The 115343-nt window shown below is 41.4% G+C and carries 105 protein-coding genes, 2 pseudogenes and 2 riboswitches (2 of these 109 only partly in view); of the genes and pseudogenes, 90 read left to right on the top strand and 17 right to left on the bottom strand.

The genetic code is table 11. The features are described from left to right. The 12 genes from KHA99_RS02760 to KHA99_RS02705 all read left to right on the top strand — a co-directional run. On the top strand, positions 1-1197 hold the 3' portion of the coding sequence (locus KHA99_RS02760; protein ID WP_213116877.1) for a long-chain-fatty-acid--CoA ligase. It extends 426 nt beyond the left edge of the window; only the last 1197 of its 1623 coding nucleotides appear in the window; the start codon falls outside the window, past its left edge; it ends in the stop codon at positions 1195-1197. 163 nt (positions 1198-1360) lie between these two features. Then, positions 1361-2125 (top strand): SDR family NAD(P)-dependent oxidoreductase, encoded by a 765-nt coding sequence (locus tag KHA99_RS02755; RefSeq protein ID WP_213115895.1) that lies wholly within the window; start codon positions 1361-1363, stop codon positions 2123-2125. Positions 2126-2146: 21 nt separating this feature from the next. After that, complete coding sequence (locus tag KHA99_RS02750; protein WP_213115894.1) at positions 2147-3199, top strand: phosphotransferase family protein; 1053 nt, start codon at positions 2147-2149, stop codon at positions 3197-3199. Between the two features lie 18 nt (positions 3200-3217). After that, positions 3218-4420, top strand: coding sequence for an acyl-CoA dehydrogenase family protein (locus KHA99_RS02745; protein WP_213115893.1), 1203 nt, complete (start codon positions 3218-3220; stop codon positions 4418-4420). Positions 4421-4540: 120 nt separating this feature from the next. Continuing rightward, positions 4541-5971 carry an aldehyde dehydrogenase family protein gene (locus KHA99_RS02740; RefSeq protein ID WP_213115892.1) on the top strand — a complete coding sequence of 477 codons (1431 nt, stop codon included), beginning with the start codon at positions 4541-4543 and terminating at the stop codon, positions 5969-5971. Between the two features lie 202 nt (positions 5972-6173). Continuing rightward, a complete protein-coding gene (locus KHA99_RS02735; protein WP_213115891.1) occupies positions 6174-7328 on the top strand; it encodes an acyl-CoA dehydrogenase family protein in 1155 nt (384 codons plus the stop codon). After that, positions 7325-8419: an acyl-CoA dehydrogenase family protein gene (locus KHA99_RS02730; RefSeq protein WP_213115890.1), complete on the top strand. Its 1095-nt coding sequence runs from the start codon at positions 7325-7327 to the stop codon at positions 8417-8419. The genes KHA99_RS02735 and KHA99_RS02730 overlap by 4 nt, the downstream gene beginning before the upstream one ends. Beyond that, the gene (locus KHA99_RS02725; protein WP_213115889.1) at positions 8416-9228 is read left to right on the top strand and encodes an enoyl-CoA hydratase/isomerase family protein; all 813 of its coding nucleotides are present in this window, start codon (positions 8416-8418) and stop codon (positions 9226-9228) included. Before KHA99_RS02730 ends, KHA99_RS02725 begins: the two co-directional genes overlap by 4 nt. Positions 9229-9486: 258 nt before the next feature. Beyond that, complete coding sequence (locus tag KHA99_RS02720; protein WP_213115888.1) at positions 9487-11004, top strand: class I adenylate-forming enzyme family protein; 1518 nt, start codon at positions 9487-9489, stop codon at positions 11002-11004. 44 nt (positions 11005-11048) lie between these two features. Beyond that, on the top strand, positions 11049-11942 hold the full coding sequence (locus KHA99_RS02715; protein ID WP_213115887.1) for a R2-like ligand-binding oxidase: 894 nt from the start codon (positions 11049-11051) through the stop codon (positions 11940-11942). 363 nt (positions 11943-12305) lie between these two features. Continuing rightward, positions 12306-13166 (top strand): GNAT family N-acetyltransferase, encoded by an 861-nt coding sequence (locus KHA99_RS02710; protein ID WP_249366402.1) that lies wholly within the window; start codon positions 12306-12308, stop codon positions 13164-13166. A 99-nt stretch (positions 13167-13265) separates the two neighbouring features. After that, positions 13266-14201: a manganese-dependent inorganic pyrophosphatase gene (locus KHA99_RS02705; RefSeq protein ID WP_213115886.1), complete on the top strand. Its 936-nt coding sequence runs from the start codon at positions 13266-13268 to the stop codon at positions 14199-14201. Positions 14202-14260: 59 nt separating this feature from the next. Here the strand turns inward: KHA99_RS02705 and KHA99_RS02700 are convergent, their stop codons facing one another. Continuing rightward, on the bottom strand, positions 14261-14920 hold the full coding sequence (locus tag KHA99_RS02700; protein WP_213115885.1) for a hypothetical protein: 660 nt from the start codon (positions 14918-14920) through the stop codon (positions 14261-14263). 134 nt (positions 14921-15054) lie between these two features. On the opposite strand from KHA99_RS02700, the gene KHA99_RS02695 reads away from it, so the two are divergent. Both KHA99_RS02695 and KHA99_RS02690 read left to right on the top strand, forming a co-directional pair. Then, positions 15055-15750, top strand: a complete 696-nt coding sequence (locus KHA99_RS02695) for a Dph6-related ATP pyrophosphatase (RefSeq protein ID WP_213115884.1) — start codon at positions 15055-15057, stop codon at positions 15748-15750. 3 nt (positions 15751-15753) lie between these two features. Then, positions 15754-16332, top strand: a complete 579-nt coding sequence (locus KHA99_RS02690; RefSeq protein ID WP_213115883.1) for a DNA-3-methyladenine glycosylase I — start codon at positions 15754-15756, stop codon at positions 16330-16332. A gap of 23 nt (positions 16333-16355) precedes the next feature. On the opposite strand, the gene serC is transcribed toward KHA99_RS02690, so the two are convergent. Together serC and KHA99_RS02680 are read right to left on the bottom strand one after the other, a co-directional pair. Then, on the bottom strand, positions 16356-17453 hold the full coding sequence (gene serC / locus KHA99_RS02685) for a 3-phosphoserine/phosphohydroxythreonine transaminase (RefSeq protein WP_213115882.1): 1098 nt from the start codon (positions 17451-17453) through the stop codon (positions 16356-16358). 180 nt (positions 17454-17633) lie between these two features. Continuing rightward, positions 17634-17786, bottom strand: coding sequence for a hypothetical protein (locus KHA99_RS02680; RefSeq protein WP_213115881.1), 153 nt, complete (start codon positions 17784-17786; stop codon positions 17634-17636). A 286-nt stretch (positions 17787-18072) separates the two neighbouring features. Here KHA99_RS02680 and KHA99_RS02675 point away from each other — a divergent pair, with 286 nt between their 5' ends. Together KHA99_RS02675 and KHA99_RS02670 are read left to right on the top strand one after the other, a co-directional pair. After that, on the top strand, positions 18073-18720 hold the full coding sequence (locus KHA99_RS02675) for a TetR/AcrR family transcriptional regulator (RefSeq protein WP_213115880.1): 648 nt from the start codon (positions 18073-18075) through the stop codon (positions 18718-18720). A 20-nt stretch (positions 18721-18740) separates the two neighbouring features. Beyond that, positions 18741-19208, top strand: a complete 468-nt coding sequence (locus KHA99_RS02670) for a CBS domain-containing protein (protein ID WP_213115879.1) — start codon at positions 18741-18743, stop codon at positions 19206-19208. Between the two features lie 56 nt (positions 19209-19264). Here KHA99_RS02670 and KHA99_RS31670 read toward each other — a convergent pair whose 3' ends face one another. Then, positions 19265-19417, bottom strand: coding sequence for a YuzK family famiily protein (locus KHA99_RS31670; protein WP_481819248.1), 153 nt, complete (start codon positions 19415-19417; stop codon positions 19265-19267). A gap of 385 nt (positions 19418-19802) precedes the next feature. On the opposite strand from KHA99_RS31670, the gene KHA99_RS02665 reads away from it, so the two are divergent. From KHA99_RS02665 to KHA99_RS02645, 5 genes are all read left to right on the top strand, one after another. Then, positions 19803-22223 (top strand): heavy metal translocating P-type ATPase, encoded by a 2421-nt coding sequence (locus KHA99_RS02665; protein ID WP_213115878.1) that lies wholly within the window; start codon positions 19803-19805, stop codon positions 22221-22223. 73 nt (positions 22224-22296) lie between these two features. Then, positions 22297-23112, top strand: a complete 816-nt coding sequence (locus KHA99_RS02660; protein WP_213115877.1) for a DUF8832 domain-containing protein — start codon at positions 22297-22299, stop codon at positions 23110-23112. A gap of 68 nt (positions 23113-23180) precedes the next feature. After that, the gene (locus KHA99_RS02655; RefSeq protein WP_213115876.1) at positions 23181-23519 is read left to right on the top strand and encodes a metal-sensitive transcriptional regulator; all 339 of its coding nucleotides are present in this window, start codon (positions 23181-23183) and stop codon (positions 23517-23519) included. 14 nt (positions 23520-23533) lie between these two features. Further along, entirely contained in the window at positions 23534-23740 is a 207-nt protein-coding gene (gene copZ / locus KHA99_RS02650) for a copper chaperone CopZ (RefSeq protein ID WP_213115875.1), read from the top strand. A 111-nt stretch (positions 23741-23851) separates the two neighbouring features. Then, positions 23852-24748 (top strand): carbohydrate kinase family protein, encoded by an 897-nt coding sequence (locus KHA99_RS02645; RefSeq protein ID WP_213115874.1) that lies wholly within the window; start codon positions 23852-23854, stop codon positions 24746-24748. A gap of 40 nt (positions 24749-24788) precedes the next feature. Here the strand turns inward: KHA99_RS02645 and KHA99_RS02640 are convergent, their stop codons facing one another. Continuing rightward, positions 24789-26063, bottom strand: coding sequence for an MFS transporter (locus KHA99_RS02640; RefSeq protein WP_213115873.1), 1275 nt, complete (start codon positions 26061-26063; stop codon positions 24789-24791). 23 nt (positions 26064-26086) lie between these two features. Beyond that, positions 26087-27394 (bottom strand): alkaline phosphatase family protein, encoded by a 1308-nt coding sequence (locus tag KHA99_RS02635; protein ID WP_213115872.1) that lies wholly within the window; start codon positions 27392-27394, stop codon positions 26087-26089. Between the two features lie 179 nt (positions 27395-27573). Here KHA99_RS02635 and KHA99_RS02630 point away from each other — a divergent pair, with 179 nt between their 5' ends. The 23 genes and pseudogenes from KHA99_RS02630 to KHA99_RS02520 all read left to right on the top strand — a co-directional run bounded on the left by KHA99_RS02630 (position 27574) and on the right by KHA99_RS02520 (position 50713). Continuing rightward, positions 27574-28500, top strand: a complete 927-nt coding sequence (locus KHA99_RS02630) for an alpha/beta hydrolase (protein WP_213115871.1) — start codon at positions 27574-27576, stop codon at positions 28498-28500. Between the two features lie 112 nt (positions 28501-28612). Further along, the gene (locus KHA99_RS02625; protein ID WP_213115870.1) at positions 28613-29107 is read left to right on the top strand and encodes a flavodoxin domain-containing protein; all 495 of its coding nucleotides are present in this window, start codon (positions 28613-28615) and stop codon (positions 29105-29107) included. Positions 29108-29244: 137 nt separating this feature from the next. After that, complete coding sequence (locus KHA99_RS02620; protein WP_213115869.1) at positions 29245-30291, top strand: ATP-grasp domain-containing protein; 1047 nt, start codon at positions 29245-29247, stop codon at positions 30289-30291. 96 nt (positions 30292-30387) lie between these two features. After that, positions 30388-30786, top strand: coding sequence for an acyl-CoA thioesterase (locus KHA99_RS02615; RefSeq protein ID WP_213115868.1), 399 nt, complete (start codon positions 30388-30390; stop codon positions 30784-30786). 131 nt (positions 30787-30917) lie between these two features. After that, on the top strand, positions 30918-32399 hold the full coding sequence (locus tag KHA99_RS02610; protein ID WP_213115867.1) for a helix-turn-helix domain-containing protein: 1482 nt from the start codon (positions 30918-30920) through the stop codon (positions 32397-32399). A gap of 204 nt (positions 32400-32603) precedes the next feature. Then, positions 32604-34277, top strand: a complete 1674-nt coding sequence (hutU, locus tag KHA99_RS02605; RefSeq protein ID WP_213115866.1) for a urocanate hydratase — start codon at positions 32604-32606, stop codon at positions 34275-34277. A 213-nt stretch (positions 34278-34490) separates the two neighbouring features. Beyond that, the gene (gene hutI, locus KHA99_RS02600; RefSeq protein WP_213115865.1) at positions 34491-35783 is read left to right on the top strand and encodes an imidazolonepropionase; all 1293 of its coding nucleotides are present in this window, start codon (positions 34491-34493) and stop codon (positions 35781-35783) included. After that, positions 35761-36759, top strand: coding sequence for an agmatinase family protein (locus KHA99_RS02595; protein WP_249366401.1), 999 nt, complete (start codon positions 35761-35763; stop codon positions 36757-36759). The genes hutI and KHA99_RS02595 overlap by 23 nt, the downstream gene beginning before the upstream one ends. Before the next feature lie 180 nt (positions 36760-36939). After that, a complete protein-coding gene (locus KHA99_RS02590) occupies positions 36940-38223 on the top strand; it encodes a YjiH family protein (protein WP_249366492.1) in 1284 nt (427 codons plus the stop codon). Positions 38224-38558: 335 nt separating this feature from the next. Then, positions 38559-38796 (top strand): annotated as a pseudogene (locus tag KHA99_RS02585) (transposase); the annotation flags it as partial. Positions 38797-39331: 535 nt separating this feature from the next. Continuing rightward, positions 39332-40438 carry an RIO2 family protein gene (locus KHA99_RS02580; protein WP_213115861.1) on the top strand — a complete coding sequence of 369 codons (1107 nt, stop codon included), beginning with the start codon at positions 39332-39334 and terminating at the stop codon, positions 40436-40438. 35 nt (positions 40439-40473) lie between these two features. Then, entirely contained in the window at positions 40474-41589 is a 1116-nt protein-coding gene (locus tag KHA99_RS02575) for a glycosyltransferase family 4 protein (RefSeq protein ID WP_213115860.1), read from the top strand. Then, a complete protein-coding gene (locus KHA99_RS02570) occupies positions 41586-42380 on the top strand; it encodes a HipA family kinase (RefSeq protein ID WP_213115859.1) in 795 nt (264 codons plus the stop codon). Before KHA99_RS02575 ends, KHA99_RS02570 begins: the two co-directional genes overlap by 4 nt. A gap of 330 nt (positions 42381-42710) precedes the next feature. After that, positions 42711-42953, top strand: coding sequence for a glutaredoxin family protein (locus KHA99_RS02565; RefSeq protein WP_213115858.1), 243 nt, complete (start codon positions 42711-42713; stop codon positions 42951-42953). Between the two features lie 119 nt (positions 42954-43072). Continuing rightward, positions 43073-43181, top strand: a riboswitch (TPP riboswitch). A gap of 79 nt (positions 43182-43260) precedes the next feature. After that, positions 43261-44064, top strand: coding sequence for a hydroxyethylthiazole kinase (gene thiM, locus KHA99_RS02560; protein WP_213115857.1), 804 nt, complete (start codon positions 43261-43263; stop codon positions 44062-44064). 16 nt (positions 44065-44080) lie between these two features. After that, positions 44081-44893 carry a bifunctional hydroxymethylpyrimidine kinase/phosphomethylpyrimidine kinase gene (gene thiD, locus KHA99_RS02555; RefSeq protein WP_213115856.1) on the top strand — a complete coding sequence of 271 codons (813 nt, stop codon included), beginning with the start codon at positions 44081-44083 and terminating at the stop codon, positions 44891-44893. Beyond that, a complete protein-coding gene (gene thiE, locus KHA99_RS02550; RefSeq protein ID WP_213115855.1) occupies positions 44890-45555 on the top strand; it encodes a thiamine phosphate synthase in 666 nt (221 codons plus the stop codon). The genes thiD and thiE overlap by 4 nt, the downstream gene beginning before the upstream one ends. Continuing rightward, positions 45539-46048: an energy coupling factor transporter S component ThiW gene (thiW, locus tag KHA99_RS02545; protein WP_213115854.1), complete on the top strand. Its 510-nt coding sequence runs from the start codon at positions 45539-45541 to the stop codon at positions 46046-46048. The genes thiE and thiW overlap by 17 nt, the downstream gene beginning before the upstream one ends. Further along, a riboswitch (TPP riboswitch) is annotated at positions 46049-46153 on the top strand. It begins immediately after the preceding gene. A 73-nt stretch (positions 46154-46226) separates the two neighbouring features. Next, positions 46227-47516, top strand: coding sequence for an acetylornithine deacetylase (locus KHA99_RS02540; RefSeq protein ID WP_307851969.1), 1290 nt, complete (start codon positions 46227-46229; stop codon positions 47514-47516). A 5-nt stretch (positions 47517-47521) separates the two neighbouring features. Beyond that, complete coding sequence (gene tenA, locus KHA99_RS02535; protein ID WP_213115853.1) at positions 47522-48193, top strand: thiaminase II; 672 nt, start codon at positions 47522-47524, stop codon at positions 48191-48193. Further along, a complete protein-coding gene (locus KHA99_RS02530) occupies positions 48168-48938 on the top strand; it encodes an ABC transporter ATP-binding protein (RefSeq protein ID WP_249366400.1) in 771 nt (256 codons plus the stop codon). The genes tenA and KHA99_RS02530 overlap by 26 nt, the downstream gene beginning before the upstream one ends. Continuing rightward, the gene (locus KHA99_RS02525) at positions 48928-49695 is read left to right on the top strand and encodes an ABC transporter permease (RefSeq protein WP_213115852.1); all 768 of its coding nucleotides are present in this window, start codon (positions 48928-48930) and stop codon (positions 49693-49695) included. The genes KHA99_RS02530 and KHA99_RS02525 overlap by 11 nt, the downstream gene beginning before the upstream one ends. A gap of 22 nt (positions 49696-49717) precedes the next feature. Then, the gene (locus KHA99_RS02520) at positions 49718-50713 is read left to right on the top strand and encodes an ABC transporter substrate-binding protein (protein ID WP_307851968.1); all 996 of its coding nucleotides are present in this window, start codon (positions 49718-49720) and stop codon (positions 50711-50713) included. Positions 50714-50796: 83 nt separating this feature from the next. Here KHA99_RS02520 and KHA99_RS02515 read toward each other — a convergent pair whose 3' ends face one another. After that, positions 50797-51534: a protein-glutamine gamma-glutamyltransferase gene (locus tag KHA99_RS02515; protein WP_213115850.1), complete on the bottom strand. Its 738-nt coding sequence runs from the start codon at positions 51532-51534 to the stop codon at positions 50797-50799. Positions 51535-51749: 215 nt separating this feature from the next. Next, entirely contained in the window at positions 51750-52964 is a 1215-nt protein-coding gene (locus tag KHA99_RS02510) for an MFS transporter (protein WP_213115849.1), read from the bottom strand. A gap of 172 nt (positions 52965-53136) precedes the next feature. On the opposite strand from KHA99_RS02510, the gene KHA99_RS02505 reads away from it, so the two are divergent. Further along, the gene (locus KHA99_RS02505) at positions 53137-53958 is read left to right on the top strand and encodes a hypothetical protein (protein ID WP_249366399.1); all 822 of its coding nucleotides are present in this window, start codon (positions 53137-53139) and stop codon (positions 53956-53958) included. A 776-nt stretch (positions 53959-54734) separates the two neighbouring features. On the opposite strand, the gene KHA99_RS02500 is transcribed toward KHA99_RS02505, so the two are convergent. Further along, complete coding sequence (locus KHA99_RS02500; RefSeq protein WP_213115848.1) at positions 54735-55016, bottom strand: hypothetical protein; 282 nt, start codon at positions 55014-55016, stop codon at positions 54735-54737. A gap of 194 nt (positions 55017-55210) precedes the next feature. On the opposite strand from KHA99_RS02500, the gene KHA99_RS02495 reads away from it, so the two are divergent. The 4 genes from KHA99_RS02495 (at position 55211) to KHA99_RS02480 (ending at position 60318) form a co-directional block, all read left to right on the top strand. After that, the gene (locus tag KHA99_RS02495) at positions 55211-56494 is read left to right on the top strand and encodes an MFS transporter (protein ID WP_213115847.1); all 1284 of its coding nucleotides are present in this window, start codon (positions 55211-55213) and stop codon (positions 56492-56494) included. An 86-nt stretch (positions 56495-56580) separates the two neighbouring features. Further along, positions 56581-56898 carry a hypothetical protein gene (locus KHA99_RS02490; protein WP_213115846.1) on the top strand — a complete coding sequence of 106 codons (318 nt, stop codon included), beginning with the start codon at positions 56581-56583 and terminating at the stop codon, positions 56896-56898. A gap of 568 nt (positions 56899-57466) precedes the next feature. Beyond that, positions 57467-58741: a group II intron reverse transcriptase/maturase gene (gene ltrA / locus KHA99_RS02485; protein WP_213115845.1), complete on the top strand. Its 1275-nt coding sequence runs from the start codon at positions 57467-57469 to the stop codon at positions 58739-58741. 206 nt (positions 58742-58947) lie between these two features. Continuing rightward, positions 58948-60318 carry an MATE family efflux transporter gene (locus tag KHA99_RS02480; protein WP_213115844.1) on the top strand — a complete coding sequence of 457 codons (1371 nt, stop codon included), beginning with the start codon at positions 58948-58950 and terminating at the stop codon, positions 60316-60318. A 94-nt stretch (positions 60319-60412) separates the two neighbouring features. Here KHA99_RS02480 and KHA99_RS02475 read toward each other — a convergent pair whose 3' ends face one another. Beyond that, positions 60413-60610: a hypothetical protein gene (locus KHA99_RS02475; protein ID WP_213115843.1), complete on the bottom strand. Its 198-nt coding sequence runs from the start codon at positions 60608-60610 to the stop codon at positions 60413-60415. A 288-nt stretch (positions 60611-60898) separates the two neighbouring features. Here KHA99_RS02475 and KHA99_RS02470 point away from each other — a divergent pair, with 288 nt between their 5' ends. The 8 genes from KHA99_RS02470 to KHA99_RS02435 all read left to right on the top strand — a co-directional run bounded on the left by KHA99_RS02470 (position 60899) and on the right by KHA99_RS02435 (position 68265). Next, positions 60899-61420 carry a cupin domain-containing protein gene (locus KHA99_RS02470; RefSeq protein ID WP_213115842.1) on the top strand — a complete coding sequence of 174 codons (522 nt, stop codon included), beginning with the start codon at positions 60899-60901 and terminating at the stop codon, positions 61418-61420. A 112-nt stretch (positions 61421-61532) separates the two neighbouring features. Beyond that, the gene (locus KHA99_RS02465) at positions 61533-62138 is read left to right on the top strand and encodes a TetR/AcrR family transcriptional regulator (protein WP_213115841.1); all 606 of its coding nucleotides are present in this window, start codon (positions 61533-61535) and stop codon (positions 62136-62138) included. Positions 62139-62335: 197 nt separating this feature from the next. Continuing rightward, positions 62336-62476: a YrzI family small protein gene (locus KHA99_RS02460; RefSeq protein ID WP_213115840.1), complete on the top strand. Its 141-nt coding sequence runs from the start codon at positions 62336-62338 to the stop codon at positions 62474-62476. 245 nt (positions 62477-62721) lie between these two features. Further along, positions 62722-63762, top strand: a complete 1041-nt coding sequence (locus KHA99_RS02455) for a tripartite tricarboxylate transporter substrate binding protein (protein WP_213115839.1) — start codon at positions 62722-62724, stop codon at positions 63760-63762. Between the two features lie 61 nt (positions 63763-63823). Then, positions 63824-64279 (top strand): tripartite tricarboxylate transporter TctB family protein, encoded by a 456-nt coding sequence (locus tag KHA99_RS02450; RefSeq protein ID WP_213115838.1) that lies wholly within the window; start codon positions 63824-63826, stop codon positions 64277-64279. A 63-nt stretch (positions 64280-64342) separates the two neighbouring features. Then, positions 64343-65869 carry a tripartite tricarboxylate transporter permease gene (locus KHA99_RS02445; protein ID WP_213115837.1) on the top strand — a complete coding sequence of 509 codons (1527 nt, stop codon included), beginning with the start codon at positions 64343-64345 and terminating at the stop codon, positions 65867-65869. Between the two features lie 70 nt (positions 65870-65939). Then, positions 65940-67565: an ATP-binding protein gene (locus KHA99_RS02440; RefSeq protein WP_213115836.1), complete on the top strand. Its 1626-nt coding sequence runs from the start codon at positions 65940-65942 to the stop codon at positions 67563-67565. Further along, a complete protein-coding gene (locus tag KHA99_RS02435) occupies positions 67528-68265 on the top strand; it encodes a response regulator (protein WP_213115835.1) in 738 nt (245 codons plus the stop codon). The genes KHA99_RS02440 and KHA99_RS02435 overlap by 38 nt, the downstream gene beginning before the upstream one ends. A 746-nt stretch (positions 68266-69011) precedes the next feature. Here the strand turns inward: KHA99_RS02435 and KHA99_RS02430 are convergent. Continuing rightward, on the bottom strand, positions 69012-70118 hold the full coding sequence (locus KHA99_RS02430; RefSeq protein ID WP_249366398.1) for an AbrB family transcriptional regulator: 1107 nt from the start codon (positions 70116-70118) through the stop codon (positions 69012-69014). A gap of 198 nt (positions 70119-70316) precedes the next feature. Between KHA99_RS02430 and KHA99_RS02425 the strand changes: the two genes are divergently transcribed. Further along, positions 70317-71084, top strand: coding sequence for an alpha/beta fold hydrolase (locus KHA99_RS02425; RefSeq protein ID WP_213115834.1), 768 nt, complete (start codon positions 70317-70319; stop codon positions 71082-71084). Positions 71085-71125: 41 nt separating this feature from the next. Here KHA99_RS02425 and KHA99_RS02420 read toward each other — a convergent pair whose 3' ends face one another. Next, positions 71126-71692, bottom strand: a complete 567-nt coding sequence (locus tag KHA99_RS02420) for a phosphatase PAP2 family protein (protein WP_213115833.1) — start codon at positions 71690-71692, stop codon at positions 71126-71128. Between the two features lie 177 nt (positions 71693-71869). Here KHA99_RS02420 and KHA99_RS02415 point away from each other — a divergent pair, with 177 nt between their 5' ends. Next, complete coding sequence (locus KHA99_RS02415) at positions 71870-72721, top strand: gamma-glutamylcyclotransferase family protein (RefSeq protein ID WP_213115832.1); 852 nt, start codon at positions 71870-71872, stop codon at positions 72719-72721. Positions 72722-72896: 175 nt separating this feature from the next. On the opposite strand, the gene KHA99_RS02410 is transcribed toward KHA99_RS02415, so the two are convergent. Beyond that, complete coding sequence (locus KHA99_RS02410) at positions 72897-74564, bottom strand: ribonuclease J (RefSeq protein WP_213115831.1); 1668 nt, start codon at positions 74562-74564, stop codon at positions 72897-72899. A gap of 214 nt (positions 74565-74778) precedes the next feature. On the opposite strand from KHA99_RS02410, the gene KHA99_RS02405 reads away from it, so the two are divergent. The 4 genes from KHA99_RS02405 (at position 74779) to KHA99_RS02390 (ending at position 77848) form a co-directional block, all read left to right on the top strand. Continuing rightward, entirely contained in the window at positions 74779-75648 is an 870-nt protein-coding gene (locus tag KHA99_RS02405; RefSeq protein ID WP_213115830.1) for an efflux RND transporter periplasmic adaptor subunit, read from the top strand. Between the two features lie 11 nt (positions 75649-75659). Continuing rightward, entirely contained in the window at positions 75660-76337 is a 678-nt protein-coding gene (locus KHA99_RS02400; RefSeq protein WP_213116871.1) for an ABC transporter ATP-binding protein, read from the top strand. Then, positions 76330-77502: an ABC transporter permease gene (locus KHA99_RS02395; protein ID WP_213115829.1), complete on the top strand. Its 1173-nt coding sequence runs from the start codon at positions 76330-76332 to the stop codon at positions 77500-77502. The genes KHA99_RS02400 and KHA99_RS02395 overlap by 8 nt, the downstream gene beginning before the upstream one ends. Positions 77503-77656: 154 nt before the next feature. Continuing rightward, positions 77657-77848: a hypothetical protein gene (locus tag KHA99_RS02390; protein WP_213115828.1), complete on the top strand. Its 192-nt coding sequence runs from the start codon at positions 77657-77659 to the stop codon at positions 77846-77848. 35 nt (positions 77849-77883) lie between these two features. Here the strand turns inward: KHA99_RS02390 and pdxR are convergent, their stop codons facing one another. Next, on the bottom strand, positions 77884-79320 hold the full coding sequence (gene pdxR, locus KHA99_RS02385) for a MocR-like pyridoxine biosynthesis transcription factor PdxR (RefSeq protein ID WP_213115827.1): 1437 nt from the start codon (positions 79318-79320) through the stop codon (positions 77884-77886). 455 nt (positions 79321-79775) lie between these two features. Here pdxR and KHA99_RS02380 point away from each other — a divergent pair, with 455 nt between their 5' ends. From KHA99_RS02380 to KHA99_RS02350, 8 genes and pseudogenes are all read left to right on the top strand, one after another. After that, entirely contained in the window at positions 79776-81770 is a 1995-nt protein-coding gene (locus KHA99_RS02380) for an acetoacetate--CoA ligase (protein WP_213115826.1), read from the top strand. A gap of 292 nt (positions 81771-82062) precedes the next feature. Further along, a complete protein-coding gene (locus KHA99_RS02375) occupies positions 82063-82353 on the top strand; it encodes a hypothetical protein (RefSeq protein ID WP_213115825.1) in 291 nt (96 codons plus the stop codon). Between the two features lie 136 nt (positions 82354-82489). After that, positions 82490-84151, top strand: a complete 1662-nt coding sequence (locus KHA99_RS02370; RefSeq protein ID WP_213115824.1) for an AAA family ATPase — start codon at positions 82490-82492, stop codon at positions 84149-84151. A gap of 216 nt (positions 84152-84367) precedes the next feature. Continuing rightward, a complete protein-coding gene (locus KHA99_RS02365) occupies positions 84368-84997 on the top strand; it encodes a hypothetical protein (RefSeq protein WP_213115823.1) in 630 nt (209 codons plus the stop codon). An 84-nt stretch (positions 84998-85081) separates the two neighbouring features. Continuing rightward, complete coding sequence (locus tag KHA99_RS02360; protein ID WP_213115822.1) at positions 85082-86599, top strand: hypothetical protein; 1518 nt, start codon at positions 85082-85084, stop codon at positions 86597-86599. Positions 86600-86808: 209 nt separating this feature from the next. Further along, positions 86809-86957: pseudogene (locus KHA99_RS30620) on the top strand (Rieske (2Fe-2S) protein); the annotation flags it as partial. Positions 86958-87405: 448 nt separating this feature from the next. Further along, entirely contained in the window at positions 87406-87753 is a 348-nt protein-coding gene (locus KHA99_RS02355) for a YrdB family protein (RefSeq protein WP_213115821.1), read from the top strand. Positions 87754-87882: 129 nt separating this feature from the next. Then, complete coding sequence (locus KHA99_RS02350; RefSeq protein WP_213115820.1) at positions 87883-88731, top strand: VOC family protein; 849 nt, start codon at positions 87883-87885, stop codon at positions 88729-88731. Between the two features lie 116 nt (positions 88732-88847). Here KHA99_RS02350 and KHA99_RS02345 read toward each other — a convergent pair whose 3' ends face one another. Next, positions 88848-89579 carry a FadR/GntR family transcriptional regulator gene (locus KHA99_RS02345; protein WP_249366396.1) on the bottom strand — a complete coding sequence of 244 codons (732 nt, stop codon included), beginning with the start codon at positions 89577-89579 and terminating at the stop codon, positions 88848-88850. A gap of 190 nt (positions 89580-89769) precedes the next feature. Here KHA99_RS02345 and KHA99_RS02340 point away from each other — a divergent pair, with 190 nt between their 5' ends. The 3 genes from KHA99_RS02340 (at position 89770) to msrB (ending at position 93341) form a co-directional block, all read left to right on the top strand. After that, positions 89770-91161 (top strand): FAD-binding oxidoreductase, encoded by a 1392-nt coding sequence (locus tag KHA99_RS02340; protein WP_213116869.1) that lies wholly within the window; start codon positions 89770-89772, stop codon positions 91159-91161. Beyond that, a complete protein-coding gene (locus KHA99_RS02335; RefSeq protein WP_213115819.1) occupies positions 91161-92135 on the top strand; it encodes a bile acid:sodium symporter family protein in 975 nt (324 codons plus the stop codon). Before KHA99_RS02340 ends, KHA99_RS02335 begins: the two co-directional genes overlap by 1 nt. A gap of 249 nt (positions 92136-92384) precedes the next feature. Continuing rightward, positions 92385-93341 (top strand): peptide-methionine (R)-S-oxide reductase MsrB, encoded by a 957-nt coding sequence (gene msrB, locus KHA99_RS02330; RefSeq protein WP_213115818.1) that lies wholly within the window; start codon positions 92385-92387, stop codon positions 93339-93341. Between the two features lie 253 nt (positions 93342-93594). On the opposite strand, the gene KHA99_RS02325 is transcribed toward msrB, so the two are convergent. Further along, positions 93595-94122, bottom strand: coding sequence for a hypothetical protein (locus KHA99_RS02325; RefSeq protein ID WP_213115817.1), 528 nt, complete (start codon positions 94120-94122; stop codon positions 93595-93597). 248 nt (positions 94123-94370) lie between these two features. Between KHA99_RS02325 and KHA99_RS02320 the strand changes: the two genes are divergently transcribed. From KHA99_RS02320 to ltrA (KHA99_RS02250), 15 genes are all read left to right on the top strand, one after another. Then, positions 94371-95063, top strand: a complete 693-nt coding sequence (locus KHA99_RS02320; protein ID WP_213115816.1) for a response regulator transcription factor — start codon at positions 94371-94373, stop codon at positions 95061-95063. Next, a complete protein-coding gene (locus tag KHA99_RS02315; protein ID WP_213115815.1) occupies positions 95041-97269 on the top strand; it encodes a sensor histidine kinase in 2229 nt (742 codons plus the stop codon). The genes KHA99_RS02320 and KHA99_RS02315 overlap by 23 nt, the downstream gene beginning before the upstream one ends. Then, positions 97223-97819 carry an RNA polymerase sigma factor gene (locus KHA99_RS02310; protein ID WP_249366395.1) on the top strand — a complete coding sequence of 199 codons (597 nt, stop codon included), beginning with the start codon at positions 97223-97225 and terminating at the stop codon, positions 97817-97819. Before KHA99_RS02315 ends, KHA99_RS02310 begins: the two co-directional genes overlap by 47 nt. A 275-nt stretch (positions 97820-98094) precedes the next feature. Continuing rightward, complete coding sequence (locus tag KHA99_RS02305) at positions 98095-99366, top strand: allantoate amidohydrolase (RefSeq protein ID WP_213115814.1); 1272 nt, start codon at positions 98095-98097, stop codon at positions 99364-99366. Next, complete coding sequence (locus KHA99_RS02300) at positions 99363-100619, top strand: ArgE/DapE family deacylase (RefSeq protein WP_213115813.1); 1257 nt, start codon at positions 99363-99365, stop codon at positions 100617-100619. Before KHA99_RS02305 ends, KHA99_RS02300 begins: the two co-directional genes overlap by 4 nt. A gap of 150 nt (positions 100620-100769) precedes the next feature. Then, complete coding sequence (locus KHA99_RS02295) at positions 100770-101525, top strand: IclR family transcriptional regulator (protein ID WP_213115812.1); 756 nt, start codon at positions 100770-100772, stop codon at positions 101523-101525. Positions 101526-101895: 370 nt separating this feature from the next. Further along, complete coding sequence (locus KHA99_RS02290) at positions 101896-102720, top strand: transketolase (RefSeq protein WP_213115811.1); 825 nt, start codon at positions 101896-101898, stop codon at positions 102718-102720. Next, the gene (locus KHA99_RS02285; RefSeq protein ID WP_213115810.1) at positions 102721-103668 is read left to right on the top strand and encodes a transketolase family protein; all 948 of its coding nucleotides are present in this window, start codon (positions 102721-102723) and stop codon (positions 103666-103668) included. 21 nt (positions 103669-103689) lie between these two features. Further along, positions 103690-105141: a four-carbon acid sugar kinase family protein gene (locus tag KHA99_RS02280; protein WP_213115809.1), complete on the top strand. Its 1452-nt coding sequence runs from the start codon at positions 103690-103692 to the stop codon at positions 105139-105141. Between the two features lies 1 nt (position 105142). After that, the gene (locus KHA99_RS02275; RefSeq protein WP_213115808.1) at positions 105143-106873 is read left to right on the top strand and encodes a thiamine pyrophosphate-binding protein; all 1731 of its coding nucleotides are present in this window, start codon (positions 105143-105145) and stop codon (positions 106871-106873) included. Positions 106874-106960: 87 nt separating this feature from the next. After that, positions 106961-107872 carry a sugar phosphate isomerase/epimerase family protein gene (locus KHA99_RS02270; RefSeq protein WP_213115807.1) on the top strand — a complete coding sequence of 304 codons (912 nt, stop codon included), beginning with the start codon at positions 106961-106963 and terminating at the stop codon, positions 107870-107872. Positions 107873-108076: 204 nt separating this feature from the next. Next, positions 108077-109438 (top strand): allantoinase, encoded by a 1362-nt coding sequence (locus KHA99_RS02265; RefSeq protein ID WP_213115806.1) that lies wholly within the window; start codon positions 108077-108079, stop codon positions 109436-109438. Positions 109439-109602: 164 nt separating this feature from the next. Next, entirely contained in the window at positions 109603-110934 is a 1332-nt protein-coding gene (locus tag KHA99_RS02260) for a nucleobase:cation symporter-2 family protein (RefSeq protein ID WP_213115805.1), read from the top strand. Positions 110935-110963: 29 nt separating this feature from the next. After that, positions 110964-112187 (top strand): PucR family transcriptional regulator, encoded by a 1224-nt coding sequence (locus tag KHA99_RS02255; protein ID WP_213115804.1) that lies wholly within the window; start codon positions 110964-110966, stop codon positions 112185-112187. A 543-nt stretch (positions 112188-112730) separates the two neighbouring features. Next, positions 112731-114005, top strand: coding sequence for a group II intron reverse transcriptase/maturase (gene ltrA, locus KHA99_RS02250; RefSeq protein ID WP_213115803.1), 1275 nt, complete (start codon positions 112731-112733; stop codon positions 114003-114005). Between the two features lie 57 nt (positions 114006-114062). Here the strand turns inward: ltrA (KHA99_RS02250) and KHA99_RS02245 are convergent, their stop codons facing one another. After that, the gene (locus KHA99_RS02245; protein ID WP_213115802.1) at positions 114063-114827 is read right to left on the bottom strand and encodes a PucR family transcriptional regulator; all 765 of its coding nucleotides are present in this window, start codon (positions 114825-114827) and stop codon (positions 114063-114065) included. Positions 114828-115092: 265 nt separating this feature from the next. Between KHA99_RS02245 and uraD the strand changes: the two genes are divergently transcribed. Continuing rightward, on the top strand, positions 115093-115343 hold the 5' portion of the coding sequence (gene uraD, locus KHA99_RS02240) for a 2-oxo-4-hydroxy-4-carboxy-5-ureidoimidazoline decarboxylase (RefSeq protein ID WP_249366394.1). 250 nt of this gene lie beyond the right edge of the window; 251 of the gene's 501 nt are visible here — the first part of the coding sequence; its start codon is at positions 115093-115095; the stop codon falls past the right edge of the window.

Raw genomic sequence — 115343 nt, 5'->3', positions numbered from 1 at the left:
GACAAATTAACAGTCCTTATCGCAGAGGGTGAAAAGGACGTTAAAGACAGCCTTAATGCCTGGATTGAAAAAGGAACAAACCCGTCCCCAGAAGTTAATATCGATATTGAAAATGATATTGCTATCTTGCAGTATACAGGGGGAACAACTGGCAGGGCGAAGGGTGTAATGATCTCACACTACAATCTCATTAGTAATCTTTATCAGAACAAGGAATCGAGTGTCGGAGAAGCAAGTGAAGGTTCTTGGGAACGAATAATCGGTATCGCCCCAATGTTTCACGCTATGGGTTTGACGACAATGGTTACCACTATCTTTAGGGGGGGAACTTTTAATACGATCAGCAGATTTGAATTAAATTTGCTTGTAGAGACAATCAGAAATTTTAAGCCGACCACCTTTAGTGGTTCGCCTACTATGTATATTGCCTTGTTAAACCACCCGCATTTGACGTCCGAAGATCTTAAATCTATTAAAATATGCAGCAGCGGATCTGCACCATTATCTGTGGAAATCATGAATCGTTTTGAGGAAAAAACAGGTGCCCCGATTATTGAAGCTTATGGTTTATCAGAGGCAACTACGATGGTGACGAAAAATCCAAGCGAAGGTGTACGAAAGCCCGGCAGTATTGGCATACCAATCCCAAGCACAGATTGCCGGATTGTTGATATCGCTACAGGAACAATTGAATTGCCTGTTGGTGAAACGGGTGAACTTATCGTAAAAGGCCCACAAGTCATGAAGGGATATTGGAAAAATGAAGAAGAAACCGTTAATGCTTTGAGGGATGGCTGGCTATTTACGGGTGATTTGGCCGTTATGGATGAGGATGGATATTTTTATATTGTTGGAAGAAAGAAGGATATGATTATCGCCGGCGGCTTCAACATCTATCCGCTTGAAATCGAGGAAGTATTATATCAATTACCGGCTGTAAGGGAAGTTTGCGTGTATGGCGTACCTGATCCATATCGTGGTGAAACGGTAAAAGCAGCTATCGTCCTCAAGGAAAATGTCACTTTGACCGAAAAAGAAGTGGAGGAATGGTGCAACCAAAATCTAGCAAGATATAAGGTACCTAGACTCATAGAGTTTAAAGATGAACTTCCAAAAACAGCAGTAGGAAAGATTTTGCGTACAAAATTAATTGAACAAGAAAAAGAACGTGCTGCCTCTACTGAAAAAACGTTGTAAAAAAATATTGTTTTATAGGGGTGCGAAATAGTTAGAGGAAAAAAACAAAAGGACATAAGCTCATTAAAATGGAGCCTATGTCCTTTTAATTCCTAAATTTCATAAAGGTAGATGTGTCTAACAATAAAATAATGAAACAGAGAATTTTTGGAGGTAGAAATGAATGAAAGCAGTTGAAGAACTTTTCTCTCTTACTGGTAAGGTTGCTCTAATAACAGGAGGAAGCCGTGGTCTTGGACGAGAAATGGCACTCGCTTTTGCCAAAGCAGGAGCGGATATTGTGATTGCAAGCCGCAAACTCGATGCCTGTGAAAAGGTTGCTGCAGAGGTGGAAGCTATTGGCCGCCGAGCACTCCCATATGCTTGTCATATAGGGAAGTGGGACCAGGTAAATGAATTGGTAGAAGCCGCTTATGATCATTTTGGCAAGGTTGATATATTAGTGAACAATGCCGGTGTGTCCCCACTTTACGATTCCCTAGTTGATGTAAGCGAATCTATGTGGGACAGCGTTTTAGCATTAAATTTAAAAGGGCCATTTCGTCTCTCGGCATTGGTAGGAGACCGCATGGCGAAAGGTAGTGGGGGAGCCATCATTAATATTAGCAGCATTGCAGCAATCCGGCCGACAAAGAATGAAGTGCCCTATGCTGCTGCCAAGGCCGGGTTAAATGCGCTTACACTTGCTTTAGCAGATACTTACGCCCCTAAGGTGCGCGTCAATTGCATAATCGCAGGCCCCTTTTTAACAGATATTGCTAAGGCGTGGAATATGGAGGAGGCGATGAAACGATTTGAGAAAAACTCAGCTCTTGGGCGGCCTGGAAATCCAGAAGAGATTATTGGCTCAGCTTTATATTTTGCCTCAGACGCTGCTAGTTTCACTACTGGATCACTCTTAGCCGTGGACGGAGGGTACAGAAAATAACGAAAGTAAGGGGGCTGTTACATGAGTCACACAATTCCCGTAAGAAAAGGGGAAGAGCTAGATTATGAGGCAGTAAGACAATTTCTTGTGAAAAATTTTGAGGACATTCCAAATGAACATTTGGAGATTCAACAATTTCCTGCAGGCAAATCTAATTTAACCTATGTTATACGCTGCGGATGCTGGGAAGCTGTTTTAAGGAGACCGCCGTTTGGACCTTTACCGCCAAAAGCACATGATATGAAAAGGGAATACGAGGTAATTAATAAACTTTATTCGGGATTCCCACTTGTTCCAAAGCCGTATTTATATTGTTCTGATGAGGGAGTAATCGGAACACCCTTTTATTTTATGGAGCGAGTAAAAGGAATTACCTTGGATGATGATCCAAATAAAGAGAATGACCTGTCTGTTATCGATAAACAGCACATTTCCTATTTGATGGTTGATGCCATAGTAGATCTGCATCAGGTGGATTATAAAAAAGCTGGATTGGAAAATATCGGGTATCCAAATGGTTTCATAGAAAGACAGCTAAAAAACTGGATTACTAGGTACCAAAAATATAAAACAGATGATATCGCTGTGGTTGACAAAGTCATAAATTGGTTAATCAATCATTTACCTCATTCACATGAGGCAACATTAATTCACAATGATTTTAAAATTAATAATGTTCTGTTATCGGATGATTTAAAACAGATAAATGCCATTTTAGATTGGGAGATGGCCACGATAGGTGACCCATTATTTGATCTCGGTGCCACTTTAAGTTACTGGCTTGAGGAAAACGATTCAGAATTAATTAAGGAAAGTTTGATTATGCCGACAGCTCAGAAAGGATTCATAAGCCGCCGTGAATTTCTAGAAAGATACGCTAAAAATACGGGCCGGGATGTATCCTCATTCCAGTTTTATATGACGTTAGCCTTCTTTAAAATTGCCGTTGCCGTACAACAAATGTATTATCGATATACTCTAGGCCATACAAAGGATGAACGTTTTGCCAACCTTAATAGCAATGTTAAAAATATCATGCTATATGCCGAAATTCAGGCGAACAGAAAAATTTAGAAATGGGAGGGCAAGCAGATGATTTTTAAAAAATTCGATAAAGTAGAAAAGCTAGAGCAAGAACTTATTCAGTTTATGGAAGAACATATCTATCCCAACGAAGCAGTTTATGAGGAACAATTAAAGGAAAATCACTGGGATGAACCACCTATTATGGAAGAATTAAAAGAGAGAGCCAAAGACGCGGGATTGTGGAATTTATTTTTACCAGAAAGTGAAAATGGCGCAGGTCTTACTAATCTTGAGTATGCCCCGTTGTGTGAAATAATGGGTAGATCGGGAATGGCACCAGAAGTATTCAATTGTTCTGCACCTGATACAGGGAATATGGAAATATTGGATCGCTTTGGTACAGAGGAACAAAAAGAACGCTGGTTAAATCCATTATTAGAAGGGAAAATTCGGTCTACATTTAGTATGACAGAGCCGGATGTTGCTTCTTCAGATGCGACGAATATTCAAACAAGTATAAAACGTGAAGGAGATTTTTATGTCATTAATGGCCGAAAATGGTGGCAATCGGGTATCGAATCTTCAAAATGTAAAATCTTGATTGTAATGGGGAAAACGGATCCTGATGCCCCAAAGTTTGAACAACAATCTATGATTCTTGTACCAAAGGATACCCCTGGTGTGAAAATTGTCCGTAATTTGCAGGTTTTTGGGTATGATGAAGCCCCTCATGGCCATTCTGAAGTTATATTTGAAAATGTTCGTGTCCCAGTTTCAAATATTTTATGGGGTGAAGGGAAAGGATTTGCGATAGCACAGGCAAGATTGGGTCCTGGCAGAATCCATCATTGTATGCGCTTAATCGGAGCAGCTGAAAGAGCCTTGGAATTAATGATTAAGCGAGCGAAAGAACGAGTAACATTTGGAAAGCCTGTTATTGAACAAGGAGTCATCAGGGACTGGATTGCTCAATCACGAATCGATATCGATCAAGCAAGATTATTAACCCTTAATGCTGCCTACATGATGGATACAGTTGGGAATAAAGTAGCGAGAGCTGAAATAGCGATGATTAAGGTAGCTGCCCCAGAGATGGCTTGCAAAGTCATTGACCGAGCGATACAGGTTCATGGTGCCGGCGGCGTAAGTAATGTTTTTCCTCTTGCCAGAATGTATGCACGAGCAAGAATCGTAAGAATTGCGGATGGCCCGGATGAGGTGCATAAAGAAACTGTAACCAAATTGGAATTGAAAAAGCATGCAGAATGAGGGATTGATTAAACCCTTTATTTGAAAAGGGATAAGTCAGGCTAATCCAAAAAATAGTAGTAGTAATGGCGGACAATGAATAGATTAGAAAGGGCTTATCTAAATCTGGGAGGATGAGAAATGAATACCTTAACAAGGGAATTTAGTATGACCATTAATGGAAAAGCTGTTACAACTGAACAGACAGTTCCAGTACTAAATCCAGCAAATGAAACGGTAATCGCGCAGGTACCAAAAGCCAGCCAACAAGACTTAAATAATGCAGTAAAGGCTGCAAGAGCAGCTTTTACTGCATGGTCAGCGGTTTCTATTGAGGAACGAGCATCCAAATTAGAAGCATTTTCTGATGCGATTATCCAGCAGCGAGAGGAGCTTGCCAACCTTTTTACAGCAGAAATGGGGAGACCGATAAACGGGGGATTTAGTTCCTACATGGAAATTGATTCAGCCTGCCATTGGTGTAAAGTAATCGCTAGGTATCGACTGCCGCGTGAAATTATTGAGGATAATGAGAGCCATACCATTGAGAGATATTACACGCCGCTTGGTGTGGCAGGATTAATTGTTCCATGGAATTTCCCTGTCCTCTTGGCGATGTGGAAAATTGCCCCGGCATTACTTGCTGGTAACACGATCGTTGTGAAGCCTTCGCCTTATACTCCATTAACTACTTTACGGATAGGTGAAATTGCAAGGGATATTTTTCCGGCAGGTGTGTTTAATGTTGTAACAGGTGAAAATGAACTTGGGCAATGGATGACAGAGCACCCTGATATAAATAAAATAAGTTTTACCGGTTCGACAGCTACCGGGAAAAAGGTTCTGCAAAGTGCAGCCGTAAATTTAAAACGCGTAACACTTGAGTTAGGCGGAAATGATGCGGCAATTGTCCTGGAAGATGCTGACCCGAAGGAAGTTGTTCCAAAATTATTTTGGGCTGCTTTTTCCAATACAGCACAAATTTGTGTGGCCACAAAACGGTTGTATGTGCATGAAAAGATATACGATGAGTTTTTAGATGAATTTAAACAGTATACGAAAAATATTCCAATCGGCGATGGGATGAACCCTGACACCTTAATTGGTCCAGTCCAAAATAAGATGCAATATGAAAAGGTTAAAGCTTTGATAGAAGATGCAAAAAGCACAGGCACGAATATTGTTTGCGGAGGAACCGTTGAGGACAAAACAGGTTACTTTATACCTATTACGATTGTTGATAACCCGCCTGAAGATGCGAGGGTGGTAACAGAAGAAGCCTTCGGACCGGTGTTGCCTGTTATTAAATATAGCAATTATGACGAGGTCATTACGAAGGCAAATAATACGGATTATGGATTAGCTGGTTCTGTATGGGGGAAAGATCTTAACCTGGCACGTTCCATTGCCGAAAGATTGGAAACGGGGACGGTCTGGATCAATGAGGCACATATTCTTTTACCGAACGTTCCTTTTGGAGGCCATAAACAATCAGGAATCGGTGTTGAAAATTCAATCGAAGGATTAAAAGAATATACCAACACAAAAACCATTATGATTAAGAAAAAATAATTTTGGATAATTTTATTTAAATGTTTAAAGGACAAAGGCTTCGAAAATAGGGCTTTTGTCTTTTTTATTTCCTTAGAATAATGAGTAGAGAATAATTTTTCAGATAATTTAAAATTGACCATAAAGTCAAAATTATTATATAATTTATTTGGTAGTAATAGAGTTACATAAGCGTTAATTGCAGAAAAGAGGGTGAAACTAAATGAAAACGCTGGAAATTCCTGTGGTAAAGCTTCCGAAAGAAACGGAAGAGTTAAGAAGAGAAATTAGGCAGTTTTTAAAAGAAGAAATTGAAAACGGTTTAATCGAAACAAAATGTGATTGCTGGCTTAGCGGATTCTCGGAGGATTTTTCACGAAAAATGGGAGCACGCGGATGGATCGGCATGACTTGGCCGAAAAAATATGGCGGCGGGGAACGTTCATCAGTTGAGAGATATGTAGTTACTGAAGAAATGCTGGCAGCAGGCGCCCCGGTTTCAGGGCATTGGATTGCCGACCGACAAACCGGTCCGCTTTTACTAAAGTATGGGACAGAAGAACAGAAACAATTTTTCCTGCCAAGAATCGCAAAGGGAGAATGTTATTTTGCAATTGGCCTTAGCGAGCCTAATGCAGGATCCGATTTGGCTGCGCTTCAGGCACGGGCCGTTAAGGTTGATAAAGGCTGGATTTTAAATGGCAGCAAAATTTGGACAAGCGGTGCCCATCATGCCCATTACTCGATCGTCTTATGCCGGACAACTCCAATGGACCCTAACAACCGTCATGCCGGGATGAGCCAATTGATTGTCGATTTAAATGCGCCGGGAGTAACCATTCGCCCAATTCATCTGATGACAGGGGAACATCATTTTAATGAAGTCTTTTTTGAAGATGTGTTTGTTCCCGATGGAATGGTTGTTGGGACACTTGGAAATGGCTGGGCGCAGGGCATGGCGGAATTGGCCTATGAGAGAAGTGGTCCGGAGCGTATTCTGAGCACATTTCCTCTTCTAAATGAACTAACGAATGTGTTAATAGAAAAATGTGACGCAAAGGGATTAAACGAAGTTAGCAGACTCATCTCTAGACTGTGGACACTTCGAAATATGTCGCTTGGCATTGCCCGCTTGTTGGAAGAAGGTGTGCCTTCTAATATTATTGCTTCTCTAGTAAAAGACATGGGAACCCAATTTGAGCAGGAGATTCCGGAGATTACAAGATTACTAGTTTCTGTCATTCCGTTAACCGATTCCGAAAACAGATTAGAAAGGTTCCTGGCGCAATCAATTCTGCAATCACCAGGATTTACACTTCGCGGAGGGACAACGGAAATTCTAAGGGGAATTGTGGCAAAGGGGGTTATTAACCAATGAGTGAAATGAAAGACATGATCTTGGAGTCAGCAGTAAAGATTTTTGAAAAATATTCAACCAAAGAAGTGGTTAATGACGCGGAGAAAGGTCAATGGGCAGCTGAATTATGGGAGAACCTGGAGGCCTACGGCATGCTTGGAGTAGGAGTGCCGGAGGAATTAGGGGGGAGCGGCGGTGACCTGGATGATGCCTTGAGTATTTTGCAAATGGCGGGCAAATATTCTGCACCCATTCCACTTGCCGAAACGTTTATAGCCAATTGGTTATTAAGCGATTTGGGAGAATCTGTTGTTGAGGGGATTGTCACGATCCCAGGACAAAATAGTACGGAACCTTTCCAGTTGCAAAAAAGCGGTCAAGGCTGGATTATAAACGGTAAAGCTAAATATGTTCCATGGGCGAGGAATGCGGAAAAACTGCTGGTAGCAGGAGAGTCGATCGACGGAACCGTCCTTCTTGTTTTACCGCTTGAAAAAGCGGAGATTAAACCTGGCAAAAACATGGCTGGGGAAGCACGAGACGAAGTGATATTTGATCAGGTCTACATTGAGGAATGTCAAACCGTATCTGTCGACTACAGCGCACTAACAAAGAAGCTGTATTATGCAGGGGCATTAACAAGAAGCGTGCTTATGGCTGGGGCTATCGAAAGAGTTCTTGATGTAACCATTAACCATACAAATGAGCGCTCCCAATTTGGACGGCCTATTCACCGTTTCCAAGCAATTCAGCATCATCTGGCAGCACTTGCCGGCGAAACTGCTGGTGCTGGAATTGCCGCCAAATATGCTGTTGATGCTTTCGGCACGAATCCTTTTTCAAAAGAGTTAGCCTATGCAAAAATCCGAATAAATGAAGCGGCGGGAAAAGTTAATACGATTGCACATCAAGTATTGGCGGCGATTGGGTTTACATATGAACATACCCTTCATCACAGCACAAGGAGACTTTGGTCATGGCGCGAGGAATTTGGGACAGAATCCGATTGGGAACAGGTTATTACGGAAGAACTATTAAAATTAGAGAAAAACGAATTATGGTCCGTGATAACTGGCGTTGTAAAACATGCAAAAAAGGTGGGAATCCAATGACTGATCTAATTTTTAATGTGGAAAATGGGGTCGCCAAAATTATTTTAAACCGGCCGGATAGTTTAAATGCCTTTAGTGCGGAAATGATTGACCTTTGGATTAAAGCATTAGAGACCGTCCGTGATTCCGATGACATTCGGGTACTTGTAATATCCGGAAATGGACGTGGCTTTTGCTCAGGCGGGGATATCAAATCGATGGGGAGAGGAGAAGGATTTCTTCAAAGCGATGGGAATGAAGATTTTTCCTCGACCGCTTTAGCCAGAAAAAATTCTTTATGGAAAAGAGTACAAAGAATTCCTCTTCTGGTGAAAGAAATTGATAAACCTGTGATTGCGGTTCTACATGGTGTTGCCTTTGGGGCAGGCTTTGATATGACCTTGGCCTGTGATATTCGCATTGCTGCCGAAAACACCAAAATTTCGGAAAGCTACTTAAATGTTGGAATTGTACCAGGAGATGGTGCTGCATGGTTTTTACCAAGGTTTGTCGGGACAGACCAAGCTTTGGATTTACTCTGGACGAGAAAAGTCCTAACTGCAAAAGAGGCAAAAGACATGGGGCTCGTAACGTATGTCGTGGAAGATGACAAACTAGAGGAGTTTGTGGAAGACTATGTTCAAAAATTAGCGAATGGCCCGCAAACAGTTATGCGTTTTACAAAAAGAGCCGTGTACCAGGGATTAAACATTGATTTACGTACATCCCTGGATATGATTTCTTCAGCAATGGGGATCGTTACCGAGCTCGAGGATTACCAAGAAGGGGTCCATGCTGTCCTGGAAAAGAGAAAGCCAAATTTTAAATAACGCAATAAAAAAACAGTGGCAATACATTGTCACTGTTTTTTCTAGAGCATAGAAAAAACGAGAAAAATGTCAAACGGTAATTATTGTATTTTTAGAATATTTTGTTTATAGTAATTGTTAGTGAAATACCAACTAATTAGTATGAAAGGGGGAGTCTTTTCCTTATATTAAAAAAGAGATTTTTAAAATGATAGCGGTTTCAAAAGGCTAGTAATTCTAAATAGTTTAATAGATGCAAGAGTTAAAGGAGAGAATTTTGTGAAGTTAAAAGATCTTCTTGAAACGAATATTGACCAATTTGGTGAATATCCGTTTTTATACTTCAAAGAAAAGACCTTTACGAATGTGCAAACGAAGGAATATGCCGACGAATTGGCAAACGGCTTGAAAAAGCTAGGTGTCGAAAAAGGCGACCGCGTTATGGTCTGTATGCCAAATTGTCCGGAAGTCCTTATTGCCTACCAAGGAATTACCCGTACGGGGGCCATCATCGTTCCAGTCATGTTTACGCTTCATCCGAAAGAGCTACATTATATTGTCCTAAATTCCGGGGCAAAAGCAGTCATTACTTCCTCTTATGTTCTTCCAAATGTAGAAAAATCCTTAGAAGGGCTGCCTGTAAAACCCGAATTGATTGTTGCAGATCAGCCAACAAATGAAAAAGCTAAAAATATTTATGATGTGATGGTTCAAGATGACAATCTTTATTATGATGATGTCCAGCCTGAGGACACCGCAGTCATCCTTTATACATCCGGAACAACCGGAAATCCAAAAGGGGTTATATTAACACATAAAAATTTATATTCGAATGCCGAAAACTCGGCAAAACATAATGAAACTGAGCGTGGAACCACCCTGGGTGTCCTCCCGCTTGCACATGTATATGGGTTGACAGTTTCAAATGTGTTGTACTTAACCGGAAGTTCCATTGTTGTTTTTCCTAACTTTGATGTAAAGGAAGTACTTAATGCTATTGAAAAGCATAAAGTGAAATCGTTTTCCGGAGTTCCGGCAATGATTTATGCGCTTGTGTCCTACCCAGAGGCAGATCATTACGATACTTCCAGTCTAGAATCGATAGGTTCAGGGTCTGCGCCGCTTCCAGTAGCCTTGCTGTACGCATTTGAGAAAAAGTTTGGCGCGAAGGTTTTTGAAGGATACGGTCTGTCAGAGGCAGCACCGGTTGTAACAGCCCATCGCAAAGGTATCGAAATTAAGCCAGGTTCTGTAGGCATTCCGATTCCTGGTGTTGAAGTGAAAATAGTCGACGAAAATGGTGTGGAAGTTCCTTGCGGCGAAGTAGGTGAGCTGATTGTCCGCGGGGATAATGTGACCCCTGGTTACTATCAAAATGAAGAAGAATCTCGGAAAGTGTTAAAAGATGGGTGGCTATGCACGGGAGATATGGCCCGGCAGGATGATGATGGCTACCTCTATATAGTTGATAGAAAGAAAGATTTGATTATCCGAGGAGGCTTTAATCTTTATCCTCGCGATGTTGAAGAAATTATAAATGGTCATGAGCAGGTTGCTGAAGCGGCTGTTGTCGGCATACCGGATGAACGGATGGGGGAAGAGATGGTTGCCTGTGTAGTCAAAAAAGCTGGTTCAGAGCTAACAGAGGAAGAATTGATCCGTTTTTGCCAAGACCATTTAGCAAAAAACAAAACACCACGGCGGATTGTGTTCCTAGATTCACTGCCAAGAAACGGTGTTGGAAAGATTTTGAAAACGCATCTTCGCAAAACAGCTGCAGATATTGTGGTTCGTTAACAGCTGATTTTCACAAAAAGGAAATGATGAGAGGAGAATGTTTTATGGAAAAAAGAACGATTTTGACAACAAGCAGCCGCGGTTTGATGGAGGATTCCTTTCCTTACCGACTTTATCAGAAGGCGAAGAGGGTAGGAACCTGGAATCCAGCAGATATTGATTTCAGCCAAGATCAAAAAGATTGGCAAGCAATGAATAATACGCAAAGGGAAGACATCCTACGGCTCATTTCTATGTTCCAGGCAGGAGAAGAGGCTGTAACATTGGATTTGCTGCCGCTCATCATGGCTATTGCCAAAGAAGGGCGTCTCGAGGAGGAAATGTTTTTAACAACATTTTTATACGAGGAAGCAAAGCACACAGAATTTTTCCGCAGGGTGTTAAATGCGATTGGGGAGACTGGCGACTTGTCACATTTTCATTCAGAAACCTATCAGCATATTTTCCATGAAATCCTGCCAACTGCAATGGAACGTCTAGTTACCGATCAATCGCCGGAAGCCATTGCTGAGGCATCGGTTGTTTACAACATGTTTGTGGAAGGGGTACTGGCAGAAACCGGATATTTCTCCTTCTATCAATCTCTGGAAACAGCGGGAATCATGCCGGGGCTTATGGAGGGAATCGGCAATTTGAAACGGGATGAATCCCGGCATATCGGATATGGGACCTTCCTGCTGCAGCGGTTAATTTGCGAACATCCTCATCTCTATGAATTTATTGCCGCAAGGATGGGGGAATTGGCCCCGCTGGCGATCAAACTTAATCAAGAAGGGATAGACGGAAAAGAGGTAAGTTCGTTTGGCGGTAACCCTGATGATGTCATGAATTTCACCATGAAGCAGCTTGCTGTTCGCATGGAAGTTTTAGCGAGGGCGAAGGGAAAGAAAATCGAAGAGATTTATAAAGTGACGGAAAGCGAGATAGGAGTACTATAAAGTCGGCAAAAGTAATCGAAAAAATTCGTTTACTGGAGCATAAAGTTGGCTTGCCGGCTGATTTTAGTGAATACAATATTAGTGGAGAGGCACTACAAATGGTAATCCCGGCAGTCATGAAGGATCCTGCCGCATTAAACTTCCCAATGCCGCCGGAACTAATAGCGACAATTGGACAGAGGGTTTTCCTTTGACGGTTAAATAATGTTAGTTGAAATCATCCCATTATGGATTTTTTCTCGTCCATAATGGGATTATTTTTCTTATGGATTGTAAAAACTGGAAGGTTTTGGTTTAATTAAAATAAACTATTTAGTCTATTTTATTTTAATTTTCTTCAACGCTATTTAAGGGGGCCGACTCATGAGTATTCTTTTTAAAAAATTATCTGAATGTCAAATAACGGACATTATCACGGCCTGGAATCGCGGTTTTGAAGGCTATTTTGTAAAATTGGAAATGTCTGCGGAGCTGTTTTTTGCTAGGTTGGTTAATGAGGGGCTTTCAATGAATCTATCGATTGTTGCTTTCGATGGTGATAAGCCTGTAGCAATTGTCTTAAACGGAGTGCGCCTAATTGATGGAAAAAAGACCGCTTGGAATGGAGGTACCGGAGTAGCCTCGGAATATCGTGGAAAAGGAGTTTCCAAGCTTTTAATGGAGGAGACTTTAAGGATTTACGCGGAAGAGGGGGTGGAGGTTGCCACTCTCGAAGCGATAAAGGAAAACGAACGGGCCATTCGTTTATATCAACGATATGGATATGAGATTGTTGATTCCCTTGTTCATTTAAATGGGTCTGAGGAATTCGAGTCAGTTTTAGCTGCATCTATCTGGGTAAAATCCATCCGTCCCGAACAATTGGCAACACTTTCTTTTTATAAAGAAAATGTACCTTGGCAATGCCAATGGCAAAGTGTCAGAAACGGTGAAGCACAAATTTTTTATGGAACAGGAAATGACCCTTTGGGCTATTGCTTGTTTAAAAGAATATGGAATGAACATGGAAAGGTAGAAAAAGTCGTTATCTATCAACTGGAGTTGTTTTCTGAAGTAAACAGTGATTTATTGAAAATTATTTTTGCCAGCATTTGCGGGGGAGCTGAAAAAACCGTAAACTTTATGACGGTCAATGCCTCCATCTCAAGTCCAATCATCGCATACCTAATGAGCCATGGATTTAATAAGATGACGGAACAAGTGCAGATGGTGAAATTTTTATAAAAAATTTTTGAATACTCTACCGTATTAATATATAATTTCCGGTAGGGATACCTTATTTGGCTTGTCCTTACATAATTTAATACGGTTAGGAGTAGGAACATGGAAAAAGTACTTATTTTTGGACATAAAAATCCAGACACAGATACGATTTGTTCTGCGCTTGCGTACGCAGACTTGAAAAAACAACTTGGACATGATGTTGAAGCAGTCCGCCTTGGCCAAATCAATGGCGAAACACAATATGCCCTTGATACCTTTAAGATAGAGGCACCACGTCTTGTTGAAACTGTTGCTTCTGAAGTTAACTCTGTTATTTTGGTAGACCACAATGAACGCCAACAAAGTGCGAACGACATCACCGATGTTAAAGTGCTTGAGGTAATTGACCATCACCGCATTGCAAATTTTGAAACAAGCGATCCGTTATATTATCGCTGTGAGCCAGTCGGCTGTACGGCCACAATTTTAAATAAAATGTACAAAGAAAATGGCAAGGAAATTAAGAAAGAAATCGCGGGACTTATGCTTTCAGCCATCATTTCTGATTCCTTATTATTCAAATCGCCAACCTGCACGGCTGAAGATGTTGCTGCAGCTCGTGAATTAGCAGATCTTGCCGGAGTAGATGCGCAAGCGTACGGTTTAGAAATGCTGAAGGCTGGTGCGGATTTAAGCGACAAGTCTGTAGCTGATTTATTAACACTGGATGCAAAAGAATTTGACATGGGCGGAAGCAAAGTAGAAATTGCCCAAGTCAATGCTGTAGATACTGCGGAAGTTCTCGCCCGCAAAGAAGAATTAGAAGCAGCTATTTCTAAGAAAATCGATGAGAAGAATCTGGACTTATTCTTATTGGTAGTGACTGATATTCTAAACAATGATTCAGTAGGGTTAGCGCTTGGAAATAAAGCTGCTGCAGTGGAAAAGGCTTATAATGTGACCCTTGATGACAATACTGCGACGTTAAGAGGAGTCGTTTCCCGTAAGAAACAAATCGTGCCGGTATTAACAGACGCTTTCACAAAGGGTGTTTAAGTTTAAGATAGGAGAACGTTCATGCTCTTTAAGGCATGAACGTTTTTTGTTGTCATCATTTATGGTTTATCTGTCAGCTTTGGACGCTCATCATTATTTTGATTCATCAGGAAGAAGGTCAGCGGCTTATCAGAACCTGTCATCAGTTTATAGACATAGGAGGAGGTAAGTTTGTAGCCATCCTCGATTTTGGAGGCCAAATAATTGGTCCGTTCAAATAGGATGGACCGAATAAAGTTCAACTGCCGTGAAATTTTCTCTGTTAATGCTTCTTGATAATCCAATCGTTTAAGGACGTCTTCTTGAAACTCCTCTTGCTTGTTCATTTTGGCAGAGATTTGATTTTGAAACTCCTCTTGGCTGTTCAATTTCTCTGTTACTTCTTTTTGAAAAACGGTTTGTCGATTTAATTTGTCCGCTATTTCCTCTTGGAATTTTTCCTGCATTCTCATCATTTCTTGATGCGATTGGCTGCTTTTTTGCAAGTCATTCAATTGACTGCCGATATCATTCCAATGGCTAGTTTGGGATTCTTCCTGCTTAAGAGTACGAATTTGCAGTTCCCTTAATGTTTTTCTTAAGGCGGCATTCGCTATTTCCTGTTCCTTGATTAATTCAGTCAGGAAATCCTGTCTTGAATATGACTGATTAGGGGCATTGAGCGTTTGTTTATTTTCAAAAACATTGGGATGTTCACGTTTATTAATGTATAAACCCATACCTCACTCCACTCCTTTTTGTAATATTTTATGCTTCCAAAACATTAGAGGGGACACGTTTGGGCTAAGTGCTCTTTTTCGCTTTTCTAGCCCCGGCAAATTATAATGGTAGAAGGGGAAGAGGTGATTTTTTCGTGGCAAAAAAAAGAGCTGCGTTATCATTCAGTGGAAAAGATTCTACACTGGCATTGCACGAACTCCTTCATGGGGAAGAATATGAGGTTGAATTTTTGTTTACAACAGTGACTGAAGGCTTTAATCGGACAAGCATACATGGAGTAAGGGAGGAACTGTTGGACGTACAGGCGGAATCTATTGGCATTCCATTAAGAAAAATTTTTATTCCAGAGCAATGCTCCAATGAAGTATACGGGGAAATAATGAATCGGGAATTAGCTGAATTGAAGGCGAGTGGGATTGACCATATTGTATTTGGCGACCTATTTCTTGAGGATATCCGCAAGTACCGTGAAGAACAGTTAAAACCCTTAGGTTTTACAGCGGTTTTTCCGCTTTGGGGTCAGAATACTACAGATTTAATTCACCGCTTTTTGTCACTAGGGTATAAAACAATTATAACCTGTGTAGATATGAACAAACTGTCTGAGGATTTTTCCGGTAGAGAAATTAATGACGGGTTTATGGAAGCACTGCCTGAAGGAGTGGACCCTTGCGGTGAAAATGGGGAGTATCATTCGTTTGTATATGATGGCCCAATTTTTAATAAGCCAATCCGGTTTCAAGTTGGCGAGAAAAAGTTTTCAAAAGATGTATACACTGGTGAAACAAGATTTTGCTTTACTGATTTAATTCCATTAAGGGAGTTTTGATTTATGAATCGCTGCGGCTGGGTTAATCAAGACCCATTATATATTGATTATCATGACCACGAGTGGGGAGTCCCGGTTCATGACGACCGTTTGTTGTTTGAATATTTGAATTTGGAAGGTGCACAAGCTGGCCTTAGTTGGTATACGATTTTAAAAAAGCGGGAGAATTATCGGAGGGCGTTTGACAATTTTGAGGCGAAAAAAATTGTTCTATATGATGATCAAAAGATTGAAGAATTATTACATAATGAAGGTATTGTTCGAAACCGTTTAAAAATAAATGCGGTAATTGGGAATGCCAAAGCTTTTTTGAAGGTAGTTGAGGAATTTGGATCCTTTAGTTCTTATATTTGGTCTTTCGTTGATGGTAAGCCGATGGTCAATCATTTCAAAGAAATGAAAGACGTGCCTGCTACCACTGAGATAAGCGATAAATTGAGCAAGGATCTAAAAAAGCGCGGCTTTAAATTCGTCGGCTCCACCATCTGCTACGCCTTCATGCAAGCAGTAGGAATGGTCAATGACCATATTGAAAGCTGTGAAATGAAACGTGGGGACGGTTCTTTTGCCTCAAAAATTTGAGGCATTAGAACCGTCCCCATGTTTTATCCGTTTTGCTTTTGGAACTGTTCCATAAATTCGCTGAATGCTTTGCAGGATTCGTATGGAACGGCGTTGTAGGTGGATGCGCGGCAGCCTCCGATGGAGCGGTGGCCGTTTACACCGATAAAGCCTTCTTGCTTGGCTTGCACTAAAAATGCTTTTTCCAGCTCTTCAGATTTTAAGTTAAAGGTAATATTCATTAGGGAGCGGCTGTCGTTTTCAGCGTGACCGATGTAGAAACCATTGCTATTATCAATAGCGTCGTAGATAACCTTCGCCTTTTCCTCATTCCGTCTGACAACTTCCTCAAGGCCGCCAATTTCCTGTACCCAGCCAAGAACCTCACCGAGCATATAGATGCCGAAGGTTGGCGGAGTGTTATATAAGGAATTGTTTTTTGCATGAGTGCTGTACTTTAACATGGTAGGGATATTAGAATTAGCCTTCTCAAGAAACTCCTTGCGAACAATTACCACCGTAACACCGGAAGGTCCAAGGTTTTTCTGGGCACCCGCATAAATCATGGAGAACTTGCTGACATCAACAGGCTTGGATAAAATATCGCTGGACATGTCCGCAATTAACGGAACATTGCCAGTAGCAGGGAATTCCTTCCATTGCGTTCCGTAAATTGTATTATTTGAGGTCAAATGTAAATAGGCCTCGTCACCTTGAAATTGTATTTCCGCTAGTCTAGGTATGCGGCGGTATTTGCCTTCTTTTGATGACGCCGCCTGAGAAACTTCACCAAATAGCTTGGCTTCGGCAAAAGCCTTTTCTGACCAAGATCCAGTCATCACATAACCCGCTTTTTTTCCTTCTCCCAAAAAGTTCATCGGAATCATCGAAAATTGAAGGCTTGCTCCACCTTGCAAAAAGAGTACTTCATAATTATCAGGAATACTCATTAAATCCTTTAGGTGCGCGATCGCCTGATTATGTACCTCTTCATAGGCAGCACTGCGGTGGCTTAATTCCATGATTGACATTCCTGTGCCACGGAAATCGATCAGCTCCTGCTGGGCTTTTTCCAGTACAGAAAGAGGAAGAGCAGATGGGCCGGCATTGAAATTATAGGCTCGTTTGATGTCTAGTTTCATTTCGTTCACTCCCATGTTTTTTTAATATATATGAATATATCATATTTTCGTATTATTTTGACAGGAAATTTTATTCCTTTACAGAGTTAAAGGTTTGTTCAAATTTTAAACAAAAAAATAGCCTGCCACTAATGCTAGCAGCAGACCGACAAAATACTTCTATGTTTAAATATAAATCACTTAACTTTCAGCAAGAAAATCCTTTTTTGGCAGAGTAATGATCTTTCCGCCAATTTGAACGTGAACGGTATCGTTGAAAATGGCTTTTACTATTCCTTTTAAGGAAATAGTTGAATTTACCGAGATTTTTTTAGAGTCAGATTGATTGGCCATATGGATCAACACCTTTCAAAATTAATAAACCCAATATAAAAAATAAGATTACCCTATATTATTCGGAAAAATATGTTGATATCCTTCCTGACAAAACCTGTTTTTTAAAAAATTTTAAAAAAGTTGTTCATGTTAGACGAATTCCTTTAATCCAGGGGTGTTATGGGAGGAAATGAATAACATGAACTATAGTTCAAGTATTACATCCAGCTATAAACTTGTCAACAAAAAGATGAACTGTAGTTCACTTTTTGTTTTTGTGCTATAATAAGCCCGAGGTGGTCCTATGACTGAACGTGAAGATTTGCTTGTAGGTGAATATCCGATTCTTCCTAAACAAGAACGGGCCCAACAAAAAAGAAATGCTCTCTTGGAAAGCGGGCGAATTTTGTTTATTGAAAAAGGGTATGAGCAAACAACCGCAAAGGAAATCGCGGCCCGTGCAGGGGTTGCTACCGGTACCTTTTATCGCTATTTTTCAGATAAACGGCAGCTATTAATGTCCCTTTTGGAGGATAAAATAGATGAATTGCTCCCTCCTGAACCAAATTGGACTACCGGAAACCCTGAACTATTATTGGCATCATTATTAGAATCGCATATGAAACGGCTTAACGGAATGGGGCTTCACCGCGTTTTGCCAGAACTACTGCATAAGGATTCTGAACTTGCCGAGGTGTTAAAAGAAGCCAGAAAGAAAATCCATTCAAGAATTCTTACCGGATTGAAGCGTGCTTATGATTTAGGGTTAACCTGGAAGGATTTGGATTTAGAAAAGGTTGCCTGGTCCATCATGGTGTTGGCAGAGAGTGGAAATACAGAAATGGGTGAACACTGTAAAAAAGAGGACTTTTTTGGATTGGCAAAGGTCATTTGCCGCATTGTTTTCCCTCCTGATGTACTGAAGAAATTACTTATTGAAAATGAAGAATAAATGGAGAGCGGTGACTAGCGATGAAAGTAAGAGATTTTATGATAATGAACGTCATTACAGCCAAACCAACTGATACCATTAAAGATGTTATGAAAATTTTTGTGGAAAAGAAAATTGGCGGCGTGCCTGTTGTAGATGGCGAGGGTAAATTATGCGGCATTGTAACAGACGGGGATATCTTAAGAGCCATTAAACCCATTGATCGGCAAATTTATAATTATTTTACCTTTATGACATATATCGCCGAGGAGGATTTAGAAAGCCGCTTGAGTGAAATGGCAGGAAGGGAAATCATAAAGATTGCCAAAACAAACGGAATTGTCACTGTTCATCCTGATGATGACATGAAAAAGGTTGTCTCCCTCTTATCCAAGCACCATTTTAAAAAATTGCCTGTGTTAAATGGAAATAATCGTGTTATCGGTGTCCTCAGCAGGGGCGATGTGATTCGAAGCATCCAACAAACCATTATTGATGAGATGGATTGAAGAATGAAAAGGTGCCAGGTACTTTCATGAAAGAGAGCCTGACACCTTTTTTAGTGTTAAGTATGAAATTTGCGTCCAATATCGGCAAGCAACATTTGTGATGTAAAATAATCCTGTTCGCGTCTTTTTTCAACTAATAACCGTATGTCATGATTCCGGCAATAAACCTTATAACAAACACCATGGGCATTAAGAAGTGCTTTCTCCATTTCACTCGTGTACTTCAAACGTAAATGTTGGATGTTAAAACCCTCCTTTAGTTATTAAGTTCATCTTACCATTGAACAGTTTTTTTCGACAAAGCCCGTAAAGTGGGAAATCTTGCTATATTTAGGACTGAGATGGCCTCCTGTTCCCTGAACCTGCAGATCCATACAATCCCTCCAATATCCTCTTGATTTAACCTTGTTTTCCAATGATTTACCAAAAATACGGCCCCATAATCAAAATTTCGACCCAAATAAGCCCAATTATAAAAAACTGGAAAAAGTTTTTATTTTTTTGTTGACATTATAGGGTAGGGGGGTATAGTATAAATATATAAGGTAAATATTAAAGTTGAAATCAACTCCAAAAGTTAGGGGGAAGAAGAAAATGAGTAATGCCACCAAAGAAGTCCAATTACCGATAACAGGCATGACCTGTGCAGCCTGTGCAACACGAATCGAAAAGGGCTTAAATAAATTAGAAGGCGTTCAGGAAGCAAACGTGAACCTGGCGCTTGAAAAAGCAGCAATCAAGTATGACCCAGCACAAACAAACACGGAAAACTTTGTTAAAAAGATAAATGATCTCGGCTATGGAGTTATCACCGAGAAAGCCGAATTTGACATCATCGGAATGACCTGTGCTGCTTGCGCTACGAGAATCGAAAAGGGGATTAACAAACTCGAGGGAGTCACAAAAGCCACTGTCAACCTGGCACTTGAAACAGCATCCGTCGAATACAATTCGGCCCAAGTCAATATTCAGGAAATCATCCAAAAGGTAGAAAAAATCGGCTATGAAGCCAAAGTGAAACAGGATAAAAATTCGGAAAGCGTCGACCACCGTCAAAAGGAAATCGAAAAACAAAAAGGTAAATTTATTTTTTCACTGATTCTGTCATTCCCGTTATTATGGGCGATGGTCAGCCACTTTGAGTTTACATCCTTCATTTACCTGCCTGACATGCTGATGAACCCATGGGTTCAATTGGCCTTGGCGACACCAGTTCAATTTGTTGTTGGAAGGCAGTTTTATGTAGGAGCCTATAAGGCGCTAAGAAACGGAAGTGCCAACATGGACGTTCTTGTCGCACTTGGTACATCTGCTGCCTACTTTTACAGCTTATATTTAACCATTATGACCATTGTGTCAGGCGAACAAATGGTGGAACTCTATTTTGAAACCAGTGCGGTCCTGATAACCTTGATCATCTTAGGAAAATTGTTCGAAGCCCGCGCTAAAGGACGCTCATCTGAAGCCATCAAAAAGTTAATGGGGCTCCAAGCCAAAACGGCAACTGTATTGAGGGATGGAAAAGAACTTGAAATCGCATTAGCAGAAGTAGTAGTCGGGGACATTATCTATGTAAAGCCTGGCGAAAAAATTCCTGTCGACGGAGAAATCATCGAAGGTAGCTCTGCCCTTGATGAATCGATGCTGACAGGCGAAAGCGTCCCAATTGATAAAACCGTTGGCGACCCAGTTATCGGCGCTACCATCAACAAAAACGGCTTTTTGAAAATAAAGGCTACAAAGGTTGGAAGGGACACCGCCTTAGCGCAAATTATAAAAGTGGTTGAAGAAGCACAAGGCTCAAAAGCGCCGATTCAACGGCTCGCAGACCAAATTTCAGGAATTTTTGTACCAATCGTTGTTGGAATTGCTGTCGTAACCTTCTTGGTTTGGTTCATCTGGGTAAGCCCAGGCAACTTCGCTGAAGCGTTGGAAAAAATGATTGCTGTCCTGGTAATTGCTTGCCCTTGTGCATTGGGTCTTGCAACACCAACCTCGATTATGGCCGGTTCTGGCCGGGCCGCAGAGGCTGGTGTTCTATTCAAAGGTGGCGAGCATTTGGAAACAACCCACCGTATCACTACAGTGGTACTTGATAAAACAGGTACAGTTACAAATGGTAAACCAGTGTTAACTGATGTGATCATTGAAGGTAACTACTCCGAGAATACCTTCTTGCAGTTAGTCGGTTCGGCTGAAAAACAATCAGAGCATCCGCTTGCTGAGGCGATCGTAAGTGGTATTAAAGAAAAAGGCATCAACTTATTAGAAGCCGTCAGCCATTTCGAAGCCATACCGGGGTATGGAATAAACACTAACATCAATGGCCAGGAAATATTGATTGGCACTAGAAAATTAATGAATAAGTACGGAGTATCATTCGAGGCTGCTGCTGGAAAAATGGAAGCACTTGAAGAAACCGGTAAAACGGCAATGTTGGTTGCGATTGATAGGAAGTTTGCAGGTATCGTTGCAGTAGCAGACACAGTGAAAGAAACTTCTAAAGCAGCAATTCAAAAACTAAAGAATATGGGCCTAGAAGTCATCATGATGACCGGTGACAATATCCGCACGGCTACTGCGATTGCTAATGAAGTAGGGGTAGATAGCGTTATTGCCGAAGTTTTACCAGAGGGAAAAGCAGCGGAAGTGAAAAAGCTGCAGGAGCAGGGCCGCAAAGTTGCTATGGTCGGTGATGGCATAAACGACGCACCGGCACTTGCGGTCGCAGATATTGGCATGGCAATCGGAACCGGCACTGATGTCGCAATGGAAGCGGCAGATATAACGCTGATGAGAGGCGATCTTAACAGTATCGCCGATGCCATCTTTATGAGTAAAAAGACAATCCAAAACATTAAACAAAATCTATTCTGGGCATTTGGATACAATACATTGGGGATTCCAATTGCCGCAATCGGATTTCTAGTCCCATGGCTTGCCGGAGCGGCCATGGCATTTAGTTCCGTGTCAGTCGTATTAAACGCACTGCGATTACAAAGAGTGAAGCTTTAACAACAAAAAGCAATGGGGTGGCTGACTGTTGGGCAGCCATCCCAAAGAAATATTAACAAAGGGGTGTATGGTGATGAAAAAATGGGCGCTCGCAGCGATTGTATATTTGCTTGCCGTCAGCGGCGGATTTATCGTTTACGATGTTTACTTTGATAAAGAAGAGGTACCACATGGTGAAGCGGCAAGCCACGAAAGTAATGAAAAACACATTGCCTCAGAAGGACATGGGCATGAAGGGGGTGAGGTAAAGAACGGTGATGTAACACCTAATTTCACCTACAATAAAGGAAAAATAACGATTTATTTAAAGGACCAAAATGGCAATCCAGTTGATGACCTAGAGGTAAACCACGAAAAGCTGCTGCATCTAATCGTGGTAAATGATCAACTTGACCAATATTACCACTTGCATCCGGAAAAGGTTCGAGCAGGTCAGTTTGAAATCGCTTATGAATTAAAGGATGGTGCATATAAGGCCTTTATTGACATCAAGCCGAAAAAATTAAACTATCATGTCAAGCCTGCTGCGTTTACTGTTGGAGTATCACAGGAAACCCATCATCACAATCGCCTGAAAGCGGATGAAACATTCAAGAAAACAGTCGATGGAAAAACAGCTGAATTGGTTGTCAGTTCATTTGAGGCCGGTAAACCAGTTACTCTTGATTTTAAATTAGATGAATCCACATTAGAACCATATTTAGGAGCGGCAGGCCATGTCGTCATTCTCGATGAGGAAGCAAATCTATACTTGCATGTTCACCCACATAATGAAAAAGTACCGATCTTTGAAACTCAATTTGAAAGGCGGGGAACTTATAAAATTTGGGCTGAATTCAAACAGGAAGGAAAAGTTAGAGTGTTCTCCTATGTAATAGAAATAAAATAAATAGCTATTGTATTATCGATTTACGGTACGGGGGTATGATATAATTAGCAAAAAGGGAGGCGGGCCAAATGTCAATGGATGAAAAGGAATTAATGGATGAATCCTGCTGCCATACGGAGGAAAATCACCGCAAGAGTCACCATTCTGATAAGGTAAAAAGCAATCTTGTGACAAGACTGAACAGAATTGAAGGGCAGATTCGCGGCATTAAAGGGTTAATTGAAAAAGACACGTACTGTGATGAAGTGATCAACCAAATCGCGGCCACGCAGTCGGCCTTAAACAGCGTAGCGAAAATCCTGCTCGAAGGCCATATGAAGAGCTGTGTGGTGGAACGGATTCAGGAAGGCGATTTTGAAGTGATTGATGAGGTACTTGTAACCGTACAAAAATTAATGAAAAAATAACGGAGGAATGAAAAATGGAAAATGTAACATTAAATGTAAGCGGTATGTCTTGCGGCCATTGTGTCAAAGCGGTGGAAGGAAGCGTCGGTAAATTGGACGGCGTAAAAAATGTTTCCGTTAAGCTGGATATAGGTCAAGTCGATGTTGAGTTTGATCCAAACTTAGTATCCCTCAGCACGATTAAAGAAACAATTGATGATCAAGGATACGATGTAGAATAATAATGCTTGGCACCCAGATTAGCCTGGGTGTTTTCTTTTTACAAGGGGTAAATTTTTTTATAAAAATAGCTGTGGTAGAATGGTAGTTAAAGCTTGAAAAGAGGTGCGGCGTTGAGCAGGCAAGGTGTGATATCCCTCGGGGATGCGTTTATTGATTACATATCAAAGGATTCAACTAATACAATATTTCACAAGTTTCCCGGTGGGGCAACGGTAAATACTGCCGTTTGGACAAGCAGGATAGGAGTGCTTTCTTATTACTTAACGAAACTAGGAACGGACGAGGAAAGTGCTTTTGTGGAGATGGAGCTGGTAAAAGAGAAAGTGAACGTCGATTATTGTGTCCGTTCGCCTGAAAAAAGAATCTGCAGTGTTAAGGTACATATAAATCAATCGGGTGAGAGACAGTTTCATTCTTATAATAACCCAACTCCAGATTTACTTCTGACCACCAATGATCTTCCTGAGAAATTGTTTCAGCAGGGGAAGCTCTTTTATTTCGGTTCCGGGACACTTTTTCATGATATCGCAAGGGAAACGACACGCCAGGCACTCGAATATGCCCGTAAATGGGGGATGCTGACGGCATTTGATACAAATATCCGACTGCTACGTTGGGAATGCGAAAAGAAATGCCGGGAGACTGTCATTGCATTTGCCAAACAGGCCGATATCGTTAAAATGGCTGAAGATGAATTATTCTTTTTAACAGAAACTAATAATCTGGAGGAAGGTCTGCAGCTTATCTCTGAGTGGGGGATTCCGTTTCTGTTTATCACAATGGGCGGGAAAGGCTCCTGTGCCGTACATAAGGGACGAAGCATTTTCATTACTGGTGTGCAGGTTAAAGCTGTAGATACCACCGGCGCAGGTGATGCATTCATGGCGGCCATAATATCCCGCTTTCATAATCATGGTATGCCTCAAGATGATTTGAAATTAGAGGAATTTGTCCGATTTGCCAATGAAATCGGTGCGCGGGCAACGACGAAAGTGGGGGCATTGTAAACAAAAACAGCGAAGCACATGACTTCGCTGTTTTGTCTTTTTAATGGGTAATTGAATTTGATTGTGTAACCTGATTTGATTCTGGCACTCTCATTAAAATAATCGCACCTATGATGAACAAAACAATTAAGCTAAAAACACCGCTGTTGGTGTTTCCTGTCATCTGTGCGGTAAAACCGACTAAAAACGGTCCAAGGATGGCTGCAAATTTATAAAAGATGCTGTAAAATCCAAAGAACTCGTTGGCACTTTCTTTTGGTACCAATCTGGCGAAATAAGAGCGGCTGAGTGCTTGGATGCCGCCCTGAGAAGAGGCGACAAGCATGGCCAGAATCCAAAAGTCCAAAACAGTTTTTAAGAAATAGGCATAAGTACAAATGATGATATAAACGAAAATGCCAACGAGCAGCATCGTCTTGCCCTTAAACCGATCAGCAAGCTTGCCGTACAAAATGGCAAACGGCGCGGCCACGACCTGGGTGGCAAACAGGATGATTAACAGATTCGTAGAATCAATCCCCAAATCCGATCCGTATGCGGTTGACATCGTAATTATTGTGTTAACCCCGTCAATATAAAAGAAATAGGCAATTAAAAAGAGAAATAACGGGCGATACAGTTTAATTTTTTTAAACGTTATAAATAACTGTTTAAAGCCGTTGGAAACCGGGTTTGGGACGCGTTCCTTGTAATAAACCTGATTTACATTTTTTAACATCGGAATCGTGAATAGTCCCCACCATAAGGCGGTGATGGCAAAAGCGACTTGGCTGGCAACGGTGACAGACAATGGGAGAATGCTTTGTTGGGCCAAAATGATCAGGGCAATTCCCATAATGAACGGGATGGTACTGCCAATATAGCCCATCGCAAAACCGCGTGAAGAAATTTTGTTCATCCGCTCCTCAGTAGTGACATCAACAAGAAAGGCATCATAGAAAATGTTCGTTCCGCCGAAACCTATAACCGTAACCATATAGCAGATTAAAAGAATCATCCACTGGCTGTTTGGAACCACGGCGAGCAAAAAAGTAAAAATAACTCCTAATGCAAAGAAAAAGGTAAAAAATCGTTTCTTAAAGCCTCGGAAATCTGCAATGCTGCCAAGGACGGGGGCACAAATAGAGATTAATAGTGTCGCAAAAGAGTTGGCATAGCCCCAATAGGCAGTTGATGTTGCACCGACAAGCCCTGCCTCTTTGGCGGCTGCTTTGAAATATAACGGAAAAACAGCAGTGGTAATCAGGATAGAATAGGCGGAGTTGGCCCAATCGTAAAATACCCAGCTTTTTTCTTGCTTTGTCATCCGGCTCATATTTTTTCCCCCTAACTAAGTTTTTACAGTTTCAATAGCTCCTCAATTACTCTTCCATCAGTATCTCCTAAGCTGACACCAAGCAATCTCGCGAAGGTGGGCCCTTCATCAATAAGCCGGATGGATGGGAGTGTGATTGGTTGAATCCCTTTTCCTGCTGCCATAAGGATGGTTCCATATGCCTCTTTTACGGGTGAATAGCCGTGAGTAGCCAGGGTATATTTTTTATCTGCCTTTACATCTTCAGCTGTAATGGTTTTAATATAATCCCCCTCATAATCCTCTAAAAAGTAATACCCAAGGCTTGCTTCAATCATAAAGGCACATTCCCCATCCGCACCTCGCTCGGCAGCCTGACTGCCTGAAAGCACCTGTTCAATTCCCGAAGTTGGGTCCTGAATCATTTCAGACAATAAGGATTTTACTTTTTCATAAGTAATGGTGTCACTCGGATCTTTTATATAAATATATGCCGAACCGTCACAGCTTTTGCAGTATGCCTTCCATTTTACCAGCTTTCCGCGAGAGTTGGTGGTAATCAGATTATGTTCTTTAAATAGTACGTTTAAGTGTACAGCCTTATTTTCATCCAACGCGCTGTGGTCGCCGAGGACAACCACAGTGGAGTTATCTTTGATGCCGCTCTCCTCAAGTGCTACCATTATTCTGCCAAGCCTGCTGTGATGACGGTGGATTGCGGCAATTGCCTCATCAGATGAAAAACCATGGAAGTGACGCATGGAATCCAGGTCGGTAAAGTGGATCAGCATTAGGTTTGGTTTCTTTGTTTTAATCGTATCCACCGCTGCTTCTAAAACAAAATCATCCAATTCCGGCTGGCTTAAGCCGTTGCGGAGATGACCATACCGTTTATTGAGGTCCCATTGGAAGCGAGGAGTCCCGCTGGTGAGAGATACAAGAATTTGATTTTGCCATGGTCGGTTGGCGAAAATCTCGGGCATATTATAATCGATATCCGCTTTGCCGGTAACTGGCCATAACAAGGCGGCTGTAGTCATACCAGCTTTTTTTACTTCATCATAAAGGGTGGTCCCGCGAATCGAGCTGCGAAACCAATTCCAATCAGGAGATAAGCGTCCTGGCTGCAATAGGGTATTATTAATGACACCGTGTCTGTTGGGATATTTTCCCGTTACGATAGTGGCATGGCAAGGGTAGGTGACAGATGGGTATATACTCTCGACATTTTCCACCATGGCCCCGTTTTGTAGAATCGTCTTAAAGTGCGGTAATTCTTTAATGATGGGAAAATCTAAAGCGGAAAGACAGTCGAATGAGATAATGATGAGATGGTCGGTAAGTCGATTCAATAAAACCCCTCCGAATTGGTAACTACTGCTAATCCAATTGTACAATAAGATACAGGGTTGTTACAGAATTTTTACAATATTTATGAAAAAATTGGGATATTTCGGTGTTGGAAGATATATGTAATTAAGTTTTTTCAGTATAATATATATGTGTGTTTTAGGGAGGGGGGATGACCGTTATGCCAAGCATTCAAAGTTTATTTATCGAAAAAATGATAAAACTATCGGTAAAAAGAATGGCGAAAAAAGGAATCAGGAAAACAGAGATGGAAGAGATAAGGCAGAGGTTCAATGAATTTGGTGCCAAGCTTGGCAAGCTGCCTAAGGGCTGTAATAGGGAATCCTGCAAAGTTGGCGGGCTTTATTCTGAATGGCTTTCCTTCACTGATACCAAGGGTGGCAAGGTAATCCTTTATTTGCACGGCGGTGCATATGAATATGGGTCGGCAGATACCCACCGTGTGCTGGCAGCGAGAATTGGCAAGGCTTCCGGTGCCAAGGTGCTCTTGCCAGAGTATCGGCTTGCCCCTGAACATCCATTCCCGGCTGCTGTAGAGGATGCTGTTTTGGTGTACCACTGGCTGCTTGAACGGGGTTATGAATCTTCTAATATTATTTTTGCTGGCGATTCAGCAGGTGCAGGCTTATGTATTGCTGCCGCCTTGACACTGAGGGAGCAAAACGATCCCCTGCCGGCAGCGGTTATTTGTTTATCGCCTTGGGCGGACTTAACAAGCAGCGGGGAGAGTTATGAGAAAAACAGGAAGCTGGACCCGTATTTAACCCCAGAAGCCGTAAGAAAGGCAGCTGCCATGTATGCAGGTGACAAACCGCTCAATCACCCAATGATTTCGCCTGTTTTCGCTGATTTGACCGACTTACCGCCATTGTTTATCCAAGCGGGAAGTCATGAAATTTTACAAAGTGATGCCGAAAAGCTTGCTGCTCAGGCGCGGGTTGCAGGTGTTGAAGTCACTTTGAAGATTTGGGAAGGAATGTGGCACGTCTGGCAAATCTTCGGCGGCCTTCTGCCCGAGGCTCGTAAAGCCATTCGCGAAATCGGGCATTTTGCGAAGCGAAGCTTTAAAAACTCCACAATTAAGTGAATACCTGCAAATCGAAATTGTAATAATATTGCCAATATTTTTGCGTCCAGCCTTTTTTACAGGCTATATAATGAGAATAAATAGGAACATCATTTTGAAGGAGGGGCAAATCATGAAAACGTTAATTGTTTATTGCTCATCCCATGGTACGACAGAAAAGGCTGTGAGTGTATTATGCGTGAATATTGAAGGAGAGGTCCTCGCTGTAGATTTGAAACGGGATAAAATTCTTTTTGATTTAGATGACTATGATGGGGTTATTATTGGCGGATCGATTCATGCCGGTGAAATTCAAAGGAAAATTAAACAATTTATCAAACAACATCATGATGAGCTTTTAGAAAAAGTAGTGGGGCTATTTCTGTGCTGCATCCGGGATGGTGATATCGCTGTGGAGCAATTTAACCACGCCTTTCCGCAGGATTTACGGAAAAACTCCGTGGCAATGGGCTTGTTTGGTGGCGAATTCATAGTTTCTAAAATGAATTTTTTTGAAAGACAAGTGGTAAAAAAAGTGGATAGTGTAATAAAAGACGAATCCCATCTAAACCTCAACGCCATCATGGAATTTGCCCTAAGATATAATAACATAAGAACCCCGGTCTAGTCAGCCAGACTATTATTCCAAAACGCTTCTGCAGCAAAAGAGGCGTTTTTTTATTTTAGAAAAATATTTATCTGTTTAAAAAAAACACGGTTTGAACATAATGGAAGGGTCAAATTACACCATGAGAGAGGATTTTTATGAAAATTTGGTTTAACCGCTGGTTTACAACAGTTTCCCACTATATTGAGATGATTCGGGACAATCCCGATAACCGGAAATTTACAATCTATGGAACGAGTCCGAATAAGGATGCACTCTATTTGCAGTATTGTGATAAAGCTTTTACCGAACCGGAACTCTCCGGTGATGAATATATCGCCTTCTGTCTGGAGTTTTGTGAAACACATGGGATCGACATTTTTATACCTCGCAAGGAAAACGTGTTAATTTCAAAAAGACTTGCTGATTTCGAAAAAATTGGCGTCAAAGTGTTGGTCTGTCCAGATGCGGAACTAATGGAGAAGATGGATAATAAGGCTCTTGCTTATCGAACCGTTATGGAAAAGGCAGAAGAAGAAGGACCTATATTTTCTATTCCTGAACATTATGTGGTTAATACTTTAGCGGAATTTAAGTCGGCTTGCGAAAGACTGATAGAAAAGGGACATAAGGTTTGCTTTAAACCGGTTATTGGTGAGGGTGCCAACGGTTTTCGCGTGATTAAGGATGAGATTGATTCCATCAAACAGCTTTTTCATCATGGCACTAGTTTTCGACTGCCTTATCGGTACGCATGCGAAATTCTTGGTCAGCAGGAGACGTTTCCTGATTTAATGGTCCTCGAGTATTTAGAGGGCCGGGAATATAGTATTGATTGCCTGGCAACACCAGACCGATTAATTGCCGCGATCCCAAGGATGAAAGGAGATGGAAGAATCCGTGAGCTAGTTGACCATCAAGAGTTGATTCAACTCGCCCATCGATTTCATCTTAAGTTTAAGCTGCCATATATATTTAATATTCAATTAAAATATAACAATGGTATCCCAAAGCTATTGGAAATTAACCCGCGTATGAGCGGCGGCATGCATATCAGTTGCCTGTCTGGCATCAATATGCCCTATCTGGCCATCAAAATCCTCCTTGGGGAGAAAATTGAAGCGGTCAGCCCTCGTTTCGGCATTCGCGCCAGCCATCTTGAAAAAGAAATGATCCTTAAGGTTGATTGGTATCAGGCACCATAAACCAGATAAAGATTTCATTTATTTAGTACATAGTGTAAAATGAAATAAATATGGAAAATTCAAAAAATAATGGTGCAGCTGGGAAAGGTGAAAAAATTGACTTATTCTGAATTAGAGCTAATCGCAGAGACAAAAACATTTCATGTCAGTAATGTGAAGATTTTTGATTATTTCGACCTGGGGCGGAAGGAATGGTACCGTTATTGTACCCAGCAGCTAGGTGTAGAGGCGGTAGCGGTACATATTGGCGTTGATTATAAAAAAGAAGTGTTTAATAATGATGAAATTATCGTTCGCACATGGCTTGAGCGAGTTGGGAATACAAGTTTTACCCTTATGCAAAAGATGGAAAATAAACAAGGCATTCTGCTTGCGTCTGCGGAGGTCATTTTGACAACAATTAATCGGCAAACAAGAATTAAAACCACTGTACCTGATGAAATTCGCCGACTGCTCCATCAAAATGCGGAGCTTGCCGAACTAATCAACTGCTAAAATAAGGACGAACACCATTTGCGATTGATGGTGCTTGTCCTTTTTTCTTTTAACGACTAAATTGGATACTGTTAAACAAACATTTTATGCTATAGAATGATAGATAGGTTTAAAAAATGGAGGATTTTTTAATGGAAGGAAAATGGCTGATAGCAGATCGTGACTTAAACGAACGGGAGGGGTTGAAGTGGATGTTAAAAACCTCCTCTATCCCTGTTGCCAACATCTTGTCGGCAGCCGATTATCAGGAATTTATCGTCCTTTTTGAGAAAGAAGCCCCAGAAGTCGTTTTAATCGAACTAGATATGATTAGCAAAGAAGATTGGCCGGCTTTTCGTGATTTAATCCAAATTTATGAACCTATTCTGCTTTTAACTAGCGCTGAGGCCACTTTTGAAAAAGCACGCTTGGCCATTGACCTGCAGGCACTGGATTTAATGATCAAACCCTTTTCCACTGTAAAAATAAAGTCTGCTTATCAAAAGGCATCCCGGAAACTTTCGGGCAAATTGAAACCAAATGGTCCAATGCAGTCAACTCTTTATAAAGATATTACCTATGAGACCTTATTTATTTCTCAAACAGGTTTTAGGGAAAACTACCATATTTCAGCATTTAAGGCTGAAGAAATTGAAATGAATCGTACCTTGCATTCTTTTTTATTAGAATATTCCTTTAAGGATTTACATGGCATTTTTCCGTTAAGTGACATGGTTATTCTTTTGTTTAAGGAATCCTGTACCACCATAATGGAGCAATGCCGGAAAGCAATGAGAAGATGGGAAGAGGATTTTTCCGACTCCCTTGCGATAGTCGTTCATAAAGGGAATTCCTCAATGCCACTTAACGAAAAATATCGCCAAACCAGAAAAATGCTGGATTTCACTTACTATAAAGGATACCGGCAGGTGGTGGAGTTTGAATACTCTCCGAAATGGGTTTATCTCGACCCATTCTTAACGCCTCCCGAGCAACGGAATTGGATTGACATGCTGACCAACTATGAATTGGAAAAAATAAAGAAATGCCTTTATGATGAATTTTTACATTTAGAAACTCCTTATCCGGATCCCGGGCTGGTTAGAATCAGGTTGACAAGTATTTTGGCGCAAATAAGAAGATTTATGAAGACCTATACTCTTGAGGAAGACGAGCACTTTGAGAGGGAATATCGGTACATTTTTAATTCTATATTATATGATACGGTTCTTTACCGGACGGTTCAAAATCTGATTTTATTTATGCAAAAAATTTTCCAGGGTGTAGAGGCTAACATCCGAAGTTTAAAAAACGATCCAATCGAAAGAGGCATCGCCTATATGGAAGCTAATTTTTCAAATAGCCAGCTGCGGCTTGAAGAAGTAGCTCAATATGTGGAGCGAAATCCGTCTTACTTCAGTCATCTTATAACCTCAACGACTGGTTCGAGCTTTACGGATGTGTTGACTAGAATCAGGATGAAGGAAGCGAAAAGACTGCTGATAGAGACGAACAAGCCCATTAATGAAATTGCCGCCATGGCCGGCTTCCAAAATTCCAATTATTTTAGCAGGCTGTTTAAGGATTTGATGGGTTCATCGCCAAGAGAATATCGGAAAGAAATGAAACTATGACTCAGTGCTGACTGAGTCATTTTTTATTAGGTTTCTAAAAATAATTAACATTTTCTAAAAAAATTATATTTTACATAGGGGTTGTCCTAAAAAAAAACATTTTATTATAAAAATAGTATCTGTTTTCTAATGTTTTATTCGTATTTTTCAGAAGATTGGCTTTTTATAATAAAAATAGATTTAAACTAATAAGGGGTGTAAAAAATGGAAACGAAAACATCACAACCAAGAGTAGTAAAAAATTATAAAGGCACTGAACTGCATGCAAAGGGATGGATTCAAGAGGCAGCGCTCCGCATGCTTTATAATAACCTTGACCAGGAGGTTGCCGAACGGCCAGAAGATTTAGTTGTCTACGGCGGAATCGGAAAGGCGGCACGTAACTGGGAATCTTTTGATGCAATTGTGAAAACGCTTTTAGAGTTAGAAGAAGATGAAACATTATTGATTCAGTCCGGAAAGCCGGTTGTAGTTTGGAAATCTCATAAGGATGCGCCGCGTGTATTGCTGGCAAATTCAAACCTTGTTCCTGCATGGGCTAATTGGGAGCACTTCCATGAGCTTGATAAAAAGGGCCTGATGATGTATGGCCAAATGACAGCCGGCAGCTGGATTTATATTGGCAGCCAGGGAATCGTCCAGGGCACCTATGAAACTTTTGCTGAGCTTGCTCGTCAAGAGTTTGGCGGTTCATTAAAACAAACGATTACACTAACTGCTGGTCTTGGCGGGATGGGCGGTGCTCAGCCACTTGCTGTAACAATGAACGATGGTGTTTGTATCGCTGTGGAAGTCGATGAGTGGAGAATCGACCGTCGGATCGAAACAAGATACTTGGATGTAAAAACAAAGGATCTTGATGAAGCATTACGTTTAGCGTTTGAAGCGAAGAAGGAAGGCAAGGCACTTTCTATTGGGCTTCTTGGAAATGCGGCTGAAATTTTACCATTAATGATCGAAAAAGGTTTCAATCCAGATGTGTTAACAGACCAAACATCTGCACACGATCCATTAAATGGATATGTACCAATTGGGTATTCATTAGAGGAAGCAGCGAAGTTGAGAGCGGAAAATCCTGCTGAGTATGTGAAGCTTTCCAAACAAAGCATGGCTGTTCATGTGAAGGCGATGTTGGAGATGCAGACAAAAGGTGCGGTTACATTCGACTATGGTAACAATATCCGCCAGGTAGCAAAAGACGAAGGTGTGGAAAATGCCTTTGATTTCCCAGGATTTGTTCCAGCTTACATTCGCCCACTATTCTGTGAAGGAAAAGGACCTTTCCGTTGGGCGGCATTATCTGGCGATCCGGAAGATATCCGTAAAATTGACGAAGCATTACTTCGCGAGTTTAAAGATGATGAGCATCTTTGCAAATGGGTAAGAATGGCCCAGGAAAGAATCGCATTCCAAGGACTTCCTGCTCGTATTTGCTGGTTAGGATATGGAGACCGTGCACGTTTCGGTAAAGTGATTAATGACATGGTGGCTAGTGGTGAGGTTTCAGCACCAATCGTTATCGGCCGTGACCACTTAGACGCTGGTTCTGTTGCTTCACCTAATCGTGAAACGGAAGCAATGAAAGACGGTTCGGATGCAGTTTCCGACTGGCCAATTCTAAATGCGATGATCAATGCTGTTGGAGGAGCGAGCTGGATTTCATTGCACCATGGCGGCGGCGTTGGTATGGGATATTCCCAGCACTCTGGTATGGTTATCGTAGCAGATGGTACGAAGGAAGCAGAAGTTCGCTTGCAGCGCGTATTAACTACTGACCCTGGGATGGGTGTAGTTCGCCATGCTGACGCTGGGTACGATCTAGCAATTAAGACCGCTAAAGAAAAAGGCATCAAAATGCCAATGCTGAAGAAAGACTAATATTACTAGGATAAGGTACGCAATTGTGTTTGGCGGATATGTCTGCAAGTTTGGCGGATATGTCCGCTATTTTGGCGGATATCTCGGTTAATTCGGCGGATATGTTGATGTTTTCGGCGAATAACTTGCAATTTCTGGCGGATTCCTATGTTGAAATGGAAATGTAGCCCGAGATAATCCTGCAAAACTATGTTTTGAGAGGAATGACTCAAATTGACCAAAGCAATTTTTATTAGAAATGCATCTCAACTAGTTACTTTACATGGTGGCTCTGATGCGCCACGGGTAAAAGCGGAAATGTCTGAGCTCGGCATTATCGAAAACGGCAGTGTATGGATTGAGGACGGAGTTATTCAGGCTGTCGGCACTGATGAAGAGCTTGCGGCTAAATATGCCAACCGTCTCGCTGAGGCTGAACTAGTTGACGCCAGTGGAAAGCTTGTAACACCAGGTTTAGTTGACCCGCATACGCATCTGGTACATGCGGGTAGCAGAGAAAACGAGTTCAATATGCGCTTGCAGGGTAAAACCTACATGGAAATCATGAATGCCGGCGGCGGGATTCATGCGACGACAAGAGCAACCAAGGCCGCATCACATGAGCAGCTCTACAAAGAAAGCTTTAACCGCTTGAATCAGTTCTTGCGTCATGGGGTTACCACGGTTGAGGCAAAAAGCGGCTACGGTATGGATTGGGAAACCGAACTGAAACAGCTTGAAGTGGCGAATGAGCTGCAGGAAAAGCACGTAGTTGATGTCGTTTCTACCTTTATGGGAGCACATGCGGTTCCAAAAGAGTATAAGGAAAATCCTGATGAGTTTGTACGCGTGTTGGTGGAGGAAATGATCCCAAAGGTGGCGGAACTCGGGCTTGCGGAATTTAATGATGTGTTCTGTGAACATGGCGTATTTACACCGGAACAATCTCGGGTCATTCTTGAAGCGGGAAAGCGTCATGGTTTAATTGCGAAAATCCATGCCGATGAGATTGAGCCCTATGAGGGAGCGGAATTAGCAGCAGAGGTCGGTGCGATTTCTGCGGATCACCTTCTGAAAGCATCTGAAAAAGGCATGAAGGCAATGGCTGAAAACGGCGTTGTCGGAGTATTACTGCCAGGTACAGCTTACTTTTTAATGGCTGAGTCTGCTAATGGCCGAAAAATGATCGATTTAGGAGTACCTGTCGCACTTTCTACTGATTGTAACCCTGGATCATCACCAACGGTTTCACTGCCGTTTATCATGAATCTTGGCTGCTTGAAAATGGGAATGACTCCGGCAGAGGTTATCACAGCTGCCACCATTAACGCTGCCCATGCCATCAATCGCGGCCGCGAGATTGGTAGTTTAGAAGTCGGTAAAAAAGGCGATGTGACTATTTTTAACATTGAAAACTATATGAAGCTTCAATATTCCTATGGTGTCAACCACACTGATACAGTCGTGAAGAATGGCCGGGTGGTTGTCAAGGGAGGTCAACTCATTGAAGAGCTTTCTTTATCCTAAACTAAATCCGCCTAGCTTTACATGGGTACGGCCAGAGGGGGGCAGTGCGGAAGCTAGCAAAGTTCATGAATGGATTGAGCCTTTGTCAGCTGAAAGCGACCCGGAAAAAGCAAAGGACGCTTGCATCGTCGTTGTCGGCGTCCCGCTTTCTCGTTCGTCCATCAGTGCATCAGGGGCTTCGGAATTTCCGGATGCCTTCCGAAGAGCATGGAAAGGATTCACGACCTATAATTTGGATGAAGATGTGGATCTCACGGTTATGACGGCAGTGGACGCAGGAGACGTCCCGATGCATGTCACTGATATCCGCCGCTGCCATGATAATATTATCGCGGCTTCTACATCACTTCATCAGCATTTTACAAAGTCCAAGATTTGCGCTATTGGCGGTGATCATTCGATTACGGCAATGATGGTAAAGGGGCTGCATCAGGCCCGGCCTGACGAGAAGATTGGGATTATTCAGCTTGATACCCATTTTGATTTACGGGACATGAGTGATAATGGACCCTCGAATGGGACTCCGATGCGGAACCTGATTGAAAGCGGCGTCGTGGAAGGCTCGAATATGTATAACATCGGTCTACACGGATTTTTTAACACAAAAGATTTAAAGCAATATGCAGATGAAAAAGGTGTTAATTATATTACGCTGGGTCGTGCCAGGAAAAAAGGCATCGAGGCAACGGTCCTTGAATGTCTGGACGCGCTTGCCGCTAAAGTTGACACTATTTATTTGACGGTTGACATGGATGTCCTTGACATCGCATATGCCCCAGGGGTACCGGCCTCTACGCCGGGGGGCATGACCACAGCCGAACTGCTCGAAGGAGTAATGGCGGCGGCTAGGCATCCAAAAGTAGGCGCAATGGACATCGTCTGTCTTGACCCGCTTAAAGACAGTGCCGTCCAACCAACCGTTAAACTCGGCACCCACGTATTTTTAACCTTTGTTACAGGGGTTATGTTGAGATAGGTGTCAAGCAGCACAGAAAGACAATTTGGGGTATTTGTCCACCTCAGGTGGACAAATACTTAATTTTTTGGTTTTGTACTTTAATGAACTAAAGGAAGTTTATTTCAAGGGGGATGGAGTATGGCAAATCATTCAGTTGAACAAGTAAAGGCTGTACAGCCGGAATTACAGAACAGCAACATGATGAATATCGTGAAGTTTTTTGTTTATAGTGCCATTGGTATTTTTGTCTTTTTTATTCCGGTAACAGTAAATGGGAAATCATCTATCATGCTGGACCACATTGTTTCCTACATTCAAACGGCGGCTCCAGGAGTTCTGCCATATTATGCATTGCTCGTGGTTTTATTGGGTGCTGTTTACCCATTTATTAAAGGCACATGGAAAAAAGACACGGTAACATTAGTCTTTTCAATCCTAAAAGTGTTTGGTTTTGTGGCAGGTGTGATGCTTGTATTTAATGTCGGCCCTAAGTGGTTTTTTGACCCAAATATGGCACCGTTTTTATTTAACAAATTAGTCATTTCAGTTGGTTTGCTGGTACCAATCGGCTCCGTTTTTCTGGCTTTATTAGTCGGTTATGGATTGCTTGAATTTGTCGGAATCTTTATGCAGCCGGTGATGAAGCCGATTTGGAAGACACCGGGACGTTCTGCTATTGATGCAGTGGCATCCTTTGTAGGAAGCTACTCAATTGGATTATTAATTACCAACCGTGTTTTTAAAGAAGGAAAATATACTATTAAAGAAGCAGCGATTATTGCAACAGGATTTTCTACTGTTTCTGCCACATTTATGATAGTTGTTGCTAAAACACTGGATATAATGAACATCTGGAATGCGTACTTTTGGGTAACTTTTGTAGTAACTTTCATTGTAACCGCTATTACCGTCCGCATTTGGCCGTTATCCAAAATGAGTGATTCCTATTATCAAGATATGGAGGGTGACGAAGAGGTTATCATTAAGAAAGACAGAGTGAAGACTGCATGGAAAGAAGCGATGGTAACTGCGAACGAGTCTCCTAGTCTTGGTAAAAACATTTGGGACAACCTTAAAGACGGCTTTATCATGACAATGGGGATTCTTCCTTCGATCATGTCAGTGGGCTTGCTGGGTCTTGTTTTAGCGGAATTTACCCCAGTTTTTGATTGGCTTGGCTACATTTTCTATCCTTTTGCAAAGCTCGTACAGCTTCCGAATGCCATGCTTGCTTCAAAAGCCAGTGCTTTAAGTATTGCCGAAATGTTCTTACCGGCACTTTTAGTAACAAAGGCTGCACTTGTTACAAAGTTTGTCATTGCCGTTGTATCGGTTTCTTCCATCATTTTCTTCTCGGCAGTGGTACCATGTATCCTTTCAACTGAAATACCACTTACAGTCGGCAAACTTGTGGTCATCTGGTTCGAACGAGTAGTCCTGACCATCCTGATTACAGCACCAATAGCATTTTTAATTCTATAAGCCAAGGTATTACGTATTCCAAATTAAAAACCTTGAATTATCAAGGTCAGGCTGTCGAGAAACTATCGACAGCCTTTTATTTTACTCATTTCCTTTAATGATCCACCGCGTTAATTTATTGTAACATTATTAATATAAGGCTTTTCAACAAGTCTGTTGATTGGCGCTCCAGGCACTTCGCTTTCCGCGGGCGTGCCGGGGAGCCTCCTCGTCGCTTCGCTCCTGCGGGGTCTCCCCTGCCCCGTACTCCCTCAGGAGTCTACGTGCCTTCCGCGCCAATCAACAGGTGTATTCAATTAAGTTCTTCAACTCCAAAAAAATAAGTGGTGAATTTAATGTTTAAGCCAAAAGAGTATAGCCAAAGTGAATATGAATTTGTTTCTATTGAAGAATTGGATCCAGATGACCACCCTTCTTAGCTTGATTGACAAATATATTGATTTCTCGTTTCTTCTTGAAAAAGTTCGTCCTTTTTATAGTGAGGACAATGGCCGCCCATCTGATTCCCTTATTTTTTTAAAAATGATGTTTATTGGGTATTTTTTTGGTATTCGTTCTGAAAGACAACTAGAAAGCCTGTCTAAATTGAAAAAGATTGCAACACACTTAGCAACGCTGGAAAATGTGTGTTGCAATACTTTTGGTTGATTTGCCTCCCTGTTGATTGGAGTGGAGGGCAATCGACTCCTGCGGGATATAGAGGTCACTGGAGACCCCGCAGGCGCCAAAAGCGCCGAGGAGGCTCCAGGACCTCCCCGCGGAAAGCGAGTGCCCGGAGCGGAAATCAACAGGCCAGTTAGCAGGGATAAACAATAAAAGTTTGGTCATTTAGGTTTGGACAAAAAATAAAATTGCCGATAAAAATACTCTTTCTCGACAATCTGGCCTTGATATCAAGGTTTTTTTTATGAAAAAATACTATTTTCAAAAATTACTTTCACATTTATAGGATACAAGCCTTAACCATTCGCCGCTCATATGAATTAACTATTAGAAGAGGCAGATATTGTTAAGATTTTGGAAGGTTATCGTTTTGTGGAGGTAATATTAATGAATTATGCTTCAAGCCTAATGGCATATTTTAATAAATACAGGAGGGAGGAAATAAATGGATATTAAGCGTCTTGAAAATATATTGAGCTCTATTAGCGTCCAAAATGTACCGAATGCAGATGTGGAGGTTGTGAATAATACCCTGATGACGATGATTGGTAAAGGCAGGCAGGGAGCAGTTTTTCAATATACTAATGACATTTGCGTTAAGGTGTTTGGAAATGAAGAGGATTGTGAACGGGAGTTTTATGCTTTATCGCTTGGCCAAAATACCACCCTTTTACCGCGAGTATATGCAAAAGGAAAGCTTTACATCGCAATGGAGATTATCAAAGGGGTTGATTTGCGGGAATATTTGCAATCACAGCCATTAACGGAGGAACTCTCTGCAAAACTAATAGACATGCTCATTACTTTTAAAAAGATAGGTTATGAACGGATAGACCATCATAAACGGCAAATCTATTTGCAGGAGGACGGGAGCTTAAAGGTGATTGATGTCGCGAGGACCGTATGGCGCGACCGTGTTTACCCTTATCCTAGAAAATTAATTAATTCCTTAGGGAAAGAGTATAAAGAAGTATTTTTATCCCATGTACAAGCATTATCGCCTGACTTATATGAGGAATGGCAGAACTTCATCCGTATGGAAGAACTTTCACGTCATATTTATGAAATTATACTCAAGCAAAAATCCGACAAAAAAACTTTAAAAATATTAAGTGAAAAGAATTTAATAGTAGACAACGAAAAAAAATACGTATTACAGCTTGAAGGGTTAATGTACAAGGTTTTTAAGGAAGAATGGATCAAAACCATGCTGGCCCGGGGAACTGACCTGGAAGCAGTTATGGAAAAAATTGACGACTACTGGGATAAGCGTGAACAAAGTTTTCTAAAGAATTACTCGGTGAAAGAGGATAGTAGGAAAAGCGAGAAAAGTAGGAAAAGTGAGGAAAGTGGAAAAAGAGAGAAAAGTGGGAAAAGTAGGAAAAGTGAGGATAAACGCTCCCGTGGGTATGAAGGTTACCGATATGAAGACCGAAAAGGACACAATCACCACAGTAAAGGCAAGCATGATAAAGATAGGAAAGGCCATAAGCATGATAAAGATAGGAAAGGCCATAAGCATGATAAAGATAAGAAAAGACACAAAAAGTAATCTTCATAATCATTTAGAAGAGAGGTGAAGCGAACATGAAGATATTAGTCATCTGGCGCTTGCTTACTGTAGGAGGAGTAAATGCCGGCTGGCGAAATCGAGCCATTTATTTTAAAAAACACGGGATTGAAACGGAATTCCTCTATACGACAGACCACGGCGGACTTCATATTATGCAGGATGTGGCCAAAATCTATTTAACGAAGGATGAGCAGGAGATTATTAACGTGATAAAATCAAATACTTATGATGCGATAATCGTGGTAGACACAGGTGCCGCGTATAAATGGATTCGAAAGGCTAATTATAAAGGCCCTATTTTTACAGAGGCCAGAACCCCTGAACTCATCAAGCTGATGCCCCATTTAAAATCCTTTAAAGGAATCCAGCCAAAAATAATCATAGTTCCTTCACACTATCAGAAACGGCTTGTCTCCATTTTATCAGAGGGAATCCCCATTCACGTCATAAACAACGGAGTTGATACTTCCTATTTTCGGGCATTGCCTGTGGAGGAAATCGACTTTTTAAGCGAGCCAGAATTGTTAAGGGATAAAAAAATAGTAGGCTGGATTGGCCGGACTGATAAACGTAAGAACTGGCCGATGCTATTGGAGATAGCCAAGAAAATAAAAACTGAACGGGATGATATTGAATTCTGGCTTATCGGCGGTGCGCAAAGTGTCCAGCGCGAAGAATTTGCGGCAGCTTGGAAAGACGAAGGGCTAACCGACATTGTAAAATGGTTTCCCGTGATTCCGTACCAGCAGATGCCGCATGTCTATGCCAAAATTCGCGAATCTGGCGGTTGCACTCTAGCGACAACCAAGTCGGAATCGTTTGGGAATACCTTTATTGAATCGATGGTGTGCGGGGTGCCTGTTGTTGCTTCTAACATCATGCCAATTAACGAACTGGTGGTAAATGGTGAGACAGGCTTGCTTTATCGGGGCCAAAACGTCGACGATGCAGTCAAGCAAATCTATGAGATTGTAGACAATCCCGACATGCATCGAAATATGTCGGAAGCTGCAATTCGTCGGGTGGAAGAAAATTTCGCCATTCAAGTGGTCGCGGATCAATACGTTCATTTATTAAAATCATTCATTCAATTGGAGAGGAAGGGAGATGGGGAGGTGGAGGCGACTTGATTAAACCTGTTTCTTATCAGAAAAAATTACAAGGAAAATCGAATGCTCATTTAATCACGTTTGATGATAGCAGGGAATATGTGGTGAAATTTTTTCAGCAAGGCTTTGAAAGATCACTGCCCAATGAATGGGTCGCCTACTGCCTTGGGCGATATCTAGGATTGCCAATTCCATTTGGCAGAATCGTAGAAATTCCGCAGGAATTCTCGTTACAGGTGCCTGAACTTGCCGTGATGGGCCACACCCAATACCAATTTGCATCCTTGTATATTCCCGATTGTCTGGATGGCCACGAGGTTTCAAAAATTTCTTCTATTGATAACCACCAGTCATTAGCGGGTATTATTGCATTTGATTATTGGCTATTTAATCGTGATCGGACCCGTATGAATGTTCTTTTTCAAGAAGTTGCTTCAGGTGCATATAAGCTTTGGATGATCGACCAGGCAGAGGTTTTTGGTTCTTATAATTGGACCCAGGAGGATGTAGAGAATCTTCCTGCCGATTTATTAAAAAGTGCCACACATGAATTGATGTCGGCCTATATCGAGGATGAAAATACTTTCTCTGAGCACATGGAAATCATTCAAACTATCCCCATCCTATTAATAGAAGAAATTGTTGAGCTTATCCCGGAAGATTGGGGCGTCACGAAAGACGAAAAAAAAGCAATAGTAACAACACTCGTAACAAGGCGAAAAAAAATTCTTCCTAAGTTGCTCGAAAGGTTTATGAAAAGAAAATGGGTGTCAGACACCACAAAAAGACATTTTGGCAATTTGTCCACCTAAGGTGGGTGGATTGTAAAATAATGTATACAATCGTTTAAACCGTCATTTTTTGACGGTTAATTTTTTGTTTTTTCGTCGTCTTAGTTTGAATAGTTTATTTTGTGATGGGGAATTATTGTGTTTATTCCTTGGGAAAGCGCATGAAGTGACATTTATCGAGTTGTCATGTCGGAAGAGTGGTGTGCAAAAACGACATGCCCCGACATGAAGCAGTATTCCCACTGTTTGGCTTAATACAAATCATTTGGCATATAATCATTTTAATTGCTTTTAGTAAGTAAAATGAATATTGTTATCGTTAGACATAATCGAACAGAGGAGAATTTTTTCATGAGCAAACAATTAATTGTTTATACAACCAACGACTGTATCGAATGCACAATGGTTAAGAAAGTCCTGATTGAAGAAGGAATTCCCTTTGAGACAAGAAATGTGGCAGAAAATCCTGAGTATCAAAAGGAAGTGGAGAAATACGGTTTTCTCGGTGTTCCTGTTACGGTCATGGATAACCGTGCCGTTAAGGGTTTTACAAATGAACTTAAAGAATTGATGGAGCTTGCGAAAGAGAGTTAAGAATTACAAATTTTGGGAATCGAATTTTTAGAAGCAGATTAAACAAAAGTATATTCTTAAGAAATTTTTCTTTACAAAAAAGATTCTTAGGTTTATTCTGATGATAATTTCATATTTGATGTAACTACTAGGGGTGCCCTGTAAGCGGGCTGAGAGAAAACGGCTAGTTTTTAACCCTTCGGACCTGATCTGGATAATACCAGCGTAGGAAAGTAGACCATGTTTAATTTTTACGGTTTCTTACTTAACTTAACCAGGTCCTTTATAAGGGTCTGGTTTTTTTATTTTTTAAAAGGAGGAAAAGGATTTGCTTAAAAACACTTTGTTTGAAACATTGCAAAAAGTAAGAGATGCTAAACCGCTTGTACATAATATTACGAATGTAGTGGTAACCAATTTTACTGCGAATGGACTTTTGGCTCTTGGTGCTTCACCGGTAATGGCCAATGCTGTTGAAGAAGCAGCCGATATGGCAAGGATTGCTAGTTCACTAGTTTTAAATATTGGTACGTTAAATCCGCAAACGGTAGATTCGATGATTTTGGCAGGGGAGGCGGCCAATGAACAGGGTATTCCGGTTATTTTTGACCCGGTGGGTGCAGGGGCAACCCCTTATCGGACGGAAACAGCGCAAAGAATCATGAGGGAATTAAAGATATCCATCATTCGCGGGAATGCCGCTGAAATTGCCAATGTCGTTGGCGAGAAATGGGAAATCAAGGGTGTTGATGCGGGACGCACAAATGGTAATATTGCCGATCTTGCCATTACTGCTGCAGAAAAATTAAACTGTATCGTCGTCATCACAGGGAAAGAAGATGTTATTACCAATGGCAGGACTACATACGTTGTGGCTAATGGGCATCCATTGTTAACAAAAGTGACAGGTACTGGCTGTCTGTTAACCTCCGTTATTGGTGCGTTTACAGGGGTAGAAAAAGATTTAATGCAGGCGTCTGTTGCTGCAGTCTCGATATACGGAATAGCCGCAGAAAAGGCGGCGGAACTAACGGTGGAATCAGGCCCAGGCAGCTTTCAAATCGAATTTTTGAACCAGCTTTCGAAGGTTGCTTCAGATGACATCAATCTTTACGCTTCCATAAAAAAATAGCTGGAGGAGAGCAATAATGAAAATGGCGTTAACGATTGCAGGTTCCGATTCAGGCGGCGGGGCAGGAATTCAGGCGGACTTAAAAACGTTTCAGGAGTTAGAGGTTTTTGGCATGTCCGCATTAACCGCCGTTACTGCGCAAAATACATTAGGCGTCCATGGGGTTTATCCAATGACAGCCGAAGTTGTTATCGAACAGATGAAAGCCATCGGTGAGGACATGGGGACCGATGCGGTGAAAACGGGTATGTTATTTAATGCGGAAATTATCGAAGCTGTATCTGTTAATCTTACAAAATATCATTGGGATAATGTTGTTGTCGATCCTGTAATGATTGCCAAAGGCGGAGCTTCCTTGCTGCAGATGGAAGCAATTTCTGCGATGCAGAAATTTTTATTGCCGCTTGCCAAAGTGGTAACCCCGAACATTCCCGAGGCTGAGGTTCTAACCGGGATGTCTATACGTACAGCGGAAGATAAGCGTGAAGCAGCAAAAAAATTACATGCCTTAGGGGTGCAGAACATTGTTCTGAAAGGCGGCCATGATGAAAACCCTTCAGAATCGATAGATCTCCTATTCGATGGAAAAGAATTCTATACTTTTACGAGTAAGCGAATTCCGACTAAGAACACACACGGCACTGGCTGCACTTTTTCAGCAGCGATTACCGCCGAACTGGCTAAGGGAGCAGATGTATATCAAGCGGTCATCAAGGCGAAGGATTTTATTCAAGCTGCAATTGAAGATGGAATTGCGATTGGTCAGGGACATGGGCCGACAAACCATGGTGCTTACCGGAAAAGAATCATGGAGATGGTCCAATCATGATAAACTTACGCGAAGCATTGAAAGTATATTTTATTATGGGAACAGCAAACTGCATGAAGGACCCGATTGAGGTATTGAAAGAAGCCATCGCCGGAGGAATTACCTTTTTTCAATTTCGGGAAAAAGGCAAAGAGGCTTTAATCGGGGAAGAAAAATATGCTCTTGCGAAAAAACTGCAAAGCCAATGCAAAGAACACAGAATTCCGTTTATCGTTAATGATGATATTGAACTAGCAATCAGGCTTAACGCAGATGGGGTTCATATCGGTCAGGAGGATGAACCGGCTGAAACAGTCAGGCGTCAAATTGGCGATAGTAAAATTCTTGGTGTATCCGTTCATACTCCTGAGGAAGCAGAAGGAGCACTTAGTGCCGGTGCCGATTATTTCGGAATTGGACCGGTATTTCCAACAAAAACGAAGGCCGATGCAAAGCCATCAAGAGGGACTGCACTTATCGAGGAACTGCGAAGCCAAGGAATTGCTGTACCAATCGTTGGAATTGGCGGGATTACAAGTGAAAATGCGGCAACTGTAGTGGAAGCCGGAGCTGATGGCGTTTCAGTTATAACCGCCATCAGCCTTGCCGATTCACCGCTCTTAGCTGCAAAGGCTTTACGAAAAAGTGTAGGGGAGAGAGGAAATCATGAAAAAAACGTATAAGCTTACGTTAACTGCCATGATGATTGCGATGGGGACTCTTTCAAGTAATTTGGTCGTGATTCCGATTGGCTTTACAAAGGTTTTTCCAATGCAGCATTTTTTAAATGTCCTTTCTGGGGTACTGTTGGGCCCTTATTATGCCGTGGCCCAGGCCTTTTGTGTTTCCCTGCTTCGGAATATGATGGGGACGGGGTCGCTTTTTGCGTTTCCTGGAAGCATGGTCGGGGCGTTTCTAGCCGGACTATTATTTTGGAAAACTAGAAAAATCTACTTTGCTGTTATAGGAGAAGTTATTGGGACGGGAATTCTTGGAGCATTGCTTTCCTATCCTATTGCAACCCTAATCCTCGGGCAGAAAGCAACGCTATTCGGGTTTATCCCATTATTTATTTTTAGTTCCTTTGCCGGAGCACTGCTTGGATTTGTGATTTTAACGATTTTCTTAAGGAAGAAAGTGCCGCTTGGCGAGAAAAATATTACCGTAACTAAATAGGAACTTCACTGGGGGAAGCCTTAAAGGCTTGAGATGGGGCACGGCTCCGAACCCTTTGAACCTGAACTGGATGATACCAGCGGAGGGAAGTGGAACGATCAGAACCCACTCTTACCTTTGCTATAAAGAGTGGGTTTTATTGTTTTAAAACCTAGAATGAATTTAGGAGGCTTTAGGAATGGCTGATCTGGAAAATTTAATAGAAACGATTGGACAAGAAGTGGAAGCTAGGGAAGCCGAACTGCTTAAACTTTTGAGCGACCTAATTGCGTTTCCGACTGAAAGTCCTCCGGCCCGCAATACAACGAAAATCCAGAAGTTTCTTAAAAGCTATTTAGGAGACATGGGATTTCAAATCGATATGTGGGAAGTATATCCTGGGGATTCGAATGTGGTTGGAATTTTAAAGGGTGAATCCTCTGAGCAATATAATAGTTTAATTGTCAATGGACATGTGGATGTTGCTGAGGTTGGCGACGAGAAGGAATGGGGGCTTGTCCCGTTTTCTGCCAGAATCAAGGATCCTTATATTTATGGACGGGGCGTTGCCGATATGAAGGGAGGTATTGCCGCATCCCTCATTGCTATTAAACTTTTAAAAGAGCTTGGGGTTCCGCTTAAAGGGGATTTGCAATTTCAGTCTGTTATCGGGGAAGAAGTTGGCGAGGCAGGAACGCTTGCTTGTTTGGAAAGGGGCTATTCTGCTGACTACGCAGTAGTAGTAGACACAAGCGATTTACATATCCAAGGGCAGGGCGGCGTCATAACCGGCTGGATAACAATTCAAAGCAAAGAAACCTATCATGATGGAATGAGAAGAAGGCTGATTCATGCCGGCGGAGGCGTCAACGGCGCCAGTGCGATTGAAAAAATGGTGAAAATCATCGAAGGTCTTCAAGAGCTTGAACGCCACTGGGCTGTGACAAAAAGCTACGAAGGTTTTCCATCAGGTATGAATACAATTAACCCTGCTGTGATTGAGGGCGGAAGGCATGCTGCGTTTGTTGCCGACCGCTGTGCCTTGTGGGTAACCGTTCATTTCTACCCAGATGAAGATTACGAAGAGATTATAAAGGAAATTGAGCAGCATATTGGTGCAGTGGCAGCAGCGGACCCCTGGCTTCGTGACAATCCACCGGAATTTGTTTGGGGCGGTAAATCCATGATAATCGATCGTGGTGAAATATTCCCTTCCTTAGAGCTTGATTTGGACCATTCCGGAACCCGAATGCTGGCAAGCTCCTTTGAAAAAACGCTTATGAAAGAGCCTCTACTGGATATGTCAACGACGGTAACAGATGCTGGCTGGCTAGGCCGGGCAGGAATTCCGACAGTTATTTTTGGACCGGGAAAACTTGAGGATGCCCATGCTGTTAATGAGAAGGTCGAGATTCGGCAATTGTTAGACTTTACAAAAGTGTTAGCACAATTTATTGCTGTCTGGTGTAACACAGAGAAGGAGGCGTAAAGCCAATGAAATTTTCAGAACGGCTTTTTGAAAAAGTTAACTGTATTTGGGAGAAAACACATGAGCATCCATTCGTAGTCGGGTTGGGACGTGGTGATCTCCCGGTCGAATCTTTTATTCGCTATATGAAGCAGGACTATGTGTTTCTTATTGACTATTCAAAGTTGTTTGCGTTTGGAACGGTGAAGGCGAGAGATGTCGAGACCATGGCGGCTTTTGCAAAGCTTTTAGAGGAAACATTAAATGGTGAAATGGACCTGCACCGCAAGTATGCGAAACGGTTTGGAATTACGGAACAGGATCTTGAAGGCACGGAACCTACTCCGATAAATTTAGCTTATACCCGCTACATGCTGAATGTGGCTCAAAATGGTTCCTTGGAGGAATTAATATCAAGCCTGCTGCCATGTATGTGGAGCTATTGGGAAATTGGCAAAACGCTAGCAGAAAACTATCAAAACTCTAGCAATCATCTATTATACGGCGACTGGGTCAAAATGTATTCTTCTGATGAATTTGGGTCGCTGGCTATCTGGCTAATAGATTTGCTAGACCAATTAACGGAAGGAAAACCAGAGCGAGAATTGGCGGTTTTAGAAGAGCATTTTCTCATAACATCCAGATTTGAGTATATGTTCTGGGACATGGTCTATGAGGGAGGAGATTGGCCTGTCTAATTCAACTATGTTACACATCGAAGATTTAACATATAGGTTTGATAGGGACGCTTGGCCGATTTTTCAACAGCTTTCGCTCGATTTAAAGGCGGGGGAGTTTGTTTCGCTTATTGGCCCAAGCGGATCAGGTAAAAGCACACTTTTTAAATTAATTACCGGACTGCTTAAACCAGGCCAGGGAAAAATACAAATTGCTGGGGAACTAACCTCAGGCAGACTAGGAAAAGTTGGCTATATGCCGCAAAAAGATTTACTGCTGCCTTGGCGGACGGTAATAGAAAACGTGCTGTTGCCCTTAGAAATCGTGAAAGAGGACAAGCGGGAAAAGTCACACGAAATCCGTGCTTGGTTATCGCGCTTGGGCCTTGAGGAATATGAAAATGCTTATCCAGATGAATTATCAGGCGGAATGAAACAGCGTGTCGCCTTTTTACGGACCATTATGACAGGCAGGGAACTTTTATTGTTGGATGAACCGTTTGGAGCACTGGATTCATTAACGAAACGAACAATGCATAGCTGGTTATTGGGGCTATGGGGTGAGCTTCAAAAGACCGTTCTGTTCATAACACATGATCTCGAGGAGGCAATATTATTAAGCGATAGAATTCTTCTCCTTCAAAATAGAGGAATCCAGGAATACAAGGTCATCCTGCCAAGACCACGAAACTCAGAATCTATTTATCAACCAGAGTTTATTTCGATGCGTAAAGAATTGGAGCGGCTGATACAGCATGAAAAGTAAATGGAAAAGGTGGGCCGGAGAATACGGTTTGTTTTTGCTGACGGCCATTTGTTTAATCAGTATTTGGCAGTGGGTAGTTGAAGCTGGAATGGTGCCTTCATTTATTCTGCCTGCACCTATGGCAATCGGCGAGGCACTTGTGAATAATCGTGAGATTCTTTTGGGCGAGCATTTACCGGCGACATTCTTAGAGGTTTTGATTGGCTTTGGACTTTCGCTTATAGGAGGGCTGTTTTTAGGCGTTGGTATGCATTTTTCTAGGATATTAGAAAAAGTGCTTTATCCTTTTCTAATCATCTCGCAAACGATCCCGATGATTGCCATATCGCCGATTTTTATCATGTGGTTCGGTTATACCATTTGGAGCAAGGTAGCGGTGACGATTTTGGTTGCCTTTTTCCCAATCGTTGTAAGTACTTATGACGGGTTGAAGACGGGCGGAAGCGAATATCGTGAGTTACTGTTAACAATGGGGGCCGGACGCTGGACTATTTTTAAAAAGGTGCAGGTTCCGATGGCCTTGCCACCCATCATGTCCGGTTTGAAGATGGCGGTGGTTTATTGTGTCGTCGGCGCCACTATCGGAGAGTGGCTGGGGGCAAGTGAAGGGCTGGGCTATTTTAGCCGGAGGATGTCTTCGAATCTCCAGTCAGATTCGGTCTTTGCAGCTATTTTTCTGCTTTCTTTAATGGGAATTGTGTTGTTTTTGTTTATAAGCTTACTAGAAAAAAATGTAATAAAAAATAAGATTCGTTAATTGGTGAAAGGAAGTCATTATGGTGAAAAAAAGTTTATTAATTATGGTATGTTTGCTGCTTCTGTTGGTTAGCGCATGCGGGAAGGCAGGGGACAATAAGTCCTCAAGTAAAAAGGAGGGCCTTCAGAAAGTCAGCTTGATGCTTGACTGGTATCCGAATGCCGTTCACTCGTTTCTTTTTGCTGCACAAGAAAAGGGGTATTTCAAAAAACAAGGACTGGATGTCGACATTCAAATGCCTGCAGACACGAACGATCCTTTAAAACTTGTGGCCGCTGGAAAATTTGACATGGCGATCAGTTACCAGCCGCAGGTATTGGTAGCACGTGGAGAGGATATTCCTGTTCGGTCATTCGCTGCTCTCGTTAGACATCCGCTTAACCAATTAATGGTTGCAGCCGATAGCCCGATTCAATCACCGAAGGATTTGGCTGGACGGACGATCGGCTATCCATCGATTCCATTGGATGAAGCGATCATTCAAACGATGGTAAAGGCAAATGGCGGAGATGCTGGAAAGATAAAAATGGTCGATGTCGGCTGGGACTTGATTCCAGCTATGGCTACGAAAAAAACCGATGCCTTGATTGGCGGCTATATCAATCATGAGAAATTATTGCTTGATAAAGAGGGACACCCCATGCGTACATTAAATCCAGCAGATTATGGTGTACCAGACTATTATGAATTGGTGCTGGTAGGAAGTGAAAAAGGGTTAAAGGAAAAACCTGAAGTATTTAAGAAGTTTATGGCCGCCATAAGAGATGGACAAAAATATGTTGCGAACCATCCGGAAGAGGGGCTGTCCATTCTACTAAAGCATGAAGACAAATCATCGCCACTGGAAAAGGACATCGAGACGAAGAGCCTCGAAATTCTGCTGCCGTTGATGGATGCAGGAGATAAACCATTCGGCTACCAGGATTCTGTAGTCTGGGAACATGCCGCAAAATGGCTAAAGGATACCAAAATTATCAATAAGGATATCAAACCAGAAGATGCCTACATTAACTTTTAATAGATAATAATCTTGAGAATTTTAAGGATGTCATGTTCAGGCACCGTAAGTGGACAAATGTCCACGCGCGGTGCCTGAAACCATTACTGATATGTTAGAAAATATGAATAATTGGGGCGAGAGATCATGTTCATCAGGTATGCTGAGTGGTTGGGGCTGGGTTTTCGTTTTTTGTTTAGGAAGTCTATAATGACTTTGGCGTTTCGGATACCGATTCCGTGGCCATAGTATTGATCGTCGCCAAAATAGATGACATTTTCCGCTCTCCAATGAGGTTCCTTTGGACTGAAATCTGGATTGTTGAAATGAAGAGCATCTCCTGGTAAATAATCATCACCAAATTTTTGGTATATCGGCAAATCCTCATCAAATTGCCAGTCCATTAAATATAGGCGTTCAAACAGCAGATCAAATCGTGTTCTGCCAATTGAATAAAGAGTAGCAATATATAATACAATGGCTATAGCAGTGGCACACTCAAATGCATATAGCTTTCCGTTTTTTAAGATGTCTAGAATGGCAGTCGAAGGACTTGCCCCTGGCTTTAGTAGGAACCCTCCGTTGCCGAGCCGGTCCCAATATTTTTTATTGCAGATTGCATAGGTAAAGGTTGTAAATATTGCGCCGCTTATGTTCAGTTCACGGGCAGCTCTCATCGTATTAGACCGAAAAGTCAGTTCGAATTTAAGCTGCTCAACGGTTTGATACGAATAAACCTCTTCATAAGCAGTCATTTGTTTTATAATTTTCCGCTGTTCTTGGTTGGAGATTTGTTTATAAAGCTCCTCAGCCTTAACAACCTGATTATTTATACGAATCATATTCTTTCCCCCCCGAAATCAGATATCAGCCTACCTTTACATTATGTTTAATCCCTAGTTGTGACACTTAAAATAAATTCTTCACTGCCTAGTTTTAAAAACAAAAAGTTGGGATAAAAGCCCCAACTTTTAAAGAATAATTTCCATATTATGTGTCCGTATCTGGAGGACCTTGTCCACGCTTGGTGCATGGCACCTTCATACATAGAACAACATCATTGTGATACCTTCATTGACACTTTCAGGGATTTCATGTACATGAGCAGGAAGACAAGGGCGCTAATGAATCTTAATACGGTGCTGATGTTTAGGGCATTGACGATGCCTCCGATTTCGAGCAGCCAGATGCCGATTTGCGGTGCGATGAAGGCAACGAAGGAAAGAAGAACGTTGTAGGTGGTGATGCAATAGGTTCTCTTTTCCTTCGGTGATTGCTCGAGTAATAGGTTAAACAACAGCAGCACGGTCCCTGATACAAAGAAACCCGAAGTCATGCTGACAAACGTTAAATAATAAAGGTTCGTAGATAGAGCATTTAATAAAGGCGCAGTAGCCATTCCAGCCGCCACCCACACGAGCATTAATGTATTGGATTTTTGATCTGCCCATTTTTTCCAGAGCGGATAGGAAAAAATTTGTACTAGCTGATTCGCAACAGAGAAAATACTAATCCACAGAATCGTGGCATGAGCATATTTTACGTTATAAATATTGAACAGTCCCCAAGCCATTTGCCAAGTGAAATTAAAACACAGGGCAGCGATCAGAAACCATTTATAGCCCCGGTCCTTAAAAATTGACCAATCCATCGAAGAATTCTTCGGTTCCTTCACCTGTTTCAACTGTATCGTTTCCTTATGCTTCATTAAGAAAACAACTTCCAGTACACCAAAGCCAAAGGCTATAAAAAATAAGGTCTGGTATGCAGCCGCGTTATCTGTTTCTTTCTTCATGACAATCCCGATAATCAGTGTTGTTACCATTCCTACCAAGGTTAAAAGCCGGTTACGGTCGCTGAAAAATGTACCTCTTCGTTCTTCGGAAATCATCCCGCTGATTAATGTTTGCCAGCCTACGTTTGAAATGGTACCGGGAACATTCATTAAGGCAATAATCAATAAAAATGTCCATGCCTGCATGGATGACTGCAAATAAACCACACCAATGAGCAGTAAAAACAATACCCTTGCCCATAGAACGGACAAGGCAACGGTTTTCTTTTGCTCTTCCAACCGATTTAAGATAACGGCAGCAGGAATGGTCATAATGAGGGCGACAAGCGGCGGCAGAGAACTGATTAATCCGACCTGATAATTGCTCGCCCCAAGAATGGAAATGGCAAAGATGGGAAAATAATTGCTTGCCAAGTTTGTCGCAACAGTCGACACCATTCCATGATATATGCTGATTTTTTCATTGTAAGTACGCATCTGTCTCCACCGTTCATCTTTAAATATACAAAGCTATTATACATCCAAAAATCTTCGTTGCACTAAGTATTTTTTAAAAAATAAACCCATCATCACTTTCGCCGTTTTTAGGCCAGTCAAGAAGAACATGCTATAATAAAAATACAAATCAGAATGGAAGGACGTGCAATATTTGGCAGCACAGCAGTCTCAATTGACGAAAAAGAAGCCAACCCAATACATACCGCCAATGGGAGAATATGAGAGCTTTCAAAGCGAAGAGGATTTTAAAGGGAAGCTGAAGGAATGGGGGTTGTCAGCAGCCAAAAAAGAATTTTGGTATAAGGACAGAGGATTTCAATGCTTGGTAAGCATAAAAGGCTATGAAATGTACGGAAATCAAAACTACACCCTTGTAATAGAATTTTCAGATGGAAACCTTAGCTGTATTCACCCGGCTTATTTAAAGGAAATGCAGCAGGCAAGTTTCGGGAAGGAAAGCATGCTTACGCTTGAGGATCGGGATGTGAAGGTAGAGGAAGCAGATACCGCAGTTAGTCAGGAGGAATCTGCAAAAATTGATCTGGAGAGTAAAGCAGAAACAAAGGAAATCAACTCCCAAGCCGGGCCGGCCAAACCGGCAAAAGTAAAAGAGGCTAAACCTAAAAAGGAAAAGGCGCCTAAAATAGAGCTGCCTGCAGATAAAGTGCATTTTACAGCCACTGTGAAGCAATTCGCCCTGACCTACAACGCGTTTAACGAAGAAAATGATGAAGTCGTTGTCCTTGAAAATGTCCAAATCGTCCAGGAAAATCCTCTCGCCTTTGGACTAGCCTGGTGCAGCCACAGCAAAACACTGAAAAAATTTGAGCTTGCCCCTGGGGATATTCTCGAGTTCGATGGGAAGGTTGCCGCAAAAAAACTTGCAAAAGGGAAGGACGCGGCGGAGGAGTTCACTGTCGAAGTGCCAGTGTTATATAAAATTAATAATCCTTCAAAAATAACGAAACAATAAAAACAGGGACCTTTATTGGTCCCCCAGGCTGTCGAGAAGCTATCAACAGCCTTATATTTTACTCATATTCTTTAATGATTAACCGCGTTAAATTGTTATTATATTATAAATATAAGTCTTTTCAACAAGTCTGTTGATTGGCGCTCCAGGCACTTCGCTTTCCGCGGGCGTGCCGGGGAGCCTCCTCATCGCTTCGCTCCTGCGGGGTCTCCCCTGCCCCGTACTCCCGCAGGAGTCTTCGTGCCTTCCGCGCCAATCAACGGTGTATTCAATAAAGTTCTACAACTCCAATAAAATAAGTGGTGAATTCAATGGTCAATCCAATAGAGTATTGCTATAGTGAATATGAATTTGTTTCTATCGATGGATTAGTCCAGACGACAACCTTTTTCGCTTGATTTATATTGGTTTCTCTTTTCTTCCTAGTTACGGGCATTGAATAATGTAAGAGAACAGACTCACCTTATTGCAGTCTGTCAAGATATGAAAAAGATTGCAACACACTTAGCAAAGATGGAAAATGTGTGTTGCAAAACTTAGGTTGATTTGCCTCCCTGTTGATTGGAGCGGAGGGCTCTCGACTCCTGCGGGATATAGAGGTCACTGGAGACCCCGCAGGCGCCAAAGCGCCGAGGAGGCTCCAGGAGCTCCCCGCGGAAAGCGAGTGCCCGGAGCGGAAATCAACAGGCCAGTTAGCAGGGATAAACAACTAAAGGTTGGTCATTTAGGTTTTTACAAAATTAAAAATTGCTGAAAAAATACCCTTTCTCGACGGTTCAATTTGGAAAATACATTTCCATACTGTTACAGCCTTTGCGTAACATGAAGTAGTTTTGAAAATCAGTATTTACTGATACACTGTCATAATCCTTAATGGAAATGGAAAAGGTTTTTCCATCTTTTTTTGAAAATAAAAGCACTCCATTTAAAAATTGTATTTTATCAAAATGAAATCCATCTCTTTTCCATAAAAAATCTTCGTCCTCATAGTAGTTTAAAACGACCTGCCTATCGTGGTAATTCTCAAAAATAGAAAAATTAGATATTCTTTTTTCCAATTTTATCACCTTCCCCTGTAGATTTATTTTAGTAAATATGGATGCAGGAACGGGGTGACGGGAATCACATATGACAATTATTTCGAGAACCAAAATTTTTTATATGTAACCGCCTCCATCGGAAATTAGGGAATTCATCTAGGGAAATATGGAGTATAATAAGGAAATAATCAATACAACAGGGGTATGGAACATTGGAAAAACAAAATAGCAATTATAGATGGATAGTTTTTACGGCAGTGTTGTTTACGTATTTTATTATTGTAAGTCAAAGAACAGCACCTGGATTAATTTCGGATCAATTAATGAAGGATTTCCATTTACCAGCGGCCACGATTGGTTTGTTGGCAAGTATACAGTTTTTGGCGTATGCCGGACTGCAAATTCCGATTGGGATTTTATCTGACCGTTTGGGTCCAAATTATTTTCTTATTGGCGGCACCCTCCTGACAGGGCTTGGGACAATTATTTATAGTACTGCAGCGAATGAAGCCATTCTTTTTGCGGCAAGATTGCTGGTGGGAATAGGGGATGCCGCCATTTGGGTCAATTTGGTGTTGATTTTAAGCGGGTGGTTTAGAGCCAATGAATTTGTAAAATTACTTGGCTTAGCGGGAATGGCCGGAAGCCTTGGATTTTTATTGGCGACAGTTCCCTTCTCTGCCTTTATTGCTTCATTTGGGTGGAGACCGCCTTTTTTGACAACGGGTATTATTCTCTGCCTTATAGCAATTCTTTTATATTGTGTTTTGGTTATAAAGCCAAATCAAATAGGCTTGAACAAAACCAAGCCGCAACAGTCTTACCTTAAAAAACAGCCGCGGCAGGAAAAAACATTGGTAATGCTGCGACGGATTTTTTCAAATCGTCAGGCATGGGCTGCTTTTTTCTGCCATTTTGGAGCAGTTGGGACGTATGTTGGATTTATTGGTTCATGGGCAGTGCCATACGGAATGCACGTATATGACATGACAAGATCCGCTGCCAGCCAGCTTGTTATGATTGGCTTGATTGGCGCCATCATCGGCGCGCCTGTAACAAGCTGGTTTTCAGCACGGATTGATTCACTCAAAAGGCCATATGTCCTGGTTCATGTTGTTATTTTTTTAAGCTGGACTGTCATTTGGCTTTTCGGTGGAAATCCGCCTGTGTTCCTTCTTTATATTCTTTTCTTTTTAATAGGATATGGAAATGGCGGCAGTACTCTAACCTTTGCGGTCGTTCGACAGTCTTTCCCCATTAAGGAGGTTGGCGTAGTCACAGGATTCGCAAACACAGGCGGCTTTATCAGCGCAGTACTTTTGCCTAGCATTTTTGGTAAGGTATTAGACCACTTTCATTCATTCGGTGCAAGTGTGGGGTACCACTATGGCTTTATTATTCCAGCCGTATTTGCGCTGATCGGCTTACTCGGCGGGATGATGATCAAGGAAAATCGGCGCGAAGTGAACAGACCAAGTGAAGAAGCAATTGTATAAGCATGAGTAATTGGGCGATAAGCCTATCCCTCATTCAATTTGGACACATATACTAATTTGTAACCATTTTGAGGAGGAGATAAAGAATGGATAGACAAGTAACAATTGGTTTACCGGGCGGAGGTTATGCACCACCTGGGCATCCGGGCATGGGGTATCCAGGCGTGCAACTAGGCATGGGTTATCCTGGTTATCCGGGAATGGGCTACCATCACGGCCATGGTGGTTATTATCCGGGACATGGGTATCACCACGGCCACGGCGGGTATTATCCGGGACACGGGTATCACCACGGCCACGGCGGTTATTATCCGGGACACGGGTATCACCACGGCCACGGCGGTTATTATCCAGGACATGGATCTCATCACGGCCACGGTACCTACCAGCCAGGCCAAGGTTGAAAAGGTTAATTAACAGAACAGGTTGTTCATGAAAAATTAAGCAGGGGCTATGGCTCCTGCTTTTAATTGTGTGCCAGGCATGGCAACTATCTAGGTGGTGAAAGTCCACTGTGGGGGTACACATCAACCAACCACTAAGGAAGCGCAAGGTACTTATCGTGAGGTAAGGGCTGGAGGAAGCGTGGAATAAAATCTTGGCTCGACGAACAGAAATCTGATACTAAGGCTTTACAAAGGGATGAGGCTCCAATTCAAGTCAAAGTCCAAAAGATGTGCGTAACTTTGTAGAGTAAATCAGGCGAGTAAAAGAGGAAAGATTGTTGTCTTACCCTGGGAGGTCTTGCGGGTGTACAACTAGTACAGTCGAAAAAGGTTAGCCGCAAGAAGTCAGCAGAAGCCATAGTAGTGAAATTAGTTCATGAAGGGCTGAACAATTTATAGTGTTTCAACGCCACGAATGCATAAGTGACGTACTCCGAATGTGTTAATGGGGAAAGTATGAGCGTATCTCAAAGGATAACCAAAATGGAGCTATCACTTATTACGTGAGAGGAAAGGAGAAACGAGTGTGGAACTTTTAGAACAGATTCTAAGCAATCAAAATATGAATGAAGCCTACTTACGTGTCTATAAAAACAAAGGTGCTAGTGGGATTGATGGAATAACAGTCGATGAACTGAAGCGATATCTGAAAGAGAACAAAGATGAGCTACGTCAGCGCATCAGAACAAGAAAATACCAACCACAAGCTGCCTTAAGAGTGGAAATCCCAAAAGAAAATGGCAAGATGCGCATGTTGGGAATACCAACAGTAGTGGATAGAGTAGTTCAACAAGCAATTCATCAAGTTCTCAGTCCGATATTCGAAAAGCAATTCAGCGAATTCAGTTACGGCTTTAGACCAAAAAGAAGCTGTGAGATGGCTATTATAAAAAGTTTGGAAATTCTGAATGATGGACACGATTGGGTAGTAGACATTGACCTTGAAAGATTCTTCGATACAGTTCATCATGATAAACTCATGCGAATTATCGCAAACACAATCGATGATGGTGATGTCATCTCGTTAATCAGAAAATACTTAGTAAGTGGAGTTATGGTAAATGGGAAATATAAAGAGACTCCCGTCGGGACTCCGCAAGGAGGAAACCTCAGTCCATTATTGAGTAATATTATGTTAAACGAACTAGATAAGGAACTAGAAAGTAGAGGATTGCGTTTCGTTAGATATGCGGATGACTCCCTAATCTTTGTGAAGAGCGAGCAAGCAGCAAACAGAGTGATGAAATCAATCGTGAGATTTATAGAAGGAAAATTAGGGTTGATAGTTAATGCAGAAAAGAGTAAAATCTCTCGCCCTAAAGAGTTAAAATTCTTAGGATTTGGATACTACTATGACTTCAAAACTGAGAGATACCAAGTGAAACCTCACCCAAAGTCATTACAGAAATTTCAAAGAAAGCTACGACAACTTACAAAACGAAACGGGAGCGTCTCTCTAGATTTCAGAATTCTTAAGCTTAAACAAGTCATTTTTGGATGGGTGAACTACTTTAGAATTGCAAACATGAGAAAAGCAATGACCCAAATAGATATGAAATTACGCTCAAGAATAAGAGTAATCATTTGGAAACAATGGAAAGTTCCTAGAAAACAAATCAAGTCGCTAATCCAACTAGGTATACCCGAAGAAGAAGCAAAAGGATTAACGTTCTGCCGGAAAGGTTACCGGTATATCGGGTTATCGAAAGTTGTTCAAAGAGCAATCTCAAACAAAAGACTAAAGCAGAGGGGGATACCCTCTGCTCTTGAACGTTACTTAAAAGTACACACTGTAATATAAATTGAAACGCCGTATACGCGATCCGTTCGTACGGTGTTGTGAGAGGGGCGAAAATAAACTGCTTTATTTTCCCTCTACTCGATTTTGCGGGCTTATTAATTTCACAGCGGATATTTTGAACCACAGAAACGAAAATAATAGAGGAAAATGGAACAAATATTTAGTATAATTATTTTTTGAATGTATTTTTAAGGAGTTTACTACCCATGAATCAGACTATCACCTTGAAGGATAAAATAAAACAAATCTTCGTTCTGTTAATTCCAATTTTAATCACCCAGCTCGGGATGTTTTCCATGGTGTTTTTCAATACGATCATGTCGGGAAAATATCATTCAACCGACCTGGCCGGTGTCGCGATTGGTTCTTCGATTTGGAATCCAATTTTTACTGGATTGAGCGGCATTCTCCTAGCAGTATCGCCGATTGCTGCACAATATTTTGGCGAAAAAAAGAGCCATGAAGTTGCAGCTGTGGTTAAGCATGGTGTGTATCTTTCCATCATATTAACATTGGTTATCATTGTTTTTGGTTTCTTTTTATTGGCACCGCTTTTAGTAACAATGAATCTTCCAAGTGGCGTGCAGGATACAGCTTTTAACTATCTTGTCGGGCTTAGTTATGGGATTTTGCCGCTTTTCATTTTTAATGTATTACGCTCGTTTATTTATGCATTAGGAAAAACTCGTGTTGTTATGGTGATCATGATTTCATCCCTGCCGGTAAATTTTCTGTTAAACTATGTGTTTATTTTTGGAAAATGGGGCTTTCCTGAGGTAGGTGGTGCTGGTGCCGGTTATGCTACATCGATTACCTATTGGGTAATTTTAGCTTTTACGGTTTTGATTGTGTTAAAACAAGAACCGTTCGCTGCGTACCAAGTGTTTAGCAATATGAAGCAATTTTCGTGGTCGAAGTGCAGGGAGATTTTACAAATTGGTGTGCCGATGGGGTTGTCCACGTTTTTTGAAACAAGCATGTTTGCAGTCGTTACTATTTTAATTAGTAAGTTTAATGTAACAACGGTAGCTGCCTATCAATCGGCTTTGAACATCGTGTCGTTCCTTTACATGATACCTATCAGCATTTCAATGGCGCAGACGGTCCTGGTCGGATATGAAGTGGGTGCCCGTCGCTATAAGGATGCCAAGGTCTATAGCTGGCTAGGAATTGTCTTGGCGGTGGTGACTGCGCTTGTCACAGGATTATTTGTGGTGGCTTTTCGCTACGAGGTCGCAGGGTTTTACTCGAACGAGGTGGCCGTTATTAGTCTGACGGCAAACTTCTTAATTTTTGCCTTGTTTTTTCAGATTTCCGATGCCATCCAGGCAACAGCCCAGGCTGCGTTAAGAGGATATAAAGATGTGAATCTGGCCTTCATCATGACGTTAGTTGCCTACTGGCTCATCTGTTTGCCCGCCGGATACCTATTGGCACACTATACCGGATTAGGGGCAAGAGGCTACTGGATCGGCCTCACCATCGGACTCCTCGCCGCAGGAATCGCACTGTCCATCCGTCTCATCTACATCCAAAAACACAAATTTAATAACGTTGAAATGTTGGAAGTGGGGTAAAGTTGCCTGAATCACTATTCCACTAAATCAATGATTCTGAAATTCTGTTAAGAAAAATGAAAAGACGCCATTCTAATAGAATGGCGTCATCTTGTTAAAAAAACTTTTTTATACCAAATAATTTTAGTAATGGATTTTGGTTTTTATCTGTGATTTGCAGTTCATTCATAACTAATTTTTCTTGATTATCAGTTATCCACTTTTTCAATTCTTGCTTATCCCTGCATTGTGTATAATATGTTTCCCCACCCTTACCAAGAGCATTGACAACATATCTACAAGTGTTCCCCATAATGCCCACCTTTACGTGTGTAATATATTTATATATTGCATTATAGCAGGCTTTTAAAAATAGTCCATCGTTATTTTGTATCAAATTTATACAAATTTTTCATATTCTCCTAGAAGCTCAATCATAGATTTGACTTTTCTTAATAGACAAATTAACATTTAAAAAAATACTTTCGGAGGAAAATTTATCTTACTATTTTATTTGCACGTAATATTCAGATAATTGTGGCCCCAAACAAAAATTAAAAATTATTTTTAAATAGTACTCTATGAAGAGGAGAGTAAATATATGGATATTCAAATGCTGAATTCTTTGGTGAAAAATTTGGAGCTGGAGCCTCATCCCGAAGGCGGATATTTTAAACGAACTTTTGAATCTTCCGAGCAGATATCTGACCAAGAGTTAGCTGTGAATTATAATGGAAAACGAAAGCTGTATACAAGTATTTATTTTGCATTGACTTCTGATGACGTTTCCCATTTTCATCGGTTGAAGTCAGACGAATTATGGTATTTTCATGGTGGAAGCTCCTTGACCATTCATATCATTCATGAAAATGGAGAATATGAGGAAATTATGCTTGGATTGAATTTGAACAATGGCGAAGTTCCGCAAGCGCTTGTCCCGAAAAACGCTATTTTCGGTTCATCAGTAAGGGAGAAAGATACATGCTCGCTAGTAGGCTGTATGGTTTCACCTGGCTTTGATTTTCAGGATTTTGAATTGTTTACACAAGACGAGCTATTGCAAAAATATCCTCAGCATAGAAAAATCATTTTGAAACTGGCGTATAAAGAATTGCCAGAATAAATTAATATGTAGAAAATTGATGAATTCATTGATAATTTATGGTAATTAAAACTATAATTAAAATAAACCGACTGGTCATAATATTTTTCGTTCAGCAAAAGGGGGAACAGCTATGCCGCCAATTGTATCCGATTCCTATAAAGAAAAAAAGCGTAAAGAGATATTGGATAGTGCTCTTGTCTGCTTTGCTCAGAAAGGATTCCTGGTTGCTACCGTTGACGACATTGTGCAGCATTCCGGAATTAGCAAAGGGGCCATCTATAATTATTTCAAAAGCAAAGATGAAATTTTTCTGGAATTGATGAAGGCGAGTACTGAGGCTACGTATGAAAAACTAACTGGCGAATTGGAGAAATGCACCAATTCCATAGATAAAATAATACATCTATTTGATATGTATTTATCACCAAAGGATCGAGAAGATATCGGCAATATTGTTGTACACGATGAATTTAAACTTCATGCCTCTCGTCACCCAGAATTGTTGGAAAAATTAAACCAGCGAAGACAAGAGTATTTTATCCAGCTTTTTTCACAAATCATTAAAGAGGGTCAGCATTCAGGAGAGATAAAAAAGGACCTGAAGCCAGAAATTTATGCCAATGTATTTTGGTCGATGATTGATGGGGTAATGATTCAAACTATCTATCCCGACTTTCCAAGTAATGATGTGATTAACGAGATGAAGGAAATGTTTTTAAGAAAAATTAAGGCTTAGCCTGACGAGAACCGCATGTGGAACAAACTTTTCCATATGCGTTTTTTTCAAAAAGTTCAGCGCAAAATCATTGAATTCTGCATAAATATATAATAAAATCAAAATAGACTTAGCAGTCTATTTTGAAGGGTATCTTTTTTTAGAGACTAAATAAACCGACTGGTCATTTTAAAAAGTGAAAGAAAGGTGGTCAAATTATGACTCTAAATATTTTGTTTTTAACCATCACCATCACAAAACGAACAAAAAGTTTAAAAGAGGCAATACAGGATGATTATATAGAGAAACTACATGATGAGAATAAAAATCAACGTATTTCGATGAGGCATTTAAAATAATCATAGAGGTTAGGGCGGAGGCCCTAGCTTTTTTTGTTTGGCTGGACCGGATGAATGGTCCAAGATGTCCGCCTAACGAAATTTTTGAGGCACGAGAACCGTCCCCACGACTCATTTTTGACGATTGTGTGAACAAAATGAACAAAATGATTAATAAGGTTTTAATGCTGTTTAAGTGTATAAACTTTCAATATTCTAATTTTTTTATAGAATTAAGTAAACGTTTACAAGGGGGAATTAAAGAGATGATTAGTTTCAAAAAATTTTCTACAGTGGTGACTGCAGGAGCGTTGGCATTAAGCCTAGCTGCATGTAGCAGCGGTGCCAGCAAAGAAACTTCCAGTCCAGCAGCCAAAAAAGAAGAAGGGACAGGCTATCCTACCAAAGCCATTTCCGTTGTGGCACCATCTGGGGCAGGCGGCGGCTGGGATTTAACAGCACGTTCCTTCACAAAAATCTTAAGCGAAACCAAATTGGTGGAACAGCCTTTAACAGTTGAAAACAAGCCGGGCGGGGGCGGTGCTGTGTTTATGGCGGAATACGCCACACAGCAAGCGGCAAACAATGATATGCTATTCGTTAACTCACCGCCAATCATTATTAACAACTTGAAAAAAGAAGGTAACAGCCCATATGGTTATAAAAACACAACACCATTGGCACAGCTGACAAAAGACTATGGAGCAATCGTTGTAAAAGCGGATTCAAAATTTAAAGATTTAAAATCTGTATTAGATGAAGTGAAGAAAGATCCTACTAAACTAACATTTGCCGGCGGTTCCGCACCTGGCTCAATGGACCACTTAATCTCCATTCTTCCGGCATTTAAATACGGAGTGGATCCAACTAAAATTAAGTATGTTTCCTACGATGGCGGCGGCGAAGCGATTACCGCATTACTTGGCGGCAACGCAGACGTGATCGGCACAGATGCTTCCAGCGTGAAAGAATTCTTAAAAGCAGGCAAGATTCGCGTATTGGCGATTACTTCAGCAAAACGTTTAGGCGGCGATTTCAAAGACGTTCCAACCGCTAAAGAACAAAGTGTAGATGCAGAGTTCACGATTTGGCGCGGTGTGTTTGGGCCTGAAAAAATGTCTAAAGAAGCAAAAACATATTGGGAAAAAACAATCGACAAGCTTGTTCAAACTCCAGAGTGGAAAAAGGAAGTAGAAACACAAGGCTGGGAACTGGAATACAAAAACAGTGCTGACTTCCAAAAATTCTTAGGGGAGCAGGATAAGCAAGTCAAAGAATTATTAACAGCATTAGGCATGCAGAAGTAATAAAGGCGGGAAGGAGTAACTTTTCTCCTTCCCTTATTTTTTCAAAAAAGGAGGACTTCGAATGGATTTAAAATTTGACCGTATTGCCTCGGTTCTGTTTCTAGCAGTAGGCGTACTGTTTATCATCGGCAGCCGGCAACTTACCAGCTCGTCTTACGGAAGCGTGGTCGGGCCGGATATTTTCCCGCTCGTCCTTGGCATCGCTTTGGTTTTGTTAAGTATTCGCTTGTTTTTTGAGACATTCCAAAATAAAAGCAATCAGGAAAAGAAAGAAAAATTAGAATATAAGCCATTCATCATTATTTTTATTGCAACTTTGCTTTATATTTTAACGTTGGAATCTATTGGTTATGTAATTACTACTTTCTTATTCTTATTTGTCTGCTTCCAAACGATGGAACGATCAAAATGGGTCAATTCGCTCATCATTTCAGCTTTATTTTCAGGACTTGTTTATTTTTTATTCGTGGAGGTTTTAAAAGGGACATTGCCAGGCTGGCCAGTTTGGTTCTCGTAGGTTTGTCGCAAAAAAACTTCCGCTTTTAAAGGAAATATCAGCTTTTTAGAAAGGAGTACAGATATGGGTACACTAGATTATTTATTACAAGGTTTTGGAACCGCACTTGTCTGGTATAATATTCTATTTGCATTTGTCGGGGTTTTAATTGGTACCGCGGTAGGGGTGCTTCCGGGAATTGGACCTATGAGCGGTGTCGCGCTCTTGATTCCGGTAACAGCATCGATAACCGGCGGACTTCCGCCGGAGCAGGCAGCGACCAGCGCTATCATTCTTCTTGCTGGTGTTTACTACGGGGCGATGTATGGCGGTTCGACAACATCGATTCTATTAAATACGCCAGGAGAATCGTCCTCAGTTGTAACTACATTGGACGGTTATCAAATGGCTAAAAAAGGGAGAGCGGGGAGCGCCCTGTCCATTGCCGCAATCGGCTCGTTTGTGGCAGGAATTTTTACACTTATCGCCCTTATCGTTATGGCAAAGCCGCTTTCTAACGTGGCACTTAAATTTGGACCGGCGGAGTATTTTTCACTAATGCTTTTAGGACTTGGTGCTGTCAGCGGTTTAGCGGGAAAATCGGTTACTAAAGCATTGATTATGACGGTTAGCGGATTATTGCTGGGAACGATTGGTATTGACAACGTCTCGGGGATTGCCCGATTTACCTTCGATGTCCCATGGTTGTATCAGGGGATAGAATTCTTAACGATTGCGGTTGGATTATTTGCAGTCGGAGAGGTGTTCAAGACGATCCTTGAAAAAGAAGAGGAAGATGGTGAAATTGCTAGAATCAACAATATGCTGCCTTCTAAGGAAGAATTCAAGGAATCAGCAGCCCCAATTGCACGCGGTTCCATCCTAGGCTTCTTCGTCGGTATTTTGCCTGGTGCAGGTGCGACGTTGGCATCTTTCTTTTCCTATTTGCTAGAAAAGAAGGTCTCAAAAAATCCATCGAAATTTGGTACTGGTGCGATTGCTGGGGTAGCAGGACCGGAATCGGCCAATAACGCAGCATCCGGCGGTGCGATGATTCCATTGTTAACACTTGGTATTCCTGGGTCAGGGACTACCGCTATCTTAATGGGAGCGCTGATGATGTACAATGTGCAGCCGGGTCCGTTATTGTTTGAGGACCATCCTCAAGTGGCTTGGGGCTTGATTGCCAGTATGTTCATCGGCAATTTAATGCTATTAATCCTAAATCTGCCGCTTGTAAAAGTGTTTGCAAAAATTATTGAGACCCCTAAGAAATACTTGATTCCTATGATTATCGCCATCTCGATTTTCGGTGTTTATGCAGTCCAAGTATCGACTTACGATTTACTTTTATTATTAGCCTGCGGTGTTCTTGGTTACTTTTTAAGTAAAAATGATTATCCGATTGCTCCACTTGTTCTTGGACTTGTTTTAGGCCCGATGATTGAGAATAACCTGAGAAGAGCATTGACCATTTCTAACGGTGATTACACGGTATTTCTTTCCCGCCCAATATCATTAATTTTTCTAATAATCACCCTATTATGGCTCGTTGTGCCATTCCTGATGAAGCGAAGGGGCAAAGAGGTTATCATTAATGTTGAGGGATAAATCTGAAGATTACAAAAAACTCCTTTTTAAAGGAGTTTTTTTAATATATTATTAAGATAGAGGTGTTTGCATGCGTTTACATACAAAACTGATGCTGGGAATCTCTATAGTTATTATTATCATGGGGACCATCATAGAATTTACGTTTAAAAATATCATGGAAACGAATTTAAAGCATGAGATTGGCACGAAGGCGTTATCCGTTGCTCAATCAATTGCGAACATGCCGGAAATACAAAAGGCATTTAATGCGGAGGACCCCGCTTCCATTATTCAGCCTATTGCGGAAAAAATACGCAAACAGGTGGATGCAGAATTCATTGTTATTGGAAATCAAGACGAGGTCCGTTATTCACACCCTAACCCTAATCGTTTAGGCAAAAAAATGGTCGGGGGAGATAACGAACGTGTTTTTAAAGGAGAATCTATTATTTCGGAATCAATTGGGACACTTGGACCTTCTTTAAGAGGAAAATCCCCGATTTTTAAAGATGGACAGGTTATCGGCGTCGTTTCAGTAGGTTACCTGCAGACGGATATTGAAAAAGAAGTGGCGCGCATTCAGAAAAAGGTCTTTTGGGCCATCATGATTATTTTATTAGGCGGTCTTTTGGCGGCTATATTAATCTCGTTTAATATTAAAAAGGCACTCTTCGGGCTGGAGCCAAAGGAAATTGCCTGGATGTATCAGGAAAAGCATGCAATCCTTGAATCCATCCATGAAGGGATTATTGCCATTGACACGAAAGGAAGAATAACGGTAGTCAATGAAACCGCACATAAAATATTGCAGGTGCCTTGCGATATTCCTCTTCGCGGGACAAGGATTGAAGAAGTGCTTGAAAATACGCATTTGCACGATGTTGTCAGGACGGGGCGAGCCGAATATGATACGGAATTCATGATTTTTGGTGAAGTCTTTTTAGCCAATCGTGTGCCTATTTTTAACAACAAAGGTGACGTTATCGGGGCAGTGGCGAGCTTGCGGAATAAATCTGAATTGGCCCACCTGCTTCAGGAATTATCTCATGTCAAGGCCTATGCAGAAGGGCTGCGCGCTCAGACACACGAGTATTCCAATCGTCTCTATACATTGCTTGGGTTGATTCAGTTAGGTTCCTATAAAGAGGCAATCGATTTCATTTCGCGAGAAGTGGATGTTACCCAAGGGTTCATTCGATTTTTAATGAAGGAAATTCCTGAACCGATTATTGCCGGATTTATTCTAGGAAAAGTCAGCCTGGCTAGCGAGCTGAAAATTCAGTTTTCGATTGATAGTGAAAGCAGTTTTAGGGATCTCCCAAGTGACATCAGCAGGGATTCACTAGTAACGATTATTGGCAATCTTGTCAACAATGCTTTTGAAGCCGTAAGGGCAAATGACAAGGCAGAAAAAATCGTTTCCTTGTTTTTAACTGACCTTGGCAGAGAATTGATTATCGAAGTAGAAGATAACGGTGAAGGGATTGACGCCGAGTTTGCAGATCAGATTTTTAAAGAGGGTTTTTCAACAAAGAAATCAGGCAGTAATGCTGGAATCGGTCTTAGTCTCGTTCAAAAGGAGATTCACGAATTAGGGGGTTACGTGACCTTTTCGTCGAGCAGGGGTGAAGGGTCGATTTTTACTGTAGCGATTCCAAAAAGCAGGGGGAATATGAATGAAGGGGAACCAAGATATCGAAGTGTTAATTGTTGAGGATGACTTGCGTGTCGCGGAAATCCAGAAACGGTTTTTGGAACAGATTGAAGGTTTTCAAACCGTTGGGATTGCCGCAAGTTATGTGGAAGCCAAAACATTAATCGAGATTTTGCAGCCGGACCTGCTTCTGCTGGATGTTTATTTTCCGGATATGAACGGACTGGATTTGCTGAAGGAAACAAAACAGCAGGCAAAGCAAATGGACGTCATTATGATTACGGCCACGAAAGAGATTGATAAAGTTCAAGAGGCAATTAGTATAGGTGTCTTTGATTACATCATTAAACCAGTTGTCTTTGAGCGTTTCAAGCAATCATTGCTGCGGTATCAAGAGTTTCATAGAAAACTTGTTCAATTGGGACAAGATAATCCGCACGTTACCCAGCAACAGGTCGACCAGCTGTTGCGCAAGGATGTTGAAGGTACCGCAGGAGCGGGGGACAAGCCTTACCTTCCAAAGGGCATCGACCCGCTTACCTTAGATAAGGTAATGGAAGTACTCGGACGAGCAGAGGGCGGTCTCACCGCTGAACGCGTCGCCAAAGAAATAGGTGTCAGCCGCACCACCGCCCGCCGCTACCTCGAACACCTTGTCGCCGACGACAAAATCGAAGCCGATTTAGCTTATGGCACAGTTGGCCGCCCTGAACGCGTCTATTTGGTGTCAGGCACCACAAAAAGACAAATGTCCACCTAAGGCGGACGATTTTATTATAAAAGGTTCTTTTCTAAAAGATTGTTGCTTTCATAACATAAAAACTGCTCCAAGTAAGAAGAAATAACATATTGAATTGCTTTAAGCGACCGAACACTTGGAAAAATAACTTGTCTGGTCGCATATAGCCTTTCTATGTGCCCCAACGCTTGAAAAAATCAGCTGACCGGTCGCATATAACCTTTCTATGCGCTCCAATGCTTGAAAAAACTAGGGGTCTGGTCGCATATAGCCTTTCTATGCGCCCCAACGCTTGAAAAAACTAGCGGACTGGTCGCATATAGCCTTTCTATGTGCCCCAACGCTTGTAAAAAATGAGCGGACCGGTCGCATATAACCTTTCTATGCGCTCCAACGCTTGAAAAAACTAGCGGACTGGTCGCATATAGCCTTTCTATGTGCCCCAACGCTTGAAAAAATGAGCTGATCGGTCGCATATAACCTTTCTATGCGCTCCAACGCTTGAAAAAATAAGCGGACTGGTCGCATATAGCCTTTCTATGTGCCCCAACGCTAGAAAAAACAAGCGGACCGGTCGCATATAGCCTTTCTATGTGCCCCAACGCTAGAAAAAACAAGCGGACCGGTCGCATATAGCCTTTCTATGTGCCCCAACGCTAGAAAAAACAAGCAGACTGGTCGCATAGGAGCAAAAACAAATGAAAACAGCATAATAAAAAAAGTGTAAGACCTTATCGGGTTTTACACTTTTTGTTATGCTGGTAAGTCTATGTGGATTTTGCGTTTTTTTTGATTTTGAATATCCATCTTAGGATTGGCGGGACGGCAAAGTATATGAAAAACAGCCGGAATAGCTGAAAGCCACTCACCATTGATAAGTCCGCCCCTATTGCATGAGCAAGGATGCCCATTTGATCCATTCCTCCCGGGGCGACACTCAGGAAGCTGGTGGATGGAGTGAAATATCGAAAGTATACCAAAAGCAAACTTAATCCCAAAGAGCAGAGAATCATCAATCCCCCGCTGATAATGGCAAGGGTAATGACTTTTGCTTTATTTGTCAGTTTTTCAGGTTTCAACAATAGTCCTATATAGCCGCCAATCATAAATTGCGACAGGTCTAATACAGGCGGCGTGAGGTCAGGTCCGTGAAGGCCGCCAATCGTCAAGACAGCTGTTCCCAATATCGGTCCAAGCAAAAACGGCGTAGGAGCCTTTATTTTTTTCGCTAGCAGGGCACTTAGAACACTAATGACAGCAAATAAAATTAGCATCAGAGGAAAATTCCCAGCAGATGTTTGATCTGCGCTTTGCAAAAGTGATGAACCTGTATGGCCCTTTCCTGTATTCTGAAAAAGCGGCCCGAACACAAGAAACGGTACAAAAAAGATAATCATCATTAATCTGGCAACCTGAAGAAACGTCACCGTTGTAATATCAATTCCCTTCATCTCTTCGGCAAAGGTAATCATTTGCGATAGACCACCGGGGATACTTCCGGTTAGAACAGTCGGATAATCAACGTCAGTCAACTTTGCTACAACAAAAGCAATGCCGGCACAAAAACAAATTAGTAAAGTGGTCATTAACAGCATGGAAGGCAAATTTGCCGCAATTTGATAAAGAGCTGTTTTGGTAAAGGACAGCCCAATCGAATAACCAACAATGATTAATCCAATATCTCGAATCCATCTAGGCCAATATAAATTAATTCGATTAAACCTCGAGCCAATGAATACAGCAGTCATGGGTCCTAAAAGCCAAGGAATGGGGGTATGAAGGAATTGAAATATCAGTGCGCCGTTAAGAGCAATGAAGAGTGTTATAAAAAAGTGATTTGTTTTATTGGTATTAATGTTCGAAATTTTTGTCAACGGTAACCCTTCATTCCGGAAATATAATAATACGTTATGTTTGAATACTCCATATTATCATCATTTTACCATGATTTATTGATCCTTGATATTTAGAAGCATTACTTTTTGGAATAAGAGCTTCATGAAGGAGTAAACCTAAATACAGACTTTGAATATTAAAGCCAGTTGAAATATGAAATAAAGGAGGGGTTAACGATGCCTATTTTTGAAAAGGAAGGAATCAGACTGTACTACAATGTGAAAGGGGAAGGGGTTCCCATTGTATTTATCCATCCTCCCTTGCTTACCAGTGCAAATTTCAAATACCAGATGGATGATTTATCGAAACATTACAAAGTTATCTGTTTTGATATTCGTGGACATGGCCAGAGCTCTTATTCAGAACAACCACTTACATATCGGTTAATAGCGGATGACATACGGAATCTCTTGGACCATCTAAGAATCTCAAAAGCATATCTTTGCGGATATTCCACCGGAGGTTCCATTGTCTTGGAATTTTTATTGACAACTCCTGACCGGGCATTATGCGGGATAATTGTCAGTGGAATGTCTGAGGTATTTGATTGGTATAACGAAAAAAGAATTGTAATGGCACGGATGCTTGCCAAAACAGGAGCCAAACGTTTACTCGCCCTAGGGATTTCCTGGGGTAATTCCGATTCAAAAGAAACCTTTAAGACCATGTATCATGAATCCCTGTTTGGTGATACACGAAACATCGCTCAATATTACAATTATAGCTTGGAATATAACTGTACCAATCAATTACATACCATTCACCATCCGATTTTATTGATTTATGGTGAAAAGGACAAAGCCTTTCATAAATATGCAAAAATATTAAATGAAAAGCTCCCTCATAATGAATTAAAGTTTATCAAAGAAAAGCACCAGATTCCAACAAAGTCCGCTTCCGAGTTCAACCAATTAATTAGAGGGTTTATCCAATTACACAAGTGAAAAAGGGAGGAACCTTAAGGCTACTCCCGCTAATATCGTTTTTACCGGAGTTTACAATAAGAACAATAACGATTATATGAATAAATAATGCGGGATATAATTGGATCCCAATGTTTTTTCGAAATATGAACAATGAAACTAGTAATACTTCCGAATAAAGCACTTCTAATAATTTCAATTGGGTAATGATGCCCCATCCAAATCCGCGAGATTCCAATAAATATTCCTAAATACCACATTATTTTGCCGAATAATCGGTGATATAAAAGCACGGAATTAGCTGCTGCAAACGCCAGTATTGTATGTCTACTTAGAAAGGATGAATCCTTTTTTGAAGGAACAGGCGGTAATACATTTACTTCATGGTTCAAAAATGGTCTTGGTTTATAATTGATAATATTTATTATAAAAGTGAAAATATAGGTTACCCCAACAGAGACTCCCGTTAATAATGTGAGTTTTTTATAGTTCTTATTGCGAAACCACAAGATAACTAATAATAAAACATATACATAACGAGCTTTTTTCGAAATTATGATCATAATCATATCCAAAAAACGATAACGTCCAGCCAGTTTATTTATTATTCTGAAAATTTCACGATCCATTAATAAGCCCCTTTCTTTAGCTAAATGCTATTATTTCCAGAAAACTAGAAGTCCATGTATTGAAAGGTATCCATAAAATATTAAACTAACTTTAAAAGGAATCTGAGGTTTTTGTGACGAAGTAAAGATTGGTTTAGAATTGCTGAATAAAGCACAAAGAAAGGGACTGCTGGAAAAATGAACAAACATTACGTTTTCGTTTATGGAACATTAAGAAGAAATGAGAAATATCATTATTTACTACAGGATGCGGAGCTGGTTGCAGAGCAAGCCTGGACAAATGGGAGCCTTTTTGATACTGGATTAGGTTATCCGGCAGTTAAAAAATCGCAAACAGAAACAGTTTATGGAGAATTGTACCTTGTATCTGACGGTCATCTGCGTAGTCTCGACCAATTAGAGGGTTATGAAGAACAAGGCCGCAACAATTTATATGACCGGAAAAAGCAGAGCATTCATCATGATGGCGGAGAAACGGAAGCCTTTATTTATACGGTTGCCAACCACAACAAAAGCATGCTGCAAACGCCAATACCATTTGGTGACTGGAAGGTATATCAGTTTGAGAAACAAAATGGGAACGTATTGTATTTCGCTTATGGCAGCTGTTTGGACCATGCGAGGTTTAAGCTCGCTGGGGTCGATCATTATTTTCAAAAATTAGCCGGGGTTGCAGAGCTTAAGGGTTACACCCTTCGATTTACAAAAAAGCTGCCTGACGGCGGGCGGGCAGACATTGTGGAAGATGGAGGCGTTGTGGAAGGGAAGGTATATGAGATTCCATATGAATGTCTCGAATATTTATACAGGCGTGAGGGCGTTCATACTCTCCTCTACCGTCCTGCTTTAATTGATGTCAAGATGAATGGACAGACAATCAAAGATGTACTAACATTTATAGTAGTTTCGAAAGACTCTGAAACAGTACCGCCTGACCATTATCTGGAGGAAATCATCCGTGGCGGGAGCGGTTTTTTAAGTGAAACGTATATTTCTAGGTTGCAGGAACACGTTAAAATGCTTAAATAGCGAACCGGAAATTGGTTTTTAATAAAAAAATCCGGGTCATCCATTATATCCGCGGATTTTTAATGGATATATGCGAATTTTTGATTATATCTGCGAATCTTCAATTTTAACTCCTAAACCGAAAAAAATTGCCCGGCACTTTGTAGAAGGTGCCGGGCAATTTTTTTTCACACATTCATATCTCAATAATAATCGGCAATATCATCGGTTTTCTTTTCGTTTCTTTAAAGAGATACTGTCCTACAGTCTTCTTGATGTTTTGTTTGATGACGTTCCATTGCCGAATGTTTTCTTCTTGTAAGTCATTAACCGTCTTTTTGACAAGGCTGTTAATTTCCCTCATCAAATTCTCAGATTCCTTTACATACACAAATCCGCGCGTAATCGTGTCCGGTCCTTGGATAATCCTTTGGTCCCGTTTGCTCAATGTTAAGACGATTACCAGCATGCCATCTTCAGACAGCTGCCTCCGATCACGCAGCACAATCTCCCCCACATCACCGACACTCACGCCGTCAACATATGTATCACCAGCAGGGACGGATCTAGTCTGCCTCGCAACCCCGTCTTGAATATCCACGACATCCCCATTCCGGATAATAAAGGTATTTCCTTTTTCCACTCCAACCGATTCCGCAAGCATCCGGTGATGGTGAAGCATCCGGTATTCGCCGTGAATCGGAATAAAGTAAGTGGGCTTCATCAGCGTAAGCATCAGTTTTAGGTCTTCCTGGTAACCGTGGCCCGATACATGCATCCCGGTTGAGCTTCCGGAACCGTAAATAACATGCGCGCCACGCTGAAACAAGTTATCGATAATCCGGGAAACATCCTTTTCGTTCCCGGGAATAGGGGACGCTGCCAAAATTACAGTATCATCGGGATAAATCGAAGCATCCCGATAGCTTCCGCTTGCCAGCCGTCCGAGAGCGGCATTTGGTTCGCCCTGGCTTCCAGTACATAGGATGGCGACTCGTTCGGGGGCAAGTTTTTCGATTTCGCCTGCTTCTATCAGCATCCCTTCCGGTACATGCAAATAGCCACGTTCAATGGCAACATCTACGACATTCACCATACTTCGGCCCAGCAAGGCCAGCTTTCGATTTGTCTCAATACAGGCTTCCACGACTTGCTGCACACGATTTACATTGGAAGCAAAGGTTGAAACGAAAATTTTTCCCCTAGCCCGCAGGAAAGCTTCCAACATATGGCTGCCTACCATTTGCTCAGAAGGAGTGATCCCTTTTCGTTCAGCATTCGTACTTTCCGAAATTAACGCCATAACGCCTTTCTGGCCAATCTCTGCCATTTTATGTATATCGGAATATTGGTTATTGGCCGGAGTTAGATCAAATTTAAAGTCCCCTGTATGAACGACATTCCCTTCCGGCGTATGAAAAACAATTCCCAGACAATCCGGAATACTATGGCTGACTTTGAAGAAGGAAACTTTAATCTCGCCAAATTCTAACTCTGAATCAGCATCAATCGGTACAAGCTTTGTATCCCGTTTGAGCCGGTGCTCAGCCAATTTTAAATCAATCAAACCGAGCGTAAAACGTGTTGCATAAATAGGTACATTTAATTTTTTTAAAAAATAAGGGACTCCGCCGATATGATCTTCATGCCCGTGGGTCACAACTAAAGCCCGGATTTTCTCACGGTTTTCTTCCAAATAGGTCACATCTGGGATGATCAAATCAATTCCAAGCAAGCTTTCATCAGGAAACATTCCGCCGGCATCAATCACCACGATATCGTCATGATATTGAATCACATACATGTTTTTTCCAATTTCATTAATGCCGCCTAAAGCAAAAAAGGATAGGGTCTTGTTACTCACTTTTTCTTCCTCCTGATTACATTCTGATATTCATAATATACCCGGAAAATCCTACATTAATTTATTGTGAACACCATATTTTCCGAAAAATCCACACCTCAAAATCATGCGGAGGCACCACCAATTCCTGCGGTGGGTTATCTAAAAGTCTGCGGTTAGAAGGAAAGGGAGCCGCCGTAAAATGAAATTATCCAATAAGGGAGGGGATTAATTTATGAGTACAAACCAAAAAAAGACAGGTAAAAAGAAGATAGTAATTTGGTCAATACTTGGACTATTAGCAATAGCCATCATTTCAGCAATAATCTTTACGCCAAAGGGATTAGGAACTTTCGAAAAGGAAACAGCTCAAATTGACGACATCACCACCTACTACACCTTCTCGGGTACTATAGAAGCTAAAAACAAAAAGACAATTACTAGTGATGCTCCAATGCAGATTAAGGAAGTAAAGGTAAAAACAGGTGATCAGGTGAAAAGCGGCGATGTCTTGTTAGAATCGAAGGATGGTAAAAAAATAAAGGCAGCAATTAACGGAGAAATTACAAAAATCTATGTGGAAAAAAACGTGGAAGTAATGACAGGGGCGCAATTAGTCGACATCGTCGATTATTCTGTTTTACAAACAACTGTTAAAGTTGACGAATACGACCTTAAATACCTTTCCGTTGGCCAAGAAGTGATTGTTGCTGTAAATGCGCTCGAAAAAGAAATTAAAGGGACGGTTTCAGCTATTTCGAAGGAAGCTGCTAACGAAAACGGTGTTTCCTATTTTACTGCAACGATTGACCTCAACAATGACGAAGCGATTAAAGTAGGGATGAGTACAGAGGCGAAAATATTGAAACAAAACGTATCGGGTATAATTACGCTCTCCATGAAAGCAATCAATTTTGACAGCAAAAATAAGCCGTACGTTCTGATTCCTACAGAAAAAGGTGCCCAAGTCAAAAAATATGTTCAAACCGGCGTTAACGACGGTACCATCATCGAGATTAAAGAAGGTATTAACGCAGGTGATGTAGTGATGATCATCAATAAAGATAATGCGGCTTCAGCGATGATGCATGGAGGTAATCCATAATGTGCGGACAAATTTTAAACATGACTCAAATCACAAAAACGTACGTGATGGGTGAGGAAGAGCAGGTGGTCTTAAACAATATTAATCTAACAGTAAATAAAGGAGATTTTGTAGCCATTTTAGGCCCATCGGGTTCAGGGAAATCAACACTGATGAATATTATAGGATGCCTTGATTCCCCGACAAGTGGTGATTATTATTTGTCGAATCAAAAGGTAGATGAACTGGATGAAGCGTCTCTTGCGGCAATCCGCAACAAGGAGGTCGGCTTTATTTTTCAGCAATTTCAGCTGCTTCCAAGGCTTAATGCGATACAAAATGTGGAGCTTCCACTCGTTTATGCCAGAGTCCAGGAAAAGGACCGAAAACAAAGAGCAAGGGAAATGCTCGGGAGGGTAGGACTTGGTGAAAAACTGCAAAATCGACCAAATCAGCTTTCCGGAGGGCAGCAGCAGAGGGTAGCCATTGCACGAGCAATGGTGACGAACCCAACTATATTGCTGGCTGATGAACCAACCGGTGCTCTCGATCAAAAAACGGGACAGCAAATTATGGAGCTATTTCATGAGCTGCATGAAGAAGGAAAAACGATTATCATGATTACACATGATATTGAAATTGCGAAAAATGCCAGCAGAATTGTCCGCATATTAGACGGCAAACTGAGAGAGGAGTTTACTTATGTTTAAGGAAAACTTCAAGATGTCTTGGATGAATCTTATTCATAATAAAATGCGTTCCTTCTTAACGATGCTCGGTATTGTGATTGGCGTTGCTTCCATCATTGCATTGATTACGATTGTGAAAGGTGCGATGGACGGAATGACAAGCGAGTTTTCTTCCTTTGGGGCCGATAAAATAACTGTTCAAGCCATCGGAACACCACTTAAACAAGGCTTACTCGACAGCGACATTCAAAAGCTATCAGAAATTGAGGATGTTGCCGGAGTTTCACCGACTCTTACCGGAAACACAACGGTAGTCTATAACGGAAATGAAAAAAAGGATGTGTTCGTTCAAGGAAAAAATGATGTGTATTTTTCTAAGACGAAAGACCTGGTTGAAACTGGCAGGGGCATCAATATTTTGGATATTGATAGTGAAAATAAAGTATGCCTTATCGGGGCCAATATTGCAGAGGAGCTGTTTTGGGGGGAAGACCCGATTGGCAAAAAAATGCTAGTAGCCGGCGTAACCTACACGGTGATCGGAACACTCCATGAATCAAGCAGTTTTTCGGATTCGTCTAATAATGATGCAGTCATTATTCCTTATACCACTTCCATGAGCCTGCTAGGAACCGGATATATTAACAATGTTGACGTGTTTATGAGCGATGCCAATGATTCTGAAAAAATAACAAGTGATATCGAAGCTGTTCTAAACCAGGCATTTAACTACAATAAAGACGGGTTTACCATTATCAATATGCAGGATATGCTGTCTTCCATCAATAGGGTAACAACCATGATGTCACTCATGCTGGGCGGGATTGCTTCCATTTCTCTTATCGTAGGCGGCATTGGGATTATGAATATGATGCTTGTTTCTGTTACAGAGAGAACGACCGAAATCGGGCTAAGAAAAGCCCTTGGGGCAGAGCCCAAGCGGATTCAACAGCAGTTTCTGCTGGAGGCGGTATTTTTATCACTCTTTGGCGGAACGATCGGCTTATTGCTGGGGGCGTTAATAGCTTATGCTGTATGTTTTTTGATTGGGGCTAGTTTTGCACTCTCGGTATTCACCGTTGTCCTTGCCTTCGGGTTTTCTGCCGCCATTGGGATTATTTTTGGCATTGCACCAGCACGGAAGGCCTCTAAGCTTAATCCGATTGATGCGTTGAGAAGTGTTTAATGATAAATACAAAATTAAAGGCCGGTGTAAACAATCGGCCTTTTTTTGATGGAGAAAAAGTGGATGGTCAATTTTTAGGTGAATTGGATGGTCAACAATCAATGCATTTTTGATATGATATAGGTAGAAAAAGCTTTTTAATTAGAGGTGCAGTATGAATATAATGATTGGCTTAGTTATTTTAATTCTTATTTTTTCAGTAGTTGCTACACTCTTGCTTACCAGGAAACCTGATGAAAACTACAGCGGTTCAACAAAAAGAAACACCACCAACTTAACTTTAATATATGTTGTTATTATAGGCATCGCTTTAATTTCACTCGGAATCTATATTGGAGTTGATTAGACCATCTTGATGGATGGTCTAATTATTTGCCCTATTTAGTTTGAAACATTCTCAAGTGCATCAGCAAACCTTTGAATTCCTTTATGGATCATTTCCTCATTTTCCCTTGCAAAGGTAAAGCGGACGAATCCCTTTTCAGTCCCCATCGTTGAACCAGGGACAAATATTACACCTCTTTTTATCGATTCCTCCAACAATTGGATTTCATCACATTCCTTTTTAATTCGGCACCACAAGTGAATGCCGCCTTGAGGGATAGTAAAATCGACTTGATCTTTTAAAAATGTATCCAGGCTTTCAGTAATTTGATCTCTACGGCTTTCTAACTTCTTAACTAAATCCTTCATATGAGATTCAAAACCATTAGATTCTAAAAAATCATTTGCAATCCATTGAGAGTAACTGGCATGTCCAAAGTCGACCTGCTGTTTGGCATCTGCTAACCTTTCAATCACCTGCTTCGGTCCAATAATCCATCCGATCCGCAGCCCTGAGGCAACAATTTTTGTCAAAGAACTAATATATAAAACATTTCCATGATGGTCCAATGATTTAAGAGTTGGGATTTTTTCCATTGAAAAAGGCGTCAAACTGTAGGGGTCATCCTCCACCACTGGAATCCCAAATTCAGACGATATTTCAAGAATCTTTTTCCTCCGTTCTAGGGACAAAAGCGTTCCCGTGGGATTTTGAAAAATTGGATTCAAGAAAATCATCCTAATTCTATGTTTTTTATATAATTCGGCTATATCGTTTGGGTTAATTCCTTTCTTACCAACCTTTAAATAATAGGTTTTGATTCCTGCAGATTTAAATACAGGCAGATTGTAATGATAGGAAGGATTCTCAAGGGCAACTGAGTCTCCAGGTTTTAACAGGCATTGCACAACAAGATGCAAAGCTTGCTGTGCTCCCGAAGTAACCAATATAGATGAAGGATTCGTTTCGATCCCTCGGAACTGTTTAACATGTTTAGCTAGTGTGTCTCTGAGTATCAAATTACCCTGTGGATGGTCATATCCCATAGTACCGATAAAGGATCTGTTCATAGTAATTTCCCTAAGAGAAGTTAAGGGAAATAAATCCTGAGATAATTCGCCGCTGGCTAAATTAATTAACTTTTGCTCAGCCATCTCTTTGTGAATTCTTTGCGTTACAGGTAAATTAGGAAGAAACGAGCCTGCCTCAATGTATCTGTTCCAGCTTGGAATACGGTTCTTAGCCATGCCCCAAATATCTTTGCTGACGGTTGTTCCGCTGCCTTTTTTTCGCTCAATCAGTCCATTTGATTCCAACTCGTCATAAGCCGCAATGACGGTGCTTCTGTTTACTCCGAGCTCTTTCGCCATGCCCCTTTCAGAAGGCAATGGTTTATCTTGTGGAAAAGTTCCATCCGCAATCCCGTTCTCGATATATATAGCAAGTTGTTTATAAATGGGTATTTTAGATTCTCTGTTAGGTTTCCAATCCATTAGCTACATCCTTTAAATTAATCTAGGTCTTATTTAATAATTGTATACTTTTTCAATGCATTTTTCATTTTGGAAACGATAGTCGGTGCCTCGTACTTTAGCTGCCTGCAACATGGCAGCTTTTCTTTGTCCAGCTCCGGCGCCTAGGGGCTCGCAGGTCTACAGTCAATTCGTCAAGAAGGCTAAAAAGCATCCCTTCTCGCCGGTTCGTCTTATGCCTGGCTAGCAGAAAGCTTATGCTTTCTGTACGCATTAAGGGAGACTAATCTCTGGCTTCGCTCTCGCTTGCCAATCGATAAGTCTCCCTATATCGCCCCTGATCAAGGGGCTTCCGCATTCCTTTTTAAGATGAGTTTTTTCATTTTTTGAAAAATTAAGAAGGAAATTACTATCCTAAACTCGTATATGGTAAGTGTAGCTAAAACAATTCGAACACGACATTTGGGGGAATGGCAATGACGATTGAAAAAATGGAAGGAAAGTTGTTGTGGGAGCCTTCGCAACAATTCCAGGATGAGTCCAATTTAAAAAAATTCATGATATGGCTGGAAGAAACACGGGGACTGCACTTTGATACATATGAACAGTTATGGAAGTGGTCAGTTACCTCGATTGAAGGCTTTTGGTCTGCCGTCTGGCACTATTTTGACATTCAGGCGAAAACGCCATATGAAGAGGTTTTAAAGGTAAGAAAAATGCCGGGGGCTCAGTGGTTTCCTGGAGCAACCTTAAACTATGCAGAGCATGTATTTCGGAATGAAATCCCTGAAAAAGAAGCAATTATTTACGAAAGTGAAAACCGGACGCAGGGGAAAATAACCTGGGCGGAATTGAAAAAGAACACCGCGGCCATTGCCGAATATCTTAAATCACTTGGAGTTCAACCGGGAGACCGTGTAGTAGCGTATGCATCCAATATTCATGAAACGATTACAGCCTTTCTTGCTTGTGCCAGCATCGGGGCAGTCTGGTCAAGCTGTGCACCTGAATTTGGGATCATGAGTGTAATTGACCGCTTTAAGCAAATTGAACCGAAGGTATTGTTTGCCGTTGATGGCTACCGGTATGGAGGAAAAGACTTTGACCGTCTTGAACTGGTGAAAAAAATTCAATCGGAACTGCCAACTCTAAAGCAAACGATCATTATCCCAAACATAAATGAAGAGCCAAATATCGGCCAGTTAACGAACGCTGTCTTGTGGAATCATCCGGTTGAAACTTCAACAGGGGCAGAATTATCATTCGAGGCGGTGCCATTCGACCATCCACTGTGGATTCTATATTCATCCGGTACTACTGGCAAACCAAAAGCGATTGTCCAAAGCCAGGGTGGAATTTTATTAGAGCATTTTAAAATGATGGCTCTCCAAAGCAATATCTCAAAAGATGATCGTTTCTTCTGGTATACCACCACTGGCTGGATGATGTGGAATGTTGTTGTAAGCGGATTATTGGTGGGTTCAACGATTCTATTATATGATGGCAATCCAAGTTACCCAAATTATGATACATTGTGGAAATTTGCCGAATCTTCGAAAATGACCATGTTCGGAACCAGTGCGGGCTTCATTACGGCTTGCATGAAGGCAGGCCTGAAGCCGAAGGAGCAGTTTGACCTTTCTCATTTAAAAAGTATCGGGTCAACGGGGTCTCCTCTTCCTGCCAGTGGATTTGAATGGGTGTATGAACAGGTAAAAGAAGACCTTTGGCTCGTTTCGACAAGTGGAGGAACTGACATTTGTACCTCAATCGTTAGCGGTGCTCCAACCCTGCCAGTTCATACTGGTGAACTGCAATGCCGTGCGCTTGGTACTGCTGTAAAGGCATTTAACGAATTGGGCGAAGAGCTGACAGATGAAATAGGTGAACTCGTCATTACGGAGCCGACTCCATCGATGCCGATTTATTTTTGGAATGATGAAAGCGGCGAGCGTTACCGTGACAGCTATTTTGACATGTATCCAGGTATTTGGCGCCATGGTGATTTTATTAAGATCACTTCAAGGGGAAGTGCTATTATCTACGGACGTTCGGATGCAACTATTAATCGCGGCGGAGTCCGGATGGGGACGAGTGAAATTTATAGTGCATTGGAAAAAGTACCTGAAGTTCTTGATAGTTTAGTTGTTGACCTGCCACTCAGCAGCGAGCAATCCTATATGCCTTTATTCGTAGTTTTAAAACAAGGAACTGAGCTGTCGGATGATGTGAGGTCCCGAGTTAATCAGGCCATTCGTAAAGATTGTTCGCCAAGGCATGTTCCAAATGAAATTTTTGTGGTTGAGGAACTGCCGAAAACGTTGAACGGAAAGAAGCTAGAGGTACCGATCAAGAAAATTTTAATGGGAACTCCTGTTGAAAAGGCAGTGAATACGGGCTCATTAGCAAATCCTGATACTTTACGATATTTCATAGAATTTCAGAAGAATCTAAACGGCTTACAAAAATAAACTTTTAGGCCGCTCACAGGGTGGGCGGCTTTATTATTGTTTTCAGGATTAATCTAAATTAGCTTTAATCTTCTGGATCATATCTGAATACACAAAGATACAATTGTATCACGGATCCAAACAAAAACAGAATTTCCCCAATCGTACATCTTTGGATATCTTTGCTAAGTCATGAATTCTACCTACTTAAATATCTTGTCTAATTTTAAACTATTTTGTTTATAATTAAATTTTTCACTATTCTCACCAGCTAATTCTGCACGAATATTATGTAGTAAGGAGGTGATGAATAATGTCTTTTGCACTTGCAGACTGGATGCTCTATACGTTGTGGGCTGCTTTCGGACTTATGCTTATTGATTTTCTGATAGCTTTTGTAAAATCATTTTGGAAAGGCTCATTCAGCCCAACATTAGTTTTAGACTATCTTAAGGATGTCCTCTACTTCATCTTCCCATTAAATATCCTCATTTCAATGCTCTCCATAGACCCGTCAGGATGGATACTGGTAACCTTCTATTTTATTGGCGGTATCGCCATTTCTCTCAAGTATTTATTTGATATATATAAGAAATTTAAATAATTTGGTTTATAGAAATCCTCCCTTTTCGGAGGGTTTTTTTGATGAAAATATTTCTTCATGCCCGACACCTTTCTTGTCAACATGGAAGCCTACTTTTCATAAAATATTCCACAAATTTAAGAAGGGATGTGAGACCTTGAGGAACTATCAGTGGGTCAAATGGCGGAAAATTATCCTCTGGGTTGCGGTTTTCGTGTTTTTAGTCATGCTGTTGGTAAAAGGAGGACCCGCAGCATGGAATATCGCGATAACTATTTTAGGTTTTGTCTTCCAATTGTTTTTTGCCATGATGTTTATGATTATTCAGTTTGTTGCTCTATTTTGGTTTCTGGCCAGGGGGAGAACCTATTGGATCTTGCCAGGTGAAACAGGTTCCTCTTGGGATGATTATCGGGGAAACCCTGAAATTGTAGAAAATGCCAAGCGTATTGTCACCCTCCTTAAAGGTGTGAAGGAATTTAAGGAAATGGGGGGCGAAGCTATAAGGGGATTATTGCTTTGCGGACCGCCCGGGACAGGAAAATCTTACTTGGCCCAAGTCATAGCGAATGAAGCACAAGTACCATTCGCCTATGCATCTGCCCCTAGCTTTCAAAATATGTTCTTCGGTGTAGGAAACCTTAAAGTCATGGGTTTGTATAAAAAAGCAAGAAAACTTGCCAAATTATATGGCGCCTGCATTATCTTCATCGACGAAATTGATGCCATCGGAATGAGCCGTCAATCAGGCGGCGGAGGCGGCGGAATGATGGGAGGGATGATGGGTATGGGCGGCGCAGGCCTTTTAAATGAGCTCCTTCTGCAAATGGATCCCCCGAATATTGACAGCTCCTGGTTTGCCAAGCTTCTGCGCACGCTAGGGTTAAGGCGTAAAAAGGCTGAACGGCCTCCGGTTTTGACGATTGGAGCGACCAACCTCCCGGATGTTCTTGACCAAGCGCTGCTCAGACCCGGCCGTTTCGACCGAAAGCTTTGGGTCGATTCCCCTGATTATGATGGTCGGGTAGACGTCTTCTTATATTATCTTCAAAAAATCAAGCGTGATAAGTCGCTGACTCCAGAACGTGCTGCACTAGACACCATCGGCTATAGTCCAGCCCAAATTAAGCATATTGTCAACGAATCAATTGTCATCGCTCACCAGCGCGGGGCACAGGTTTCCAGCTATGAGGATTTCCGAAACGCAATGGAAACATATGAATGGGGGCTCAAACAGCCGCTTCGTTCAATGAGTGAAGATGAAAAACGCAATGTTGCTTATCACGAGGCTGGTCATGCAGTGGCACAGTACCTGTTGAAACCGCATGAACGTGTTTGGAAGGTTACCATCATTCGGCGTGGCGGTGCCCTCGGTCTTGCGGCCACGAAACCAACCCATGAAAGATATAACCGAAGTGACAGTGAAATTCTTGCGGAAATTCAAGTATGTCTCGCTGCCAGGGCAGTCGAGGAAGAATTCCTCGGGAAAAAATTAAATGGCGTCACATCTGACCTGCGGCAGGCGACAGAGCTTGCCGGTGCGTACCTCGGTATTGTTGGAATGGGAGATGAATTGTTCAGTTGGCTTGCCTTAGGGTCGAGAGCCGATGGCTTAAGAGCACTTCGTACAAAAATAAACCAGCTGTTAAAGGATGAAATGACCAATGTGAAAAAGCTGGTTCTTGAGAATGCTGCCTTCGTCCACGCCATTGCAGAAGAACTGCTTAAGCGGGGCGATTTAACAGGGGATGAAATTGAGCAAATATATACAGGCCTGAATGGCCAACAGAGCTTGGGAATGCCAGAGGTTGGGGCATAATTTTAAAAAATAAGAGGCCAGTTAATCATTTGATTGACTGGTTATTTTAATTTGTAGTTGTCGACGGTTTAAAAATGATGTTGAAATTTTTGGAAAAAAAACAACTATCATGTAAGCGCTGACAAATAGTACTCTTAGACTATTAATTGTTTTACATTCCTAGGTATTTTACCATTTACCTAGGAGTTATTTCGTATTTTTCAAGGGGGAAAGTGGATGAAAAAGAAGTGGTTTTATACCGTAGCATTAGCCGGGTTAATTGCTATTCCATTATCGGGTTTTAGTTCGGATGCAAAGAGTAAAATGAAGATTATGCCAAATCAAATCACGTTAGAGAGTGGAGGAACTAGTGTTCCGTATAGTTTGATACCTAATTTCCCATCATTTTATCATCAGCCAATGGATGGGATCATTTCAGGGGCGCTTGGCTGTGTTCCCGATAAACATGAGTTTAACAAGAGTACTCCGGGTGAGCACATTGTTTTTACCGCGGGGATAGGTGAATTTAGTACTGAAGAACAAGCATTAGCCTTAAATGATGATTTTACCATTTATGTTGAGATTACTAGTAATGGTCAAAGGGTTTTAGAATTGCCTTTTGAATATCATAGAGCACCTGATGGAACAACAGTTGACCCGAATACCAAAAAGCCATTTTGGGTAAGTGCTCTTTACTTCAAAAGTATAAAAGAGGGGCCAATTGAGAGAAAGGGTATTGACCTCCCAACAGGAGAGTATAACTACAAATTTAAAGTAAAGGTAAATGGCAAAAACGGCCATATTCTTGATGTCTGGGTACCAAAAAATCATAAATTCACGATTATCGACGCCACTGATACCAATTAATAAACTTGACTCGAGATGAGGAGCAGAACGGAGCTCCTCGTTTCTTTGAATATCAGAGTTTAATATATTTAGAGGAGTTAAAACATGAATAAAAACAGGAAAAAATATAATATTTATCTCGGCCTAGTCTTCATTCTCTTATTTGTGATATCTGGCTGCAGCAGTACCAATACAGCAAAGGAATCTTCTGAAAATAAGAGTGGAACGATAGAAACTAAAAAGGATCAAACAAAACAGGAAACGCAGCCTGTTTTACCTGGTGAAATCATCCTTTCAACGGAAAAAGGAGTGGTTGGAACACCGGTACAGTTTACGATAAAGGGGCTTGAACCGAATACAGATACAAAGCTTGAATGGAAAACCGTTGAAGGTAAATACGATTTGAAGGGGTTGTATGAATTTACCGGCGTTTCGTTTAAGGATAAGGTGGTACCATTAACAAGCGGTAAAAGTGATGGGAATGGACAAATGGAAGGAGACTTTTCGGTTCCGAGTGGATTCGGCGGAAACCACACCATCTATGTCAAACAAGGGAATAAATTAATGACACAAGCAAACATCCAGGTAAATCCAACTTTTAAAATGTCACCTGAATCGGGACCAATTGGCACTGAAATCACCATTACTGCTGACGGAATTGGTTATGCGGATATGGAAAGGAACTGGCAGTTAACATATGATAATAAGTTTACTGGACTTCTGACCGCCATAACTACTGATGGAAAAGCTGTCGCCAAGATGCGCGCATCGGGTGGACTTGGAAAGCATACTTTGACGATTTGGCATGGTTACTTAGGGATGGCTTATATAAATCATGAACAAGCCCCAACCTCTTATTTACCGGTCCCATTTTTCACATTTACTGTAACTGATGAAAAAATCGATAAAACTCAGCGAGTTGAAGCGATTCCAACTGCTGCAGATGGCGGGGTTGTGATGCCTGAGCTAAAAAATGAATCAGGAGTTAAAGTAACCCTGGATAAAGATTCCGGAGTGGTGGGAGAATCAGTAAAAATGAGTGCAAGCGGCCTGCCAAAAAATCAAAAAATAGATCTAGTTTTTAATACAATGAGAGGAAGCCGTGTTTCCGGAAATGGATTTGGTGAAAAGCAATTAGATTTATTTTCGATTCAAACTGATGACCAAGGTTCATTCACTAAATCATTTCCAGTTCCCGATGACTTAGGAGGAATCCCGCACCGAATTGATTTAAAAGTAAATGGAAAAATTTATGGACAGACCTACCTAAGCATTACTCCGTCTATTGTAAAAATGACACAAACTTCAGGCCCTGCCGGAACCCCAGTCCAGATAGAGATAAAAGGGGTAGGCTGGACTGAATATGATAATACCTATAATATCACTTATGATAATGCTTACGTAGGTTACGTCTGCGGCTTTAACACTGCCGGAACAGTAATTGTAAACATGGTTGCTTCAGGCGAACCAGGATACCATATTATTGACTTTTACCCGGGAATTTATAGAGGAAAACAACAGAAGCCTGATATCTACCTTGCACCGCAGTTGACCTACGGAGAAGATCATCCAGGCAGTTCAATACCGGCAATCCGTTTAGGATTTGAAGTTACTAATCCTTAAAACTATTTCTACCTAAAGTTAAACTTATAAGACAGAACCTGCCTGTAAATAATAATGGTAAAGATGTATATCTCATCTTTTAAAAATGAAAATATCCTTTACGCTTTTTGTATTTTGGTATGTGCTTGAAAGAGGTAAGCCAATAAGCAGTGAAATATTGAAGGAGCATTCTCTTTTATGGAAAAAGGGATGCTCCTTTATTTATTTAAATTAGCGGTGAGTTAGTATTTTTCCGATGCATGATTGGAAAATTTGTTTGCAAGATGGTGTAGTTCAAAAGCCAGATATTGGCTGTGTGAAAAGCTATCAAACAATTATAGAAGGGGAAGATGTATTTCTTCTTATTGATGAAGGATAATTGGGAGCAGGAGAGCCTCGCCCAAAAAATGGTGGAGCTCTCTTTAAATTGTCCAAAGGGAACAATCCAAAAATTATCCAAGTTATATCCCCTCATCTTTCAGAGTAGAAAAAGGCATTGAAAAAAATAAAAATAGCAATGGAATTTGGATGAGCATTTGGCCCATCATGGAATCTTCAAGTTCTGTTCTAACAGTCAGTCTACATAATATTATTATCGATAAAACTAAGGGGGATATTCCAGTTCATCTTCGTTCCCACTTTAAAATGAAATTTCTTGCTTAAGTTCTTCCAACACTAAAAGTTTTTAATTAACTTAAAACAAAATTTATAGCAAGGGGAGATTAAAACCTCTTGATAAAACTAATATAATTAGTTAAAATATTAATATAGGTAGTTTTTTGGAAGATGTGTAAGTGGATAATCCAAATGAACGGGGGATTTTGTAAATGAGCTTGCTTGCCGGTCTGCAGTCAATTAATATTGCGTTGCGATTTTTGTTAGAACTTTGTTCTCTTTTCGCAGTGGGTTATTGGGGGTATAAAACTGGAGAGAGTCTTGTTGTTCAATGGATTCTAGCGGTTGGCGGCCCTTTAGTTTTGGCTGTAATATGGGGACTGATGGGATCCCCAAAAGCACCGATAAAATTATCTGAACCTTTTTATTTTATTTTGGAGATCATTGTGTTTGGCCTGCCAGTCTTATTGCTTGCTCTACTTGGAAAAAATGAGCTTGCTTGGTTTATAGGGATTGTTGTGGTAATAAATAAAATTTTAATGATTATATGGAAACAATAATGGGGCGAAGTTTATCTCCTTTTTCAATGAATATATCCTTTACACTTTTTGTATTTTGAGAATATCTCCAAATCGAGATAATAATTTTTGAAAATAAAACTTAAAATAAATAAAAAAGGATTGAGGCAAATGGAAAAATTCCATCAGAAACCTAATGTTTATGTCGGAGAAGTTAGCATAAACGTAAAAAATCTGGATTACTCGCTTACTTTTTATCAGAATATTATTGGTTTGCAGATATTGGAAAGATCAGACGGCCGTTCGGTTTTAACAACTGATGGAAAAACCCCGTTATTAACACTGGAGCAGCCTAAAGATGTTATTCCGAAGGTGGAACATACCTCCGGTCTTTATCATTTTGCAATTCTCTTGCCAACGCGTGCGGATTTATCAGTGTTTTTACGCCATTTGCTTGAGTCCGGTTACCCGTTAGGCGCTGCTGATCATTATGTAAGTGAGGCATTGTATTTAAACGATCCTGACGGAAATGGGATAGAAGTTTATCGGGACCGTCCTTCAAGTGAATGGAACTGGAACAACGGACTAGTTTCCATGGCCACAGAACAGCTGGATGGGAATGGTATTCTGGCAGAAAGTAATGCGGAATGGACTGGTCTGCCTGCGGGAACGATCATGGGTCATATTCATCTTCATGTTGGGGATTTGAAAAAAGCGGAAGAATTTTATACTAAAGGTTTAGGTTTTGAAATTGTAAGTTATTATCCGCAAGCAGTATTCCTGTCGACAGGAGGGTACCACCACCATATTGCAATCAACACTTGGCAGGGGGAAGGGGCGCCGACACCACCACGAAATAGTGTGGGACTTAATTGGTATACTCTTGTTTTTCCGGATGAAGCAGCGAGGGAAGATGTTGTAAAGCGGGTTCGTGAGTTGGGCGCATCGGTAAGAAAAGAAGATGGATTTGTAGAGACTAGTGACCCGTCTGGAAATCGGATTCGAATGGTTTTAATATAGATAAAGGAACCGCTACCTTGAATTTCCGTAAACCCTAAAAAAATAAAATGGATACCGTCCTAAAGCGTAATAAATAACCTTCCAATCATGTGAATTGGAAGGTTTATATAAGGTATTTAATTATATCTGTTCTGCTCTAAGAAAAATTCAGTCATCTCTTTTCGTATCTGAGAAATATGTTTTTCCATCAGCTGTTTGGCTAGAAGGGAGTCTCCTGTGGCAATGGCTAAATAAATTTGTTTATGTTCATCAAACGTATCTTCTACACTTTCGGAATCAGTCAAACGCAATTTCCGGGTAGCCCGAATGGTATCTTCCATACGTTCGCTAAGCGACTGAATCAACTGGAGAAAGATAGAGTTATGGGAAGCGCGGACAATATTCTTATGGAAATTGACATCTGCTCGAAGCCCAAGTTCCACATCATCATTGGAATTTCTCATTAATTCCAGTGAATCAAGGATTTGCTCCAGGTCATCGGTTGTGGCTCTTAGTGATGCCAAAAAGGCGCATTCTACCTCCAAAACGCGGCGTAGCTCAAGCATTTCAAATATTAATTTTTTTTTATTATTTACGATCGAGAAGGAAAAATCACTCTTCGAATCAGGAATAGGGACTGCTTTTATGAAGGTCCCGCTGCCTTGTCTAATTTCTATAAACCCTTCAATCTCCAGCTTCCGCAATGCCTCTCTTACCGATGTCCGGCTGATATTAAAAAAACCCGCAAGTTCTCTCTCCGTTGGCAGCTTTTCTCCTGGAGGAAGTTTTCCATTTAAAAAAGATTCTTTTATTTGATCAATGACCACTTCATATGCTTTTTTCCTTGGCTGCTGCATGTCTTTTTTCATCCCTCTCAATTTCACCAACCATCATAATATTATCATACAAAAATTTTTTCAGCAGTTACAATTTTATAATTCAAAATGGTTGATTTTTTCAGACTATTCACTATAATAAATTAAAGGTTGGACCAATTTCAAGTGATTAAAAATTGGTATGACCTATTGCGTAGAAATTTAGAGGAATCAGGTGAAAGTAATGTTAACAACCGAAGAATTGGTAGCTTCGCTGAAAAGTGTGTTACCAGCTGAACAAGTATCCATCAATGAAACGATTAGAGAGCAGCATGGCAAGGATGAATCGTATCATACCCCAAGCTTGCCGGATGTAGTTGTTTTTCCTGCTTCGACAGAAGAAGTAAGTAAGATATTGAAACTGGCTAGTCAATACAAAGTACCGGTCGTGCCATTTGGAAGAGGAACCAGCTTAGAAGGTCACATCATTCCATATGACCACGGAATTACGATAGATTTTTCTCTTATGAACAAGGTTTTAGAAGTAAGGGAAAATGATTTCCTCGTGAGAGTACAGCCGGGAGTTACGCGCACCCAGTTAAATAAAGAACTCAAAAAATATGGGCTGTTTTTCTCCGTTGACCCGGGAGCGGATGCAACCTTAGGAGGTATGGCAGCAACGAATGCCAGCGGAACGACAGCAGTCAGATATGGAGTGATGCGCGACCAAGTCCGTGATTTAGAGGTTGTTCTTGCAGACGGCACGGTGATACATACTGGTAACTTAGCGGAAAAATCTTCATCCGGCCTGCATTTAAACGGATTGTTTGTCGGGTCTGAAGGAACGCTCGGCTGCTTCACTGAGTTAACGTTGCGTGTCTACGGTATTCCGGAATATGTGATGGCAGCGCGAGCATCATTTCCGTCCGTCCAGAATGCCGTCTCGGCTGTGGTTGGCATTTTACAGGCAGGAATTCCTGTAGCACGAGTGGAGCTTGTCGACGAACCCTCTATGAAACAAGTAAACTTGTTTAACGATACGAATTATAAGGAACAGCCAACATTGTTTATGGAATTTCACGGAAACGAGGCAGGCTTAAAACAGGACGTGGAATTTATGAAGGAAATCGTCGCCGACTATCAGTGTGAAGGCATTGAATATGAAACCGATCAGGCTGCGTTAAACCAGCTATGGGAAGCCCGTCATAATTTGGCCTATGCTTTTATTCACGGCTATCCTGGTAAAAAAATGATGACAACAGATGTTTGTGTACCCATTTCAGATTTGGGAGCAGCCATTGATAATGCAAGAGAGGCTTTAAATAAATTAGATTTGCCAGGAGGCATCGTGGGGCATGTCGGTGATGGCAATTTTCATGCGCTCATTATGATTGATATGAATAACCCTGAAGAAATTAGAAAATCAGAAGAATTCAATGAAGTCATCGTGATCGATGCTCTTGAACGAGGCGGTACTTGTACTGGAGAACATGGAGTCGGAGTAGGAAAGCAGAAATATCAGGAGCGGGAGCACGGACAATCGCTGCAGGTGATGGAAAGAATCAAACTGGCTCTGGATCCAGAAAACCTCTTGAATCCAAATAAACTTATCAAAGTGAAGCGGGAGTTAGTCTGATGAAAATATTGGAATCTATTAGTTCGATTGCTGGAAAATATTTTGCCGTGTGGGTAATTTTAATTGCGGTTATTGCATTTATTGTACCTGCTCCGTTTTTAGTTTTTAAAGGATATATTACTATCTTATTGGGCGTAGTTATGTTTGGAATGGGTCTGACATTAAAAGCAGTTGATTTTAAACTGGTAATTACCAATCCTATTCCGGTCATTATCGGGGTTTGTGCGCAATTTGTTATCATGCCGATTACCGCTTTTTTAATTGCCTATTTCATGAATTTACCAGCTGAATTGGCTGCAGGGCTTGTTCTTCTAGGGTCCGTCCCAGGCGGAACGGCATCAAACGTCATGGTTTACCTTGCAAAAGGGAATGTTCCACTTTCGATTACGATGACTTCCATTTCCACACTTTTGGCACCGATCGCAACGCCAGCCATTTTCTTGTTGCTTGGCGGTAAATGGATGCCTGTTGATCCGATGGCGATGTTTATGTCGATCGTTCAGGTCATTATTTTTCCAATCATCTTAGGGATTGTTATTAGGAAATTTCTTCCGAAGGTTGTGGATAAAAGTATCACTGTATTACCGTTGATATCAGTTGTTGCGATTATCTTGATTGTATCAGCAGTTGTTTCGGGTAGTGCTGATAAAATTGCTTCTGCGGGACTGACAACTTTTGTAGCTGTAATGCTTCACAATGCGTTTGGCCTGCTGCTTGGTTATTTAACCGCCCTTGTATTGAAGCTTGATGAGGGGAATCGCAGGGCTATTTCAATTGAGGTTGGCATGCAAAACTCCGGTTTGGGTGTAGCGCTGGCAACAGCCCATTTTGGCCCACTAGCCGCCATCCCAAGTGTCTGCGGCGCAGTTTGGCACAATATTACTGGACCTATCCTTGCAACGTATTGGTCGAAGAGACCTGCTGATCAGGGGCAAATGAGCAGCGGTAAGGATCAGGGAAAAAAGGTTATTTAATGTAGGGAGGCACCTTTTGGTTTAGGTGCCTTTTCTTTATTTATTTTGCGGTTGGAAAGTATTTTGTTAAAAGTGGAAAGTATAGTGGTTAGTTTGGAAAGTAAATGTTTCATTTTGGAAAATAAAAGCCTTAATTGGGAAAGTATTTCTACATATTCGGAAAGTATTTGTAAGAAATGGTAAAATTAAAATCTGTCAGTCCTTTTGATACAATTAGTAATAGTAATAAATTCAAGGAGGGAGATCCAAATGTCTCAACAACTCGAAAAAGCAACCTTCGCTGGCGGCTGCTTTTGGTGCATGGTATCGCCGTTTGATGAACAGCCTGGGATTAAAGAGGTCATATCCGGCTACACTGGCGGGCACAAGGAAAATCCCACTTATGAAGATGTACGCTCAGATTCGACCGGACACTATGAAGCAGTTCAAATTACGTTTGACCCGTCAATATTCCCCTATGAAAAATTGCTCCATATTTTTTGGCGGCAAATCGACCCGACTGATGCCGGTGGGCAATTCAGTGACAGAGGCGAGTCTTACAAGACGGCAATTTTTTATCATAATGATATTCAAAGGGAGTTGGCTGAAGCATCAAAGGCTGAACTGGATACGAGCGGCCGCTTTCAAAAGCCGATTGTCACTGAAATTATGCCGGCAGGCCCGTTTTATTTGGCTGAAGAAAAGCACCAGAATTATTATAAGAAAATCCCTTTTCACTATAACCATTATTTCGAAGCTTCCGGCCGGGCAAAATTCATTCGTGAAAATTGGAAGAAACGCAAAAGCGACGAAGAACTTCGTCAAGTGTTAAAACCGCTCCAATACGAGGTAACCAGGAATAACGCTACAGAACCACCATTTCAAAACGAATATTGGGATCATATAGAGGATGGAATCTATGTTGATATCATTTCGGGAGAACCGCTCTTCAGCTCGACTGATAAATATGATGCAGGCTGCGGCTGGCCAAGTTTTACTAGGCCATTGCGTCGTATCGAACTCGATGAGAGGTTTGATACCTCGCATGGACTTCGGCGGATTGAGGTCCGTGCGAAAACCTCAGACTCGCATTTAGGACATGTATTTGATGACGGTCCTGGACCGGACCGGGCTCGGTATTGCATAAACTCGGCTGCACTTCGGTTTATTCCAAAGGAAAAGCTGGAGGAGGAAGGATACGGAGAGTTTAAGAAATTGTTTAATTAGGCAGTATTATCTATTTAAATGAATATAACGCTTGAGGCAGTGTTGACCTACCATTCCGATCGTTATGAGCACTCTCATAACGACTGAGGCAGTTAAAAAAAGTCGGTTAGGGTCGTTATGAATGATTAATATACCCGAAGTAGTTGAGAAAATCCGTTCCCGGTCGTTATAGAGCAGGTAAAAGGCTATGTTAACAACCACATCTCCCTAACTGCATCTCTTTCATTAAATAGTTTCGCTTTAAATTTGAATTTTACTTCCAGAAATCCTTTTTCCATCGTGTACAGTCCGGTTCAAAGTAGGAGAGCGTTTCTAAAAGGGAGGTAATTTCGCAGGCCTCGATTTCAATGACGTCACTCTTATGACACAAGGCATCGAGGCCATGCTCAATCGAAAGCAGGCAGTGATCGAATCTTATGCAATAATAGGATTGGTTTTCTTTTTCATTGCCAGGGATAATCTCTAATAACGGCTCACCAAGGAGTGGATGAATATCTTCCTTTGAATCAAATCGGATACGATCAAATGTCAATTTCTCCTCATCAAACACCTCCCAAGTCATACCTTCCGACTGCTGCCACTCAAATAGTGTACGTAAAATATTTTCATAGATGTCCGCAAAATGCTCCTCTACATAAATCAAAGTATGATGATCTGCTTCAGTTAGGGGATTTGTGCTATCAACAAAGCAGCGTAATGAAAATTTCTCATCATCAAATCGTCTAATACTAATCCGCCCTTCCCAACACCTATATTGATCAGAATAATATAATCCCTCCATATAAACCTCCCACTGAAAAATATTAGAAACCCTCTATCTTTTTATACTTCAAAATATTACCAATTATCAAGAGAGAGGTTTATTCTTTGAAAAAACATTGGTATCCTTAGAATGGTAGATTTGAATTATTTACCCTCTTTTGCCAATTTCATAAAACCTTAAGAAATTCTTAAGATTTATCCTGACTTGAATTTAAGATTTGCTGTTTACGATATAGACATGTTGAAGCAAGAAAGAAGGCGAGAGAATTGAACAATTATTTTGTGCTGGTCGTCGATGATGAAAAGGAAATTCGCGATGCCATCGAAATTTACCTCAAAAATGAAGGAATCACTGTCCTCAAGGCTAAGGATGGGATTGAAGCGCTTGAAATATTAAATGAACACACTGTGCACCTGATTATCCTTGATGTCATGATGCCTCGGCTTGATGGGATTTCTGCAACCTTTAAAATCCGCGAAAAACAAAATATTCCTATCATTATTTTAAGCGCGAAAACCGAGGATACAGATAAGATTTTGGGCCTTCAGGTCGGTGCGGACGATTACGTAACCAAGCCTTTTAACCCGATGGAGCTTGTCGCCCGCGTGAAATCTCAGCTGCGAAGGTATGTCACATTAGGTACATATGGCGGAATCAAAAAAGTAATTGATTTAAATGGTCTTACCCTAGACCAAGAAGCAAAAGAAGTGACGGTACATGGGGAGCCGGTCAAGCTGACGCCGATAGAATATAAGATTGTCGAGCTGTTGATGACCAATGCTGGCCGGGTCTTTTCTATTGATGAAATTTATGAGCGGGTCTGGAAGGAGCCAGGCTACAATGCGGAAAATACAGTGGCGGTTCACATCCGGAAAATCCGTGAAAAAATTGAAATCGATCCTAAGAATCCTAGATTTCTAAAGGTGGTGTGGGGCATTGGCTACAAAATGGAAAAGTAGTATTTTGATCTACCTCTGGGCTTTTCTGTTAACGTTCTCGTTGAGCGGCATTCTGACCCTTTTTTCCACGGGAACTAAATACATGAACCGTGACTTTTTCCATACACCGGATTTTAACAGTGAGCTTGATCAATTTGCCGGGTATTTAAGCATGTTTGAGCTAAATGAGACAACGCCGGATGAGGCTAAAGCCGCCATCACTGTTACGAAAGACGAAATTGATGAGCATCGGTACCGCTATGGCGGTTTAGATCAGCAAATCTCGAACATCCGGGCTCAATATGAATCTCGTATTCAAGACGCTCAAGCAGCGAAAAATGATGATATTGCCAATGCCTTAATTAAAGAAAGAGACGCTAAAATAGAGGACATCAGCAACAATTTTGCCAGCGATGACTGGGTAAAGCCAAAGGTGGTCAAAGAAAAAGAAACGAAAATTGACGAGTATTTTAAGAAAAGAGACCAATTCAAGTATGATTTTTTAAGATACCAAAAAGAATTTACCTACTATTTTAAAGATCCGGAAACTGGAAAAGTTTATAGCAATCAAAATAATGATAATCAGCTTAAACAAAAAGATATGCTTTATCTAACCGATTTTAGCATAACAAATGATTACTTCATTCACTATGGTCCCGGTGGGTATGAGGACTTGGCCGATGTGTTGGGAGTCAACACACAAAAAACACTGGAAGGTCAAATCGGAATTGCCAAAACGCTGTCCGCATCGTCCCCTCTGATGGATCAGTACAAGGATTTTAAACGCAATCAGCTGATTGTTCTGAGTTACTGCCTGGCAGGCATCATCGGCTTGCTGTTAAGCCGTTATTTTTCAAAAAAAATAACGGCTGTAAACGCGCAATTGGAAAGTTGGCGGTCTTACTATAACAAGCTTCCGATTGATATTAGAGTGGGACTTTTTCTGCTCACCGCACTTTTGGCCGTAATATTTATCTTTGTAGTCAATGACAATTTTTATAATATCTATAACAATCTCTATATATTAGCCACCGAAATTGGAATTGGACTGCTAGGGACATCCATTTTTGTAGCTTTCGCTTATGTACAGTGGAAATTTCTACTGGTGGATTTGAAAAGTTGGACTAGGCTGAAGGCAGAATGGCAGAAGAGTTTATCGGTTAAAACATGGCGCAGCGGTAAGAAAGTTTTCAAAAGCGTCCGGACGACCATAGTTGAAGCATTTCTTGATCAAAGCACAGGAACGCAGATTTTCATTCTGCTTGCCGCCGTGTTTTTCATCGGCGCAGCAGCTTTGATGGTGGCGATTAATCCTATTTTTGTCGTCTTTTATATTTTGCTGTTAGCAGTAGCAGGGTTTCCACTTGGAATGTTTTTGTTTAAAAAAGTGGGTTACTTTAATCGTATTTTCCAAAAAACAAATGAGCTGGCGGCTGGAAAACTTGGGGAGGACCTTAATGTAACAGGGAAATCCGTTTTGGCCACATTGGCAGGCAATATTAATGTACTGAAGCAGGGTGTGAAGCACTCTCAGTCCGAGCAGGCCAAGAGTGAACGATTAAAAACGGAACTTATTACAAACGTCAGCCATGATCTTAGGACGCCTCTGACCTCCATCATTACCTATACGGAATTATTAAAGGGCAATGATGTGTCGGAGGAGGAAAAGTCAGCATATCTCGAAATAATTGACCGAAAATCAAAGCGATTAAAGGTGTTGATTGATGACCTGTTTGAGGTATCAAAAATGGCAAGTGGCAGTGTTGAGTTGGTAAAGGAAAAAGTGGACCTTGACCAGCTATTGCAGCAGGCCCTCGCAGAATATGATGAAACGATTCGTGCATCCAGTCTGCAATTCCGGGTTAACCAAGCAGGGCAGCCGATTTATGCCCTTGTCGACGGCCAGAAGCTGTGGAGAGTTTTTGATAACCTAATTGGCAATATCCTGAAATATTCGCATGAAAATACACGTGTCTATATTTCCATTAAAACTGTGGAACATCAAGCCCTCATCACGTTTAAAAATGTCTCCAAATATGAGCTGAGCGATAATGTCGATGAGTTGTTTGAACGTTTCAAGCGCGGCGATACCTCCCGCCATACAGACGGGTCAGGTCTCGGTCTTGCCATTGTCAAATCAATTATCGACCTTCATGATGGGAAATTGGATATTGAAGCGGATGGCGATTTATTTAAAGTCATTATTACTTTGCGGCTTGCGGATTAAGCGCAGGAAAAAAATAGCGTTAGAAAGGGAACGGGAGATGGAACTGGATTTCACAGAGCTTTATTCGCTCTATTATAAACGGTTGTTTGTGATTAGCTATTCCATTACGAGAGACCGGTATCACGCCGAAGATGTCGTTCAAGAAACGTTCATTAAAGCGTTAAATAAGGCGGGAACGATTGAGGAGCAAGGAAAAATGGGAGCTTGGCTATCGGTGATTGCAGCCAGAACCGCCATTGATTTTATCAGACGTGAGAAAAGAAAAAAAGCTGTCCCTTTTGAACACGATTTGCTTGAACTTATGGGCAAAGAAACAAAACAGAATGTGGAGCAGGAAGTTGAGACAGGTTTGCTTTTTGAAGAGATCAATGAGGCAATCGGGACGTTGCCATATGAGCAACAGGAATTACTGATGCTTAAGTTCACAAAAGGTTTAAAAGAAGAGGAAATCGCAAATGTACTTCAATTGAATCCAAACACGGTAAAAACAAAGATCTACCGGGCCAGAAAAAAACTTAAGCTATTGGTTTTTGAAACGAAAATTGCATAAATTAATTGCCGCTGTCGATGACGGCGGTGTTTTATTTTGCCTAAAAGTTTGATAGTTCACAACAAAAAAACAACTGCATTTTTCTGTAGCAAAAAGGAAAATATGGAATCAAATAGAATAATAATATTATCATTTAAGGCACATATTTTATATGAAATTAGTTATCTGAAAAATCTTGCTATTTTAATTTTGTGATGATAAAATAAAATCACGAACAATATGAAACGAGGTTTTGTAATAAGCAACGAAAATAAACCAGACAAGGGGTGATTTGTTTGGAGGTAAAAAAAGGACAGATTTGTGGCCAAAGAATATCACAAAGGCTGGAGGAATTAGCTGAAATCTCTGAAACAAAAAATGGGGTAACGAGACTATCATTTACAAAAGAGTTTCAAAGAGGCCAAGATTTGGTGAAAAAATGGATGAGTGATGCCGGCATGAAGGTTCGTGTCGACAATCTCAATAATATAATTGGCCGCTACGAAGGTACAAAACCAAGCGCTCCAGCGTTAATGATTGGCTCCCATCTTGATACCGTTATTAACGGTGGAAAATATGACGGGATGTTAGGTGTTATTGCCGGAATCGAAATAGTTCAGGTGCTTTATGAAAATGACACTCGGCTGGACCATCCAATCGAGGTCATCGGCTTTAGCGATGAAGAGGGGGTCAGATTTCACTCCACCTTCCTTGGAAGCAAGGCCGTCGCCGGTACCTTTTCTCCACAAACATTAGAGCTTACAGATGAAACAGGTATCACCTTGGCAAGTGCTCTTGAGGAATTGGGTTTAGAACCGTATCAATACAAATCAGCCGCAAGACCTGCAAATGACGTTCTTGGTTACATAGAACTTCATATTGAACAAGGTCCTGTACTAGAAAAAGAAGGCCTTCCATGTGGAGTAGTAACCGGAATAGCGGGTGCCTCCAGGTTTTCTTTTAAAGTAACCGGTTTTGCTGGTCACGCTGGAACCGTGCCCCTCGACCTTCGCAGGGATGCTCTTTCTGGAGCGGCAGAAATCATTTTAGCAATAGAAAAATTAGCTAAAGAGAACGCGCCGATTGTGGCAACTGTCGGAAAGCTTCAGGTAAATCCGGGGGCAAGCAATGTCATCCCAGGGGAAGTGACGGGAACGCTTGATATTCGTGATACCGATGCAGTCAGAAAATCAAGGGTGATTGACGAAATTCTTCATGCCGCGAACACCATCTGCCAAAAACGCAATCTCTCCTTCCGGGTTGAAAAAATAATGGAAACTGACCCTACACTATGTGAAGCAAAAATTATCGCTGCCATTGAATCGTCTATTCTCTCAAATGGGATGAGGGCCGTTCCCTTAATAAGCGGAGCAGGTCATGACGCCATGGCGATGGCAGACCTTACAAAGGTAGGAATGATATTCGTCCGCTGCAAAGAAGGAATCAGCCATAACCCTGCTGAATTCGCAGCCGTAAAAGACATCGAAATGGGTGCCAAAGTCTTGCTGGATACTGTGATCCAATTAACAGTTAAAAATTCAAATATGGAAAAGGAGAAAGTAAATTGAAAACAAACACATTAAGCGCAGAGAAGCAGCAATTAATCAATTATATTGAGGAAAACCAGGCTGAACTAATTAAGTTTTTGCAAGAGCTTGTTTCAATCCCTTCAGATAATCCACCTGGAGATTGCCAAGCAATTGCTGAACATATCTATAAGCGCCTCGATGACTTTGGATTGGAAAACGTATCACTTAATGAAGTAGAAGAAGAAAAAGTGAAGGCAGTTGGAATGATCAGAGCATCCAATGTGGTCGCATACTCTACGTTCGGAAGCGGCGAAGGTCCTGAAATTACTCTGAATTCTCATGGCGATGTAGTGCCACCTGGCCTCGGCTGGACCCAAGATCCGTACGGCGGTAACGTGGTCGATGGAAAAATGTATGGCCGCGGCGTTGCTGTGTCAAAATCGGACATTGCTTCCTATACATTTGCTGTCTTAGCTTTAAGAAAGCTACAGGCTGACCTAAAGGGCAAAATTTCTCTTGCCTTCACCTTCGACGAAGAAACTGGCGGGGATATTGGGCCAAAATGGCTGCTTGATAAAGGACTAATTAACCCGGATATGGCAATTTGCCCAGGATTCACTTATTCGCTGGTGAATGCCCATAACGGCTGCCTTCATTTGGAAGTGAAATTGAAGGGGAAATCTGCCCATGCGGCTGAACCGCAATATGGCCACGACGCTCTTGAAGCCATGACCGGCGTATTAAGTGCATTATACGAATACAGAAAAGGTTTTTCAAAAATTAAATCAAATGTCCCTGGAATCGATTCTCCTAATCTCGTAGTAGGGTTAATTTCTGGCGGTATTAATACAAACGTTGTACCAGATGAGGCGACCATCCGCATTGACAGACGGCTTATTCCAGAGGAAAATCCTCAGGTTGCTGAACTTGAAATTCGTAACGTCATCGCTGAAGCACTGGAAAGCTATGCAGGGGTGGAGGCAGACATCAGTCAAATTCTGCTGGCGCGCGCTTTCGGGCCTGTCCCAGTTGATTCGCCTTTAGTACAATCCATTTCTACTAACTGGACAACAATTATGGGTGGAGAACTGCTGGTGAACGGAGTGCCATTATATACGGATGCCCGTCATTTTTATGAAGCAGGCATTCCTGTCGTCCTCTTTGGGGCCGGTCCGCGTACACTCCTTGAGGCTAATGGACATCGTGCTGACGAGCATATTAAAGTGGATGATCTGTTAAAATCGACCAAAATTGTTACATTAGCTTTATATGATTTATTAACTCAAAAATAATAGGGATATTGAAAGGGTATTCTTCATTTGAGAATATCCTTTCTTCGTTTAAAAATATAGTGATATAATGAGAACAGAATAGATTCTATGAAAAGTACAGCATTTGATTCTCCTTATAAATATTAATAGCAAAGATAGAGGGGTCGGAACATGGTACAATCGATTGATAGAGCCTTAACTATTGTTAACTATGTCAGTTCACAGAAGGGCGGTTTAGGTGTAACGGAGCTGGCCGAAAAATTAGGTTTAAATAAAAGTTCTATATTTCGGATTTTAGCCACCCTTGCCTCCCACGGCTACATTGAACAGGACCCAGATACGAAGAAGTATAAATTAGGTTATAAATATTTGGAATTGAGCGCCAAGCTGTTAGATTCCATTGATATCCGAAAAGAAGCAAAGCCATATTTGCAAGAATTGGTAGATCTATCAAATGAAGTGATCCATTTAATCATTTATTCACAAAAAGAAGCGATCTATATTGAAAAATTAGAGGGCAGTGAAACATTGCGAATGCACTCGCAGGTTGGCAGGCGTGTTCCGATGCATTGCACAAGTGCTGGGAAAGTTTTATTGGCATATTTGCCGACTGAAGAGGTCATGGATATGATCGAGGAAAAAGGTCTGCCAAGACACACAGACAATACAATAACGGACCAAGTTGAATTATTGGATAATCTGCAAAAAATCCGCAAAAAGGGCTATGGAGTAGAGCGGGAAGAAAATGAACCAGGTGTTACTTGTATGGCTGCGCCAATATTTAATCATCTTGGAAATGTGATTGGTGCCGTAAGTATTTCCGGTCCTTCCATGAGAATGACGGAAGCAAGGCTGGATGAACTTAAGGACAAGTTAATTGAAGTTGGTTCATCGATTTCAAGACGCCTTGGGTATAAAGGAGAATAAGTGAAATAAAGACATGACTCTAGGCGAGCATGTCTTTTTACATAAACGTGAGAAGACATGGTTCTGCGAGAATCATGTCTTTTTTTGTCGAAAGAATAATTAGAAAATTCATAAAAAGGTTATTGAAATCATTTTAAAGCGGTGTTATGATTTCTTTAATAAAACACATTAGAAACGCGGTTTCATAATAAGCAACAATAATTCGAAATGTGCTCAAATAATTAACTGCTCTTTTTTTAGGTATTAACTGAAACAACGTTTCCTAATAAGCAACGAAAAGGGTGGGTGGCCCAAAAAAGATGGCATAATTATTTTTTTGCACATTAAAAGAAACTGTGTTTCATAATAAGCAACAAAGGAGGAAGGATTAATGCAGCTTGCATCTGAACGTAAAGAATATTTACAGGAATTAACGAAAACAATCCGCCGTCACATTGTCAAAATGACCCATCATGCGGGTAGCGGGCATCCAGGTGGATCTTTATCAGCAACCGAATTATTAACAGATTTATTTTTTGAACATATGAATGTCAATCCAAATGAGCCTGATTGGGAGGAAAGGGATATATTCTTTTTATCCAAGGGGCACTGTACACCAGTTTATTATTCGGTTTTGGCCGAAAAAGGGTTCTTCCCAGTTGAAGAACTGATGACCTTCCGAGATGTGGACGGCCGCCTTCATGGCCACCCATGCGGTGAGCATATCCCAGGGGTGGATGCATCATCTGGTTCACTAGGGCAGGGGCTGTCATTAGCGAACGGAGTAGCCATGGCTGCCAAACTTGATGGCAAGCCAAGAAGAGCCTACGTGATGATTGGTGATGGCGAGTCACAGGAAGGGCAAGTTTGGGAAGCAGCAATGACAACAGCCCACTTTAATTTGGATAATGTTTGCGCGATTATCGACTGGAACAAAATCCAGCTAGATGATTACGTAGAAAACATAAAAGGCATGAAGGATTTTAAAGCCAAATGGGAAGCATTCGGCTGGCATGTGATCGAAATTGACGGACATAACCTTGAAGAGGTCCATTCAGCGTTCGAACAGGCGAAGACGGTGAAAGGAAAGCCTACAGCCATTCTGGCGCACACGGTGAAGGGAAAAGGAATCTCATTTATGGAGAATACCCACAAGTGGCACGGGTTAGCTCCAAATGACGAGGAACTAGAATTGGCACTAAAGGAGTTGGTTTAAATGGCAGTACAAAAAGCACCACGCGAAGGCTTTAGCGAAGCTTTAATAAGACTTGGGCATCAACATGAAGATTTGGTTGTACTTGATGCAGACTGTGCTAAATCCAATATGACAAATTTTTTCAAGGATCAATTTCCAAACCGATTCTTTAATGTCGGGATTTCTGAATGCGACTTAGTAGGGACGGCCGCCGGATTGGCCATTGGCGGAAAAATCCCCTTTGCCAATGCTTACGCCAACTTTTTAACAGGCCGTGCCTATGACCAAATGCGGATTTCAGTATGCTACTCGAACAATAATGTGAAAATTGTCGGCCATAATGCCGGAACATCGGCAGCACAGGAAGGAGCGACACACCTGCCGCTTGAAGATATTTCGCTTATGCGGTCCTTACCAAGAATGACGGTGATTGTTCCAGCTGATTCCCTGGAAATGGAAAAGGCGGTAGAAGCAGCATATTACCATGAAGGTCCGGTTTACTTAAGGGTTGGAAAGCTGCCTGTTCCAATTGTCACGAAAAAGGAAGACCGTTTCCAAATCGGAAAAGCAATAAAATACCGTGACGGGAACGATGTCACTTTAATCAGTACAGGAATCATGCTTGATGAAACTTTTAAGGCAGCCGAAGCGCTTGCCAATAAAGGGATTCAAGCAGATGTCCTACACATCCACACCATTAAACCAATTGATGTTGAAGCGATTGCGACCTCTGCCGCTAAGACTAAGAGGGTCGTAACAATAGAAGAGCATTCCATAATCGGCGGATTAGGAAGCGCTGTGGCGGAGGTCCTTTCCGAACATTGCCCAGTGCCTTTAAAACGGATTGGCACACAGGACCGCTTCGGAGTATCCGGTAAAATGCATGAGCTTTTGGATTTCTTTGAACTAAGAGCAGCAAACATTACTGCAACTGCAGAAAAACTGGTCGATTCAGCATTAATCAAATAGACCTAGGAGGTGGCGTCGGCCTTGACAACTAAAACCGATATGATTTTTCAAGAAATAATCAGCAATTCTTCCACCTTACAGGGGGAAACCCCATTAAGGAAAACCATCTTTTCCAAGCTGAAAGAATTAAATCATAAGCTAATTGTGCTAGATGATGACCCAACTGGAGTCCAGACAGTCCATGATGTTTCCGTTATCACAGATTGGGATAAACGCTGGATTCGTAAAGGCCTCGAGGAGGATACACAAGTTCTCTATATTTTAACGAATACGAGAAGCTATGAGCCGGAAAAAGCCGCCAGAATCAATACAGAAATTATTGAAAACTTAGCGGTGGTGTCAAAGGAATTGAATGTATCCTTCACGATCATCAGCCGAAGTGACTCAACTTTACGCGGCCATTATCCATTAGAAATTTCCGTTTTGGAAAAAGCACTGACCGAAAAGCTGGACTGGAGCATTGATGGGCACCTTATCATACCGGCCTTTTTCGAAGGGAATCGATATACAGTCGATAATACTCATTATCTTTTGGTCAATCAAAATCTGGTTCCGGTGAACAATACAGAATTCGCCAAGGATGCAGTATTTGGCTACTCAAAGGCTTTTCTGCCAGATTATGTGCAGGAGAAATCGGAAGGACTGTTTACTTCGGACCAAGTATTATCCATTTCTATTGAAGATATACGCTGCGGCGGTGTCGATCAAGTTTTTTCAATTTTAGATAAAGCTTCCGGGAATGTGCCAATTGTTGTGAACGCCATCAATTATCAGGATTTGGATGTTGTTTCCCTGGCACTGTTAAAGGCTATTGAAGGAGGGAAGCACTTCCTGTTTAGGACCGCCGCCTCCTTAGTAAAGTCATTAGGTGGGTTTTCCCATAAACCATATCTTGAAGCAAAGGAAATGGCTCGAGGATCTGACGGTAAGAATTTTGGTGGATTACTGGTAGTCGGCTCCCATACGAAATTGACCACAGAGCAGCTTTCCGACTTAGTTTCGGAGGTTCATATAAGACCAATTGAATTGAATGTGGAAATGATTTTAGAAAAGAACCAAAGACAAGGCGAAATGGAAAGGGCCGCCAAACTACTAGAAGCCTCCATTAAAAATGGTGACAATACAGTACTCTACACAAGCAGAACTGTCATCAAAGCGGTAAGCAAGGAGGAGAATTTACAGTATAGTCAAATCATCTCCCAAGCTCTAGTAGAATTAGTCCACTCCTTAACTGTAAAACCAAAATTCATTATGGCAAAAGGAGGAATCACCTCCAGTGATATTGCTACGAGCGGTTTAGGAATCAAGAAGGCTAAAATACTCGGCCAGGCGGCTGCAGGGGTTCCTGTTTTACTCACAGGAGAAGAAGCGAGAATTAAAAATACAACTTATATTGTGTTTCCAGGGAATGTAGGTCAGAAAAACACGATTACGGAAATATTTAAAAAAATAGATAGTGAACTGGGGGATTAACATGGCAAAGCAAAAAATGACCGCTGCTGAAGCAATTGCAGCTTATCTAGTTCGAAAAGGCGTGGATCAATTATATGGTGTACCAGGGGCTGCGATTCTTCCATTGTATGATGCGATTCGTGAGAAGACAAACATAAAATCTTATGTTGTCCGTCACGAGCAAACCGCAGCGTTTATGGCAGACGGCTATTCACGGGCAACTGGCAAGGTTGGTGTATGTGCGGCCACTTCTGGTCCTGGGGGAACAAACTTCCTGACTGGACTATATGGAGCATGGATGGATTCCATCCCAATGATTGCATTTACAGGCCAGCAAAAATCTACACTTATTGGAACAATGCAGTTCCAGGAAGCGCCAATTTGTGAAATGGCGAAGCCGGTCTGTAAAGCAGTCTACCAATTAACAGACGGCAAAGATGCAGCAAAAATGATTCATGAAGCATGGACCACTGCAACAACCGGAAGAAAGGGTCCGGTATTAATTGACCTTCCTATCAATACGCAAAAGGTTGAACTTGAAGTGGATTGGGATGAGTTTGTGGATGAGCCAGAGGTACTGCCTTCTGCATCTAAGGAGGAACTCTATGAAGTTCTAAACCTATTAAAGGATGCGAAAAAACCTGTTCTTATTTCCGGAGGTGGAGTAAACCTTGCAAATGCCACGGAAGAGCTAAAGGAACTGGCAGAAACATTGCAAATCCCTGTGGTTACAACTGGTATGGGGATGGATACTTTCCCGAACGATCATCCGCTGTTTGCCGGAAGAATGGGTACAATGCTAGATACACCATACGGAAATATGACCATCTTAAATTCGGATCTGATCATTAATCTAGGCGGCCGTTTTGCAGACCGCAGCACCGGCGCAGTGGATATTTTTAAGCGCGATGCAAAAATTATCCACATTAACCTGGATCCTAAAGAACTTGGCAAAACCGTACAGACGGAGCTTGGAATCGTTTCCGATGTGAAATCCTTCATGGCGGGCTTAACTGAGGTTTATAAATCCTTGGATGTGGGCATCGCGGCAGCGGTTGAACCAGGCATTAAGAAGCTTGATTTAACCGAGGAGAGAAAGAAGTATGCCCGTAAACAAGATTATGATACACTTCCGATTCGACCGGAACGCGCCCTGAAAGAGCTTCGCGAATTCTTAGACCGTGATGCTTTTGCATCGCATGACTGCGGAATCAGCCAAATTTGGTCCTGTCAGTTGTTTGAAACTTATGTTCCACGCAGTTATTTATTAACAGGCGGTGCAGGTACGATGGGCTGGGGATTAGGGGCTGCTATGGCAGCGAAGCTTGCCTTCCCAGAGCGTCAAAGCGTCAATATTCTAGGCGACGGAAGTCTTGGAATGTCCCTGCAGGATCTTGCCACTGCCGCTAAACATGATATTCCCGTAATCGTATTCGTTATGAATAATTCATTACTTGGATTGATTCGCCAGCAACAAAATTGGTTTTATGATGAGCGCGATATCTCTACAGACCTGATTTACAAAAATGAACTCTGCGATAATGATGAGCGCGGTATTGATTTTGTGAAAACCGCTGCCGGAATGGGCGTCCGCGGGGAACTTGTTACCCACTATGATGACATTAAACCAGCATTGCAGCGAGCGGTGGACAGCGGCAAACCATACCTGATTGAAGTGGTTGTCGACCCAACGGCAGTTTGCGGGTTCTCCAATAACGGTAGTTTAACTGGCTTTGAATATTCTAACAAATAATCAATCTAATAAAAAGGGAAATAAGAGCAGTGGACTCTTTTTTCCTTTGTGGAAGGGGGAAGTTCCGGATTTATTCCGGTATTGCATATGAAAACAGATCTTCAACATTTTATGCAGGTTGGTATTGTTCACTTTATGGCCTATCCAGAAGCCATGAAGGGTGAGGGGGAAATTTCAGAAACAGTTAGGAAAATCGTCACGGATGACTTTTTTTCAGGGATTGAAGTAACAAGGGTCAATGATCCTGCAGAAAGACAAAAGGTTTCCTCCCTGCTGCAATCCGGGCGGATGGCAGTTGGTTTTGGTGCCCAGCCAATCCTTCTTAGCAATAAAGGCGACTTAAACTCGTTTGATCCGGAAAAACGGAAGGCGGCGATTGATCTTGTAAAAGCCGGAATCGACCAAGCCTATGAGTTGAATGCTGCGAAATTAGGTTTCTTAAGCGGTCCTAAACCGGATCAGGATGTGGATAGAGCCCTCCAATTGCTTACTGATTCGATAATTGAATTATCCCAGTATGCTAGACAGAAGGGTAATCTAGTACTCTCATTAGAAACCTTTGATGATGAAACCGATAAAAAATGCCTAATTGGACCAAATCATTTGGCGGTTGAAATTGCGAAGGAAGTAAGAAAAGTAGACCCAAGCTTTGGCTTAATGCTGGATTTGAGCCATCTTCCGATGCAGCGGGAAACCTCAAAGGATGCCTTAACCATTGCTCGTGATTATATTAATCACGCTCATATCGGTAATTGCTATATTAAGGATAAAAATGATCCTGCCTATGGTGACCAGCATCCGCGATTCGGCTACCCGGGAAGTGAGAATGACGTCGAGGAATTAACGGAATATTTAAGAATGCTATTAGAAATAGGCTATATCGGGGAAGGGTCAAGAAATGTTGTAGCATTTGAGGTAAAACCGGTTAGAAATGAGGATTCCGATGCGATTATCGCACAGTCTAAGAGAACCTTAATCCAAGCATGGGCAAGGCTCTAAATCTATCAATTTTATTAGGAATGATTCCTCTCCCGTATTCATACATTTTCGGGAGAGGATGAAATAGAAAAGTTCTTTAATAAGAACTTTTCTAAATTTATATTAAAAGACGGGAGGAATTAATGGGTTAACAAAGAATTTATATTAATGGCAGCGTTTTCACTATGCGGACCTTGGTTTAGAGAGGAAGGGTATTAGTCAATTATGCTATTATATGATCTAATTATCCGTAATGGAATGGTTGTTGGTCCTGAGGAAAGTTTTACAGGTGAAATAGGGATCAAGAATGGAAAAATAATTAAAATAACAAGAGATATTCCGATAGAAGGGAAAGCTAAAGAGGAAATAGATGCAAGCGGTCTTCACATTTTTCCTGGATTAATCGACACTCATGTCCATTTTAATGAACCGGGAAGAACGGACTGGGAGGGCATCTTGACCGGAAGTAAAAGTCTTGCGGCGGGAGGAGTGACAACATATTTTGATATGCCATTGAACAGCAACCCTCCAACAATTGATGCTTACGGTTTCCGATTAAAGCAGGAGCAAGCGATTAAGAAATCTGTCACAGATTTCCGGCTTTGGGGAGGCCTCGTCCCGGAAAATGTCCAATTGCTCGAGGAACTAATTCAAACCGGTGTAATTGGATTTAAAGCCTTTATGTCACCAAGCGGAATTGACGAATTTCATCATTCGGATGATGCCACGCTAATGGCAGGAATGGGTGAAATCGCAAGACTTGGGTCGATCTTGGCTGTCCATGCAGAAAGCACTGTTATGACGGAGGTACTAGCTGCCGGTAAAATTAAAGAAGGAAAGTTTTCGGCCCTGGATTACTGTGAATCCCGTCCGATTATATCGGAAATGGAGGCTGTCAGAAGGCTGTTATCCTATGCTGAATTGACCGGATGCAAGGTCCACATTGTTCATGCAAGCAGCAGTAAAGTTGTTGAATTAATAACAGAAGCGAAGAAAAAGGGAATTGATGTAACCGTTGAAACATGCCCGCATTATTTATCACTTACTAGTGATGATTTCGCGAGGCTGGGACCAATTGCAAAATGCGCACCGCCATTAAGAAGCTCAGAAGAAGTAGAGGAATTATGGAAAGTGTTTGCGAACGGTGAGATTGATGTAATTGGCTCTGACCATTCTCCTGCCCCGCCGGAAATGAAGAGTTCGAAAGACGGTAATATGTTTGCAGCATGGGGGGGAATAAGTGGTGCGCAGACTAGTTTATCCGTTCTATTGGAAGAAGGATATTGCAAAAGAAACATATCCTTGCAAAAGATTGCAGCCGCCATGTCCACCAACCCTGCGAAACGATTTGGCCTCTACCCGCAAAAAGGGGCAGTAGCCGAGGGAAGCGATGCCGATTTGGCATTGATTAGTTTAAATGAATCCTTTACGTTGAAAGCAGATGACCTTTTTTACCGCCATACCCATTCTCCTTATATTGGAAAAACGTTTAGGGGGAAAAATAGAATCACCATCGTAAAAGGATCCATTGTTTATCGAAATGGAGAAATATTGCCACAAGAAAACACTGAAACCATCCCACAATAGAACTAGCTTCTATATAGACACATTCATCCCTGTATGAAGAAAATTATCTGAATATTAACTATATTCGGAATAGGCGTTGTTTTGCCGAACCACTCAAACTCTTCATGAATGAACAGAAGCGGCTCCACCACCAATAAACTTTTTGGAATTTGGGAGGAATATAGATGGAAAGATTAGGAACAGGGAAAACGCTGGCATTAGGATTCCAGCATATTGCCGTTATGTATGGCGGTGCAGTGGCAGTACCAATTATTGTGGCTGGTGCATTAGGTCTGACGCAGGCACAACTTGTATATCTAATTTCATTTGACTTATTGGCATGTGGTATTGCAACATTGCTCCAGGTTATGGGCGGAAAGCATATCGGGATCAAATTGCCGGCTCTTATGGCAGTTTCCTTCATAAATGTTGAACCGGCCATTGCGATAGGGAAAATTCATGGGATAACGGGGGTTTTTGGGGCCGTTATTGTCGCAGGACTGCTCGTGGCCCTGTGTGCCCCGTTCATAGGGAGACTGGTAAGGTTTTTCCCTCCAATCGTATCTGGTTCGGTTATTCTAATCATCGGTATTTCGTTGATGCCAGTAGCGATGAACAATGCTGCAGGCGGGGCAGGCTCTAAAACGTTTGGTGATCCGAAGCACTTGCTGATAGCACTTTTTACGTTATTATGCTTTTTATTATTCAACACCATGTTTAAGGGATTTATTAAAGTTATCTCAATTCTTTTAGCGATGGTAATCGGTACGATTGTAGCAAGCTTTTTCGGAATGGTTAATTTTAACGTCTTTTTAGAAGCAAAATGGTTTAATGTGCCTCAGCCATTTTATTTCGGTGTACCAACATTCGATATTTCTTCAATCATTACGATGACCATTATCACCTTTATTATTGCAATTGAAAGTATTGGTGTATTTTTCGCGCTTGGTGATATCACAGGAAGAGACATTAAATCAGATGATATTAAACGGGGATTGCGTGCTGAAGGTCTTGGAGGATTTATCAGCGGATTCCTCAATTCCTTTAACCATTCGACCTTCTCACAAAACGTCGGTCTTGTTCTTTTGACAAAGGTAACCAATTTAAGAGTATTGACTGCAGCTGGCGGTATCCTGATTGTGCTGGGGCTTGTGCCAAAGGTTGGTGCTTTAACAACGATGATTCCTCCAGCTGTGCTTGGAGGGGCCATGGTTCCAATGTTTGGGATGTTGATTTCCGCGGCGCTGAAAATTATTGCGAAGGAAGATTTGGCATCTCCAGCTAATCAACTCATCGTTGCTGTAGGCGTGGGAATTGGCTTAGCGATTAAAGGGGTCCCTGGTGCTTTCGTAGATTTACCGAGTACTGCCCGCTTACTGTTAGGAAACGGGGTAGTAATGGGTTCACTTGTCCTGGTTGTCTTGAACATGATTTTAAATGGTACATCATCGAAGGCAAGTCATGCTGGTCATGGAATTGAAAATGCAGAAATGGCTGCTGCAAAAGAGTCCCATTAAAACTATTCTTTGAATGGAGGCGTTGAGCAATGGCATTTACGGTATCTGATATTTTAAAGACAAGGCTGATTCCCGGCTGTCGTGTAGTGGCAGGGGGTCGTGGGTTAAACCGCAACATTCGTTCTGTCAGTATCATGGATGAGCCAGATACCTCTTGGTTAAAACAGGGCGATTTGCTCCTGACAACCGGTTATGTCTTTAAAGATCATCAAGCGACTCAAATAAAATTGCTCAATGACCTCGCCAAACGTAACTGTGCGGGCTTGGCCATTAAAGTAAAACGTTATTTGACGGAAATTCCCGCTTGTATGCTTGAGGAGGCAGATCGCTTAGGTCTGCCTTTGATCGAGCTCCCCTATGAAAATGTCTTGTCTGATTCTCTTTTATCCATTACAAGAGAGATTCTTGAAGATGAACAACGGCAATCATGTGATAAGGATGAAGCTTTTAAAATACTGCTGACGGGAGAAAAAACGGATGAAGAGAAGGTACGTTCGATTGCTGATGAGCTTAAGATAAGGCATGATAACCACTTTGTCCTTTTATATTTAAGTGGTGTGGAACAGAAGATGGTTCACTCTGTTTTTTCCCAACTAGTCAGTGCGGCGGAAAAGAAGGCAAATGCTAGATTAATCAGTATTCCCTTTCCACAGGCATTGGCGGTGCTGGTATCGGTAACGGCGCTTAAGTCACATGAGTTAGCGAATCTTGCGAGAAAAACAGCCAGTTTCTTGGCGAATCAAATACATATAAAATTTCCTAAACACCAGGTCCAGATAGGGGTTGGTTTACCTTGTGCCGGGCTGGGGACGGTTGGACGAAGCTATAAGGAGGCATTAGAGGCCATCTCGTTAGGGAAAAAACTTTCAAAGGAAGTAAAGGATACTGTTTTTGAATATAGGAACTATGCACCTGAGGGATTATTGCAGCAATTACCGGAAGATTCCTTGAAAAATTATTTTCATAGTATGCTGGAATCTCTTTCTGAGTATGATCAGGAAAACGGATTCAATATGCTGTTTACTTTAGAAGCCTATTTGGAATGCGGCGGGAAACTGTTAGACACGGCCAATCGCCTTTTTGTCCACAGAAACACCGTAAAATTTAGGATTGTGCGGATTGAGGAATTGCTGGAATTGGATTTAACAGATAATCAGGTTCAATTCCGCCTGTTGCTGGCGATTCGAATAGCCAGAATGCTGGGAATGCTGCCGGGTTATTCGGAATCGCAGTTAAGGTCAACTCAATATTAATTTTAAAGTAAAGGGCCCTGATTGATCGGGCCCTTTTTAATATGTGTGCCAGGCATGACAACTATCTAGGTGGTGAAAGTCCACTGTGGGGGTACACATCGACCAACCACTAAGGAAACGCAAGGCGCTTACCGTGAGGTAGGGGCTGGAGGAAGCGTGGAATAAAATCTTGGCTCGACGAACAGAAATCTGATACCAAGGCTTTATAAAAGGATAAGGCTCCATATCAAGTCAAAGTCCAAAAGATGTGCGTAACTTTATAGAGTAAATCAGGCGAGTAAAAGAGGAAAGATAGTTGTCTTACCCTGGGAGGTCTTGCGGATGTACAGAAATACAGTCGAAAAAGGTTAGCCGCAAGAAGTCAGCAGAAGCCATAGTAATGAATGAAAATTCATGAAGGGCTGAACAATTTATAGTGTTTCAACACCACGAATGCGTGAGTGACGTACTCCGAATGTGTTAATGGCGAAAGTATGAGCGTATCTCAAAGGATAACCAAAAGGGAGCTATCACTTACTACGTGAGAGGGAAGGAGAAACGAGTGTGGAACTTTTAGAACAGATTCTAAGTAATAAAAATATGAATGAAGCCTACTTACGTGTCTATAAAAATAAAGGTGCAAGTGGGGTCGATGGAGTAACGGTCGATGAATTAAAGCAATATCTGAAAGAGAATAAGGATGAGCTGCGTCAGCGTATCAGAACAAGAAAATACCAACCACAAGCTGCCTTAAGAGTGGAAATCCCAAAAGAAAATGGAAAGATGCGCAAATTGGGAATACCAACAGTAGTGGATAGAGTAGTTCAGCAAGCCATTCATCAAGTTCTCAGTCCGATATTTGAAGAGCAGTTCAGTGAATTCAGTTACGGCTTTAGACCAAAAAGAAGTTGTGAAATGGCGATTATAAAAAGCTTGGAAATTCTGAATGATGGACACGATTGGGTAGTAGACATTGACCTTGAAAGATTCTTCGATACAGTCCACCACGATAAACTTATGCGAATCATATCTAACACAATAAATGATGGAGAGGTCATATCACTAATAAGAAAATACCTTGTCAGTGGGGTTATGGTGAATGGGAAATATGAAGAAACACCAATTGGGACTCCGCAAGGAGGCAACCTCAGTCCGCTCTTAAGTAATATTATGTTAAATGAATTCGATAAGGAATTAGAAAGTAGAGGACTACGATTCGTGAGATATGCGGATGATGCCCTCATCTTTATGAAGAGTGAAAAAGCAGCGAATAGAGTGATGAAATCAATCGTGAAATTTATAGAAGAAAAATTAGGGTTGATAGTCAATGTCGAAAAGAGTAAAATCTCTCGCCCAAAAGAATTGAAATTCTTAGGATTTGGGTATTACTACGATTTCACAAACAAGAGATACCAAGCGAAACCTCACCCAACTTCAGTACAGAAATTTCAAAGGAAGCTTCGACAACTGACAAAGCGAAACTGGAGTGTTCCGCTAGACTACCGAATATTGAAACTGAAACAAGTCATGTTCGGGTGGGTAAATTACTTTAGAATCGCAAATATGAAAAAATTAACAAGTCGAATTGATAAGAAACTACGCTCAAGAATAAGAGTAATCATCTGGAAACAATGGAAAGTATCGGCAAAACAAATCAAGTCGCTAATTCAACTAGGAATACCCGAAGAAGAAGCGAAAGGATTAACGTTCTGCCGGAAAGGATACCGGTACATCGGGTTATCAAAAGTTGTCCAAAGAGCAATCTCAAACAAAAGACTAAAGCAGAGGGGAGTACCCTCTGCTCTAGAACGTTACCTAAAAGTACACACTGTAATATAAATTGAAACGCCGTATACGCGAACCGTACGTACGGTGTTGTGAGAGGGGCGAAAATAGTCAACCTATTTTCCCTCTACTCGATTTATTTAAATGAAACATTGTTATAGCTAATTGTAATTTGAAATTTGTTTTACCGTTGTTAAGGTCCATACCGAGGAGTTCTTTTATTTTGCTGATTCGCTGGTGGATGGTGTTTCGATGAACGCCGATTGTTTGTGCGGCCTCCGTTGTCTTTGCGCCGCAATTAAGATAGACTTCTAAGGTATTTAATAATTCCGAATGATTTTCTTGATCGTGAGAAATTAATGGTGATAAAAATGCAGAATAGTAGTCTTTTAGAATTTCTTTAGGAATATGCTTCAGAACGGAATTGGTTGAAAAATCAGGACTTTCATTAACGGCTATGTTTTGAAGGTTGGTTTCCGTATTCGTTTGTGGTGTTAGTAATTCACGCAGTACTGTTTGGATTAGGTCGGCAATCGATAATTCGTTAGGGATTCGGAAAATGGGAAATGCTAGCTTGTTTGCTGCCAAGATCATATCTTGAGGCAGGGAGTTTGGAAAGTGAGCTGTTTTTATTCCTAATCCGGCACAATTTCTTTCAGCCAAATCATACACTAAACTAATTAATGCTTGTTCATTATTTAAAAAAATATACCCCGTCGTTAAAACTAAGTCCCCCGTCTTTAACCATCTCATCACATCAGGTGCATCAAAACTATTTACTGATATAATGGTCCGGCCTAGACCTTGTGTACCAGCTATCATTTCACATTGGTGAAGTGGTGGAATTGTTAATGCTTCTGCTAAAGCCAGCTTCAATGATGTCGTTCCCTCCTTTTTTGGTTGTTTAATAGTAGTTTACCTTATGATGTGCTTAGTGCACAATTCGTTTAATTTACTTGTTTTTGGGGATGGTTTTTAACCCAGTGTGCACAGAGCACACTTTATTGGCGTGAAATTTGTCACTTGTGGCTAATGACCTTCCCTATTAATGAAGGTAAAATAAAGTTAATCCAAGAGGTGAGAGAGTAATTTGCACCGGCCATTTTGGAAGGTGTTATAGAGAAGAAAGGAAGGAATCAAAATGACTATGGAGCTCGAAACGCTTAATAGTTTAGATCAGCCGGCGTTCACAGAAGTTCTTGGCTGGGTATTTGAACATTCGCCATGGGTGGCCGAACGGACCTGGGTGAACCGTCCATTCCAGTCTGTCGCTGATCTTCACCAAGCGATGGTGGAAACGGTGAAGGAATCAACAATGGAAAAAAAGCTCGCTTTGTTAAGGGCCCATCCTGATCTGGCGGCACGGGTTCAAATGGCCGATGCCTCTGTCAA

The sequence above is a fragment of the Neobacillus rhizophilus genome (assembly GCF_018343535.1).
In the GTDB taxonomy this organism is placed as follows: domain Bacteria; phylum Bacillota; class Bacilli; order Bacillales; family Cytobacillaceae; genus Neobacillus; species Neobacillus rhizophilus.
This window is presented reverse-complemented; position numbering and strand designations above follow the sequence as displayed.

Coding starts and splice junctions, on each gene's coding strand:
- KHA99_RS02580 (WP_213115861.1), top strand. CDS start 39,332: ATGGATATTAAGCGTCTTGAAAATATATTGAGCTCTATTAGCGTCCAA.
- KHA99_RS02640 (WP_213115873.1), bottom strand. CDS start 26,063: ATGAGCCGGATGACAAAGCAAGAAAAAAGCTGGGTATTTTACGATTGG.
- KHA99_RS02745 (WP_213115893.1), top strand. CDS start 3,218: ATGATTTTTAAAAAATTCGATAAAGTAGAAAAGCTAGAGCAAGAACTT.
- KHA99_RS02540 (WP_307851969.1), top strand. CDS start 46,227: ATGGCTGATCTGGAAAATTTAATAGAAACGATTGGACAAGAAGTGGAA.
- KHA99_RS02375 (WP_213115825.1), top strand. CDS start 82,063: ATGTCTTTTGCACTTGCAGACTGGATGCTCTATACGTTGTGGGCTGCT.
- KHA99_RS02335 (WP_213115819.1), top strand. CDS start 91,161: ATGAAAATATTGGAATCTATTAGTTCGATTGCTGGAAAATATTTTGCC.
- KHA99_RS02705 (WP_213115886.1), top strand. CDS start 13,266: ATGGAAAAAGTACTTATTTTTGGACATAAAAATCCAGACACAGATACG.
- KHA99_RS02365 (WP_213115823.1), top strand. CDS start 84,368: ATGAAAAAGAAGTGGTTTTATACCGTAGCATTAGCCGGGTTAATTGCT.
- copZ (WP_213115875.1), top strand. CDS start 23,534: ATGGAAAATGTAACATTAAATGTAAGCGGTATGTCTTGCGGCCATTGT.
- thiE (WP_213115855.1), top strand. CDS start 44,890: ATGATAAACTTACGCGAAGCATTGAAAGTATATTTTATTATGGGAACA.
- KHA99_RS02530 (WP_249366400.1), top strand. CDS start 48,168: ATGAGGGAGGAGATTGGCCTGTCTAATTCAACTATGTTACACATCGAA.
- KHA99_RS02325 (WP_213115817.1), bottom strand. CDS start 94,122: ATGGAGGGATTATATTATTCTGATCAATATAGGTGTTGGGAAGGGCGG.
- KHA99_RS02630 (WP_213115871.1), top strand. CDS start 27,574: ATGCCAAGCATTCAAAGTTTATTTATCGAAAAAATGATAAAACTATCG.
- KHA99_RS02255 (WP_213115804.1), top strand. CDS start 110,964: ATGGCATTTACGGTATCTGATATTTTAAAGACAAGGCTGATTCCCGGC.
- KHA99_RS02680 (WP_213115881.1), bottom strand. CDS start 17,786: ATGGCCAATCAATCTGACTCTAAAAAAATCTCGGTAAATTCAACTATT.
- KHA99_RS02295 (WP_213115812.1), top strand. CDS start 100,770: ATGGTACAATCGATTGATAGAGCCTTAACTATTGTTAACTATGTCAGT.
- KHA99_RS02735 (WP_213115891.1), top strand. CDS start 6,174: ATGAAAACGCTGGAAATTCCTGTGGTAAAGCTTCCGAAAGAAACGGAA.
- KHA99_RS02590 (WP_249366492.1), top strand. CDS start 36,940: ATGATGAATATCGTGAAGTTTTTTGTTTATAGTGCCATTGGTATTTTT.
- KHA99_RS02740 (WP_213115892.1), top strand. CDS start 4,541: ATGAATACCTTAACAAGGGAATTTAGTATGACCATTAATGGAAAAGCT.
- KHA99_RS02465 (WP_213115841.1), top strand. CDS start 61,533: ATGCCGCCAATTGTATCCGATTCCTATAAAGAAAAAAAGCGTAAAGAG.
- KHA99_RS02265 (WP_213115806.1), top strand. CDS start 108,077: ATGCTATTATATGATCTAATTATCCGTAATGGAATGGTTGTTGGTCCT.
- thiD (WP_213115856.1), top strand. CDS start 44,081: ATGAAAATGGCGTTAACGATTGCAGGTTCCGATTCAGGCGGCGGGGCA.
- KHA99_RS02275 (WP_213115808.1), top strand. CDS start 105,143: ATGGCAAAGCAAAAAATGACCGCTGCTGAAGCAATTGCAGCTTATCTA.
- KHA99_RS02425 (WP_213115834.1), top strand. CDS start 70,317: ATGCCTATTTTTGAAAAGGAAGGAATCAGACTGTACTACAATGTGAAA.
- KHA99_RS02405 (WP_213115830.1), top strand. CDS start 74,779: ATGAGTACAAACCAAAAAAAGACAGGTAAAAAGAAGATAGTAATTTGG.
- pdxR (WP_213115827.1), bottom strand. CDS start 79,320: ATGGATTGGAAACCTAACAGAGAATCTAAAATACCCATTTATAAACAA.
- KHA99_RS02610 (WP_213115867.1), top strand. CDS start 30,918: ATGGAAGGAAAATGGCTGATAGCAGATCGTGACTTAAACGAACGGGAG.
- KHA99_RS02360 (WP_213115822.1), top strand. CDS start 85,082: ATGAATAAAAACAGGAAAAAATATAATATTTATCTCGGCCTAGTCTTC.
- KHA99_RS31670 (WP_481819248.1), bottom strand. CDS start 19,417: ATGGAGAAAGCACTTCTTAATGCCCATGGTGTTTGTTATAAGGTTTAT.
- KHA99_RS02470 (WP_213115842.1), top strand. CDS start 60,899: ATGGATATTCAAATGCTGAATTCTTTGGTGAAAAATTTGGAGCTGGAG.
- KHA99_RS02310 (WP_249366395.1), top strand. CDS start 97,223: ATGGCGATTTATTTAAAGTCATTATTACTTTGCGGCTTGCGGATTAAG.
- KHA99_RS02490 (WP_213115846.1), top strand. CDS start 56,581: ATGGATAGACAAGTAACAATTGGTTTACCGGGCGGAGGTTATGCACCA.
- thiW (WP_213115854.1), top strand. CDS start 45,539: ATGAAAAAAACGTATAAGCTTACGTTAACTGCCATGATGATTGCGATG.
- KHA99_RS02380 (WP_213115826.1), top strand. CDS start 79,776: ATGACGATTGAAAAAATGGAAGGAAAGTTGTTGTGGGAGCCTTCGCAA.
- KHA99_RS02435 (WP_213115835.1), top strand. CDS start 67,528: ATGAAGGGGAACCAAGATATCGAAGTGTTAATTGTTGAGGATGACTTG.
- KHA99_RS02395 (WP_213115829.1), top strand. CDS start 76,330: ATGTTTAAGGAAAACTTCAAGATGTCTTGGATGAATCTTATTCATAAT.
- KHA99_RS02670 (WP_213115879.1), top strand. CDS start 18,741: ATGAAAGTAAGAGATTTTATGATAATGAACGTCATTACAGCCAAACCA.
- KHA99_RS02710 (WP_249366402.1), top strand. CDS start 12,306: ATGAGTATTCTTTTTAAAAAATTATCTGAATGTCAAATAACGGACATT.
- KHA99_RS02510 (WP_213115849.1), bottom strand. CDS start 52,964: ATGCGTACTTACAATGAAAAAATCAGCATATATCATGGAATGGTGTCG.
- KHA99_RS02420 (WP_213115833.1), bottom strand. CDS start 71,692: ATGGATCGTGAAATTTTCAGAATAATAAATAAACTGGCTGGACGTTAT.
- KHA99_RS02620 (WP_213115869.1), top strand. CDS start 29,245: ATGAAAATTTGGTTTAACCGCTGGTTTACAACAGTTTCCCACTATATT.
- KHA99_RS02750 (WP_213115894.1), top strand. CDS start 2,147: ATGAGTCACACAATTCCCGTAAGAAAAGGGGAAGAGCTAGATTATGAG.
- KHA99_RS02515 (WP_213115850.1), bottom strand. CDS start 51,534: ATGATTCGTATAAATAATCAGGTTGTTAAGGCTGAGGAGCTTTATAAA.
- msrB (WP_213115818.1), top strand. CDS start 92,385: ATGTCTCAACAACTCGAAAAAGCAACCTTCGCTGGCGGCTGCTTTTGG.
- KHA99_RS02675 (WP_213115880.1), top strand. CDS start 18,073: ATGACTGAACGTGAAGATTTGCTTGTAGGTGAATATCCGATTCTTCCT.
- KHA99_RS02355 (WP_213115821.1), top strand. CDS start 87,406: ATGAGCTTGCTTGCCGGTCTGCAGTCAATTAATATTGCGTTGCGATTT.
- KHA99_RS02655 (WP_213115876.1), top strand. CDS start 23,181: ATGTCAATGGATGAAAAGGAATTAATGGATGAATCCTGCTGCCATACG.
- KHA99_RS02715 (WP_213115887.1), top strand. CDS start 11,049: ATGGAAAAAAGAACGATTTTGACAACAAGCAGCCGCGGTTTGATGGAG.
- KHA99_RS02450 (WP_213115838.1), top strand. CDS start 63,824: ATGGATTTAAAATTTGACCGTATTGCCTCGGTTCTGTTTCTAGCAGTA.
- KHA99_RS02345 (WP_249366396.1), bottom strand. CDS start 89,579: ATGAAAAAAGACATGCAGCAGCCAAGGAAAAAAGCATATGAAGTGGTC.
- KHA99_RS02350 (WP_213115820.1), top strand. CDS start 87,883: ATGGAAAAATTCCATCAGAAACCTAATGTTTATGTCGGAGAAGTTAGC.
- KHA99_RS02665 (WP_213115878.1), top strand. CDS start 19,803: ATGAGTAATGCCACCAAAGAAGTCCAATTACCGATAACAGGCATGACC.
- KHA99_RS02480 (WP_213115844.1), top strand. CDS start 58,948: ATGAATCAGACTATCACCTTGAAGGATAAAATAAAACAAATCTTCGTT.
- serC (WP_213115882.1), bottom strand. CDS start 17,453: ATGAAACTAGACATCAAACGAGCCTATAATTTCAATGCCGGCCCATCT.
- KHA99_RS02440 (WP_213115836.1), top strand. CDS start 65,940: ATGCGTTTACATACAAAACTGATGCTGGGAATCTCTATAGTTATTATT.
- KHA99_RS02340 (WP_213116869.1), top strand. CDS start 89,770: ATGTTAACAACCGAAGAATTGGTAGCTTCGCTGAAAAGTGTGTTACCA.
- KHA99_RS02475 (WP_213115843.1), bottom strand. CDS start 60,610: ATGGGGAACACTTGTAGATATGTTGTCAATGCTCTTGGTAAGGGTGGG.
- KHA99_RS02460 (WP_213115840.1), top strand. CDS start 62,336: ATGACTCTAAATATTTTGTTTTTAACCATCACCATCACAAAACGAACA.
- KHA99_RS02700 (WP_213115885.1), bottom strand. CDS start 14,920: ATGGGTTTATACATTAATAAACGTGAACATCCCAATGTTTTTGAAAAT.
- KHA99_RS02290 (WP_213115811.1), top strand. CDS start 101,896: ATGCAGCTTGCATCTGAACGTAAAGAATATTTACAGGAATTAACGAAA.
- KHA99_RS02565 (WP_213115858.1), top strand. CDS start 42,711: ATGAGCAAACAATTAATTGTTTATACAACCAACGACTGTATCGAATGC.
- KHA99_RS02575 (WP_213115860.1), top strand. CDS start 40,474: ATGAAGATATTAGTCATCTGGCGCTTGCTTACTGTAGGAGGAGTAAAT.
- KHA99_RS02525 (WP_213115852.1), top strand. CDS start 48,928: ATGAAAAGTAAATGGAAAAGGTGGGCCGGAGAATACGGTTTGTTTTTG.
- KHA99_RS02455 (WP_213115839.1), top strand. CDS start 62,722: ATGATTAGTTTCAAAAAATTTTCTACAGTGGTGACTGCAGGAGCGTTG.
- KHA99_RS02660 (WP_213115877.1), top strand. CDS start 22,297: ATGAAAAAATGGGCGCTCGCAGCGATTGTATATTTGCTTGCCGTCAGC.
- KHA99_RS02730 (WP_213115890.1), top strand. CDS start 7,325: ATGAGTGAAATGAAAGACATGATCTTGGAGTCAGCAGTAAAGATTTTT.
- KHA99_RS02445 (WP_213115837.1), top strand. CDS start 64,343: ATGGGTACACTAGATTATTTATTACAAGGTTTTGGAACCGCACTTGTC.
- hutU (WP_213115866.1), top strand. CDS start 32,604: ATGGAAACGAAAACATCACAACCAAGAGTAGTAAAAAATTATAAAGGC.
- tenA (WP_213115853.1), top strand. CDS start 47,522: ATGAAATTTTCAGAACGGCTTTTTGAAAAAGTTAACTGTATTTGGGAG.
- KHA99_RS02755 (WP_213115895.1), top strand. CDS start 1,361: ATGAAAGCAGTTGAAGAACTTTTCTCTCTTACTGGTAAGGTTGCTCTA.
- KHA99_RS02415 (WP_213115832.1), top strand. CDS start 71,870: ATGAACAAACATTACGTTTTCGTTTATGGAACATTAAGAAGAAATGAG.
- KHA99_RS02725 (WP_213115889.1), top strand. CDS start 8,416: ATGACTGATCTAATTTTTAATGTGGAAAATGGGGTCGCCAAAATTATT.
- KHA99_RS02285 (WP_213115810.1), top strand. CDS start 102,721: ATGGCAGTACAAAAAGCACCACGCGAAGGCTTTAGCGAAGCTTTAATA.
- KHA99_RS02625 (WP_213115870.1), top strand. CDS start 28,613: ATGAAAACGTTAATTGTTTATTGCTCATCCCATGGTACGACAGAAAAG.
- KHA99_RS02390 (WP_213115828.1), top strand. CDS start 77,657: ATGAATATAATGATTGGCTTAGTTATTTTAATTCTTATTTTTTCAGTA.
- KHA99_RS02690 (WP_213115883.1), top strand. CDS start 15,754: ATGAATCGCTGCGGCTGGGTTAATCAAGACCCATTATATATTGATTAT.
- KHA99_RS02270 (WP_213115807.1), top strand. CDS start 106,961: ATGAAAACAGATCTTCAACATTTTATGCAGGTTGGTATTGTTCACTTT.
- KHA99_RS02260 (WP_213115805.1), top strand. CDS start 109,603: ATGGAAAGATTAGGAACAGGGAAAACGCTGGCATTAGGATTCCAGCAT.